Here is a 115,343-nt window from a genome sequence, read left to right as displayed (position 1 = left end):
GAAGCGCGGGCCGCGCCGGCGCCCGCAATCCGTCAGCGGGACGTCGCGGCGTCGGCGGGCGCCGCCTGCGAGGGGCCCGCTGTACCTTGCTCCGCGGCGTCGCGCGGCGGCGCCGCGGGCATCGCCGCCTTGGGCGCAGCGCGCCGCGCGGCAGCGGCGGGGGCGGCGGCCGCCGGCGCCGAGTTCTGCGCCTGCGCGCCGGCGGCGTTCGCCTCGAGGTTCGCGAGCTGCTGCTCGGCGCGGTCGCCGTAGCCCTTCGCGGAGCGCAGCGCGAGCAGCAGCTCGCGCGCCTTCGCTGTGTCCCCGGAGGCCTGGTAGCACCGGGCCGCCTCCCACATCGCGGCGTGCGCGGACGGCGTGCCCGGGTACTGCGCACCGACCTCGTCGAGCTTGCCGACGGCGGCCGCGCAGCCCGACTTGCGTTGCAGCGCTTGCGCCTCGTGCAACGCGGCGCTCGCGCCGTCGTCCGGGGACGCGGACGCACGCGCGCTCTTCTCCTTCGCCGCCTCCGCCCTGGGCGCCTCGTTCGCCTTGGCTTCGGCCGAGCGCCGGCCGTCGCCTTCCTCCATCGCGACCGCCGTCGGGGTAGGCGCGGCGGCGCGGGGCGCCTCGTGCTGGTCCGACGACGCGGGCTGGCCCCACTCGGTGACCCGCACCGGCGCCACGCCCGTCTTCGGCCGCAGCAGCAGCAGGCTCGATCCGATGACGAGCACGAACAGCGCCGCCATCGCCAGCTGCGGCCGCATCGCGTGGCTGCCGGCCCAGGCCAGCGCGCGGAGCGCCTTGCGCCGGAACGGCGTCTTCTTCTGCGCGACCTCGACGGCGTCGAGGATCCGCGCCTCGAGCTCCTCGCTCGGCTCCTCGAACGGCAAGGCGCCGACGTCGCGGGCCGCGCGCAGCCCCGCGAACGCCGACGCGCACCGGGCGCAGCCGTCCATGTGCCGCTTCATGGCCGCATACGTCAGCTCGTCGAGCTCGTCGTAGAGCGCGTCCATCACGTGCTGGTCGAACTTCTCGCAGTCCATAGACAGCTCTTCCGGAGCGCTAGCGCAGCGCCCTCGCGTAATCCTCGTACTCCGAGAGGGCCTCCTGGAGCCGCTCCAGGGCGTAGCGCATCCGGCTCTTCACCGTGTTCTCGGGCACCCCCACGATGTGGGCGATGTCCTTGAAGGGCACGTGCCCGATCTCACGGAGCAGGAAGACCTCCCGCTGCTCGTGCGGGAGACCCTCGACCGCGCGGACGATGCGCTGCCCCATCTCGGTCCCGATCGCGACCCGGTCCACCGCGGCCTGGGGCGCCGGGTCCGCGGTCCGCTCGCCGAGCGTCGGGCCGTCGCCGCCCTCCCCGGAGCCCTGGTCGAGCGACGGGTGGCGCCGGAGCGACATCTTGCGCAGGTGATCGATGCAGACGTTGCGCGCGATGGCGAACGCCCAGGTGGTGAACCTGGCCTCGTGCTTGAAGTCGGAGGCGCTCTGCACGATCTTCACGAACACATCCTGCACCAGATCCTCGGCGATCGCAGGCCCGCGGACCTGTCGCAGGATGAAGTTGTAGATGGACGTTTTGTGCCGCCGGACGAGCCCGGCGAACGCCGCGCGGTCGCCGCCCTGGAAGCGCATCATCAGGGCTTCGTCCGTGACCTCCTCTCGAGAAATCGGGACCATCCTAGCTCCCGGAGCGGCCGAGCCTCTGCGGCGCTCCTTGGGCGGCCCGGGCGGCGGGGTGTTCGCGGCGGCGGCCGCGGCGTCGGATCGGACGCGCGGCGCGGCTCGAAGATCTGAGGAGCACTCCTTCCCCTGACACAAGCGCACCTTAGCGGATCCGCCCCCGAGCGAGCGAGCCCCCTTCGCCCGCCACGCCCGCGGCCGGGGAAGGGCAGGGGGACGGGCGTGCGCTGACCTCTACGCGCGCCGCCGGTGGCGGGAGCTGGTCGCGGTCGCGTGACGTTCTCGGGGCAGCGCCCTGCGGACCGGCCGAGGACGCGGTCCGCGCCCGCCGCGGGAGGGCCCTCACACGATTTCGGCTCCGCCGTGCTGTGCTGTCTTCGCGCCGTGAGCGACGGGAGCCTGCGCCGGAGGAGGAGGCAGGTGTCCAGGTCGTTGCGCTCGGAAGCCCGCCGCCACTAGACTCCCCGGCACCGGGCGTGAGGTCGCCCCCCTCTGCCGACGAGGGTTCAACCACGAGGTTACCTTTCGATGCGACTTATCAGGATGCTGGCAGTGGGGGTGGGAGCCTCGTTCTTGATGTCGATGCCCGCCTTCGCGCAGGCCCCGGGCGGCGCGACGGGCAAGGCCGCTGCTCCCGCCGCCTCTGTGGCGCCGGCGGCCTCCACAGCGCCGGCTGTCCCCGCAGCGCCCGCGCCTGTCAACGGAGCGCAAGCGGCTCCTGCGCCTGCTTCCGCGACGGTCGCGCCGGCTGCGGGGGCGGCGGCGCCTGCCGCGACGGTCGCCCCCGCTGCGGGCGCGACGGCGGGGCCTGCTGCTCCGACGAGCGCCCCGGCTGCGGGCGCGGCCGCCGCTCCGGCGATGGATGGTCCGACCTATGCGGTGCGGCTGCGCGATCTGGAGCAACGCATCGACGAGCTCAAGGAGCAGATCCGCCGCAGCCACACGCGGCTCTCGCTCCTCAGCGACACGATCCTCTCCGGCGGCGGCGCCGGCTCGCGCGCCTCGATCCGGTTCAACAACGAGCTGTCGTCCGCGTTCCGCGTCACGCGCGTGCTGATCGTCCTGGATGGCGCCGTCCAGTACAACAAGACCGATCAGTCGGGCGCCCTTGCCGAGCAGGCCGAGATCCCGATCTTCAACGGCTCCGTTCCTCCGGGCGATCACACGCTCCAGGTGCTCGTGAACCTGCAGGGCAACGGCTACGGGGTGTTCTCCTACCTCCGGGGCTACCGCTTCGAGGTGCGCTCCAGCCATTCCTTCACGGCGGTCGAAGGCAAGACCATCAACCTTCAGGCGGTCGCGTTCGAGAAGGGTGGCGTCACGACCCCGCTCGAAGAGCGGCCAGCCGTCCGATTCGTCGAGAAGATCGTGAGCGGCCTCTCGGATGCTCCCGGGCAGCCGTCCGCCGCCGCGGGTGGGAAGTAGGCTCGAGCTCGTTAGGACAAGCCACCATGACCTGGGACACCGGATCGCGGGTACTCCCTGCCTTGCTTGGCGTGCTCGCGCTCGGCGCGGCGACGACCGCTGCCCCCGCCGAAGCGTGGGCCCTGGACGCTGAGCGCGCCTACACGAGCGCCTCTCAGCAGATCGGCAGCGTCACCTCCGGGCTGGGCGCCATCCAGGCGGCGATCCACAAGTCCCGCGGCGAGCAGCGCACGCCGGCCCAGCGCATCGCAGATGCCCAGCTCCTGATGGGCTCCAGGGATTACGAGCGGGCGGCGAACGTGCTGAACCAGGTGGTCGAGAAGTACCCCGACCATCCGACGGCGTTCCCGGACGCGCTCACGCTGCTCGGGGAGACGTACTTCCGCTCGAAGCAGTACCTCTCGGCCCGCCGGGTCTTCCACCGGATCGTCGCGAGCGGCGCCGAGCCGCGCTTCGCCACCTACCAGGCGAAGGCGCTCGGCCGGCTCGTGGACATCTGCCTCCGGATCAAGGACTACGACGCGCTCGACGCCGTCTTCGCGTCGATGAACAGCGTCCCGGCCTCCACGGCGGGGAGCGCCCTCGCGTACGCGCGCGGCAAGGGCCTCTACGTGAGGAAGGACTTCGGCGGCGCGAAGGCCGCGCTCGGCGCGGTCGACCCGCAGAGCGAGTACTTCCACCAGGCGAGGTACCTGCTCGGCCTGATCGCGGTGAAGGAGGCGACGCCCCCGCCCGAGCCGCTCAAGGAGGGCGAGGCGCCCCCGGCGGTGCCCAAGACCCGCTACGTCGCCGCGATCGATCTGTTCCAGAAGGTGACGCAGCTGCCGGCCGACACCTCGGAGCACCAGCGCGTCATCGACCTCGCGTGGCTCGCGATCGGGCGGCTCTTCTACGAGGCCGACCAGTGGTCCCAGGCCGTGCAGGCCTACGGCCACATCGACCGCGTCTCGCCCGAGTTCGGGACGATGCTCTACGAGCTCGCGTGGGTGTATGTCCGCCTGGGCGACGTGGATCGCGCCCAGCGATCGCTCGAGATCCTCGCGATCGCCGAGCCGGACAGCCAGAACATCGCGGACGGCTCGCTGCTCCGCGGCGACCTGATGCTGCGCGCGGGCCGCTTCGAGAAGGCGCTGAAGGTGTACGAGGGGGTCCGCGCCACCTACGACCCGATGCGCGCGCGCGTGGACGCCTTCCTCGGCTCGACGAGCGATCCCGCGGTCTACTACGACAAGCTGAGCCAGGAGCAGCTCGAGGCGCTCGACACGACCACCTCGCTCCCGCCGCTTTCGGTGCAGTGGGCGCGCGAGGCCGAGGACGGCCCGGCCGCGTTCGCGGTGATCGACGACATCAACCACTGCCGCGAGCTGATCAAGCAGTCGAACGAGCTCATCGAGAAGCTGAACGCCGTTCTCAGCTCGCCCAACCGGGTGCGCGCGTTCCCGGAGCTCAAGGCCGGCGAGGAGAAGGCGCTCGCGCTGCTCAACCGGGTCGCGCTGGCGCGCCTCGCGCTCGGCCAGGGCATGGATGACGTGGAGGACGACTCGCTCTCGGGCGAGATCGGCGGCGCGCGCGCGAGGCGTAGGGCGCTGGAGAAGCGCCTCGCGCGGGTGCCCGTCACGGACGCCGACTTCCAGGATCGCGAGGCGCAGGCGCTCAAGCAGTGGAACACCCAGTCGCAGCGCCTGCAGCAGCTCACGCTGCAGATGGACTCGCTGCAGGCGACGGTCAACGGCCTCAGGCGGCTTCTCCGCGATGGCCCGCACGCCGGGGTCGTCCGGGATCCCGCGAGCATCGCCCGGTTCGAGATCGAGCTCGCTCAGAACGAGCGCGACCTCGCGCTCTACCGCCAGCAGGCCGACGTGCTCCGCAAGCAGGTCAGCGCGGGCCGGGTCCAGGTCGGCTTCGGCGATCAGCGCTTCATCGAGGACGCGCAGGTGCGCAAGGCCCACCGCGACGCGTTGACGCGCGAGGTGGAGCTGGCCGCGGCGGGCGCCGGCGGTCCGGAGCTCGCGGCGTACGCGCAGCGCATCACGCCGGTGCTCCGCGCCGGCGACGCGGCGGACGCGAGGGTCGAGGCGGCGCTCCGCGACATCGAGGGGGAGGTCGCCCAGAAGTCCTCGGGGCTCCGGCAGATCGTCGGCCGGGAGACGGCGAACGTCGTTCACTACTCGGTGCAGCTCGATGGGCTCGACCGGGAGGCGCGCCTCGTCGTCGGCGAGGTCGCGATGCGAAATTTCGGCCTCGTCCGCGACCGGCTGAAGAACATCATCCTGCGCGCCGACGTCGGCATCACCGAGGAGGCGTGGGAGGTCCGCGAGGAGCAGATGACGCGCGTTCGCAGCCTGCAGGTCGAGCGCGCCCGTGAGGATCGGGTCCTCAAGGAGGAGCTCAACGAGGTCCTCGACGACAGCGGCGATCCGGAGGACGAGAAGTGAGCAACGAGCGTGGTGGCGCGAGCGCGCCGCAGATCTCTGGCGCGCCGCGAAGAGGGGCAGGGGCGCAGATCCTCGGACCGGCGGTCGCGCGCGCGCCGCTCGGCGCTGTGCGAACGGGGCGCCGTCGCCCGCGCGGCGCGCTCGGGTTTGCCAGCCTTGCCCTGGTGCTGGCGGTCGCGCCGCTCGCGCTCTCTCAGCCGGGTGGCCAGCCAGCGCCGGCGGCGTCTGCCGTTCCCGCGGCTGCGTCGACCACGCCTGCGCCTGGTGGCGCCACGGCTGCGCCGACCACGCCTGCGCCTGGTGGCGCCACGGCTGCGCCGACCACGCCTGCGCCTGGCGCCACGGCGCCGGCTGCGCCAGCGGTGCAACCCTTCGCGCCGCCGATGTCGGTCGGGCGCAAGCAGGCGCCGCCGCCTCCTCCTCCGACGCCGGCCCAGCTGGCGGCGCTCGCCGCGCTCGAGAAGGAGGCGGCCGCCTACGAGAAGGCGGCGCGCGACTACCGGAGCGCCATCACCCGCATCGTGCAGCACCACTACGAGGACAGGCGCCGCCGCATCCTCTCGTCGCTCGACCGCGAGATCGAGATCGAGAGGAAGGGGCTCCGCGACGCCCGGGAAGAGGCGATCCGCCGGCTCGAGGTGTTCGTCGAGCGCTACAGCGGCCCCAACGCCCACCCCGAGAACACGCCCGACGCGATGTTCCGCCTGGCCGCGCTCTACGAGGAGCGCGCGCGCACCGACACCGACGCGAGCGAGGATCTCAGCGTCGCGCTGCTCCCGGCCATCGCGCTCTACAAGCGCGTCATCCGGGAGTTCCCCCAGTACCGTGAGCTCGCCGGGATCTACTACTACCTCGGCCATGCGCTGAACGATTCGGTCCGGTTCCCCGAGGCGCAGCAGGTGTGGCGCTCGCTCGTGTGCCACACCAAGTATCCCTATCCGGTCGCGCTCGACCCGAAGGATCCGACGCGCGACACCGTCGGCAAGCTCCCGCAGGACCACGACAACGATTACTGGACCGGCTGGGAGGCGCGCCACCCGACGCCCATCGGGTCCACGCCAGGCGGCCGGGCGCTCCAGGCCACGCGCAAGGGCACGCGGGGGCGGGCGCCCGTCACCGAGGACGAGACGGCGTACGTCGATCCGTATCCGGACGATTGCCAGCCGATCCCGCAGAAGACGGCGCTCGGCGCGGAGCCCCGCTACATCGCCGAGGTCTGGTGGCAGATCGGCGACTACCACTTCAACGAGATCGACCGCGCCGGCGGCCCGTTCAACTACAACAGGGCGGAGTCGGCGTACCGGCAGTCCATCAAGTACAAGAAGCCCCCTGTCCACGGCGTCGCGATGTACAAGCTCGCCTGGACGTACTTCAAGCAGCAGCGTTACGAGACCTCGGTACGCCAGTTCATCGAGCTGCTCCGCTACACCGACGAACAGGAGAAGCTGACGGGCGATCCTGGCGCGGATTTCCGCGCGGAGGCGTACACCTACATCGCCGGCTCGCTCACGTACCTCGACTTCGTCGGCCCCGGACCGGACGAGCCCTACGTCCCGCGGAACGACGTCCTCGACGTCGAGACCGACCCGCGCATGGCCGAGCAGAAGATGCGGATCGCCATCGAGCGCGTCCAGGATCCCAAGCTGATCCCGCAGGATCAGAAGTGGACGGTCGAGATCTACAAGGCGCTCGCGCTGGAGTTCAAGGAGCTCAATCAGTATCGGAACACGATCGAGGTGAGCGAGATCCTCCTCAAGAAGTGGCCGATGCACCGCGACGCGCCCGTGATCCAGAACCAGATCGCGGACATCTACGACACGCTCACCTCGCAGTCGCGCGAGGGGACGGCCGAGCGGGCGATGAACTCGGCGAAGGCGCTCGAGGCGCGCACCAAGCTCGCCCAGTACGTCGGGACGACCCCGTGGGTCGAGGCGAACAAGGACGATCCCGAGGCGATCCAGACCGCCGAGCGGCTCGTGCGCGGCGGGCTGCGCCGTGCTGCCGCCGATCACACCAACGCCGGAAGCGCGCTCGTGCAGCAGGCGCTGACCGTCGGCGACAAGGAGACGCGCGATCCGATCTTCGAGCGGGCGCTCGGCGAGTACCGCCTCGCCGCGCAGGGCTGGGCCGGCTACCTGGCCCAGGACGAGAACGCCCCGGACGCGTACGAGAGCCGGTACTGGCTCGCCGACGCGCACCACATGGTCGTGGTCATCACGGTGGCGATGGATCGCTCGCCCGCGACGCACGAGATCGAGCAGGCGAGGAGCTCGGCGGTCGGCGTGCGGGACTCCAACGAGGACGACAAGTACCTGCAGCCCGCGGCGTACATGGTCGTCGACACCGCCCACCAGGCGCTCCTGGATCGACACAAGCTCTTCCAGCGAACGAGCGGCGCCGAGGGCATCGAGCCGCGCGAGAAGGTCAAGATCGTCGGCGAGGGCGACCAGCAGCGCGTCGTCGCCGAGCCGCTGCCCCCCCAGGTCCAGGCGGCCGTCGCCGCGCGGGACGAGTACATCCAGCGGGTCCCTCCCGCGCTCGACGCCCCGAAGAACATCGACCTCTACGCGTTCCAGGCTGCCGACTACTACTTCCTCTACGGCCAGTTCGCCGAGGCGCGCAAGCGGATGGAGCCCATCTACGAAGCGCAGTGCGGCAAGACGGAGTTCGGTTACAAGGCGTGGGAGCGGCTCACGACGATGTCGAACCTCGAGAACAACGTCGAGCAGAGCCGCAAGCTCGCCGAGGCGGCGCTCACGCGGAGCTGCGCCGTCAGCGAGGAGCAGAAGCTGAAGGAGGGCGACATCGCCCGGCCGACGATCTCTCGCGGCTATTACATCGACGCCGCCCGGGCCTTCGAGAAGGCCGAGAAGATGCCGGACGGCCCCGCGCGCGTCGCCGCCTGGCGCGAGGCCGCGGCGCTCTACAAGGTCGCGCTCGAGAAGGCGCCGGCCCGCGACGAGGCGCCGGAGGCCGCCATGAACGGCGCTTACTGCTACAAGCAGGTGGGCGACTACGACCAGGCCATCGCGATGTACTCCCTGTTCATCAAGGAGTACGGCAGCGAGGAGAACCTGTCGAAGCTCGAGAAGGGCGATCCGGGCGCGAACCCTCCGAAGAACCCCGATCCGAAGCGCTACGCCGATCGGGTGAAGTACCTGAAGCAGGCCTACGACGCGCTCTCCGCCGCGTACGTCCTCTTCTTCAACTACCGCAGCGCGGCCGAGACCTACGACACCATCGCTCGCAACGGCCGGTTCGAGCAGGCGGCGCGCCGGGACGCCGCCAGGAACTCGGTGCTGCTCTACGCGAACATCGGGGAGCGCGACAAGATGACCGCCTCGCGCGCCACCTTCATGAGCCTGAACCCGCCCCCCGAGCAGAAGGCCGACATCGATTTCCTCGTCGCCTCGGCGGACCTGAAGGCCTGGGACGAGCGCGGGGCCGACGAGGGCCCGAACCGCGCCGCCCGGACCAAGGCCACGCAGTCGATGGAGGCCTATTACGCGGCCAACAAGAACAACCCGGCCGCGAGCGGGTATGTCGTCCAGGCGGCGTACCATGCATCCAAGATGCGCGCCGCCGGCGGCGATCCGAAGGCGCGGGATTGGTGCAAGAACACCATGACGGCGTTCACGTCCTTCCGGAACTCGGCGACCGGCGACAAGGTGAAGGCCCTCGGCTCGGTGCAGGCCGACATGGCGGCGGAGTGCGCCTACAAGGCCATCGACGATCGCATCAAGGCCGAGTTCGACTACGACACCGGCCATCACCGCTACGAGGGGGTCATCGATCAGGTGAAGCGGGCCTTCGAGGCGGATATCGCCAAGGCCAACGACAGGTACTGGAAGGAGCTCCAGGAGGTCATCACCGCCTACGAGTCGCGCCCGTGGTCGGTGGCCGCGCGCGCGCGTCAGGGCTCGCTCTACGATTCCTGCCGCACCGGCCTCTACAACGCCCGCCCGCCGGGGTTGAGGCTGTACACGGACAAGGAAGAGAAGCTGCTCAAGCTCGCCGAGACGAGCGATCGCGAAGATCTCCAGGAGACGGCCGACGCGCTCCGGCAGAACCGGCGCGAGCAGTGGCGCGCGGCGCGCGAGCGGCTCCTCAACGATGCCGACAAGGCGATGGTCAAGTTCTACGTCGAGTCCGTCGTCTGGGCGAAGGCGTGGAAGGTCCGGAATCCAGCGGTCGACCTCGCGATCCAGCGGCTCGCGTTCTTCACGGACATCCTCGGCGACGCCAAGCTCCGCGAGTGGAGCCAGGGGGTCATCGATCCCGAGACGAAGCGCCCGTTCGAGTACAAGGATGGCCTCTTCCTCCGGACGCGGCCCGGCATGACTCCGCCGCTCGCGCCCGACGGCCTCCCCCTGCCCCTGCCGGTCGTCCCATGATGCGCCGCCTCCCTGTCACCCTCTTCGCCAGCCTGCTCGCGGTCATGTCGCCGTTCGCCCTCGCGTCCTGCGGCGAGGAGGCGACGCCGCCGCCCAAGGTGCCCACGGTTCCAGCGGGGCCCGCCGCGACCGCGCCCGCCCAGGCGCCGTACGGCATGAACGACATGCCGAGCTCGGCGCGCCCCTACGATCTGCCCGCCCAGACGGCTGCGCCGATGAACCCCCGGGCGGCGGCGTTCTACCAAAGCGGCCTGCAGGCGTTCGCGACCGGCGATCTCGCCAACGCGAGGGCCCAGTTCGGGCAGGCGACGCAGGCCGATCCGCGCGCGCACCAGGCCTTCTATTCGCTCGGCGTGGTGCAGGAGCGGCTCCGCGACGCGGGCGCCGGCGCGAGCTACCGCCAGGCCTTCACGCTCGTGCCGGACTACGAGCCCGCCATCATCGCGTACGCGATGCTCCTCGCTAGGAAGAGCCAGCTCGGCGAGGCCGAGCGGCTCCTGACCGAGAAGCGCGGCCAGATGCCGAAGTCGGCGGCCGTCGCGGCGACGCTCGCGGAGGTCAAGTCGCTCCAGCGGGATACCGGCTCTGCCCAGCGGATCGCGCAGGAGGCGCTGAAGATCAACCCCGACTACCGGCCGGCGATGGTGATCATCGCCCGCGATCACTACAGGAACCGGCGCCTCGATCTCGCGCTGTACGCGCTCCAGGCGATCCTGGACGGGTTCGAGCCGGTCAGCGAGAACCCGCCGCGCGACAGGGACAACGCCGAGGCGCTGCTGCTCCGCGGCCTGATTTACCGGGAGCAGGGGCAGCGCGCCGCGGCGATCGAGGAGTTCCGCAAGGCGGTGACGCGCCGCCCCGATCTCGTCGAGGCGCGGGTGCAGCTCGCGACCTACCTGCTCGAGGCGGGCAACGCCCAGGAGGCGCTGCCGCTCCTGGAGGGCGCCGTCCGCTTCGATTCCGAGCACGTCGCCGCGCACCTCAACCTCGGGGACGCGTACCGCCTGCTCGAGCGCTACGCCGACGCGAAGCGCGAGTTCGACTGGGTGCTCGCCCGCGACCCGAACCTGGCTCAGGTCCACTACGACCTCGGCCTGCTCTACCTGTTCGCCCCCGCCGTCCCCGGCATGACGCCGAAGCAGCAGGTGGCGGAGGCGATCAAATCGCTGACGAGGTTCCAGGAGCTGCGCAACAAGGGCCAGCGCGACGACTCGGAGGAGCTCCTGAACCGCGCCAAGCTCAAGGAAGGGGAGCTGAACGCGGCTGCTGCCGCGGCTCAGCCCGCGGCTCCTCCTCCTGCCGCCGCGCCGGATGGAGGCGTCGCCGACGCCGCGACCGACACGTGAGGGAGACCATGAGCATGTACAAGGCACTTGCGCTGGGTTCGGTCCTGCTCGCGATCCTCGGCCACGGCGCGCCGGCGAGCGCGCAGGAGAAGGGCAAGCAGCGCGGGGTCATCACGCTCGCGGAGGTGACGATCACGGGCCGCATCCAGAAGCCCATCGCGGCCGTCGACGTCAGCCGGATCCAGCCGAAGCTCACGCTCGCCGAGCTGCGTCAGCCGTTCCTGGACCGCATCGAGCAGGCGATCTTCAAGGAGCCGTTCTAGGCGGCCGGTGTGTCCGCCGTCGCCGTGCTCTTGAGCGCGCTGTCGATCGCGTCGAGCGCCGCCTGCGCCGCGATCTCGTGGAAGCACCCCGCGCAGGTCGCGCGTGCGACCGGCGGCGACCTGATGTCGCTCGCGCGCTCGCTCCGCGCGTTGCCCGGCGAGGCGCGGCTGGCGGAGCTCGCGAGGCGGTCGCCGCCGGAGAGCTGGGAGCGCCGCCTCGCGCTCGAGGTCATGGCCGCCGCTGACCCGCGCGCGAAGATCGTGGCGGCGAACGAGCTCCTCGCCGAGATCGAGCAGCGGCTCGACGCCGGCGCGGGGTGGCCGCGCGCGGCGGCGCGCCTGTCGGCGCTCACGGCGCTGTTCCTCGCCACGCTCTCGTACCTCGCGCAGGCCGGACCCTCGGTCATCGCGCTCGTCCTGGGCGCGGGGGGCGCCGGCGCGATCGCGTCCGCGGCCGCTGGGCGGGCCGGCCGCGCCGCTGCCGCGCGAGGGCGCGAGGCGATCGACGCGCTCGTGCGGGTCGCCCTGGAACCACTTGATAGCGCCGATAACGTCGATGACGTCGGGGGCCCCGGGCGCCCTTCCGGATCGCCTCGACGCTCTCGCCGGGCGCCTCGGTGAGCGCGGCGCGCTCTCCTGGACCGCCCCGAGCTGTCCGTGTACCCTCGCAAATTATGGTGCCCTCCGCTGCGCGGCGCGTCGCTCGCGGATCCGGGCCCGGGGCCTGCCGGGCCCCGGAGCGCGGCTCCGTAAGCGGCGCGCGATCGGGATCGGCGCCCGCTTCGTCCCCCCTCTCCCGGAGCCCTTTGGAATGACCCAGCAGCACCCGCACCCCACCCCGTCGCGCCCCGGGCAGCCCGGGCAGATGACCGCGGTCATGCGGGCGGTCGCACCGGTGACCGGCCCGAAGGTCCTCAGGATCGGCCTGGTTCAGGGGGGAAAGGTGATCGAGGAGCGCGTCATCAAGCAGCGCACCCACGTCACCATCGGCCCCAGCGAAAAGAGCATGTTCGTCATCCCGAGCAAGAGCATCCCGCCGAATTTTCGGGTGTTCGAGCTCGTGGGGGGCGAGTACTTCCTCAATTTCCTGGACGGGATGACCGGTCGGGTCGCCTTCAAGGGCGGCGTCTCCGAGCTCTCCGCGCTCAAGTCGTCGGCCAAGCGCGTGGCGGTCGGCAATGTCCAGGCCTACCAGGTCCAGCTCAGCGAGGAGGCGCGCGGCAAGCTCGTCGTGGGGGAGACGACGTTCCTCTTCCAGTTCGTCGCGCCGCCACCGGTACAGCCCAAGCCGCAGCTGCCCGTCTCGGTGCGGTCGGGGATCGCGAACGACATCGACTGGACGACCACGATCATCGCCGCGTTCTCGTTCCTGTTCCACTTCGGCGCCGTGGGGTCGATCTACTCCGACTGGATGGACCCGGTGGTCGACGATGAGATCGACGTCGCGCAGCTGCTCGAGTCCGTGAAGCAGCTGCCCCCGCCGCCGGTGGAGCAGCCGAAGGAGGACGTCGAGGCGCCGGCCGCGACGGCGGCGCCTGCTGCCGAAGCGCCCAAGGCCGCTGGCGGTGGGAACAAGGGGGCGGCGGCTGCCAGCCCGGGGAAGGGCTCTGGCGGGATGAACGACGCCCGCGCGTCGGCGCTCACCAACGAGCTCGCGCAGCTCGACATGCAGATGCTGGGCGCGCTCAACTCGAGCGGGAACGCGACCGCCAGCGTCCTGAGCTCGGGCGACGTGCCCACCGGCTTGCTCGAAAACGCGGCCGCGTCAGGGGCCGGCGTCGGCAAGGGCGGTGTGGCGGGATTGAACATGGGCGGCGCCGGGGGTGGCACCGTGCGACCTGGCGCGGCCGGCGGTGGTGGCCTCGCCACGATTGGCAACACCGGGACCAGCGGCCCTGCGACGGCCGGCTCGGCACAGACGGTCAAGGGGCCGGTGGGCAACGCCCAGGTCGGCGGCGCCGCGGTCTCCGGCGGGAGCGTCTCGAACGCGCCCTCCGTCGTGGCCGGGATGACCGCCGGTTTCCGCCGTTGCTACAACAAAGGTCTTCAAGAGGACCCGAGCATGAAGGGGTCGGTCCGGATCACCGCGAAGATCGGCCCCAACGGCGAGGTGCTCTCGGCGACCCCATCCGGCGGCTCCGGCCTGTCCGGCACGGTGGTCTCGTGCGTCGTTGCGCGCGTCCAGAGCGCGCAGTTCGCGCCGCCTGAGGGCGGCGGCGCGACGGTTGTGATTCCTGTCACTTTCGTGAGCCAATAGCCTCCGATGCTTTCCGGGCCCGTGGACAAGACGCAATCCTCTCTCCTCGCTTGCACGTGAATGGCGTGCTGACGTCGCGCATCGAACGGGGAGAGCGCCGTACGGGGGCTCCCGACGGACGCGCGCTGCTGGCTGCTCGGCATGTTCATTGCGTTTTGACAATTACGTCTGCCCGCACCTATACTGCGCGGGTCTGACTTCCGGAGGCTTCGATGAAGCGTGAACAGATCCCTGGCTTCGCCGCAGTGGCGCTGATCTCGGTCGTGGTCGGCCACGGGATCGCCGCTGCGCAGGCGCAGACGGCGCCTCCGCCGGACGCCTCCGCCGGCCTCGCGCGGCAGGTGACGCTCTCGCCCGCAGAGCAGCTCGCGCAGAGCGAGACCTACCTCGCCCGGATGGACGGCGCCCGCATGTCGGTTCGTCGCCAGCTGGAGACGGCCCGGTCGCAGCGCGACGTCGTGAAGACGCTCTGTCTTGACGACAAGCTGAATCAGATCGATGTCGCCATCCGCTCCGCCCGCGAGCGGCGGCAGGGCCTGGAGCTCGCCGTGAATCGGCGCGACGTCGATCTCTCCAACCATGAGTTCACGATCCTGACGGTGCTGCGGCAGCGGACCGAGCAGCTGACGGCCGAGGCCAACCAGTGCATCGGACAGGAAGCGGGCTTTATCGGCGACAGCGCCGTGACGGCGACGATCGATCCGAACCTCCCCAAGGACGATCCTTCCGAGTATCCCGTCAGCCAGATCATCATCGAGCCGCCTGCGTGCAGTAGCTGTTTTCGGTAGGCGACCGCCTCTCTCGGATTGCCACTGCCCAATAGGCGATGAAACTTCGTGAAACCATAGCCGCTGCCGCAGTCACACTCACTCTGTCCCCGGCGTTGGCCCTGGCGCAGGATCAGCCGTGGCTCAAGGATCGGCGCTACACCGAGGGCATCGGGATACGCACCGGCGATCTCGAGCTGCATCCCGGAGTCGCTGCGGAGTTCGGCTATGACTCCAACTTCTTCCGCCGAGACGAAAACGATTATGCAGGCCTCGATGATCTCGGGCCTGTTGGCTCGTTGCGGCTCCGGATCACGCCGTCGTTTTCGCTCTCGACGCTGAGCCAGCAGCGCTACGAGGTGACGCCGGACGCGCCGCCGCCAGACGTCGAGTTTCGCGCCGGCATCGCCGCGACCTATGACGAGTTCTTCCCTGTATCCGGCAGCGAGGTCGGGCAGGATCGGCTGAGTGAGCAGCGGAACATCGGCGGCCTGCTCGACGCCAAGCTGACGATCCTGCCCCGGCGCCCCTGGTCCGGGATCCTCGATGCGTCGCTCGGCCGGACCATCGCCTCTTCGGATCTCGGGATTTCCAACCAGAGCTTTCGACGCGTCCACGCCGACGCGGGGGCGGAGCTCGTGTGGACGCCGGGCGGGGGGCTGCTCGACTGGCGGCTAGGTTATCGCTTCCTGGGCACGTTCTTCGAGGTCGACGAGTTCGACAGCTTGACGAACTTGCACCACACGATCCGGACGCGGGGACGCTGGCGCTTTTTGCCCCGCACCGCGCTCATCTACGACGCGTCGCTCGGGTTCGTGAGCTACCCGAACCCGGCTGCTCAGCTCTCCTCTCATCCCCTGCGCGCGCAGCTCGGTATCAATGGCCTCGTGACGTCGTCGTTCGGCCTCCTCGCGATGGCCGGCTGGGGCGCGAGCTTCTACACGTCAGACAGCCAGGCCGAGGTGCACGACTTCGACAGCGTCATCGGCCAGCTCGAGCTGAAGTGGTACCTGACGCCGAACCCGTCGGCCGATCCCGAGGCGGCCACGCTCGCGCTGTCGTCGCTGTCGGCCGGCTTCACGCGCGATTTCCACGACAGCTATCTCTCGACCTACTACGAGCGCGATCGCGGTTACCTCAAGCTCTCCTACTTCTTTGGCGGACGCTTTCTGCTGATCGCCGACGGCGGCGTGGCGGCCCATGTGTATCCCGCGATTCCGGGGAACGGGGCAAACTCCACATCTGCGGCTCCCTGGACAGACGTCCGCATCGACGCGTCTCTGTTCGGCGAGTACCGGATAGGGGACTCGCTGGGCATCAACTCGACGCTGCGTTACGGCAACAACATCAGCAGCACATCGCTGACGCCTGCCGGCGGGACGACGCCGAACTACCTCGGATGGCAGCAGTTCGAAGCCTACCTGGGCGTGCGCTGGTTCATGTGATGCGGCGTGCTGGTCGGTGGACCGCCGCCGTGCTCGCGCTGGCGCTCGCTGCGTGCTCATCGCGAACGCCCCAGCCAGCGAACCTGCCTGCGCCGGTGGAGGCGACGACCATCGGGGTCGGCGACGTGTTCGAGCTCCGCATCGTCGGAGAAGACAAGCTGCCCTCGACGTTCACCGTCGCGCCGGACGGCACCGTCGACGTCCCGTACGTGAAGCGGCTCAAGGTGTCGGGCCTCGAGCCTCAGGAAGTCGCGGAGCTCGTGCGCGCGAAGCTCATGGAAGGGCAGGTCCTCACCGATCCCAGCGTGAGCGTGAGCATCAAGGAGTACAACTCGAAGCGGGTCGAGGTGCTCGGCGAGGTGCAGAAGCCTGGGTCCCTGCCGCTCCAGCCCGGCATGACGCTGCTCCGCGCCATCTCGATGGCGGGAGGGTTCAACAGCATCGCGGACAAGGATCGGGTCACGATCCGCAGGAAGTCTCAGGGCAAGACGGTGTTCACCACCGTCTCGGTCGAGGACATCATCGACAACAAGATCCCCGATGTGCCGCTTCAGGCAGGGGACTCGATCCACATCGCCCAGCGCGTCTTCTGAGCGCGCAGGCGCCGTGCGCCACCTCTCGACCGAGGTGGCGCGGTCGCTCTCAGTTCTTCCGCGCGAGGCGGAACTGCTTCCTGCCTGTCGCCGCGTCGACGGTGGGAGGCTCGATGCGGAGCATCGTCAGCGAGACCTCGCGCACGCGGCCGTCGCGCTCCTGGCGGAGGCGGATCCGCTCGCCATCCGAGCTGATCACGGTGCACTCGCCGAAGTGAAAGTGGGTCACGCTGTCGCCCACTTCCGGATAGAGCTCGTCCTCCTGGCGAGGACGGGTCGGGCGCTGCGGTAGCGGCGCGGCGGCGAGCTCCGCGGAGCCCGTTGAGGCCGCGCGCGGCGGCTCGATGGCGGGCGCCGGAGGCGTCGCGCGCGGCGGCTCGATGGCGGGCGCCGGAGGCGTCGCGCGCGGCGGCTCGATGGCGGGCGCCGGGGGCGTCGCGCGCGGCAGCTCCGCGGCGTGCGCCGGAGGCGCCAGGCGGGGCGGTTCGCCCGCGAGCGCGGGGATGGCGGACGACTGGGTCCCGAGCTGCATCGCGCCCGTTCGATCGTCGAACACCCGCGCCAGGGGCAGATCGTCGAACGCCGTGACGCGGAGCTCGAGCCCGTAGACACGCGCCCACACGAGCTCGCCGGCGGCGAGCTGGAGGCCGACGCCCGACTCGCGGGCGAGCGTGGCCGACAGCCGAAGCGAGGTCTCTCCCTGCTGGAGCGCGATGTTCCCCGAGAGCGCCACCACGTCGCACGGGCCGTCGAGGACGCGCGTCTTCGCGTAGGTGCGGGAAGCTTGATCGAACAGCGCCACTTCGGCCTTCTCCAGCGAACCTACCCCCTCGATCCAGCCGGCGCGCGCCTCGGCCTCATCAAGCGCGCGCACCAGCGCTGCAGGGAGCTCCTCGCCCCGGTCGAGGCGGATGATCAAATGGCGGGCACGGCGTGCCTCGAGGACATTCATCGCTGTTTCTTCTCTCCGGTCGTCGAGGGGGCTGCGCCCGGAGCACCCGGGGCTCCTTCAGAGCGCCGAGCGCGGGTCGCCGTCACCTCGATCTGGGGCGCGCCAGGCGCGCGCTTGGCTGATGGGTCGCCAGCGGCGGCCGTGATCCGGTCCGCCGGCAAGCCCGCGGTTGCAAGGAACTCCTTGACGGCGCTCGCGCGCGCGCCCGCGAGCTCGAGGGCGCGCGTGGACTGATCGCCCTGACGATCGGCGTAGGCCTCCACGATGACGATGTCGAGGGGCATGCGCCCGCGCATGAGCTGGGCGATCATGCCGAGCTGCGCCGCGAGGGCCGGCGGCACGCGGGCGCTCGCCGCCGGGAAGCGGGCCAGGCCGTCGAGGACGACCTGATCGCCGGACCACCGCGGCAAGGACCTGCCGGCCGGCTCAGGGCAGCCGTCGGCGTCGTTCGTGCCGTCGATCGTCTCGGCGGTGACGGGGCATGCGTCGGCCGCGTCGGCCACGCCGTCCTCGTCGTTGTCGCGCTCGGGGCAGCCGTCGTCGTCCTGGAAGCCGTCGCGATCCTCGGCGTTGCCCGGGCACTGATCGCTGGCGTCAGGGACCTGGTCGATGTCGTTGTCGGGATCGGGGCATCCGTCGTCGTCCTTGAAGCCGTCCACGTCTTCCGCGCCCATGGGGCACGTGTCGCGCGCATCCAGGATCCCGTCGCCATCGTTGTCGGGATCGGGGCATCCGTCGCTGTCCTGGAAGCCGTCGCGGTCCTCGGCGTCGTTCCGGCAAGCGTCGGCGTCGTCCGGGACGCCGTCGCTGTCGTCGTCCGCATCCGGGCAGCCGTCGCCGTCCTGGAAGCCGTCGATCGTCTCGGGCTCGTCCCGGCACCTGTCGCGACCGTCGGGGATCCGATCGCCGTCGTTGTCGGGATCGGGGCATCCGTCGCCGTCCCGGAAGCCGTCGCGATCCTCCGCGACGGGCGGGCACTCGTCGTCGCGATCGAGGACGCCGTCGGCGTCTGCATCGCGCCCCGTCGGCGCATAGCGGAGCCCCAGGTTGAACCGGACGCGCGGCGCGGTGAGCGCGCCGCCGGAGGCGAACGGGATGGCGCCGCCGCCGCCCGCGGACAGCGAGACGTCGCCTGCGAGCAGCGGGGCGCTCGTGGCCGAGAGGATCCACTCCGCCGGCACCAGCGCCGGGGCTCCGGCGGGCTGCTCGGCGAGCGTGTAGAGGGCGAACGCCTCCGCGGACGCCGTGAGCCAGCGGTCCGGGAGCACGTCGACCGAGGCGCCGAGGGCGCCGAGGAGCTGTGGGCCGACCTCGGTATCGATCAGCGTGCTCGAGCCACGGAGCCGGGCCCCGACCTCGGTCGCGAGCAGGAGCTTGCCGAGCCGGTACGCTGCGGCGACGCTCGGCGCGAGCGTCACGGTCCCGGCGCTGGCGAACACCGACCCGTCGCCTGTCGGCACGCCCAGATCGAGGCGCGCTGCCAGCGAGAAGCCATCGAGCGGACCACGCTGGGCCGGCGGCAAGATCGCGAACGCGGCGCCCAGGCGAGCGTCGCGCATCACGCTGCGCTGGAGCTCCGTGTCGGTGCCGAGGACGTCGGAGAAGCCTGCCCCGTCCTGGTACAGGGTGACGGGAGTGGCGACCGTGACCTCCAGGCGATCGGTGAGCCCGAACGACGCCAGGAACGTCGCGTCGACCATGTTGTCCAGCGCATGGATGACCGTCCCCTCGGGGTCGGGCGAGGCGGTGCGCAGGCCCACTGGCCGCGACAGGTAGCTCGCCACGAGGCCGAACGAGGCCTTCGCGCTCGGAGCCGTCCCTGTGCTCCCCACGGCGAAGAAAGGGCCGCCGCCTGCGTGCGGCCAGAGGTTGTCGGCATCGATACAGCCCGACAGCCCGCTGGCCGGCGCGCACTCGTCCGCGCGCACCGGCGCCGGAAGGAGGGTCGCCATGAAGACCCCGGACGCCACCAGCAGCGGGAGGCTCGATCGTGCAGGCTCCCTCCGGTTGGCGCGCATCGCGCCCGACCCTCTACTACTGCCGGGGGGAGAGTCAAAAGAGCAATCGACGCGTCGCGATCCGCTGGCGTCCGAGGCTCGGATTTGCGTCGGATTGCGTCGGATTGCGTCGTGCTCCGCGGTCGCGCTGGCGCCGTGCTAGGACCACGCCCGGCCGGGGCCGGCGCCGCCGGCGTCCGCACGACCATGATCGACGACTCACACCCGCTCCTGCTCGGCTCCGGCTCGCCGCGCCGGCGAGAGATCCTGACCACGCTCGGCCTGCCCCTCCGCGTCGCGGCAGCCGAGGTCGACGAGGCGGGGCGCGCCGGCGAGGACGCCGCTGCCTACCTGGAGCGCGTCACCCTGGCGAAGCTCGCGGCCGCGCGGCGCCTGCGCCAGGCGGCCGGGGCGGGCGCGATCCTCGTCGCCGACACGTCGGTCATCCTCGGCGATTCCATCCTCGGCAAGCCGCGGGACGAGGTCGACGCGCGCGCCATGCTCCGCGCCCTCTCGGGCCGCGAGCACCAGGTCTGGACGAGGTTCGCGATCGCCGGCGGCGATCGGGCCAACGTCGCGACGGCATCCGCCCCGGGCCTCGCCGAGGCGCTCCACGCCGAGACGGTCGTGACGCGGGTGCGCTTCCGCGAGCTCGACGACGGCGAGGTGGCGTCGTACGCGGCGACCGGCGAGGGGCTCGACAAGGCCGGCGCCTACGCGATTCAGGGCATCGGCGCGTTCGCCGTCGCGCGCATCGACGGCTCCTATTCGAACGTCGTCGGTCTGCCCGCGTGCGAGGTCGTCGCTGCGCTGCGGGCCACCGGCTTGCTCGCGCGCTTCCCGCTGTCGCTCGCGCGCTCATCATGAGCGACGGCGCCTCGGTCGTCGCGCGTCGGCGCGACGCGGGCGCGATCTTCGCGCTCGCCCTCGCCGCGCGGCTCGCCATGGTCGTCTGGGCGGCCGGGCGCTTCCCGCCTACCGCCGACGGGACGTACTACCAGCGCATCGCCGAGCGGATCGCGGCGGGGCTCGGCTACACGTGGCTATGGCCGGACGGCGTCGTCACGTACGCCGCGCACTACCCGGTGGGCTACCCGGGCGCGGTCGGCGCGCTGTACGCGCTGCTCGGCGCGCACCCCGCGGTCGCGATGCTGCTGAACGCCGTGCTTGGCGCGTTCGCGGCGCTCGCCGTCCATCGCCTGGCGGCCCGCGCCGCGCCGCGCTCGCGCGCCGTGCCGGCGCTCTCCGGTGGGCTCGTCGCCCTCCACCCCGGGCTCGTGGCGTATACCCCGGCGCTCATGACCGAGGGCGTCACCGGTTCGCTCGTCGCCTGCGCGGCGTGGGCGTCCGCGAGGGCGCGCGAGCGCCGCCCCGCGCTGGCCCCGTTCGCCGTCATCGGGCTGCTCATCGGCGCCGCCACCCTCGTCCGCCCGCAGGCGCTCCTGCTCGCGCCCCTGTTCGCCGGCCTCGCCCTCTCGGGCTCTCCGCCTGCAGGCGGTCCCCGGCTCCTCCCCCCGTTTGCCGCGCGCGCGGCGCCCGTCCTGCTGGCCGTCATCGCGGCGCTCCTCGTGTGCGCGCCCTGGACCGCGCGCAACTGCCTGCGGATGAACCAGTGCGCCCTGGTGAGCGTGAACGGCGGATGGAATCTCCTCATCGGAGCGGATCCGGCGTCCACCGGCGCCTGGGCGCCGGTCCAGGTCCCCGAGGCGTGCCGCGAGGTCTTCGACGAAGCCGGCAAGGACGCCTGCTTCGGCCGTGAGGCGCGCCGGTACATCGCGGAGCACCCGGGCGAATGGCTCGGGCTCGTGCCCAGGAAGCTCGCGGCGACGTTCGACTACTGCGGCGCGGCCGGGTGGTACCTCCACTCCTCGAACCCGTCTGCGTTCAGCGAGGCCGACAAGGTCGCGCTCGGCGCCGTCGAGACCGTCTTCGAGCGCGTCGTCCTCCTCGCCGCGCTCGTGTGGGCGGCGCGCAGGCCCGCGCAGGCGCCCGGCGCAGCTCGCCGTCCCTCGCTCGCGCAGCGCGCGCTCGACATCGCTCGGCTCGCGCTGTTCGCGCTGGGGGTCGTCGCCGCGCTGCACGTCCATGCATGGGTTGGCTACCTCGCGCTCCTCGGCCTCGCGCTGCTCAAGGGCCGCGCGCTCCTCCGGGCGCCGGTGCTCGTGGGCGCCGCGCTCGCCGTCCTCGCTGCGACCGCGGCGACGCACGCCGTGTTCTTCGGTGCCGGGCGTTACGGGCTGGTCGCGTTCCCGCTCCTCTCGGGGCTCGCCGCCCTCGCCGCGGCGCGCCAGGAAGCGGATCGGCCTGCCGCTGGCGCGCCCCGCGCGACCACCCACATGCGCGCCGCGCCCCTCGCGCCGCCGCGCGGGTGGGGGGGCGGGTCGTCGGACGACGAGCTACTTTGACAGCGCCGCCTGGGCTGCTGCATCCTAGGCCCCCGTCGGTTCGGGAGCGCGTGCCCCCGGCTGGCGAACCTGGAGGAGAGACGGATGCCCTTGATTGAAACGGAAGAGGCGGCGCGCCGCCTCGCGCGCGCCATCGCGAGCGATCTCTCGCTCTACAACGAGGAGAAGATCGTGCAGGGCATCCAGCAGGATGACCTCTTCACGGTCTTGTCCGAAGAGATCGAGGAAGGGCGCGCCCTCTACAAGAGCCGCGTCTCGCCGGACCTCTACCAGAAGAACTTCTACGACCGCGCCCTCGTCGACATCCTCATCAAGTCCAAGGGCCACATCAAATCGAAGATCTGGTAGCGAGCGCCCGCAGCTGGTCGAGCGCCTTGCGCATGTCCGCTGGCAGCGCGCTCTCCCAGCGGACGGGCTTTTGCGTGGCGGGGTGGATGAACCCGAGCACGCGCGCGTGGAGGGCTTGCCGGCCCAGCTCCTCCGCGATCGCCCGCACGGCCGGCTTCTTCGGCGGCTTGCCGTAGAGGGGGTCTCCGAGGACGGGGGTCCTGCCGCGCTCGGCGAGGTGCACCCGGATCTGGTGGGTGCGGCCCGTCTCCAGCGAGCACGCGACGACGGTCGCCGCGTCGCCGAGCCTCTCGAGCACGCGGACGTGCGTCACGGCGCGGCGCGGCGCGGCGACGCGTGAACCGGGCGCGCCGGCTCCGGAGCCGGGTGCGCCGGCGCCGCCGCGGATCCACGACGTGAACCGGAGCCTGTCGGTCGGGTGCCGGCCGTGGAGCGTGTCGTAGGTGGCGTCTCGCGCCTCGCCGGCGACGATCGCGGCGTACTCGCGCTCGATCGCGTGCCTGGCGAACCGATCTTTCAGCGCCTCGCGGGTGGGCTCGTCCTTCGCCACGACGAGCAGGCCGCTCGTCCCTCGGTCGAGCCTGTGCACGATCCCCGGGCGGACATGGCCCATGGGATCGCGCGGATCGGCGGGCGCCAGGGCGAACCCGGGCAGGGCGAGCAGCCCGTTGACCAGCGTGCCGGACGCGTGGCCGCGGGCCGGATGCACGACGAGCCCGGCAGGTTTGTCGATGACGAGCAGGTGCTCATCCTCGTACACCACCGGGATGGCCACGTCGGGCTCGGCCGCGGTGGGCGAGGGCGACGGCTCTTCGGGGCGGACCTCGACCAGCGCGCTTGCGCGCACCGCCACCGACGCGCGCGCGGGCTCCCCGTCGACGAGGACCCGACCGGCGGCGATCCACCGCTGCACCGCCGCGCGAGAGGCCGCATGGCCGGCGCGGTCGAGCAGGTGGACGACGAGCTTGTCGAGCCGGTCACGAGGGTCGCCGTCGTCCACCCGGAACCGGAAGTGGAGCGCTCCTGCACCGGCAGCCATCGCGTTCGTCACGGACGTCGTTCACGGCCGAGCGGCGCCAGGGTGAGGGCGTCGCGGCCGCGCGATCAATACTCCGTGTCGCCCTCGTCGTCCTCTTCGGCGGTCCCGAGCTCGGGGTTGAGCGCCACGTGCGACTCGAGGTCCTCGAGCCGCTGCGCTTCGCGCAGCTTGATGAGGCCGCACTGCTCGGCGAGGTACAGGTCGAACGCGGTGTAGCGCGGGAAGACCCGGACGTTCGTGTCCTCGTTGTCGAGGCCGAGGATGACGAGCTCGCCGTCCCGCCTGGCCTCCCCGAGGTAGAGCGCGTTCCATGGCTGACCGGGGAGGTTGGGCAGCCTCACGACCTTGGCCCGGAGTCGCGATTCGGTCCAGCCGAGGTCGGTCTTCGCCTCGGCCAGCTTGCGGACCGAGGTGAGCTTCGGTCGAGGCGCCGACGGGTCCTGGCCGAAGCGATGCCGCCCCTTGAACCGCGGGCCCAGACTATCGAACGTGAAATCGAACTCGAGGAACGCCCGCAGCGTGGGCGGCAGCTCGACCATCAGCCTCGACTCGAGCGCATCGAGAGCGGCCTGGCTAGCTCCCACGGCGGTATGGCTGGAAGGGCGCTTCTTCAGTTGCGCGATCACGCGATGCACAAGCTCAACGCCACGTTCGATCGGTGCCATGTATCCACGGGCCGCGGTTGCGCGGCGTTCTTCAGGACCCAAAGGGCCTCACTGGGGCCGCGTCTTTGGGCCCCGGATGTTGCAGGCTCGTCGCGCGCTCGGTCGGCTCTCTACGTCGGCCGACCGGGTGCGCATCCCTCTATGGTGCCTACCGGTCCGGTCCGCTCGGTGTCAACCTGCGATCGCACTGCGGTTGATCATTCCTCCTCCCCCTGAAGTGATCGCCTGGTTTCCCGTTCCCGTCACCCTCGTCTCGAGGAGCGCGGTCCGCCTCTCCCGTGTGCGCTGAAGGCGCGCCGCGCTCGCCAGATCAGGACGGCGGTTGCGATGAGCACCACCGCGGCGCCGATCCCCAGGATGACCCATTGTGGCGCAGGGTAACGCCCGCGCTGGAGGCCAGGAGGCGGCCGCTCGTACTCGATCTGGAGCTCCGCTCCCACCGGCCCTCGTTACACGCGGATGCTCCGACCCGCAACTGATCCCGTGGCGCGAGCTGGCCGGCTCGGCGTGCAGGCCGGCTCGTGAGCAGCCCTGGCAGCTGCTCGGGCTGGCCGCGCAGAGCGAGGAAGCGCGCTCCAGATCAACGCCTCACCGACCGGCCAGAGCCAACGGATCAAAACTTGCTTTCCTGGAAACTCGGGGTTGTAAAGTGGACCGAAGCGCGGGCACCGTGCGGCCGGTGCGAGAGGGTGAGAGATGAAGCCGGGCTCTTCAGCGTGGGTCGAGGGGGCGCTTCCGCGGCCTTCCCGGATTCGACGGTGCCTCATGGCGCTCGGCGCATGGGCGGTGCTCGGCGTCCTGGCGGGAGCGTGCGGCCGGACGAGCCTCCCCGACCTCTCGAACGCCAGCGCTGGAGGGGGCGGCTTTGGTGGCGCGACGAGCGGCGGCAGCATGTCGACCTCATCGAACGGAGGCGAGGGCGTCGGAGGCTTCGACGCGTGTGGCGGCCCCACGGACTGTGACGATGGCGACGACTGCACGAGCGACGACTGCGCAGACGGGCGCTGCGACCATCGTCCCCGCGACGACGATCGGGACGGCGTCGGCCCGACGTTCTGCGGCGGGAGCGACTGCAACGACCTCAACCCGTCCGTCTTCCCGGGCGCGCCGGAGATCTGCTCGGACGCCGCGGACAACGACTGCAACGGCGTCAGCGACTGCTTCGATCCCGCCTGCGCAGCGGGGGAGATCTGCGGCTGTACCCCGAGCCCTGCCGGCGAGCGCTGTCAGAACGGCGCCGACGACGACTGCGACACGATCGTCGACTGCTTCGACGCCGACTGCTCGGGAACGCCGGTCTGCGGCTGCTCCACCTCGGAGGCCGGGAAGTGCGGCAACGGCGCCGATGACGACTGCGATCTCGCCTTCGACTGCGACGACGCCGACTGCGGCTCCGAGCCGCTCTGCGCCTGCAGCTCCCAGCGCGAGCGCTGCGACAACCGCGAGGATGACGACTGCGATCTCCTGGTCGACTGCGGCGATCCGGACTGCCGCGGCATCTTCCCTTGCGCGTGCCAGCCGCCCGGCTCGCCGGAGCGGTGCGAGGACGGCGCTGACAACGACTGCGACGGGCGCGTCGACTGCGCGGATCCGCAGTGCACCTCCGCGCCGGCCTGCGAGCGCTGCGTGCCGGAGATCTGCGACGACGGCGCCGACAACAACTGCGATGAGCGCGTCGACTGCGCGGACAGCGCCTGCGCCTTCGCGCCGAACTGCGAGCCGACGCCGGAGCGCTGCAACAACGACGTCGACGACGACGGCGACGCCCTGGTCGACTGCCAGGACCCGGACTGCGCGAGCAGCCCCGTGTGCGTGCTCGAGCAGGCCAACTGCCTGTCGCCGAAGCGCATCCCCGGGACTGGCACGTACACGGGGGACACCACCGGGCACGTGAGCGAGACCCGGGGTGAGTGCGGCGGCGACGCCGGCGAGGCGGTCTTCTTCTTCGTGCTCACCGCGCCGTCGCGCGTGCGCGTCGACTCGCGCGGGTCGGCCTTCGACACGGCGCTCTACGTCCGCACGGGCGTCTGCAATTCCGGCCGGGAGATCGGCTGCGACGACGACAGCGGCGGGTCGCGGGCCTCCCTGCTCGATTTCGGCATCCTGTACCCCGGCACCTATTTCGTCTTCCTCGACGGCTTCACGATCGATCCCGCGAGCGGACCGAACGAGGGCCCCTTCGTGCTCAACGTCGAGATCGTCCCGAACCCGCGCGAGATCTGTGACGACGACCTCGACAACGACGGCGATCACTACGTCGACTGCGCTGATCCCGGCTGCGCCACCTTCGGCTCATGCCGGAGCTGCGCGAAGGGCGCCGCGCCTGGCCCCGAGTTCGGGACCGCCGCGTGCACCGACGGGATCGACAACGACTGCGACGGCGCGCTGGACTGCGCGGACGAGGACTGCAGCGCGAGCGACGTCTACGTGACCGAGTGCTGCAACGGCCTTGATGAAAACGGGAACGGGTTCCCTGACGATTTCAACTGCCGATGCGCCTCCGATGCCGATTGCGACGAGGGGCAGAGCTGCTACACGCACACTTCATTCACGTGCGGTTTCCCGTGCGAGAACTTCCGCGGGAGCATCTGTCCCTTCGTGGCGCCGGGCTCGCACTGCAACGATGCGACCCATCAGTGCGAGTTCTGATGGGCGTCGAGGTGACGCCGCCGCCTCTTTCGCTCGCGCGGCGCTCCCCGGCTGGCGCTCGTCCGGGCTAAGGTCAGGTCATGGAGATCCTGATCATCCGCCATGGCCATGCCGTGGATGACGCGCCGGACCTCGGCGACGCAGGTCGCTGGTTGACGGGCAAGGGGCGCAAGCTGACCCGGCGCGTCGCCAAATGGCTCGCGAAGCAGAAGGACCGCTGTCCTGGGGTGATCTGGACGAGCCCCCTCGTGCGCGCGGTGCAGACCGCGGAGATCATCGCCGAGGCCGCCGGGCTGACCGACGAGGTGTCGGTGGTCGCCGAGCTCTCTCCCTCGCGCGACACGGCCGAGATCCTTCGCCGGCTCTCGCAGCACCAGGGGGCTCAGCCGCTGGCGCTGGTGGGGCACGAGCCTTCGTTGTCGGCGCTGGTGACGTCGCTGCTCGGCGACGGCGGCTGGGCCGGCCTGAGCCTGAAGAAGAGCGGCGTCGTCGCGGTGAGCTGGGACGGGCGCGGGCCGGGGACGCTGCGCTTCGCGTTGGATCTGAAGGCCATGAAGGCGGTCACGCCGGTGAAGGAAGCGCAGCAACAGGCGCCTCGCGCCCGGTGATGGGCGTCCGCGCCGCGGCGCCGTTCAGCGCACCGATCTCTCCACGGCGCTCAGCACGTCGACGTCGCGGACGCCGTCCGCCTCGGCGCGGTACGACAGCACGATCCGGTGCCGCAGCGCCGGGATCAGCAGCGCCCTCACGTCGTCCACGTCTGCGGCTGCTTCGCCGCGGAGCGCGGCGCGCGCCTTGGCCGCGATCACCAGCGCCTGGCTCCCGCGCGGCCCCGCGCCGTAGCGCACGTAGTCCCGGACCTCCTGCGCAGCGCGCTCCGCCCCCGGCCGCGTCGCCCTGGCGAGGCGCACCGCGAGGTCCACGGCCTCGTCGGTCACCGGGATCCTCGGGACGAGGCGCCCGATCGCCAGCACCTCTCGCGCCTTGAGCACCGCCGCGATCGCCGGCGGCTTCCCCGAGGTCGTCCGTCGCGCCACCTCGCGCTCCTCGGCCTCGCTCGGGTAGGTGACGTGAATCTCCAGCAAGAAGCGGTCGAGCTGCGCCTCTGGCAGCGGGTAGGTCCCTTCCTGCTCGATCGGGTTTCGCGTCGCGAACACCTGGAACGGGTCGGGGAGGGCGTGCGTGGTGGTCCCGACGGTCACCTTGCGCTCCTGCATCGCCTCGAGCAGGGCGGCCTGCGTCTTCGGCGGCGTCCTGTTCACCTCGTCCGCGAGGACGAGGTTGTGGAAGATGGGGCCGGGCTGGAAGCGCAGGCTCCGCGACCCGTGCTGCTCGTGCAGCACGTCGGTCCCCGTGATGTCGGCGGGCAGCAGGTCAGGCGTGAACTGGACGCGCCCAAAGCTGAGATCGAGCGCCCTCGCGAGCGACGACACGAGCAGCGTCTTGGCGAGCCCCGGGACGCCGACGAGCAGCGCATGCCCGCGCGCGGCGAGCGTGATCAGCATGGCCTCGACGACATCGTCCTGCCCTACCACCGCCGCCGCGATCGCCGAGCGGAGCCGCCTGGCCCCCTCCGCTGTGCGCTCGAGGAGCGCGGCGTCCGAGAGGGCGGTCGATTCCTCCTCGGCGGTCGTCGCGGCGTCATTCTTGTGCTCGGGATCGCTCATACGGGCAGGGCTCGTACCCCGAGGCCGCGATGCCGACAAGGATCCGGCGAAGCCGGCGCTCCCCGCGGCGCTGGTCCTGGCCCGTGGAGGTTTGCTCGGACAGGTGAGCCAGTGTTAGCAATCGATCGCAATGGCGCAGAGCTCTGAGGCCCGGGAGAGGAGAGGGGCGCACGCGGCGGACGTGGAGGCGCAGCGCGAGCTCAAGGTGAGCGAGCCAGCGGACGAGCCGAGCAGCGGCAGCGCTGGCGCGGCGGAGGACGGCGCGGGAGCGGCCGAGACCGGCGGCCAGGTCGGCCCTGGGGAAGGCGGCGCGGAGAGCGGTGAAGCGCCGTCGGCGCCGCTCGAGTCCCTGAGCTTGCACGACGGACCGATCCCGCACGCGCCGCTCCCGCCGGTCGCGGGGCCGTGGCGTTCCTACAAGGAGATCCTCGCGACGCTGGCTCAGCGCGTGCTCGATGCGCAGCGGCCGATCCGCATCCTCCAGGCGCTTCGCTGGGAGGCGGACGTCGAAGAGCAATTTGTCCGCTCGAAGCAGCGCGAGCTGCCGCAGGTCGCCTACTCGGACGATCTGGGGTTCGACCCGGAGGCCAAGCAGCGCGAGCTCGAGGAGATCCTGCGCGACGCCGAGCGGGAGCTCGGCAAGCGCGATCGGCTCGGGCAGATCCTCCGCGCGACGGCGGATGAGTACCGGAAGGTCGTGCGCATGCTCATCGGACGGGGAACGAAGGCGTTCTATGCGCTGTCCCGCGAGCTCTACGGATCCCCGAAGGACAAGCTGCCAGACGGAAAGACGAGCGTGCGGGACATGGGGTTCGTGCTCTACGACCTCCTGACGGCGATCGGCGGTGAGCGCCTCGGCCCGTCGCAGCAGCGGGAGATCACGGCGGAGATGGCGGCGCTCGATCTGAACGCCCGCTTCGACCGCTTCTTCGGCGGCGCGTCGATCCGCGTGCAGGTGGACGACTCGCTCCTCGCGGACGCCGCCGCCGGCAGCGACTACGTGAAGATCCGGAGCGGCGCGATGTTCGCCAAGAGCGATGTCGACATCCTCGAGGCGCACGAGGGGTGGGTGCACGTGGCGACCAGCTTGAACGGGCAAGCTCAGCCGGTGGCGCGCTGGCTCGCGAAGGGGCCTCCGCGCACCACGGCGGTTCAGGAAGGGCTCGCCGTTCTGGTGGAGATCCTCACCTTCAGGAGCACTCCGCGTCGCGCGAAGAAGCTGAACGACCGCATCCTCGCGGTGGACAAGGCGGAGGACGGGGCGTCGTTCCTCGACGTGTTCGAGTGGTACCGCACCGAAGGTTACGAAGAAGACGAGTGCTTCCAGAATGCCAGGCGCGTCTTCCGCGGCGGCGTGCTCGCGGGAGGGGCGCCGTTCACGAAGGACGCCTGCTACTGCAAGGGGATCGTTCTCAACTACGCCTTCATGCGCGCGGCCATTCAGCACGATCGGGCGATGCTGATTCCCTTCTTGTTCGTGGGGAAGGTCGCGCACGAGGACGTCCCTGTCCTCCATGCGCACGTGACCGACGGGATCATCCGCCCGCCCCCGTATCTCCCGCCGATCTTCGACGACATGAACGGGCTGGCGATCTGGATATGCTATTCTTCCTTCTTCTCCCGCCTGGGAGGGACGGCCCTCGCCGAGCACTACGGCAGGATGCTGGAGCGCTGAGCGCGGCCGACCCCGGGGCCTCGGTTGCGCCGGCCTCCCTTCGGTGCGTGCGGCGGTCGCCTACGGAGCTGGCGCGGCGCAAGCCTTGGGGTTCGGGCCCGCCGCGTGCGCCTCGGCGATCGCGCGCGTGACCGCGAGCCAGATCCTGCGCCGGGTAGCGTCCGGCACCTCGGGGATGAGCCTGGCGGTGCTCATGAGCGACTCTTCGTCCGCCCCGCGGGAGCGCTCGGCGACCTGGAGGCTCAACGGATCGTGGAGTGCGCGCCGGTCCTCGGCGTTCATGCGCTTCACCGCCACGCGGAAGTCCTCGCGGGCCAGCCGGAGGCGGTTGCGCACCGTGTTCTCCTTCACGTCCAGGTCGCGCGCGATGTCGGCGGTCGTCACATCGAGCAGATCGTGCATGATCAAGACCACGCGTCGCTCGGTGTCGATCCCGCCGAGCAGCCTGCCGACGAGCTGGCCGCTTTGCTCGCGTGCGAGCAGCTGTTCCGAGGTCAAGCCGGGGTCGGCGAGCTCGAACGGCCAGCTCGCCCCGGCGCCGACCGCGATCTCTCGGCGGCGGTGGGCGCGCTCGCGATAGTGGCCGACCTGTCGCCAGGCGATGCCGAACAGCCAGCGCCTGAGGGGCTCGCCGAGCGGGCTCGCCGTTTGTGGCGCCCCGCGTTCCAGGCTTGGGGCGTGGCCGCAGGGGGGATGTCTGGTGCGCGCCTCGTCTGAGCAGCGCCTCGGATCGAAGCGATCCAGCGCGTGATACGCAGCGATCATGACGTCTTGCAGGACGTCGTCGACGTCGCGCTCTGCCACCCCGAGCCAGCGGAGCGCTTGTCGGAGGAATGACAGCCCGACAGTGTACACGGTCTCGAAGCTGGGCCGCTCCAGAGGGGGCCCATGCTCAACAAGCTGTTGCATGCCTGAACTTACGTGCAGCAGCCCCCTCTGATTTGAAAATCGTCCAACCCTCCGACGTTACCATTAATAAGTAATTTTTATTACATTCGAGGCGGCCTCAATCTGGTCCGGCTGCCGACGGAGAAGAACGGCGAGGCAGCGCATTGCTCGACGTGCGGCGTGCGCTCAGTTTGCGCTCAGTTTGCGCTCATTTGCCTTGGAACACCGGCTTCCGCTTCTCCATGTACGCGGCGAGCCCCTCGCGGGCGTCCTCCGACGTGAACAGCTCGGCCTGGAGCTCTCGTTCGAGGGCGAGCCCCTGTTCGAGCCCTACCTCGAAGCCCGTCTGAACGGCGCGCTTGATGCGCCCGACCGCCAGCGCCGCGCGGTCCGGCAGCGTGAACGTGTGGCTGTACGCGAGGATCCGGTCCATGAACTCGTCATGGGAGGCCGTCTCCCAGACGTCATTGATCAGGCCAACCGCGAGCGCTGTCTCGAAATCGAACGTCTGCCCCTCGCACATCAGCTGGATCGCCCGCGATTTGCCGATGAGCCTGGCCAGGCGCTGGGTGCCTCCGGTGCCTGGCAGGACGCCCAGCGTGACCTCGGGGAGGCCGACCTTGCCGGCACCTTTGCGGGCGATGCGGAGGTCACAGGCCATCGCGATCTCGAGACCACCGCCTACCGTGTGGCCATTCAGCGCGGCGATGCAGAGCTTCGGCGTGTGCTCGAGGCGGCTCAACGTCTCGTTCGCGTGGAGACAGAAGTAGTATTTGAACGTCGGGTCCGACTCGCGGAGCATGTTGATGTTCGCTCCTGCGCAGAAGAACTTTTCGCCGTGCCCAGTGATGACGATGACATGGACATCGTTGTCGAAGCGGGCCTCGAGGATGGCCGCGTCGAGGTCCTTCATCATCTCGTGGGTGTAGCCGTTGACGGGCGGATCATTGAGCGTAAGCAGCGCGACGCCTGCAGAGGTGGCGTAGTCGACGAGGGCCATGGGCGCTCTTTACCAAACCGTCAGAAAAAGCGCTGCCCCCTGGTGGAAAGGCGCGGAATTGTGCTACCCCGCAGGGACGTGCTCATGAACGCGCAGGACGTGCGGCAGAAGTTAAAAGAACTCATGGTCGAGGAGCTGAACCTCGAGGGGAAGACGCCGGCCGACATCGACGACGCCGCGCCGCTGTTCGGCGCGGGGCTGGGCCTCGATTCGCTGGACGCGCTCCAGCTCGCCATGAGCGTGGAGGAGCGCTTCGGCGTCCGCATCCCGGAGGGCGACGAAGCGAGGCCGATCTTCGCATCGGTGGACGCGCTCGTGGCCCACATCGTCAAGTCGACCGCGGCGGCGTGAACGCGCCGCAGAGAGCCGTTCGGGCGTGCGCATCTGGGTGACGGGCATCGGGGTCGTCTCGCCCCTGGCGCGCGGGGCGAGCGAGACGATGGACCGGCTCATCGCAGGAGAACGGGCCTTCGCGCCGCTCTCCTTGTTCGAGATCCCCGGGACGCGCGGGCGCATCGCCGCGGAGATCCGCGACCTCTCCCCCGAGGAGGTCGCGCCGCCCGGCGAGGCGGAAGGGTGGTCTCGAACCGACGCGATGGCCGTGCTCTCGGCCCGCGAGGCGCTCGGACACGCGGGCATCGACCCGAGGGCCGTTCCAGTCGACCTGGTGGTCGGCGGGACGACCGCCGGGATGTTCGAGACGGAGGACTTGCTCGCCTGGCTGTCGCACGACCCCAGCGCGATCGCCCCCCTGAAGCGGATGCTCTCGCATCCCCTCTCATCGACGGCCGACCACGTCCGCGCCGCCGTCGGTCCGTTCCGTCGGGTGAGGAGCGTCTGCAGCGCCTGCTCGAGCGGCGCGAACGCCGTGTTGCTGGGCGCGGCCTGGCTCCGCGCCGGCCTCTCCACCCGCGTGCTCGCGGGGGGCGCCGACGGTCTGTGCCGGCTGACGTACACCGGCTTCGGCGCGCTCGCAGCCGTCGATCCGGAGCCGTGCCGCCCGTTCGATCGGCGGCGTGCCGGTCTGAACCTCGGCGAAGCGGCGGCGTTCCTGCTCCTCGAGTCCGAGGACGCCGCGCGCGCGCGCGGGGCGGAGCCGATCGTCGAGCTCCGCGGATGGGCGACCGGCGCCGAGGCGCATCACATCACCAACCCCGAGCGCGAGGGGCGCACCGCCGCGCGCGTCATGCGCGACGCTCTCCGATGCGCGGCGCTCACGCCCTCGGATCTTGATTACGTCAACGCGCACGGCACCGCGACGCCGCTGAACGACGTCATGGAGAGCGCCGCCCTGCGCGCCTGCCTCGGCCCCGAGGTGAACCGCATCGCCGTCTCCTCATCGAAGGGGCAGATCGGGCACACGCTCGGCGCAGCGGGCGCGGTCGAGGCAGCGATCACCGCCCTCGCCATCGCGCGCGGCGTGATGCCCCCGACCGGCGGCCTCGAAGAGGTCGATCCGGAGTGCCAGCTCGTGCACCTGAAGGAGGCGCGCGAGGCGCCGATCCGGTCGGCGATGTCGAACTCCTTCGGCTTCGGCGGCACGGACAGCGTGCTCGTGCTCGCGCAGCCAGACCGTTTTCCTCCGCCGCTCGACGCCGGCAGCGCGCCCCGGCGGCGCTCGGTCGTCGTGACGGCGGCCGCGACGATCGGCCCGCTCGGCGTCCTCGCGTCCCGCGGCGGCGCCGCATATCTGGAGCCTGGCCCTCCGCCAGCGGAAGGAGCCATCCCCTTCAACACGGCCGCGCACCTCGATCTCGCGCGGGCGAGGCGGCTCGACCGAGCTGGCCGGCTGACGACGGCCGCAATCCTCACGGCCCTCTCGGAGGCCGGGCTCGGTGGCGCGGTCCAGGCCGAGGCCGGCGCGGGCGATCCGGCGGCCGACGTCGCGCCGAGCCGCACCCTGCCTGGCGCCATCGTCGGCGCGTCCTTTGGCAGCGTCGACGCCTCGACCGCCTACATGCGGCGCATTTACGACAAGGGCGCGAAGTACGCGAGCCCCGCCGATTTTCCGAACCTGGTCCCCTCGTCGCCGGTTGGGCATGCCTCCATCTACCTGGGCCTCCGTGGCCCGGTGTTCGCGATGGCCGATCTCGGAGCGACCGCGGAAGCGGCCATGGTCACGGCCATCGAGCTCATCACGGCCGGGGAGGGGGAGGCGCTCGCCGCGGGCAGCGTCGAGGAGACGAGCCCGATGATCGAGCGGTGCCTCGGTCCGATCTGCTCGCAGGTCGTCAGCAGCGGGGTCCGCAGCGAGGGCGCTGCCGTGCTGCTCTTCGAGAGCGCCGCGCGTGTGCGTGAGCGAGGGGCGCGCCCGGTGGCGATGGTGTCCTGGTGGAACTCCTGGCGGGGTGACGGCGTGGGGATGCTCGCGGGAGCGCCAGCGCCGGCGCGCCTCGGCGCTTCGGGAGAGGGCGCCCTGCGAGCGCAGGCCACCGTCCCGTCGCCAGCCGCCGTGTTCGTCGGACGGGAGGAGGAGCGCCTCGTCGCCTGCCTGCATGGCTCACCGTGGGCCGAGGTGCGGCGCTCCACGCTCGCGTCGCGCTCAGGCGATCACGAGGGCGCCGGCGGGTTCGCTGCTGCTGCGGCGGTCGCGGCGCTCGCCTGCCGCGACCTCGCGAGCGTGCTCGTCGTGGGCGGCGCACCCGACCGGGGATACGCCATCCTGCTGGTCGCTCCCGGCGACGCGTGACGACATCGCTGCCTGCTCCCCGCCGTCGTGCGCGGCACCTCGTCAGCGCCGGGCGCCTCCTGCTCTTGCTCGCGAGCCTCCCTGCCTGCGCCGCGAGCGCCCCGCGGCGCGGCGGCGCGCTCGACGCCGAGCTAGCGCGCCTCCTGCCTGGCCCATCGGCGGGCACGTCCGCCGCGCGGCTCGACCCCTCCGCGTGGCGAGAGGGGCGCGAGCGCCTCGCAGGTCTCCGCCGCGAGGTCGAGGGGGCTGGCCCGCGCACGCTCCGCGTCCGCCTGGCATTGCGGGAGCCGCGCACAGGCCACGTGCTCGAGGCGCGCGGCGCGATCGCGGTCGCCCCGCCGGCGATCGAAGGGCGAGCACGCGCGGCGGGGAGCGACATTCTCGAGCCCGAGGGCGCGCTGCGGATGATCCTCCTCGGCCCGGGCGGCACCACCGCGCTCGACCTGTGGGCGCGCGGCGATCGCTTCCGTTTCGCCGTTCCCGCGCTCGATCTGCTGAGGCGCGGCGACGCCTCGACGCCACGGACTGCACTCCGCGGTCTGCCGGTAGATTTCCTGCGCTGGTGGATGCTCCACCCGGCAGCGGGGACGCTGCTCTGGTACTCGCGCGCCGAGAGCACGGATTCCTTCGTCCTGCGCGACGGCGACGCCGTGATCGATCTGCGGGTCAACGACCGAGGCGTGATCGGCGCGCGCCGCACCACGTGGTCGACGGCGGAGGGCACCCGCCGGCGCCGGCTCGACGAGGAGGTCGTGATCGCCGAGGGCATGGGCTGCGGCAACGTCCGTTACGCGCAGGCCTCGACCGGGCTGCTCATCACGGTGATCTGCGAGGCCGAGGAGCGGGATCGCGCGCCGGATCCGCGCGCGTTCGTCGATCCCGACGCGCTCCGGCCGGGGGGCGGCTCATGAGCGACGCCTGCGTCATCGCCTCGGGCGCTGTCTCGGCGCTCGGCCTCGGCCCTCTCGCCTACCGCGTCCCTCGGGCTGGTGAGCCTGCGCCTGTCGCGATCGCGCGCGACGCGGAGCTGGCTCGCGCCGGCCTGCTGCGGCCCTTCGCCGCGCGCGCGCCGGCGGAGCTCGGCGTCGCTCCAGGCGCCGATCGCGCCACGGACCTGCTGAAGGCGGCGCTCTCACAGACGCTCGCGGCGCTGGAGGGCGTGCGTCCGGGCTTTCGTGGCGAGCGCATCGGCATCGCCCTCGGCACCTCCAGCGGCGGCATGCTCACCGCGGAGCGGTTCTTCGCCGCCCGCGCCGAGGGCGCCGACGCCGGATCGCTCGCCGCGCTGGCCTCGCGTGCGACGTATTTCGCGCCGTTCAACGACGCGCTCGCAGCGTTCGGGCTCGAGCGGACCCCGCTGCGCACGCACCTGCTCGCGGCGTGCGCGGCGAGCACCCTGGCGATCGGCCTCGGTCTCCGCTGGCTCGATCGCGACGCTTGCGATCTCGTGCTCGCCGGTGGCTACGACGCCCTCAGCATCTTCGTCGCCGCCGGCTTCGAGGCGCTCCGCGCGACCACGGCGTCCAGGTCGCGCCCGTTTCGGGTCGGCCGTGACGGCATGGCGCTCGGCGAGGGCGCCGCCGTCGTCGCCCTCGTCCGCGAGGACCGTCTCCGCGGCGCCCCGGTGATCGTCCGCGTCGCCGGCTTCGGCGCCTCCACGGACGCGGTGCACATCACGGCCCCGGATCGAACCGGCTCGGGGCTCGCGCGCGCCGGCGCCGCGGCGCTCGCCGACGCCGGGTGGCCTGCCTCGCGCGTCGGTCTGATCAGCGCCCACGCCACGGCGACGCCTTACAACGACGCGATGGAGTCGCGCGCGATCGCCGCGTTGCTCTCGCCGCGCGGCGCCGTGGAGGGCTCGGACGCGCTGCCGGGCGCGGATGCGCCTCCGCCGGTGGTCCACCCGTTCAAGGCTCAGATAGGGCACACGCTCGGGGCCGCGGGCGTGCTCGAGGCGCTCGCCGCAGCAGCCGCCCTCCAGGCGTCCATCGCTCCACCGGCGGCCTCCGAAGGCGAGCTCGACCCCGACGCCCCGGCTCACCTGCTCGAGCGCGCCGAGCCCCGCCCGCTCTCTTCGGCGCTCAAGCTCTCGGCAGCGTTCGGCGGCGCCAACGCCGCCCTCTTGCTCACGTCCTCCGCCAGCGGGCGCCGCCCGCGGCGCCCGCGCGCCGTGGTTCTCCGCGCGCACGCGCACGTGACGGGCTCCGATCTCGGGCGCCTCGCCGAGGCGACCGGCATCGCGCGCGACCGCCTCGCGCGCCTCGACGCGCTCTGCCGGCTCGGGCTGACCGCGGTGGCAGCCCTCGCCGCCATCGTCGGCGCCGATCGCTTGCGGGGGGCCGGCATCGTCGCGGGCCACGCGCTCGCCACGATCGACACCAACGAGGTGTACGACGCCCGCCGGCGCGCCCGCGGAGCCCGCTTCGTCGAGCCTCGCCTCTTCCCTGCGACGTCGCCGAACGCGATCGCGGGCGAGTGCGCCATCGCGTACCAGCTCACCGGGCCGAGCTTCGCGGTCGGCGCCGGGCTCGGCGGCGCGCTGGAGGCGCTCCGCGCCGCGGCCGATCTCGTCGCGTCCTCCGACGCCGACCGCATGGTCGTCCTCGCGGCCGACGACGCGGGGCCGGTCGCGCGCGAGCTGCTCGGCCTCACCGGCGCCCAGCACCGCGCGCTCGCCAGCGGCGCCGTCGCGCTGCTCCTGCAGGCGGATCCCGGCGACGAGGAGCGCCTGCGCAAGGTCGATCCGGACCTCCCTGTCGACCACGAGGGGCCGGTTGGCCATCTCGCCCTCCTCCGCTGGCTCAAGGAGCACGCGTAGCGGCGCGCCCGTCCCCGTCATCCTTGGTGGTCGTGATCGCTTCGCTTGCCGATCCGCGCCTCGATCTGGCAAGGTTCCCAGCTGGAATCAGCTGCTTCCCCCGAGCGTTGTCCTGCCCGCGTATGTTCTGCCGCCAAACAAAAGCTGTCGCTTCGCTCCTCGTCGTTGCTTCGGCCGTCCTCGCCGGGTGCGCGACCCACTACATCCCGAACACAGACGTGGAGGACAACGACGACAACCGCAAGATCATCTCGTTCTGCGAGAAGTATCGCAACGCGGTGGAGAGCAAGAACGTGGGCGAGCTGCTCAAGCTCGCGTCGCCCAAGTACTACGAGGACGGCGGCAACATCGATGCGGCGGACGACCTCGATTACGCTGGCCTGCGCTCGTACCTCACCGGCAAGTTCCAGGACGCTCGCGCCATCCGCTACGAGATCCGCTACCGGCGCGTCCTGAAGGGTGATGACGTCATCTACGTCGACTACACCTTCAGCGCGAGCTATCGCATCCCGGGGGGCAAGGGCGAAGAGTGGCGTCGCAAGGTCGACGACAACCGGCTGGAGCTGGTGGAGTACCAGGACGGGTACCGCATCGTCGCGGGGATGTAGCGCTCGGTCGCTGCGCGACGGCGCGGTCGACGTACGCCAGGGCGCCCGCCGGTAGCTCCGCCCGCCACAGCGGTTTCCGCCCCCCTCTGCACCAAGCAGAGCGGCGGTCTCCCGCACAGGAGACGGGCCCAGATCGGCGTTTTCGGCGCGCAAGCGCACTCCGGTGCGCTGAGCACCGAAAACGTCGAGGTGGGCCCGTATCCGAAGCGGGTGACCGCCGCTCTAGTTCAGCGCGCTCTTCGAGGAGGGGGCATCGAACACGCCCTTCTCCTTCGCGGCGGCGAGTATGCGGAGCGCAGTGCGGTAGCCGCGCAGGACGAGCGGCTTGGCGGCGAACCGGTTCATGTAGCTGTACCGGCCGATCGCGGGCGCCACGTCCAGGAAGGTGACGTTCGGGTAGAGCTTGGAGAGGAGCTCGACGCCGCGGCGCTCCTTCTCGGCCAGAAGGATGCTGAGCGACTGCCGGACGACGCTGGGTGCGCCGCTCCTCGCGATCGAGCGCTGCGACTCGTCGCGCTCCTCGGGACGGTAGATGTTGGAGATGATCACGATGTTCGCGCCGGCATTCACGGCCACGTCGGCGGAGAGCGTCCGGATCACCTCGCCGCTCAAGTGATAGCGGCCGTTGATGCGGTAGGGCCGGAACAGGCCGGGCACGCAGCAGCTGGCGGCCACCGCCTGGCTGATCGGCGTGGCCTCGTCGTAGCCAGGGCCGAACACGACGCGCTTGGCGCTGTCCACGTCCACCGCCGTCACGTAGACGGCGTGCGGCAGCTGCCGGAAGTCGTTGATCGGCAGCGTCCGGCGCACGTAGCGCTCGAGCCTGTCGATCGAGAACACCCCCGAGCAGAGGTATCCCGGGTCGAGCAGATCGCGCAGGGCGGGAGCGCCGAAGAAGCTCGACACGTGGAGGCGAGGCCCGCGGTGACGTCGTCTCCAGGGGAGGCGGTAGGCGTCGAGAAGCACATCGAGCGGGATGTCTTGCCCGTACGTCGCGCTGACCAGCGCGCCCGCTCCCGCGCCCACGTAGATCTCTGGATGGATGCCCAGCTCCTCGCAAGCCTTCAGCACGCCGAGGTGCGCAAGGCCTCGCGCCGCTCCCCCGGAGCCCACGAACGCGATCTTGAGGCGGCTCATCGAGCCCCGATCTTGTCGGAGATATGGCACAAGCGCAAAGCCTACTGTAGCTGGAAGTCCTCGAGCAGCCGATAGATCCTGAATCGCGGGCCGTCGCGGCGCAGCCAGACGACGATCTCGTCGCCGAGCAGGCGATCCGTGGCGACCCGCGCGGTCGCGATCGGCACGCGGATCACGACGTCCTGGTCATCGAGCGTCTCGGGCTGGATCGCGGGGTGTTGCGGCGTCGCGAGCACGTCCTCGGCCCGGAAGATCTGGAGCTCCGACTCCCGATAGACCGGCTCTCCGGCGAGCTTTCCGTACTCGAGTCGCCGGAACCGCTGCTCCCACCAGAGCCCGGCGCTCGGCGGCTGCCCCGATCCGCCCGAGCCGGTGTGGATCGCGAGGGCATCGCGCGTCAGCAACTCGCTCAAGGCTTCGCTGTCCTCGGCGACCACCCGCCGGAAGAACTCGTCCACGACGTCCAGCGCGGCGCCGATGCCGAGAGGTGTCCGGAGGGTCACGACGCTGTCCACGACGTCTGCTTGGTTCGTCGGTGGCGGCGGGGTGCTCGCCGGATCGAGCGCCACGCCGTCGGGGCGGCGGCGCTCGTCAGAGAGCTCGGCGGCGGTGGGAAAGGAGGCCGGTTCTCCGCGGCCGCACCCCAGGAGCGACCAGCCCGCGATCACGGCGACGAGCAGCGATGGACACGCTCGCGACGGCCGAGAGGCGTCCGGAGCGCCGGCCGGCGGTGCATGGGCCCTGGCCTCCTGCGGGCCCTCCGGGCGTTCAGATCGGCTCGATCGCGGGAGCATCGGCGCGGGTGAACGTCACGATCGCACGCTCGCCAACGTGGGTCCACCCCGCGGGGGCCTGGTCGTCATCGAAGTCCGACGCGACGAGCGTCAACCGGCTCGCGGCATAGTCGGGCATGCGCATTCGGCCCAACCCGCCGTCGCTGAGGAGCCGCTCCATGTCCTCGCTGCCCTGGTAGATGCGGTACGCCATCGACGTGCCGCCGTGGGCGGCGAGCAGGTACTCGGGGTTCGTGACCACGATGTTCATCGCGCTCGGCCCCGCCCCTTCCTCCGCGCAGAGCCGGTCCACGAGCGCGATGGAGGACCGGAGGGCCGTCCGCGCGCTCGCCGCGTCCACGTTGGGTCGATCGAGCTGGCCGCTGTCGTGGAGGAAGGACAGGAACAGGTGGAAGAGGAGCTCGCTGTCCGTCTCGCCGCGAACGTCGCGCTGGAGAAACTGCGGCAGCGAGTCGCTCAGCTGGTTCCGCAGGCGGGCGAACCCTTCGACCGTGCCCGTGTGGGCGAACAGCCACTGCCGATAACGGAAGGGGTGCGTGTTCTCGGTGCGCAGGCTGCCGACGGTCGCAGCCCGGACATGCGCCACGAGGATGTCGGCGCGCACGTCCTTGGTCATGTCGGCCAGGCTGATCTCCGGTCGATCATCGATCGGCCGGCGCTTGAGGAGAATCTCTCCTCCCTGGTAGAAGCCGACCCCCCAGCCAGGGATCACGCCCTCCCTTCGGCGAACCGTGAGGGCACGTTCTTCGAGCTCGATCGCACGCGCGCCGAGATCCGGACGGTTACCGATAAAGCCGACGAGACGAGCCATAGCTTTGTCCTCGCGAGTTGGGTCGGGGAGGCGGGGGCAGGGTCCGGCTCGCCGGTAGAGCGCTCCCTCATCTGCAAGCAGGGGTGGCTCCGTCGGTCGGCCGAGTGAGCGTGGGTCGCGGGTTGCGCCCTATGCTTTCTTGATACGACAGAGTCGCCCTGCAAGCGGAGCAAAAACGGATCCCCAGCGGCGAGGCGGGGCGCGGGCACGGCCTGACCACACTGCCCGCCGTTGTCGCGCGTCGCGTGGGCTTGCCGATCGCGTTACCTCTTACTCACGCTCCTCGCACAGCGTCGCGATTCCGACGCGTGGGTGCGCGCGAGGAGCGGCTAGCCTCGTCTGCTCCCACGCTTCCGCGCTCCCACGCGTCGGCCCGCCGCGTCGGCGCCGTGGCGCATCGCGCCGTGAACGATGCGATGCCAAGCGGCGCCCAGAATTTCCGGCAGGAGCTCTGACGCGCGGCACTAAGGCGAGAGCCGATTCAGCATGCGCGGGAACGGGATCGTCTCGCGCACGTGCGGCAGACCGCAGATCCAGGCGACGCTCCGCTCGACGCCGAGCCCGAAGCCCGCATGCGGGAAGGTGCCATACCGGCGCAGATCCAGGTACCAGCCGAACGCCTCGGGGGGCAGCCGATGCGCCTCGATTGCCCGCTCGAGGATGGCGAGATCATCCTCGCGCTGCCCGCCCCCGATCACCTCTCCATAACCTTCCGGCGCCAGGACATCGACGCAGAGCGCGAGCCGGTCGTCCGTCGGATCGCGCTTCATGTAGAACGCTTTCACCTGAGCCGGATAGCGGTGAATCATGACGGGGCGATCGTACCGGCCGGAGATGATCGTCTCGTCCTCGCCGCCGAAATCCTCTCCCCAAGGAAAATCCGGAATTTCGGCCTCTCCGGCCATTTTGCGTTTCTCCGCGCGCGCCTCGTTCAGGATGGCGACGGCCTCGTCGTAGCGGATGCGCGGGAACGGTTTCTTGACGGCCTCGAGCTTCCCGACGTCGCGCTCGAGCACCGCGAGCTCGGGGCGGCGCCGCTCGAGGACCCGCTCGACGATGAAGCAGAGGAAGTCTTCCGCGAGGTCCATGTCGCCCGCGAGGTCCATGAACGCCACCTCGGGCTCGACCATCCAGAACTCGGCCAGGTGGCGTCGGGTCTTCGATTTTTCCGCGCGGAACGTGGGCCCGAAGCAGTACGCCTTCCCGAACGCGGCCGCTGCCGCCTCCATGTAAAGCTGCCCCGACTGGGTGAGGTACGCCTTCTCGCCGTGGTAGTCGGTCTGGAACAGCGTGCTCGTCCCCTCGCACGCGTTCGGCGTGAAGACCGGCGCATCGACGAGCGTGAACCCGCGCCCGTCGAAGAAGTCGCGGATGGCCTGGATGATGGTGTGACGAACGCGCAAGATCGCGTGCTGCCGCTTCGATCGCAGCCAGAGGTGGCGGTGATCCATGAGGAAGTCGGTCCCGTGCTCCTTCGGGGAGATCGGGTACTCGCCGGCGGTGGGGCCGAGCACGCGGAAGCCGGACGCGGCGATCTCGTAGACCCCGGCGCGCTTCGGGTGCGCCTTCACCTCACCGACGACATCGATCACGCTCTCCTGGGTGACCTTGTCGGCGGCCGCGAAGACCTCGTCGCCGACGTCGCTCTTCGCCATCACGCACTGGACGGTGCCGAAGCCGTCGCGCAGCTCGAGGAAGTGGAGCTTGCCGCTCGATCGCTTGTTGTAGAGCCATCCGCGGAGCACGACAGTGCTGCCGACGTGCGCGCTGAGGTCGCTGGTAGCAATGACGGGCTGATCCTGCATGGGCGCCCGAAATAGCACGGTTTAGTTGCGGCTGACGCCGGCTCCGGCCAAAAATGGCGCCATCTTGGTCCTCCAACGGCATCGCGCGCTCTCGCTCTGCTTGCCCGCGTTCATCCTGCTGCTCGCTGCAGGTGGCACGCCGCTCGCCGCTGGCGGCTGCTCGGCGCTCTATCCCGAGCTCTCGACCCGCCTGCACGAGCCTCCTTCAGACCAGGAGCTGCATCCTCCGCCGCCCGAGAACGTCCGATGGCTACGGGTCGTCCGGGCGAGAATCCCGGAGCGCACTCGGGACGGCCGCGCCTGGGATTCCGGCGCCGGTGACCTCCCGGACCCCTATGTCCGCGTCTTCGTCAACGGCGCGGAGATCTTTCGGACGGCGGAGCAAGCGAACACGCTGGAGCCGACCTGGCCCGAAGGACCCAGCGGAAACTTCCAGATCCTGCCCGAGGACCGGCTCCGGGTGGAGGTCTGGGAATCGGATCCGCTCACCGACAAGCCGATCGGGGTGCGCGACATCGGCCGTCCGAGCGATACACACCGAGCCGCAGGCGAGATCGAGATCGAGCTCGACGCGGGCGGCTCGCTCACGCTCGCGTTCCAGCCGGCGCACGCCAAGCTCGGCCTCGGCCTCTGGTACCAGCTGCATTCCGGCTCGGCATTCATCTCGCGGACGATGGAGGGCGGACCTGCAGAGCGCGCCGGGCTCCGCAAGGACGACGAGGTGCTGGAGATCGCCGGGCAGCCGCTGCGGCGCATGTCCGTCGCGGCGATCCGGGGCGCGCTCGACGCCGTGCCGCGCGCCGGGCTCGTGCTCCTGGTCAAGCACGCCACGGGCACGACCGAGCGGATCAGGGTCCACGAGGGGCCCATCTATCCGCTGTTCGATCGCTTCGCCGCCGCCGAGTAGGGGAGCCAGCGCGCCGTGAAGATCCCGCCCTTCGGGCTCACCACCCGGGAGATCCGCGAAGAGCTCGCCCCCTTGCGGAACGACTTCTCCATCGCCGTCTGCCGCGCGAAGAACCCGTTCAACATCGGCGCCATCATCCGCGTCGCGCACTCGTTCCTGGTGCGGGAGATCTTCCTGATCGGGACCGAGCCCTACTACGAGCGCGCTTCGATGGGCATGCAGAAGTACGAGACCATCGTCGAGTGCCCCGACGAGGCGAGCTTCCTCGAAGCGGCGCGCGGCCGCCCGCTCATCGGCGTGGAGCGCGATCACGCGCGGCGCACCCTTTGGGAGGCGCCGTTCCCCCGCGGGCTCGTGTTCCTCTTCGGCAGCGAGGATGACGGGCTGCCGCAGGCGCTGCTCGACGCGTGCGAGGACGTGATCGCGATCCCCATGTACGGGATCAACCACTCGTACCCCGTGGCGATCGCGGCGGGCATGACCCTGTGCGAGTGGGCTCGGCGGCGCGACCCGCGCGGCGGCGTGAGCCGCGCAGGAGGGTGAGCGGCGCCGAGGCGGGCCCCCGTCCGTGGACGGAAGCGCGCTACTCGGGGTAGCGCTCGAAGACGAGGAGCTCGCCCAGGAGGTCGTGATCGAGCGTTCCAGCAGGGCGCATCCCGAGCTTCTCGATCACCCGGAGCGACGCGCGGTGCCAGGCCGGCGTGGTCGCGATGACGCGCCTCACGCCCGGCTGCTGCAGCGTCCAGTGCAGGACGGCGCGCGACCCCTCCGTCGCGTAGCCTTGGCCCTGGGACTTGCCCTCGACGCCGTAGCCGATCTCCACCGTGCCGGTCGCGTCGGGCCGGCCGTTCAGCACCACGCTGCCGACGACGACGCGCTCCTCCTGCCCGCGCGTCACCATCAGCCGCGTGCCCCACAGGAACGCCTCTGGATCGTCGCGCAGCCGGTCGAGCGGCGAGCTGAAGGCGCGCTCGACGAGCGCGCGCCCGGGCCAGGCGCCAGGGAAGCGCGCGCCGGACAGGGCCTCGGCCTCGGCGCGATCTCCGCGGATGACCGCCTCGAGCAGGGACAGCGAGACCGGGGTGAGCGCCAGGCGCTCGGTAGTCAGGGTGCTCATCGCGAACCTGCGCCGGATCAGATCATGCGCCGCGGCTCGCCGGAAGTCGAAATGGCGAAGGGCCGACTTCCTGAGGAGGAAGCCGGCCCTCGCCCGCCGGGCTTAGCGGTCAGCGCGGCGCGTCGCGATCAGAAGTCGTGGCCGTGGCCCGCGTGGCCGCCACCAGCCGCCGCCTTCTCCTCCTTCGGCCGCTCAGCGATGAGCGCCTCGGTGGTGAGCATCAGGCTGGCGACGCTGGCCGCGTTCTGGAGCGCCGACCGGACGACCTTGACCGGATCGATGACGCCCATCTCGAGCAGGTTGCCGTAGTCGCCCGACGCGGCGTTGTAGCCGTACGAGTCCTTGCCGTCGCGCACCTTCTGCACGACGATCGAGCCCTCTTCCCCGGCGTTGGCCGAGATCTGGCGGAGGGGCTCCTCGATGGCGCGGCGGATGATGTTCACGCCGAACCGCTGCTCGTCGTTGACCTTGAGCTTCTCGAGCGAGCTCTGCGCGCGGATGAGCGCCACGCCGCCGCCCGGGACGATGCCCTCCTCGACGGCCGCGCGGGTCGCGTGGAGCGCGTCCTCGACGCGGGCCTTCTTCTCCTTCATCTCGGTCTCGGTCGCAGCGCCGACCTTGACGACCGCGACGCCGCCCACGAGCTTCGCGAGCCGCTCCTGGAGCTTCTCGCGGTCGTAGTCGCTCGTCGTGTTCTCGATCTGAGCGCGGATCTCCTGCTGCCGGGCCTTGATCTTGTCCTTCTTGCCCTGGCCGCCGACGATCGTGGTGTTGTCCTTGTCGATGATGACGGTCTTGGCGCGGCCGAGGTCGCTGATCGTGACGTTCTCGAGCTTGAGGCCGAGCTCCTCCGCGATCACCTGGCCGTCCGTCAGGGTGGCGATGTCCTTCAGCATCTCCTTGCGGCGATCACCGAAGCCCGGCGCCTTGACGGCCGCGCAGTGCAGCGTGCCGCGGAGCTTGTTCACGACGAGGGTCGCGAGCGCCTCGCCCTCGACGTCCTCGGCGATGATGAGGAGCTGCTTCTGGCTCTTGGCGATCGCCTCGAGCACCGGGAGCAGGTCCTTCATGTTGGAGATCTTCTTCTCCGAGATGAGGATGTAGCAGTCCTCGAGGTTCGCCTTCATGGCCTCGGGATCGGTCACGAAGTACGGCGAGAGGTAGCCGCGGTCGAACTGCATGCCCTCGACCACGTCGAGGGTCGTGTCGGCGCTCTTGGCCTCCTCGACCGTGATCACGCCCTCCTTGCCGACCTTCTCCATGGCGTCGGCGAGGAGCTTGCCGATCGTCTCGTCGCCGTTCGCGCTGATCGTGCCGACCTGCGCGATCTCCTTCGCGTCCTTCGTCTGCTTGGCCGAGCTGTGGAGGTGCGCCACGATCGCCTCGACCGCCTTGTCGATGCCGCGCTTGATCTCCATCGGGTTGTGCCCGGCCGCGACGAGCTTGGAGCCCTCGCGGTAGATCGCCTGGGCGAGCACCGTCGCGGTGGTCGTCCCGTCGCCGGCGATGTCGCTCGTCTTCGAGGCGACCTCGCGGACCATCTGGGCGCCCATGTTCTCGAAGCGGTTCTCGAGCTCGATCTCCTTGGCGACCGTCACGCCGTCCTTGGTGACCGTCGGCGAGCCGAAGCTCTTCTCGATGACGACGTTGCGCCCCTTCGGGCCGAGGGTGACCTTGACCGCGTCGGCGAGGGCGTTGACCCCCGCGAGGATCATGCTGCGGGCGGACTCGTTGTAGATGATTTCCTTGGCTGCCATGGTGTCTCTCCTAAGTTCCTTCTGTCGCCCGCGTCACTTCTCGATCACGCCGAGGATGTCATCCTCGCGGAGGATGAGGTGCTCCTCGCCGTCGATCTTGACCTCGGTGCCCGAGTACTTGCCGAAGAGGACGCGATCGCCCTCCTTGACGTCGAGCTTCCGCACGGTACCGTCCTCGGCGACCTTGCCGTTGCCGACGGCGACGACGGTCCCCTCGATCGGCTTCTCTTTCGCGGTGTCCGGAATGTAGAGACCTCCCTTGGTCTTCTCTTCTTCCTTCACGCGCTGAACGATCACGCGGTCCTGGAGCGGTCGAATCTTCATCTTTGCAAGTCCTCCGGGGACGAGCGCCGCGTCCCACGAACGGCGAGGCCCAGCCGGCGCGATGGAGCGCGCCGGAAGGCCCCCTACGATTGCAGTCTGGGCACTTTGCTAGCACTCACCTGTGGCGAGTGCTAGCGAGCGCGCGGAAGATAGCCACCCCCTGGAGGGTGTCAAGAGTGGCCCCAGGCGGCACTTTGCGCGCTGGCAGCCAGGCGCAGAGGTGGCTGTAAGTCCTGGAGATTGCAGGGGAAGGCGCGCGGCTCAAGGCTGGGCTCGGCGGAGCCTCTCGGCTAAAATGCGCTTATGAGGGCAAAGCTGCGGCAGCACAGTGACGCGATGCCCTCACGGTCTCCAGCCCGAGGGAGGCCGCCAGGACGTGTCTGGTTGACCTGAGCGCGCGGTGGCCCGGGTTACGTCGGTATCCAGGGCACCCGCATAAGTGAGGTGCCGCTGTGAGCCAAGCGATCTCTCTGTCCCCGAGCATGACCCGCTATTTCCAGGAGGTTGTGGACGAGGCGCTCCGAGTTCGGAACGTCGCTGCCACCGAGGCGGCGTCGAGTTACCTCGTCGGTCTGCTCTGTGCTTTTGCTCACCCGGACGAGCATGCCGAGTCTGCCTTCAACCAGCCCCTGACCTTTCTTCTGCGCGACGCGCTGGAAGCCTCCGGAGCCGAGCGTTTCCAGCGGCTGCGTAACCTGGGAGACAGCGTCCTCTACGTGGTCGGTTTCTTCGGCGGCCACATCGAGCTCAAGGGGGTCGATCGCGGCTACGTGGTCGGGGTCGGGTCCACCGCCTACCACCATGCGGCCGCTATGCTGCGCCTCAATGCGCGCGTCGGCCAGGGGCCCGATGTTCTTTCGGAGATGGCCGAGAAATTCGAGCGGTTCGTGAGCGTCCTGAACGATGTGGCCGACGGTACGCTCGCGTCGGGAGCTCGGGACGAGCGCTCGGTGCTCCGGCTGTACGAGCGCTGGGTTCGTACGGGATCGAGCCGCCTCGCGGATGAGCTCGGGGCACGAGGGCTCGTCCCGAGCCGTGGTACGGGCGGGCTCAACTGATGCGGGGGGCGACCTTCCCGTCCCGGATCCAGCAGCACCTGGCGCGCACCTATGCGCTCGATGACGCGCCCGCGGTCGACGATTTCATCCGGCTGACGGACGGCAGCGCACGCGAAGCGCTGCTGATCCGGCACGCCGACGGGGATATCGAGATCGCGCTGCACCTGCCCCGCCGGGCGATCACGCGGGGGCGAGAGCGGACGTTCGACGAGATCTGCCAGATCGTCGAGGGCGTGAGCCACTTCCTCTATGTGGCCGAGCGGGCCCGCAGGGAGCTGCCGGCGACCCAGCTCGAGCTCGAGCTCCAGGCCGAGGTCGACAAATACGTGCTGCTTGTCTATGGCGATCTGGCTGACGAGGTCGAGCCGCCAGGCCCGCCGCTCCGGCGCCGCCACGAGGCGGCCCCACCGGGGGCGGGGCGCTTCGAGCCCGAGCGCGCCGCGCGGATCCGCGCCCATCTCTTCGAGCGGGTCACCTTCATGGATCCACCGGGCACGGAGACCGGCGATCGCTACCGGATCGCGAACGATCTGGCGGCGCGGTTCGCGGGCCGACTCGAGGCCGAGTTTGCCCGCCACGGGCGTCATGCCGAGCTGCTCGTGGCGCTGCGACGCTTCTATGCGGCGGGGCAGACGGAAAAGATCGCCCTCGCGCGCGCCGCGTGAGCGCATCCTCCCGGGCGCTCGGGGTCGCTCGGGAGCCCGGCGCGGAGCGCTCGCCGCGGCCGCGCGCTCTCGTTCTCTCTTGACCGGTTCGCGCGCACGTACTCTCATCCGCATCCACGATGCCTTCCGCGAGCACGATGCCGCCCCGTGTCCTGGTGGCCGAAGACGAACCGGCGATGTTGAGCCTCGTTGCGCGTCACCTGAGGAACTTAGGGTTCTCTGTGATCGAGGCTTCCGAGGGCGATGCCGCCTGGGAGCTCGCGCGTGAGCACCGGCCGGATCTGGTGATCCTGGACGTGATGATGCCCGGCATGAGCGGCTGGGAGATCTGCAAACGGCTGAAGAGCGACACGTCCGACGGACGGCCGTTCGCGAGCACCGGCGTCATCATGCTCACCGGGATCGGCGAGAACCTGAACGAGATGACCTCGCCGCTCTTCGCCGCGGACGCCTGGTTGAACAAGCCGTTCGATTTCACGGATCTGGACGCGCGGGTGCGCGAGACGCTCGCGCGTTATGCGAAGCAGGTTCCTGATGCGAACGGCGCCAGGGCTCAGACGAGCGCGGTTGGTGAGGAGCGTGAAGCCGCGGCGCAGCCGTCTTCCAGAGAGCGGGCGACGGGGGCGAAGAAGTCGGCGGCAAACGGTGCCATGGCGAGCAGGGCGGCTGCGAAGCGGTCGGCCGTGACGAAGAAGCCGGCCACCAAGGCGGCGAAGAAACCGGCCGCGGCGAAGAAGCCGGCTGTGGCAAAGAAGCCGGCCGCCAAGGCGGCGAAGAAGCCGGTCGCGGCGAAGAAGCCGGCCGCCAAGGCGGCGAAGAAGCCGGTCGCGGCGAAGAAGCCGGCCGCCAAGGCGGCGAAGAAGCCGGTCGCGGCGAAGAAGCCGGCCGCCAAGGCGGCGAAGAAGCCGGTCGCGGCGAAGAAGCCGGCCGCCACGAAGGCGGCGTCCAAGAAGAAGTCGATGAAGTGATCCAATCCGAGGCGGGCGCCGTGCGCAGTGGCCCGTCACCTCGTTCCCACGCAACGTACGCGTGCCGCCGCCGAGCCGGGCGCAGAAGAGCCGTCCGATCAGCGCCCCGAGGGAAGACCCCCACCCACCACCGGCAACGCGCATCCATGCCGGCGGCGCGCTGAGCGCAGAGGCTGCCCTGCACGGGAATCATCAGGGCTCGCCGTGCGTCATTCCCTCGTACGTCGCGCGGAGCCTCCCAGGAACTTTCGGGCGCCTGACCCGTCAGCAGGTACAATGCTGCGACGTTTCCCCTTCGAGGGCCCCCGCGGGGGGCGCCCGGAGCGCTGAGCACCGTGAGCGACTCTCGCACGAAGCAACTGGACCGCATTCGCAGCGCCGCGCTCGCGGTTGAGCTGAGGCTGCGGTTCGGGCGCGCGCTGCGCGCGCTGCCGAGCGCGCTGACCCTCGCGCTCGCGCTCGCCGCCGGGACGCTCGCGGTGCACAAGGCGCTCCCGGCGTACCTCGGCGAGCCGCGCGCGCGCCAGCTCCTCCTCGGCGCGGGGCTGCTCGTGCTGGCCACCCTCGTCGTGGCGATGCTGCGCCGCTTGCCTCCCCGCGCCGGCACCATCGCCCTCGATCGGCACCACGGCCTCCACGACCGGCTGACGATCGCGCTCGCCTTCGACGCGCTGCCCGCAGCGCAGCGCACCCCCCTGATGGAGGCGGCGATCGACGACGCCTGCGAGCACGCCGCAGAGCTGCGCCCCGCTGGCGCCGCGCCGCTCGCGCTCCCTCGCGAGCTCTGGACCTCCGCCGCGGTGGGCCTCGGCGTGCTCGCGGTGGCGCTGCTGGAGGTGCGCACCCCGCGGAAGCAAGCGCCCGTCGCGGCGACCATCGACGCGCTCACCATGTCGCCCGACGACATCGAGCTCTTCAAGGACGCGGCCAAGGCGCTCGATCGGCAGGACCAGAGCCCGGAGATGAAGTCCGCGGTCGAGCGGTTCAACCAGCTCATCGAGGACATCGCCAACAAGCGCCTCGATCGCACCGAGGCGTTCCGCCGCATGGAGGCGCTCGAGCGCGAGCTCCTCAAGGGCGCGGAGGCCGACCTGAAGGCGCTCGAAGAGGCGCTGAAGGAGACGGGGCTCGACCTCAAGAAGAGCGACCTGGCGAAGGGCGTGGGGGAGTCCCTCGAGAAGAAGGATCTCGAGAAGGCGAAGAAGGACCTGAAGGAGCTCGCCGAGAAGCTCCGCGACAAGAAGCAGAAGCTCGACAAGGCCGAGATCGAGCGGCTGCGCAAGGCGCTCGCCGAGGCGGCGTCGCGCCGCAAGGAGGCCCTCGCCGCGATCAACGAGAAGCGCGCCGAGGCGCGCGAGCAGCTCCTCAAGCAGAAGCAGAAGGCCTCCGCGAACGATCAGCAGAGATCCGAGCAGGAGAGGCTGCTCAAGAAGAAGGAGCGGGAGCTGGAGCGGCTCGACCGCGAGGCCGAGCAGAAGGAGCGGACCGGGCGCCAGCTCGACCGGCTCGATCGCGAGCTCGCCAAGGCCGCCGAGGATCTGATGCGCGACCTCGGGATGTCAGCGGACGATCTCGAGCAGGCGGCCGAGGACATCAACCGAATGCAGCAGGAGGAGATGTCCGAGCAGGAGAAGGAAGAGCTGCGCCAGCGGCTAGAGGAGCTCCGGGAGCTCGTGCGTCAGCAAGGGCAGGGGGGCAAGCAGCGGATGGCCAGGATGCTCCGCTTCGGAAAGCGCGCGCGCGGCAGCCAGGGCGGCGGTGAGGAGCAGCAGGGGCAGGGCCAACAGGGGCAGGGCGACGGCGAGCAGGAAGGGCAGGAGGGCCAGCAAGGCCAGGGCGGTCAGGGCAAGGGCGGGCAAGGCCAGGGGCAGGAGCTGGTGATCGGGCCCGGCGGCAAGAAGATCCTGATGCCCGGCGGCGGGCAGGGGCAGGAGGGGCCGGGGAGCGGCCAGGGCAACAGCAACGGCGGCAACCAGCCCGGGGGTGACGGCGTCGGCTCCGGCCGTGGCGGCGAGGTCGCGGGCAAGCGCACCGACCCGAAGATGGGGACCCAGGACGTCCAGGCGCAGGGGCTCGACACGCAGCAAGGGCCCTCGAACAGCGAGGTGATCCTCAGCGCGGCCGAGCGGGGCTTCAAGGGGACCGGCTACAAGAAGGTCTTCACCGACTATCACACGGTCGCAGAGCAGCAGATCAACAAGGATCAGATCCCTGATGGATACCGGTTCTACGTGAACCGGTATTTCCAGCTCATCAGGCCGCGCGAGTGAGTCGAGCCGGCGGCTCGAACGCGACCGCGCCTCTACAGGCGCTCCGCGACGGCGGGCGCGAAGCAGGAAGTCATGGCCGAGAAGACGAAGGAAGCAGCGCGGGCCGAGGTGGACGAGTTCCGCGCGAGCATCGGACAGCTGCGCGAGGAGGTGGGGAAGGTCATCGTCGGCAACCGCGAGGTGGTCGACGGCGTGCTCACGTGCATGCTCGCGGGCTCGCACGCGCTGCTCGAGGGCGTGCCGGGGCTCGGCAAGACGATGCTCGTCCGCACCATGGCCGAGGCGCTCGACCTCCAGTTCTCGCGCATCCAGTTCACGCCCGACATGATGCCCGCGGACATCATCGGCACCACGGTCATCGATGAGAACGCGGGCGGGCAGCGGTCGTTCTCGTTCCGCAAGGGGCCGATCTTCGCGAACATCGTCCTCGCCGACGAGATCAACCGGGCCACGCCGAAGACGCAGAGCGCGCTCCTCGAGGCCATGCAGGAGCACCGGGTCACGGTCTCGCGGCAGAGCTACACGCTGGAAGAGCCGTTCTTCGTCCTGGCGACGCAGAACCCTCTCGAGAGCGAGGGGACGTACCCGCTGCCCGAGGCGCAGCTCGATCGGTTCTTCTTCAAGCTGCACGTGCCGTTCCCCAGCCGCGACGAGCTGAACTCGATCCTCGAGCGGACGACCGGCACCGACGCGATCGAGGTGCGGCCGGTCCTGAACAAGGAGCGGATCATCGCCATGCAGCGGCTCGTCCGCGAGGTGCCCGTGGCGAAGCACGTCCAGGACTACGCGGTGCGGCTCCTCCAGGCCACCCACCCCGCCGAGGGAGGCAGCCTCGACGAGGTGAAGCGGTTCGTGAAGTTCGGCGGGTCGCCGCGCGGGGCGCAGGCGCTGCTGCTCGCCGCGAAGATCCGCGCCCTCTTCGAGGGGCGGTTCGCGGCGTCGGTCGACGACGTGCGCGCGTGCGCGCTCCCCGCCCTCCGGCACCGCGTGCTGCTCAACTTCGAGGGCGAGGCGGAGGGCGTGAAGACCGACGAGGTGCTGCAGGCGATCCTCAAGCACCTTCCGGAGAGCAAATGAGGCGCCGTCGAAGGTAGCATGGGGCTCTTCGACGCGTTCAAGAGGGCCGCCGCGCCGCTGCGCCGCATCTCCGCGCTCTCCGCGAGCGCCCCCGACGAGGAGCTCTTCGACGACGAGTTCCAGCGCAAGCTCGACTACCTCGCGATGGTGAGCCGTCGCGTCTTCTCGGGGGCGATGCGCGCGGAGCGGCGGACCAAGAAGACCGGCTCCGGGGTCGAGTTCGCCGACCATCGCGACTACGCGCCCGGCGACGATTTCCGGTACCTCGACTGGGCCGCGTACCAGCGCTTCGACCGGCTCCTCATCCGGCTCTACGAGGAGGAGGAAGACCTCTCGATCTACTTCATCGTCGACACCTCGGCGTCGATGGCGTTCGGCGACGGCGAGAAGCTGCGGCACGCAAAGCGCCTCGCTGCGGCGCTGGCGTACGTGGGGCTCGCCAACCTCGACCGAATCGCGATCGTCACCGCGACCGACGAGATCAGCGGGCGCATGCAGTCGACCCGCGGCAAGGCGCGCATCTTCAGGATCTTCCGCTTCCTCGGGCAGGCGCGCGCCGAGGGCCCGACCGACCTCGGCGAGGCGATGAAGACCTTCGTGGCGCAGCACAAGCGGCGCGGCCTCGCCGTGATCCTCAGCGATCTCTATGATCCGGCGGGCTTCGAGCGCGGCATCAACGTCCTCCGGTACAACCGGTTCGAGCCGTTCGTGCTCCACGTCGTCGACGCGCGCGAGGCCAGGCCCGCGCTGCGCGGGGACGTGCGCGTCTACGACTGCGAGACCGGCGACGAGCGCGAGGTCACGGTGACCCCCAAGGTGCTCGAGCGCTACGCCGAGGCCTACGAGCAGTACCTCGACGAGATCCGCCGCTTCTGCACGTCGCGGCAGGTGAGCTACTTCCGCGCGGACGTGTCCGTCCCCTTCGATGAGCTGATCCTTCGCGTGTTCCGCAGAGGCGGCTTCCTCCGGTAGCGATGCTGCACTTCACCGGCGTTCCGCTGCAGACACTGCTCCAGATCGGCGCCCTCGGCGGGGCCGTCGTCGTCGTCTTCTACATCCTCAAGCTGCGCCGGCGGCCCGTCGCGGTCCCCTTCTCTAGGATCTGGGAGCGCATCCTCCGGGACAAGGAGGCGACGAGCCTGTTCTCCCAGCTGAAGCGGCTCCTGTCGCTGCTGCTGCAGCTCGCGCTCCTCGCGCTGCTCCTGCTCGCGCTGGGGGATCCGCGCCCTCAGGCGAACCTCGTCGAGGGGCGCAACATCGTCGTCCTCATCGACGCGAGCGCGAGCATGCAGGCCATCGACGTCGCGCCCTCGCGCCTCGAGCTCGCGAAGGAAGAGGTCAGGAAGATGGTCCGCGGCCTCTCCGGCAGCGACCGCATGCTGCTGGCCCAGATGGACGCGGCCATCACGCCCCTGTCGACGCTCACCGGAGAGATCTCGGAGCTCGAGGCGGCCGTCGCGGCGGTGAGTCCGACCGACGCCACCGCCGACTTCGCGCGCGCGCTCCGCTTCGCGAGCGACACCCTGAGCGGGCTCCCATCGCCGGAGGTCATCGTCGTGAGCGACGGCGCGCTCGGCGAGCCGACCGACGCCGGCGGACAGGTGCGCCTCGGCGACATCAAGCTCTCGTACCTGCCGATCGGCAAGGGATCGAGGAACGCCGCCATCACCGAGTTCTCGGTGCGGCGTTACCCGCTCGACAAGAGCCGCTATGAGGTGATGCTCGAGGTCACCAACACGAGCGACGAGCCCCTCGATCTCGAGCTGTCGCTGCTCGGCGACGGCCAGCTCACGGATCTGACGCGCATCCGGCTCAAGCCCAAGGAGAAGCTGCCCCGCTTCTACCCGAACCTCTCCGGCGCGTCGAAGACGCTCGAGGCGAAGCTCGCGCTGGCCGACGGCAGCTCGGACGACCTCCCCGCGGACAACCGCGCCTACGCGCTCCTCCCCGAGCGGCGCCGCGCGCGCGTGCAGGTCGTCTCCGCGGGGAACATGTTCCTCGAGGCGGCGCTGCTCCTCGACGAGTACCTCGATGTGACCTTCGTCGATCCGCAGCGGTACCCGGCGGCCTCGTCGTTCGACGTGACCATCTTCGACGGCGTGGCGCCGAGCGTCGCGCCGGGGAGCGGGAGCCTGCTCTACCTCAACCCGACCGGGACCAGCGTCCCGTTCGAGGTGGGCAAGGAGGTCCTCGATGACGACCCGAACTACCGCCTGGGCTTCGACGAGCTCGACGCGAAGCACCCGCTCCTGCGCTACACGGCGCTCAGCGACGTGAACGTCGCGCGCGCCCACGTGCTCAAGGGCAACAAGGAAGACAGGGTCGTCGGCCGGAGCTACAAGGGTCCGCTGCTGCTCGAGGGGCGGCGCAGCGGCGTGAAATTCGTCGCGCTCGGCTTCGACGTGCGCGAGAGCGATTTCCCGCTCCGCATCGCCTGGCCGCTCTTCCTGCTCAACGCGATCAACAACTTCGTCGAGGAGGACACGAGCTACATCTCCTCGTTCCGCACGGGCTCCGTCTGGCACATCCCGGCGTCCTCGTCCGCGGAGGTGGCCAGCCTGGAGCAGCCCGACGGGACGACGCGCGCGGTCCCCATCCAGGAGGGGCGCGCCGTGTTCCTCGGGCAGCACGCCGGCTTCTACACGCTGCGCGTCGGCGCCGCGGGCGCGCAGGAGGAGAGCATGTTCGCCGCGAACCTCTCGGCCCCGGAGGAGAGCGCGATCGCCCCGGCCGCCGAGCTCAAGGTCGACGGCCGCGGCGCGGGCGCGGTGAGCGAGTTCAAGATCGGCGTTCGCCGTGAGCTCTGGGTCTACCTGCTCGCGGCGGTGCTCCTCGTGACCGCGATCGAGTGGTTCACGTACCACAGGAGGGTGACGGTGTGAGCGCGTTCCGTGGTCGGAGGCTGCGCATCGCCGCGTGGGCCATCACATGCGTCGCCCTCGGCGGGATCCTGTTCTGGGCGTACCGGAGGTATGTCCTCCTGCACCCGGATCCGACGCTGACGTGGGTGCGCGAGGGGGTGAAGTACGAGCTCCTCAACCCGAAGATGCTCGGCGCGATCCTGCTCGCGCCCTGGTTCGTCGGGGTGCTCGCGGGATCCCTCGCCGACCTTCCCCTGCCGCAGCGCGTGCTCTCGGTGCTGCTGCGGGTCGCGTTCGTCGCGCTGATCGCGCTCGGGCTGTCGCGGCTCGCGAGGTCCGCGACCACGGAGAAGGTCGCCACCATCTACCTCATCGACGTCTCCGAGTCGGTCACGGACGAGGCGCTCGACGACGCGCGAGCGACGCTCGACAAGGCGTTCGCCGAGAAGCCCGAGGACGGCGTCATCAAGGTGATCACCTTCGCGCGGCGGCCGCGGCTCGCCGAGCGCGCGGCCGGCGAGGCGGCCGGTCGCGAGGAGGAGCGGCGCGCGCCGCCCGTCGGCCGCCACGTCGACGCGAACGGACAGCGCGGCGATCTCGGCGCGGGCTCGAACCTCCAGGCCGCGCTGCAGCTCGCGTACGGGCTGTATCCGCCCGGCTACCTCAAGCGCGCCGTGCTGATGTCGGACGGCGTGCAGACGGACGGCGACGTGCTCGCCGAGGCCAACCGGGCGCGCGACGTCGGGGTGCGGCTGTTCTCCATCCCGTACCGGCGGCCCGCGCCGCCCGAGGTCGCGGTGCGAGAGCTCAGGATGCCCGACCGGGTCAAGGTCGGGGAGACGTTCGAGATCCACGCCGACATCTACGCCAGCCGCGCCACCAAGGCGCGCGCGCGGCTCTTTCAGGGGGAGGCGCTGAACGGCCTCGAGGGCATCCGGGACCTCGAGCTCAAGGCAGGGCCGAACGACGTCGTGTTCAAGAGCGTCGTGCGCATCGCGGGGCAGGTGACCTACGCGCTCGAGCTCGACCAGATCGCGGACGACAAGTTCAAGGAGAACAACCGGTACGCGACCACCATCGACGTGCCAGGGCGCCCGTCGGTGCTCTACGTCGAGGGGACGCCGCAGCACGCCGGCCCGCTCTCGAGCGCGCTCACCGCGCAGCAGTTCGACGTCGACGTCAGGCCGCCGGCAGGATTCCCCGGCTCCCTCAAGGAGATGGAGCGCTACGACTTCCTGATCGTGTCCGACACCCCGAAGGAAGCGCTCAGCCTGCAGGGGCAGGAGATCATCGAGAGCTACGTGCGGGATCTCGGCGGGGGGTTCCTCTTCGCCGGTGGCGAGTCGGGCTACGGCCTCGGTGGTTGGTACCGCACCACCATCGAGCGGATCCTGCCCGTTCGGATGGACAACGAGCGAAAGAAGGACATGCCGAGCGTCGCGATGGCGCTCGTCATGGATCGCTCGGGATCGATGACCGGGCTGCCCCTCGAGATGGCCAAGGCCGCGGCGAAGGCGACCGCGGGGGTGCTGTCGTCGGACGATCTGATCGAGGTGATCGCGTTCGACTCGGCGCCGACGCGCTACGTGAAGATGCAGCCCGCGCGCAACCGCTCGCGGATCGCGGGCGAGATCGCGCGCATCCAGCCGGGCGGCGGGACCGAGATCTTCTCCGCGCTCGACGCCGCCTACCAGGACATGACCGTCACGCAGGCGCGCAAGAAGCACGTCATCCTGCTCACGGACGGCAAGGCGTCGACGGGCGGCATCCGGGACCTCGTGTCCGCCATGATCGCCGAGTCGATCACCGTGACCACCGTGGGGCTCGGGAACGACCTCGACGAGCAGCTGCTCAAGATGATCGCCGACGTGGGCGGGGGGCGCTTCCACGCGGTCCCGGATCCGAACAACCTGCCGCGGATCTTCACCAAGGAGACCGAGATGGTGGCGCGCGCCGCCGCCGTCGAGGAGTGGTTTCCGGTGACCCAGGTCGGCGACGCGGCGTTCCTCCGCGGCGTCGACGTCCGCACGGCGCCCAACCTGCACGGCTACGTCTCGACCAAGCTGAAGCCGGCGCCAGCCCAGGAGCTGCTCACGAGCGACACCGAGGAGCCGATCCTCGCGCGCTGGCGCGTCGGCCTCGGGTGGACGCTGGCCTGGACGACCGACGTCAAGGCGCGCTGGGCCGTCGAGTGGCTGAGGTGGCCAGGCTTCGAAAAATTCTGGGGACAGCTCGTCCATGAGCACATGCGCCAGAAGCACCGGCGCGAGCTCGACATGAAGGCCGAGATCGTCGACGGCGAGCTGCGCGCGTCCGTCGACGCGTTCGGGGCCGACGACCGGTTCGAGAACAACCTGACCTCCCGGCTCACCCTCATCGGGCCCGAGCCAGGCGGCGCGACGCGGGTCGTCGACATGCGTCAGACCGCGCCGGGGCGCTACGAGACGGCGCTTGCGCTGGATCGGTACGGCTCGTTCCTCTTGCGGGCGGAGCACCTGCGCGAGGCCGAGGACGGCTCGCTCCGGCCCGTCGCCGTCAGCTACGGCCACGTCTCGAACCCGTACCCGCGCGAGTACGCGAGCTTCGAGCCCGAGCTCGCGATCCTCGAGAAAGCCGCGACGTCGACAGGCGGGGCGGTCGATCCGAACGGCGTGGCGGCCATCTTCGACCCGGCAGGGGAGAAGGTGACGTTCCACGAGGAGCTCTGGCAGCGGTTCATCTACGCTGCGATGGTCGTGTTCCTGCTCGATCTGTTCGTCCGCCGGGTGCGGCTCTTCGACCGGAAGTTCGTCGCGCGCCGGGGCCGAGGGGTAGGGGGCCGGCGCCTCCCGGCCACATGACGGCTCATGGCAAAGCGGAGCCCCTCATGACGGCCGATCCCCCGTTCCTCCCCGGCGCCGCGCCGAGCGCCGGTGCGCGTCCGTCAGGTTGTCCCCGACTCCGCTGCGTGGAACGCTGTGCTCCAGCCCGCTGGCCTGCACCATTTCGCGACGCGGAAGGGCCGTCTTGGGCTAGTTTCCCCTTATAGACCGGTGGTAGAGGAGCCCTGGAAAGCAGCGAAGGACGTGAATGCGCTCGAGGCCTCCACCTCTCGGCCTCCCGTAGGTCGTCCGCTCATCATCAGCGGCGATCCGCTCGCTTCGCTCCGTGGACGAGGCACCGCGGTGTCCTCCAACACCGCCCTCGGTCGGCTGCTCCGCGAGTCGCCGCGGGCGATCGCTGAGCTGCACGAGCAGGAGATCGCGCTGGGGATCGACGTGGTCCGGGCGCTCACGTCCGCGACGACGACGCGCGCCCTGGCGCCCATCGGCATGGCGTTCCGCGCCGCCGCGCTGACCGGAACCGCGGTCGAGCTCGCTACAGAGGCGGCGGGCGCGGCCGCGCGCCGCGTGGCGGTGGCGGGTATCCTGGGCCACACTGCTGCCGCGCCCATGGCCGACCGGATCGCCGAGGATTACGCCGTCCATGCGGCGAGGCTGGCGGCGGCCGGCTGCGAGATCCTCGTCGCGTGCGGCTTCGATCCAATCCAGGCAGCGTGCGTCGGCCCCACGGTCGCGCGGCTCGCGCGCCGCGCGGCGGTGGTCAGCGCCAGCACGACGCAGCTGGCGACGTGGGCGCTCGTGGAGCTCGATGGCGCCGGGCGCACCGCCGATGGCGAGGGCTTCGAGGAGGTCGCCCGCTCAGCCCTCGACGGCGGCGCGGACGCGTTGCTCTTCGAAGTGCCGTCGGTCGAGCTCGGGCTCAACTTGCTCCGGCGCCTCGAGGGCGTCGCGCATGAGGTTCAGGTCGGCGTGCTGCTCGGCGCGGAATCTGTGCAGGCGGACGGTGCCGACCGCATCGCGCCCGCCGAGATCTGCGATGCTTGGGCGGCGTCGGCGGCGCGGCTCATCGAGGCGGGCGCGCGAATGCTCGGGGGAGGGACGGGGACAACGCTGGCGCACCTGGGCGCGCTCGCGAAGATGCTCCGTACGACGCAGCGCGCGCCCCTTCTCAGGCGCGCGCTCTAAGCGAGAACGAAACCCAACCGGAAACGTGATGATGGCCGATGCAAGCCACGGGAGTGAGTCGAAGTCTCAACCGTTGGAGACGTTTGACGATCTGCTGTTTCCCTTCCACGAAGCCACGAAGCCCGAGGCCCTTCACCGGATCGGCGCCGAGGCGGAGAAGTTCGGTGTCGATGCCAGGACAGGCGCTGCCATCCCGTACGAGGGCGAGCGGAGCATCCTCAACATCCTTCAGGCGCTCGTCGAGCGGCACGGGTGGACACCCGAGCACGAGACCCCCGGCGGTCCGCTGATCGCGCTCGCCCGGGCTGGCGCCTCGGTGACCCTCGAGCCAGGCGGGCAGCTCGAGCTGTCCGGAGCACCCCTCGAGAACATCCACCAGATCTGTATGGAGATGAGCGGGCACCTCGCGGAGCTGCGCGACATCTCCGCCGAGCTCAAGCTGACCTGGCTCGGCATCGGGTTCCACCCCTTCGCGTCGCAAGCCGATCTCTCCTGGGTGCCCAAGGCGCGCTACGCGATCATGCGGCGCTACCTGCCGACGCGCGGCGCGCACGGCCTCGACATGATGCGCCGCACCGCCACCGTGCAGGCGAACTTCGACTACGCCAGCGAGGAGGCGGCGATGCGCGCGCTCCGCGTGTCGCTCCGGCTCTCCCCGCTCGTGACGGCGATCTTCGCCAACTCCCCGTTCTACGAGGGGGCGCTGTTCGGCGGGCGGAGCTACCGCGCCAAGGTCTGGCTCGACGTCGACGCCGCGCGGCAGGGGCTGATCCGCGACGTGCTCGAGCGCGGGCGCCGCTTCTCGGACTACGTCGCGTGGGCGGTCGACGCGCCGATGTTCCTCTTCAAGCGCGACGGCGAGGTGATCGAGAACACGAGGCAGACCTTCCGCGACTTCCTGGAGCACGGCTTCGAGGGGCACCGGGCCACCCGCGGCGACTGGGAGATGCACCTCAACACCCTCTTCCCGGAGGTCAGGCTGAAGCGGACCCTCGAGGTCCGCGGCGCAGACTCGCTGCCGGCCAACCTCGTCTGCGCGCTCCCGGCGCTCTGGGCGGGCATCCTCTACGATGCGCGCGCGCTCGACGAGGCCGACGCCCTGTCCGAGAGCTTCAGGTTCGACGAGCTCGAGGCCGTGCGCCCGAAGATCGCCGAGCGCGCGCTCCGCGCCACGTTCCGCGGCAAGCCGCTCGCGGCGCTGGCCGAGCGGCTCGTCTCGATCGCCTCGGGCGGCCTCGAGCGGCGCGCGCGCCTGAACAAGAACGGCAAGGACGAGCGCGTCCACCTCGATCGGCTCAGCGCGCTCATCGCCAAGGGGCAATCCCCGGCCGATGCTCTCGTCGATGGACTCAGCAACGACGACCCGGACCTGCGAAGCAAGATCCTCGAACGTGCGAGGATCTAGCCGCGGCTCGTCGCCGAGGCGGCGCGGGGCGGCGGGCGCGCCGGGGGGAGGACGTCGATCGGCATGACGCTCGTCTACCTCCTGGGCACCTTGCTCCTGGTGCTCCTCAACGCGTTCTTCGTCGCGTCCGAGTTCGCCATCGTCAAGATGCGGCCGACGCGGCTGGAGCAGCTCGTCCGCGAGGGGGACGCGCGGGCCCGGCTCGCGCTGCAGATGTCGCAGCGGCTCGACGCGTACCTGTCCGCCAACCAGCTGGGCATCACGCTCGCGTCCCTCGGGCTCGGCTGGATCGGCGAGCCGGCCATCGCCCAGCTCATCGAGCCGTTGCTCGCGCCGCTCGACGCCTGGTCGGGGGTCGGCGCGCACGCCATCTCCGTCGGTATCGCGTTCATCCTGATCACGTCGCTCCACACCGTGATCGGAGAGCTCGCGCCGAAGTCGCTCGCGATCCAGCGGACCGAGAAGGTTACGCTCTGGGCGGCGCGGCCGCTGCACGGCTTCTTCGTCCTGATGTGGCCGGTCATCTGGGTGCTCAACTCGATGGCGAACGGGTTCGTCCGCCTCTTCGGGCTCCGGCCTGTGGGCGAGGAGGAGTTCGCGCACACGTCGGAGGAGCTCCGGCTGCTCTTGACCAAGAGCCCCGCGGGGCTCGATCCGGCGCTGCGCAGCATGCTCGTGCGCATCTTCGATCTGCGCCGGCGCACGGCGAGGCACGTGATGTCGCTCCGCTCCGACGCGGCGACCCTGCGCGCGAACATGACGATCGACGAGGCGGTGCGGATCGTGGCCGACGCCGGGTACTCCCGGTACCCGGTGCTCGACGAGCAGGGCAAGAACGTGCTCGGCTACCTGCACCTGCGCGACCTGTTCGACGTCCTGAGCCACCGCCGCCGCGCGGCGCGCGTCGCCGAGCTGCTCCGCAAGCCGATCTTCGCGCGCGAGAACACCTCGGTCGAGCGCCTCCGCCTCGAGATGCAGGCGCGCCAGGTGCCGGTGGCGATCATCACGTCGGCCTCGGGCGAGTTCATGGGGCTCGTGACGATGGAGGACCTCATCGAGGAGATCGTCGGCGAGATCCGCGACGAGAACGACGAGGAGGTGCCGCCCATCCACCGCCGCGGCGGCGGCATCGTCGACGTCGACGGCCGCGTCCTGCTGACGGACCTGGAGCGCGACGCGCACATCGTGCTGCTGCCCGAGGTGAAGACCGTCGAGACGGTCGGCGGCTACATGCTCGGCCGGCTCGAGCACCCACCCGAGGCGGGCGAGCGCGTCGAGTGCGAGGGTTACACGCTCGTGGCGATGGATGTCGCCGGCCGGCGGGTACGGCGCGTCCGCATCGTCCCGACCGACGCGGCCGGGGGCGAGCGATCATGACGAGCGCGGCTCCCCGCGCCGCGGATCCGCGCGCCAGCGCCGTCCGTCAGGGGCGCCGCCTCCGGGCGTTCGCGGCGAGGCGCGCACCCTGGAATCGGTCGCCCCGGGGACGAACGGCGCGCGGATCCAGGTACAAACTTCGGCGGACCGGTACTACCCTGGCTTCGTAAGTGGAAACGCTTGCAACTCGGATCTTGCGCGATGGCCCGCTGAACGAGCTCGACGCCGTCGGCTGGGCCATTCGTCTTGCGAAGCGGATCGAGGCGCTTCACGCCCTCGGCGTCGCGCACGGCGCCATCTCGCCGGAGTGCGTGCTCACGACCGCGGTCGATCGCACCTCGAAGGCGATCCTGGCCGACCTGCGCCAGACGCCGAGCCGCATCGCGTACCAGTCGCCCGAGCGGGTCGGGGGCGGGACGCTCTCGGCCGGCGACGACGTGTGGGCCATCGCGGCGACGCTCTACGAGGTGCTGACCGGGGCGAGCGCCTTCGGCGGCGGGAGCGACGCCGAGACGCGGCAACGGATCTCGAGCTCCTCACCGGCGCCGCTCGCCGTCTTCGACGTGGGCGACGACGATCTCCAGCGGGTCCTCGACGATGCGTTCCAGCGCGATCGCTCCGCGCGGACGACGAACGCCGCCGCGTTCCGGCGCGCTCTCGAGGAATGGCACCCCGATCCCGCGGTGCGCACGCTGCTCCCGCTCGACGACGAGGACGCGACGAACGACGAAGACGACGACGAGGTGCGCACGCTGATGCGGGTCTCGCCGTTCAGCTCGAGCCAGCTCGACGAGGTCATCGCGCAGCGCGCGGCGGCAGCGGCGGCTGGGCAACCGGCGCCGCCTCTCCCGGCCGAGCGCGCGCGGCCCCCGGCGGCGCAACCCGGCGCGCCGGCCCCCAGGCAGGGCGCCGCCCCGATCCCCAGGGCGCCCGCCGCGGCTCCGGCCGCGCAAGGGCGCGCTCCGGTCGCGCGAGCGCGCGTCCCGGGCGTGGGGGCGGTCCCGGTGACCCAGACGTCCGGCGACGCCCGTGAGGGCTCGGAGCCCAGGATGGCCGCGCGGGAGGCGACGCCCCTGAACCTCCGCGGGCCCGCTGGACCAGCGGCCGCAGCGCCCGCGCGCTCCGGAGGAGCGGCGCCCGCCCCGCACCGCGCGCCCGACGCGGGGCGGCCCGCGCCAGGCGCGGCGCCGCCGGCTGGAGGGCCTCGAGAGCCGCACGCGGTCGCAGCGCCAGCGCCGGCGTTCCCGGGGCGCGAGCGCCCGGACGCAGAGCCCGAAGCTGTCGCGAGACCTCAGCCCCGGAGCGGCGAGCTACCTTTCCTCGGCGATCTCGACGGGGACATGCTCGACGAGTCCACGCTCGATGCGCCCACGGTCGTCGACGACCGCGACGATGACGACGACGACGTCCCCACGCGGACGCGGGAGGCTCCCACGCCGGTCGTGCCGCCCCCGGTCGACGCGACGCCGACGCTCGGCGCGCCCCAGGCGCTCGCCGATGCGGCGGCGACAGGTCGCTCCGCTACGGCGCCGCTCGAACGAGCCGCGGGGGCGCCCGCGGCCGCGTCGTTCACGAGGGCCGACGCGGGGGGCGGAGCGCTCCTCGGGCCGACCTCCGCCGCAGCCGGCGCGCTCAGCCCATCGCAGCAAGCCTCGGCGGCCACGCACGGCGCCGTCGCCGCGCAGCAGAGCGCGGCGCCCGCTCAGAGCGCAGCGCAGGGCTCAGCCGCGCCGGCGCCGCCGCCCCTCGGCACGGCCGACGGTTTCGGCCTGATCTCCGACGTGCCGCCTGACCGCTCGGGGCGGCTCGGGATCATCATTGCGGTGGTGGTGGCGCTGCTCCTGGCGGGGGGGGCGATGCTGTTCGCCGCGCAGCTCGGCCTGCTGGGGGCCGCGCCCACCGCGCCCGGCAGGGGGGCGGTCGAGCCGGTCCCCGCGCTGGCCGTCGCGTCGATCGTGGCTCGCTCGCGGCCGGAGCGCCTCCTTGTGGAAGCTCTGGATCTGCGCGTCGAAGCCGCCCATGTCCACGCGCAGGAGCGTCTCGGGCCGGAGGCCTGAGCGGCGCGCGACGGCCTCGGTCCGCGCGGGGAACGGCGAGATCCACACCATCCTGCCGCCCGGGGCGAGCGCGCGCGCGGCGCCCTCGACGAAGCGGTCGAGCATGGCGTCGAGATCTCCCGTGCGCTCGACGCGCCGCCCGAGGGGCGGGTTCGTCAGGATCAGCGTGGGCGCCTCGCCCGGGGGCGGCGCGCCGCCCGCGTCGCGCTGGAGGAGCTCCGCGCCCCGCGCGCCCGCGGCGTCGAGGTTCTCGCGCGCGATCTGCAGGGCCCGAGGATCGCGATCCGAGCCCACGAGCCGCCGGTACGGTCCGAGCAGGGCGCGCTCGCAGAGCTCGAGGCCCGAGCCGACGAACGGATCCCAGACGACGTCGTCGCCGCGCGCCCCCGCGATGCGCGCGAGCGCGGCCGCGATCGTCGGGTGCGACGCCGCGGGCACGTCGCCCCGGCGATACGCGAACCGTGTGTCGGGCAGGCGCGGCGCGAGCTCGACCCGCACCCGGCCCGCGCCCTCGTAGACGACCACGTCCCACGTGCTCTGGGTCGGATCGTTCACGAGCTCCGGGGCCTCCGCCTCCACGGCCGCCGCGGCGCGGAACACCGCTGCCCGGCGCTTGCCGCCGCCGGCCCAGTCGATGCGGTAGCGGATCGCGCCCTGGGTGAAGCGGCGCAGGATCTCGCGCGCCTCCCGCGAGAGCAGCCGCTCCGCGACCGCCGCGGCGAGGTCGGCGCCCTGGTCGAGCTTCCGCAGCGGCAGCGGGAACGCGAACGACAGCATCGTGCGCGCCCCGAACAGGACGTCGAGGCGGCCGCTCAGCACCGCCTCGACCCGCGCGCCGCCGCACGGATCGCTCCGGAGCTCGGGGACGAGCGCCCCGCCGGGAGAGTCCGCGTCGAGCGCCGCGAGCTCCTCGGCGAGGATCGCCTCGAGCCCGCGCCGGCAGCGCACCGCCACCCGGAGGGGGCGCTCCGGCGCGCGATCGCCGGCGATCTCGGACGGCTCGCCGCGCGTGAGGGTCCTCCTGGCCAGGAGCTCGGCGCGCGCGCGCACGCCGGCGATGTCGTCGCCGTCGAGCTCGGCCAGCGCCTCGAGCGCGGCGCCGCCGCCCACCTTGCCGAGCGCGTCGATCAGCGCGCGGCGAACGTCAGGCGAGCGCTCGCTGCGCGCCGCCTCGGCGAGCGCCTGCTCGACGAGCGCTCGCCCGGCGTCCGCCGCGGGCGGCTTGCCGAGCGCCACCGCCGCCATGCGGCGCGTGCGGCGATCGTCGTCGCCGAGGCAGGCGAGCAGGTAGTCGCGCGCCCGCTCCGAGACCTCGGGCTCGATCGGCCCCGCGGCCATCAGCTTGCCGACGAGCCGGGTGAGCGGCGCGCGCAGCGCCGGCGGCGCGCCGGCCGCGCGCTCGATCGCGGCGGGCAGCGCCGCAGCGCCAGCGCGCCGCAGCGCCCGCTCCGCCAGCTCGGCGGGCTCATCGGCCGTCTCGAGCAGATCCATCAGGGCGGCGAAGTGGCGGCGGCCCGGCGTGAAGCCCGGATCGGAGAGGGCGCGCTGGAGGTCGGGGTCGAGCGTGGCGGGGGGGGTCATCGTGGCTTGTAACTCCGCGTATTTATGTGGATCCCGGCGGTCACAGCGGGCCGGGATCTCGGGGGACGCCTGCGCCGCTCTCCGAGCGCGCTCGACTTTCGCGACAAGCGCGGCGTTCCAGCAAGCTCTTTCGGCGCCGGGGCTCTCGGCGCTCTCGTTTTCGGTCGCCGGGTCGCTAGAGTCTCAATCATGCCGGATCTGAGCCAGGTCATCCCGAGGACGGCGTTCCCGCACGACGTGCTTCGGGCGGCCCTGGACGCGCTCGAGGCGGGGCGGCGGGTGGTGCTCGCCTCGGTGGTGGCGCGGCACGGCTCGGCGCCGTCGACGCCGGGGCAGAAGCTCTGCCTCTTCGACGATCTCACCGCGATCGGCACGATCGGCGGCGGCGCCGTCGAGCGGGCGGCGCTCGGCATCATGGGGCGCGCGCTCGACGAGCTCGCCAGCGCGCCGAAGCTCGAGACGTTCCGCCTGGGCCCGACGCTGGGCATGTGCTGCGGAGGCTCGGTCGAGGTGCTCATCGAGCCGATGCTGCCCGCTGTGCACGTCCTCGTGATCGGCGCCGGGCACGTGGGCGCGTTCGCCGCGCCGCTCCTCGCGTCGCTGGGCTTCCGCGTGACCCTCTGCGACACGCGCGCCGCCGCCGCCGACCCCGCCCGCGTGCCGTCGGCGGCGCCGCTCGCCCGCGCGCCGTCGGCGTACGACGATGCGCCGCGGGATCTCGCGCCGGCGCCGGGGGAGCAGGTGCGGCTCGTGCTCGCCGAGCACGACGACCCGGATGTGCTGACGGGCCTGCCGAGGGAGCTCGGCGAGGCGGCGGCGCTCGTGATGACGCACGACCACGCCCTCGATCAGGAGGCGCTCGCGTGGGCGCTCGCGCGCGGCTTCGGGTACGTGGGCGGCGTCGGGAGCCGCGCGAAGGCCGCGCGAACGCGCGCGCGGCTCGAGGCGAAGGGGGTGCCGGAGGGCGACGTCGCGCGGGTCAGGATGCCGGTCGGCCTCGACATCGGGGCGCGCACGCCGGCCGAGATCGGCGTCGCTCTGGCCGCGGAGCTCGTCGCGTGGCGCGCGGGGCGGCAGCGCGCTCGATGGTCATCGGCCGGCACGACGTCCGCCGGAGAGGAGCAGGCTGGATGAATCGAGTGACCACGATCGTGCTCGCCGCGGGCGCGGGCAAGCGGCTCGGGGGGCCGAAGGCGCTCCTGGCCTGGCCGTCATCGACGAAGGGCGGGGCCGAGCGGCCGCTGGCGATCGCGCACGCGGAGGCTCGCCTCTCGGCCGAGAGCGCGCGGGTGCTCGTGGTGGTGCGCAGCTCCGTCTTTCACGCGCTGCTGGCTCATGTGCAGCCCGGCATCGACCTGGTCTCGTGGTCCGCGCCGGACGACCTCGGGCCGGCGGGCTCGCTGGCCGTCGCCGCGCCGCGCATCGGCGACGCCGACGCCGTCATCGTGACGCCGGTCGACGTGCCCCCCGCGCGCGCCGCGACGGTGGCGCGGCTGCTCGCCCGCCTCGAGGCGGGCGCCTCCTCGACGACGCCGCCGCTCGCGGTGCGGCCGCGGCACCTCGGCCGCGGCGGGCACCCGGTGGTGCTGCGCACCGAGGCGCTCCAGCGCTACCTGGAGGCCGATCCACCGCCGCTCCGGGATCACCTGAGGGCGCTCGGCGACAGGTGCGTCGACGAGGAGGTGGACGATCCAGGGGTGCTGCACGACCTGAATGTGCCGGTCGACGTGATCCGCGTGCTCGGGGGCCCGCCGCGCTTTCTCGCCTGAAGGCGGCCGGCGATCGTCCCCCTGCGCGGGTCACGCCGCGCGGCGCGCGCGGGTCGACGCGTCCCGGGGGACCGGGCTATCGTCGGTGAGGAGGAGCATACGAATGGCGACGAGCCCTCCAGCGTCAGCGAGCACCGTGGGGAGCAGCGTGCCCCGTACGGACGGCCCTCCCAAGGTCACGGGGGCGTCGCGCTATGTCGACGACATCCCGGCGATGCCGGGGGAGATCTTCGGGCGCACCGTGCGGAGCCCCGTGCCCCGCGGGATCCTGCGGGGAGTGCGGCTCGACCCCGCGTTCGACTGGAGCGACGTCACCGTCGTGCTCGCCGAGGATGTCCCGGTCAACGTGGTCGCGCTGATCCTGGACGATCAGCCGATCCTCGCGACCGGAAAGGTGAACCACGCCTACGAGCCGATCGTCCTGCTCGGCTGCGCGGACCGGCTGAAGCTCGCGCGGGCGGTTCAGGCCGTCGCGCTCGACATCGATCCGCTGCCGCCGGTGCTCGACGCGCGCGCCGCGCGGGGTGGCGGGGAGATCATCTGGGGCGCCGACAACGTCATCAAGCGGTACCTCATCACGAACGGGCGCGCCGACGCCGCGCGGGAGCGCGGCGAGGCGAGCGAGGCCGCGATCGACGCGGCGCTCGCGCGCTGCGAGGTGGTCGTCACCGGGACGTACGCCTCGCACCACCAGGAGCAGCTCTACATCGAGCCGCAGGGGGTCATCGCCTGGTGGGACGAGGCCGGCGCGCACGCGACGGGCTCGATCCAGTGCCCGTTCTACGTCCACAAGGCGTTCCTGAGGGCGTTCGGGCTCCCTCCCGATCGGATCCACATCACCCAGTCGGTGACGGGGGGCGGCTTCGGGGGCAAGGAGGAGTACCCGTCGATCATCGCGCTCCACGCGGCGCTGCTCGCGAGGAAGAGCGGCCGCCCGGTGCGCATGATCTACGACCGGACGGAGGACATCGAGGCGACGACGAAGCGCCACCCGGCGTCCTGCGAGATCACGAGCGGCTGCGATCGCGACGGCGCGCTGCGCGCGCTGAAGGTCCGGATCCTCATGGACGGCGGCGCGTACGCGACGCTGACGCAGGTGGTCCTGTCGCGCGGCGCCCTCCACGCCGCGGGCGCCTACCGCTGGGACGACGTGTGGATCGAGGCGACCGCCGTGGCCACGAACACGCCGCCGAATGGCGCCTTCCGCGGCTTCGGCGCGCCGCAGACGATCTGGGCGATCGAGCGGCACCTCGACCGCGTCGCGCGGGAGCTCGGCTGCGATCCGCTCGATCTGAAGGCGAAGAACGTGCTTCGCCCCGGCGACTCGACCGCGACGGGGCAGGTGCTCCGCGTGAGCGTCGCGGGCGAGGAGTGCATCACGCGGGCGATCGCGGCGAGCGGTTACCGGCAAAAGCGCGCGGCCGGGCCGGTCGTCCGCGGGCGCGTGGCGCGCGGGATCGGGCTCTCGGTGTTCATGCACGGCGCGGGCTTCACCGGGTCGGGAGAGCGCTACTACAAGGGTAAGGTCGCGCTGGATCTCGTGCCCGGCGGGCGGCTCCGCATCCGCACGGCGTCGACGGACATCGGCCAGGGGACGGAGACGGTGTTCCGGCAGATCGCCGCGGACGCGGCGGGGCTGCCGCTCGATCGGATCGAGTTCGCGGTGCCGTGCACGACGACGGTCCCCGACTCGGGCCCCACGGTGGCGTCGCGCACGGTGATGGTCGTCGGCTCGATCGTCGAGGCCGCAGCGCGGGAGCTGGCGAGCCGCGTGCGCGCGGAACAGGCATCGGCGCAGGAGCCGCGCGCCGTAGGGGAGGGCGGCGCGGGCGCCGCGGCGGGGCCTCCGGCGCTGAGCTTCGAGGAGGCGGCCGACCGGCTGCTGGCGCGCGAGGGCCAGGTGACGTCGCTCAAGCAGTACGAGCCGCCGAGCTATGTGCGCTGGGACGACGAGGCGTACAAGGGAGACGCGTACCCGTGCTTCGGCTGGGCGTGCGACGTGGTCGAGGTCGAGGTGGACCTCGACACCTTCGAGGTGACGGTCGTCGACTTCTGGTCGGCCACCGACGTGGGCAAGGCGATCCACCCGGTGATGTGCAAGGGGCAGATCGAGGGCGGCAGCCTCCAGGCGATCGGCTGGGCGCTCTCCGAGGAGATCGTCTGGCAGGGCGGCAAGATCAAGAACCCGCGGATGACCAACTACATCATCCCGACGTCGCTCGACGCGCCGCCGTTCCATGTCGTGCTGGTCGAGGAGCCGTTCCCGTTCGGCCCGGGCGGCGGGGCCAAGGGCATCGGCGAGATGCCGATGGATGGCGGCGCGCCCGCGGTGGCCGCGGCGGTCGAGCACGCGACGGGGATCGCCGCGCGCGCGCTGCCGCTCACGCCGGAGCGCCTGCTCGAGGCGGCGCGGGGCGCCGCGGCGCCCCGCCCTTCGGCGGGGGGAGGGAAGCGTCCATGAAGGTATCGCTCGTCATCAACGGCTCGCCGCGCGAGGTCGATCTGCCGCCGCTCTCGCGGCTGCTCGACGCGCTCAGGGGCCCGCTCGGGCTCACGGGCACGAAGGAGGGGTGCGCGGAGGGCGAGTGCGGCGCGTGCACGGTGCTGCTCGACGGCGACCCCGTGAACGCTTGCCTCGTCGCGATCGGGCAGTGCGAGGGGCGGCACGTGACGACGGTCGAGGGCCTCGCATGCGCCGGACACCTGTCGCCGCTGCAGCGCTGCTTCGTCGAGGAGGGGGGCGCGCAGTGCGGGATCTGCACGCCGGGCATGCTGCTCTCGGCGGAGGCGCTGCTCGCGCGGAGCCCGGATCCGTCGGAGCTCGAGGTGCGCGAGGCGCTCGCTGGCAACCTGTGCCGCTGCACCGGGTACCAGCGGATCGTCGAGAGCGTCCGCGCAGCCGCCGCGCTGCGCCGCGGCGGGGGAGGGGCGGCGCCGTGAGCCTCGCCGATCTGCGCCTGTTCGAGATGCGGCACGTCGCCGGGCTCGGCCCGCTGTGCGAGATCGTGGCGGAGCGGGCCGCGCTCGGCGCGCCGGTCACGCTCCTGGCCGGCGGCACCGACTGGGTCGTCGAGCAGGAGCTCAGGCCTCCGCTCGATGTCGCGGCAGGGAGCCCGGCGGCGCCGCTCGTCGTCGACGTGTCCCGGCTCTCGGAGCTGCGAGGCATCTCGCTCTCCGGCGACACGCTCCGGGTCGGCGCCGCGACGACGTACCTGGAGATGCTCCGGAGCGACGCCATCGCCGCGCGGGCGCCGCTCCTCGCGCGGATGAGCCGCGACGTGGGCGCGGTGCAGATCCAGGCGCGCGGCACGCTCGGCGGCAACCTGGCCACGGCGTCGCCGGCCGCCGATGGCGTCGCCGCGCTCGCCGCCTACGACGCGACCGTCGTGGTGCAGAGCGTCCGCGGGGAGCGGCGCATCCCGATGAGCGCCCTGCAGACGGGCTACAAGCGCACGTCGCGCGCGCCGGACGAGGTGATCGTCGCCGTGGAGATCGCGTTGCCGGCGCCCGGGTCGCCCTGGTACTGGCGCAAGATCGGCGCGCGACGGGCGCAGGCGATCTCGAAGGTCGCGCTCGCGGGTGTGGCCGAGGTGCGATCCGGGCGCGCCGCGCGGCTCGGGCTGGGGATGGCGTCGGTCGCGCCGACGACGGCGCTCCTGCCGAGCGTGCGCGCGCTCTGCATGTCCCGTCCGCTCGCCGAGCTCACCGCGGCGGAGATCGACGCGGCGGTCGCGCAGGACATCTCGCCAATCGACGACGTGCGCTCGACGCGCGCCTACCGGGAGCACTGCGCTTGCGGGGTGGTGCGGGAGCTCCTTCGGCAGCTCGGCGCGCCGGTATGATCATTCCATCCAGTCGAGCTGCGCGGCCTCGGGCCTCCGGCTGCGCCCGCCGGGGAATGTCGGCCGCTCGTACGCTGGCGGCGGGAGCGGAGGTTCCGCGTCCATGTCGTGGCAGCGCGCGCATCGCCGCGGGGTGGTGGTGCCGGCCTGGAAGATGGTGACGCAGCCGCAGGCTGGGCAGATCATGCCGATGTCGTAATTCATGAGCACTCCTCGACGACGAACGCTCCGGGGCGGTCCGAGCGGCGGGAAGATGCGCTGAAGGGGCGACGTGGTTGCGACGGCGCGGCAACATCGCGTGGAAGCTCCGGCCCTGCGGGGCAGCCCATCGGAGGCGCGTCGTCGAGAAGCCCGTCCTCTTCCATTCCCATTCCGAACGCGCTCCTGCGCCTGATTCCATGCCGAACGCGCTCCTGCGCCTGAGAACGAGGCGGCCTCTCTCGGACCGGCGGAGGCCTTCTGTGGCTGCGCGGACGGCGGTGCACGCTCCTTGTCGTCTGCGCTGCCGTCTGGCGTGAGCGCACGTCGCCCTGCGCTGTTCAAGGGCTACTCGATGTTGACTTTCATTTGTAGTAGGCCCCTGATGACCGCGAGTTCGACACGCCGCGAGCCCACCGAGCTCGCGATGCGGTGTGATTCGGTGGGTTAGTAATACATATTACATGTCAACGCAGACCCGTCCCTTCCGGGCCCGTCTCGGGCTCGCTGTTCCCGTGCTTCTGATCACCGTGGCCGGGGTCGCTCATGCGCAGTCTCCTGAACCGAGCGCGGAGGCCCCGGGGGATCCAGCGATGCCGGGAGCGCCTCCGGGCACGGGAGCGCCGGCGGCGGGCCGGGACGCACCTGCACCGGCGCCGGCGGCACCTCCCGGCGATGCGCCGGCGGCACCTCCCGGCGATGCGCCGGCGGCACCTCCCGGCGATGCGCCGGCGGCACCTCCCGGCGATGCGCCGGCGGGGGACCAGGATGCTGCTGCGCCAGCGCCGGCGGCGGCTCCCAGCGCTGCGCCGGCGGCACCCTCCGGCGATGCGCCGGCGGTGAATCATGAAGGCGCTGCACCGGCGCCGGCGGCGCCTGCCGGCGACGCGCCGGTGGAGGTGACGGTCGCGGGCACGCGCGTGACGCGGACCGCGGGCTCGGCTCATGTGATCAAGAGCCGCCAGCTCGAGCGCTTCGAGCACGACGATCCTCACGCCGTGCTGGTCAGCGTTCCCGGCGTGTACGTGAGGGGCGAAGACGGGCTGGGCCTGCGGCCGAACATCGGTGTTCGCGGCGTCAACCCCGATCGCAGCAAGAAGGTGACGCTCATGGAGGATGGCGTCCCCATCTCTCCTGCGCCGTACTCCGCGCCAGCCGCTTATTACTTCCCGCTCATCACCCGCATGTCGAACGTGCGCGTGATCAAGGGGCCAGGGGCCATCGCCTATGGCCCGCAGACCGTGGGTGGCACCGTGGATCTCGTCACCCGCTCCGCCCCGTCGCTCGCGTCGGGCGCGCTCGATCTCGCGCTGGGCCAGTACGGCTACGGCAAGGCGCACGCCTATGTCGGGACGAGCGACGGTCAGATGGACTTCCTCGTCGAGGGCGTGCACCTGCGGAGCGACGGCTTCAAGGAGCTCCCGAGCGGCGCGGACACAGGGTTTTACCGCAACGAGGTGATGGTCAAGGGCAGTTACGTCGTCGACCCGGCCGCCCGCATCAAGAACGAGCTCCGCCTCAAGCTCACCTACTCGGAAGAGCTCTCCAACGAGACGTACCTCGGCATCACGGACGGGGACTTCGAGGAGGACCCGCTCCGCCGTTACGGGGTGACCGCGCTCGACCGCATGCGCAACCACCGCACCGCGGTCGCCGTGACCCACGTGCTCGAGCCGTCGCGCGACCTGTCGGTGACGACGACCGTGTACCGGAACGACTTCTCGCGCGTGTGGCGCAAGGTGAACGGCTTCCGCGGGGCCAACCTGTTCGACGTGCTCGCCGCCCCGGACACGCCGCAGAACGCGGTGTACTACGCCGTGCTGACCGGGCAGCTCGACAGCTCGACGCCGGGCGAGGCGCTGCTCATCGGCCCCAACGAGCGCGACTTCGTGTCGCAAGGCGTGGAGACCCGCGTCCGCTGGAACGTCGCCACGGGGCCCGTCTCGCACCGCGTCGAGTACGGCCTGCGCCTGCACCACGATCGGGTCGAGCGCCGCCACAGCGAGAACGGGTTTCTCGTGCTCGGCGGCGCGCTCGTGCCGGACGGCGGACCGACCGTCGTGACCCAGTTCAACGAGGCATGGACCGAGGCGGTCGCGCTCCACGCGAGCGACGCGATCACCTGGAGAGCGCTCACGGTGACGCCCGGCGTCCGGATCGAGCTCATGCGCTCTGCCCTCGTGGATCGCGCGGCGGGGCGCGAGCAAACGCGGCTCGCGCAGGCGCTCCTGCCCGGCGCCGGCGCCTACCTTGCGCTCACCGAGGCGCTCGGCCTCCTGGCCGGGGCCTACCGAGGATTCAGCCCCCCGGCCCCGGGGAGCGACGAGCACGTCGAGCCCGAGCTCAGCGTGAACTACGAGGGCGGCGCTCGCTTCGCCGACGGGCCGCTGCGCGCGGAGATCATCGGCTACTTCAACGATTACTCGAACATCACGGATGTCTGCACGCTCTCCAGCGGCTGTCTCGACGCGGACCTCGATCGCCAGTACGACGCGGGCGAGGCCCGGATCTACGGAATCGAGGCATATGCGGAGCACGAGGTCCCGCTCGGCCAGCTCAAGCTGCCGATCACCGCGGCCTACACGCTCACCCGCACCGAGTTCCTCTCGAGCTTCGCCTCGGACGACCCCATCTTCGGCCGCGTCGTGAAGGGAGACGAGATGCCCTATGTCCCGCGGCACCAGGCGAGCCTCTCGGTCGGGGTCGAGCACGAGCGCGCCGGCGTCGCCGTGGGCGCCACCTACATGTCCGCCATGCGGGAGAAGGCCGGCAGCGAGCCCATATCCCGGGCGCTCGCCACCGACGAGCAGCTCCTCTTCGACGCGAGCGCCAAGGTGCGTGTCGTCGGGCCGCTCGTGCTCTACGCGAACGCGCGGAACATCCTCGGCTCCCAGTACATCGTGTCGCGCCGGCCCTTCGGCGCCCGGCCGAACGCGCCGCGCTGGATCCAGGTCGGCGCCAAGGCATCCTTCTAGAGCGGCGGTCACCCGCACAGGAGACGGGCCCAGATCGGCGTTTTCGGCGCGCAAGCGCACTCGAGTGCGCTGAGCACCGAAAACGTCGAGGTGGGCCCGTCTCCGAAGCGGGTGACCGCCGCTCTGCGCTGCATGTAGGAGAGGCGGGCGGAAAGCGAGCGGGGCGCCCGACGTGGACGCGCGCGTCGATCAGAGCGGGCGGATGTGGGGGGGAGGCCCCTCTGGAGCTGGAAGGATGTAGGGCGCCGGGCCGAGACCGTCGCGGACCGCGGCGAGATCGACGCCGGGATCGATGAGGCGCGCGATGCGGCGGCCGTTGAGCGAGACGAGGGCGTCGGCGCGCACCTCCACCGGCCCGCGGCCGCGGCGCTCGAAGTCCTCGCGGATGTGATGGGAGAGCTGCAGGATGAGATCGGGCTGGCCCGCCATCTCGCGCTCCTGCAGGCGCGTCAGGTACTCCCGCGGGCTCACATGCCATGTCCGGCCGGTCTGGCTGCTGCGGACGATGAAGGTGACGCTCCCGTTCTTCTCGCGCACCATCACGCGCCAGGAGAAGCGCATCCCCTGCTCGTGCCAGCGCACGTTGCCGCCGTACGCCAGGAAGCGGAGCGGCATCGCGAGCTGAACCGCGCAGTACGCGGCGCCCAGCGCGAGCCCGAGGGCCCGCAGCGATCGCGAGGGCGGCGCCGCCGGGGGGAGGGCGGGGTCGTCTGTGGGCGCTTGCGGCGCTTGCGGCGCTTGCGGCGCTTGCGGCGCGTGCGGCGCGCCGGCGCCACCGTGGGCGGGGAGCGCGCGCGCTCGGAGCCGGGAGAGGAGCCGCCGGGGCCACTCCGGGGGGAAGAACACGAGCGCGGAGAGCACCATGATCACCGGGAACATCCCGATCGGAAACAGCGAGCGCGTGACGACGTGGAACAGGATCACCGCGGCGTACGCGAAGGGGCGGAGCCTCCGGCAGAGGAGAAGCCAGACGACGCTGGTGTCGAACAGGAAGCCCGCCCAGCTCATGAGCGGCGCGGCCCACGGGTGCGTGAAGAGCGGGCCGAGGACCGGCATGTCCGTGCGCGAGCCGAGCCAGATGCGGAGCGGCTGCGCGTGCAGGAGCCAGTCGGCGTGGGCCTTCGCGAGCCCCGCGAACGTGTACACGACGCCGACCTGGAAGCGCAGCAGGTGGAGCCACGCAGCGGAGACGGAGCGCTCGCTGCGCCGAGAGAGCAGCGCGTCGATGGACCAGGCGCGGTGCGCCGGCGACGCCGCGAGCAACAGGCCCAGCAGGCTCGCCAGGTAGTAGTGGTTGAGGTACGTCGTGACGTCGATGACCTGCAGGTAGGTGAAGCCGGCGACGAACAGGGGCGCCGCGACGCGGAACATGAAGCCGAGGGCGAGCGCCAGGGCGAGCGCCGCGAGCGCCCAGAACAGGGCGTGCATCCCGGCCGGCGAGAGCGGCTCGACCCACGCGAGGCCCCAGTACTTGAAGTGAAAGCTGGGCTTGACGAAGAACTCGTCGATCCAGCCATACGCGATGAAGCGCGCCATGCTCACGCACATCGTGAGCCCGAACAGGGCGCGGAACGCCGCGAGCCAGGCGATGTCGATCGGGCGAAACAGCGCTCGATGCAGCGCCGCGGCCGCGCGCGACCACGCCGCCGCGAGCCCCAGGGGGCCCGCGCGGCCAGGGGGCTCAGTCGTTGTCACCTTCCGACGACTGGGGCAGCTCGAGGTTCAGCGCGCTGACGAACTCCGTCTTGAGCAGGTCCGTCAGGGCCTTCACGGCGGTGTAGACCGACTCGACCTTCGCCCGGTCGGTCGAGAGCGCCTGCTCCAGCGGCAGGTCGAGCGCGTCCACGGCCGACTGGGCTCCCGACAGCGCCTGCAGCATGCGATCGGCGAGATCGGCCGAGTCGACCGCGCGCAGCCAGTCGTCGAACCCAACGCCCTCGCCGCCCTCGCCGCAGCCCTGGAACAGGCGCCGGAAGCCGCGCAGGTTGGCCCGGATGTGCGCCGCCGAGGCGAGGGCGAAGCGGGACTCGAGCGCCTCCGGGCAGGTGGGCGTGACGCAGTCCTCGGTGAAGCCGAGCGGGCGCCCGAGCTTCCAGTCCTTCAGCTCCTTCTCGACATAGAACATCGCGTCGCTCACCGCGTTGAGCGCGTCCTGCTCGGTCGCGAAGACGGGGCTCCCCTGGCCGGCCTGGATGAGCTTCTCCCGGAAGCTCCCCGCCTCGGGCGCCCATGCGCGCGCGAGCGCGCCCGCCTGGGCGAGCACGTCCGCGGCCGCCGCGGCGGCGTAATCGCCCTTGCGCTGCGCGAGCTCTCCCGCGCCGAGCGCCGCCCAGGTGCGGTTCGCGTTGATGGGCGAGTACTGCGAGCAGGCGTTGTCGCCGCCGCCGTAGAAGACGAGGTACTCGAGCGCCGCGAGGCCGCGCCCGTTGATGAGCGACGAGGAGAAGCTCGGCTGCGCATAGGCGCGGCTCACGATCTGCTCCTCGATCTTGCACCGGCTCACGAGGGGCCAGGAGTAGATCTGATCCCGGAGGTCCTGTCCTCCGGGCTGCGTGGAGCTCGCCGCGGGGCCGAAGCGGAAGAGCTCCACCTCCTGCCAGACCGCCATGGCGGCGAGCCAGGCGCCGCGCGCGGCGGCGGCGCTCGGCTCGCCCGGGCCGCGGGCGAGGGCCGCGGCGCTCTCGTGCAGCGCGCGCGCCTGCGCCTCGAACTCGCAGGCGCGGTTCAGCGCGCAGTCCGCCGCTGCGGTGATCAGCTTGGCCTTGCTGAAGGGGCCTTCCGCGACGGGGACCGGGGGGCACACGTCGCCGGGGGCCGGCTCGCCGCCCCCCGCGCCCCCCGCGCCAGAGGTCGTGGCGATCGTGGAGGAGGCCGCCGTGGTGCTCGTGGCGCCGCTCCCGGTCGACGGCACGGGTGCGGACCCGCCGCTGCCTGGCGGCTGCGCGACGCCGGGCCCCGCGCCCTGGCCCGTATAGACCACCTCGTCCGGGGGCGGCTTGCGGCACCCGGCGGCCGCGGCGACGCCGACGAGCGCCAGCAGGAGCGCTGTCGAGAGGCGGCGGCCCGCCCTCTCGCTCCGGGCGCGGTTCATTGTCGGCCTCACGCTGTTCATGCTGCCTCTCCGAGATACGGGCGCTCGCCCGGGGCCCGCCGGCGTCGCGGCGGCCCCGAGCTCGTTTCGCGCGAGAATCGTCCGTCGTACCCTGCCCGTCAACACGGAGGGAGCGCTCCCCCGCCTGTCAGCGCGGCGCGGCGGGGGGCGCCTCCCGGCGCGCGTCGGTCGTGTGAGCGTCAGTCCCTCTGCGCCGGGACCGCCAGCAGGACCAGGGTCGCGTCGTCGTCCTCGGGACCGTCGCTGTCGGACCGGTACCCGGCGGCCGCGAGCCATGCGCCGTTCGGCGAGAGCGCGACGCCGTAGAGCGAGTCATCGGGGCGATCGAAGCTGTAGCGCCGGTATCCGTTCGGATCGAAGCGCGTGTCCAGGGCGCCGTTCTTGTCGAACAGGGCGATCATCCCGTCGACGTTGCCCGTCGCGGGGGTGGCGCTCCCGACCATCACGACGCGATCGTCGGGCAGGGCGAGGAGGTTGCGCCCGCGGTCGTTGTCGCCGGCCACGTCGAGCAGGACGCCGCCGCCCACGCCCCAGGAGGGGTCGAATCCGCCCGTGGCCGTGACGCGGAAGGACACGAGATCCACGGCCCCGCTCTCCTCGGAGCGCCCGTATCCGGTGGTCACGTACTTGCCGTCCGACTGGCGAGCCGCGCCGTAGGCCTCGGCCATGCCGAGCGGGAACGGCGCGAGCCTCACGACGCCGTCCGACGAGAAGGTCGTATCCGGGGTGCCGTCCTGGTTCAGCCGCAGCAGCACGATCTGGTTCCTGCCGCCCACGCTCGTGTAGCCGGAAGAGAAGATCTTGCCGTCGGCCTGCACGAACCCGTTGCGCGGGTTGTCGCCCAGGTTCAGCCCGTCGACGTCGAGCGTGTGGACGCCCTCCGTCGCGAACGTGGTGTCCAGGGCGCCGTTCGCGGTGAGCCGCACGATCGCGCGATCCCGATCGGCGCGAGCCGCCGCCTTCCTGCTGGCGAAGAGGACCAGCCGATCGCTCGCGTCGCGGTCGACGCCCCAGAGCAGATCGCCCGTGTTGCCCTCGCCGGCGCCGAGATCGTGGATGGCGATGCCCTCGGTGCCGAAGGTCGTATCCAGCGTGCCGTTGCTGTTGAACCGCACGACCGCGAGATCCGCGTCCGACGGCGTGGCGCTCGGGTCGTGCTCGACCTGGCCGGCGAGCACGATCTTCCCGTCCGACTGCAGGACGATGCCGCGTGCGGTCTCCGTGGTCTTGCCTGCGACCACGTTGACCCTCGCGACCCCGTTCGTGCCGAAGGTCGTGTCGAACGAGCCATCGGTCTTGAAGCGCGCCACCGCCATGTACGTGTCGCCCGCCACGGCCACGTGCCCGGCAGCGTAAGCTCTGGACTCGGCGTCGAACGCGACGGCCCAGAAGCGGTCGTCCGTGGCTTCGTCGAGCGCCACGACCCCTGCGAATCCGGTCGACCAAGGCTCTTCGCCTGTGTCGCTGCCGCCGGTACCGCCGCCCTCGCCAGCGCCGCCGCCGCCTGTGTCGCTGCCGCCGGTGCCGCCGCCCTCGCCAGCGCCGCCGCCGCCTGTGTCGCTGCCGCCGGTGCCGCCGCCCTCGCCGGTGCCGCCGCCGCCTGTGTCGCTGCCACCGGTACCGCCGCCCTCGCCAGCGCCGCCGCCGCCTGTGTCGCTGCCGCCGCCCTCGCCGGCGCCGCCGCCGCCGCTGCTGCTCGTCGAGGGAGCGCCGCCAGCGCCGCCGCCCCCGGAGTTCGCTGAGTCGTCGGAGTCGTCTCCGCACGCAGCCACTCCGCCGAGCAGCACGCACCAGGAAAGTCCGAACGTCGCGAGCACGGTCCGCTGCGCGGACAACCAGGTTCTCTTCACAGGCATGGTCGGCAATCCCTTCATGAACATGAAAATGAAAGTCGTTATCTTTGTTGGATATAATCTTGCATGCCGTCCACGCTGTCAAGAGATTCTGCTGTCGCTATCCCGCCAAGGCCTTTCCTCGCTGGAAATGCCGCCTGGAGGTGAAGGTGTGGAGATGGTGCGGTGGGTGGGGGAAGCGCGGCGTGTGACGCGCCTTTGACGATGCCCGCATTGCGCCGCGCGACGCTGTCCGAGGCACCGCGCGCGGGCAGCCTGCTCGGCGATCGATGACCGCTCGGCGCGCCGTATCGGCGGAGCGACTTCGCCTGGGGGGGTCGGTTTCCTTCCGGAGCACGGAGGATCGCGGCCCGTCGGCCGGAAGGGCGGCCGGCCGAGGTCGCAGCGGGAGTCCCGGCGGAGGCCGGGCCAGCGGCGTTCGGGCGCCGCGCAGGCTGCGTCAGAGCAAGGTCAGGAGGCGTCGGGCGCGGGCCTCGGCCGCCTGGATGATCTCCGCGGACTCCGGCTCGGGGAGCTCGAGCTTCTTGGTCAGCGCTGCGATGTACTGCTTCTCCGCGTCGTGCTGCTCGCCGTCGACGAACGTGAGCAGCACGGCGTGCTGCAGCAGCGCGCGGCGGTCGTCGCCGCCGAGCTCGCCGAGCGGCACGTCGTCCAGGGTCCTTCGCTGGGAGGCGTAGGCGCGGATCTCCTTCGCCTGGTCCTCGTTCGCCTCGAACGCCGCGATCAGCCCCTCCACCATCTCGCGCTCGGCCTCGTGGAACTCGCCGTCCGCCCACGCCACGCTCACGAGCGACTTCACGATCGCCATGCTCTGCTCTTGCATGACGACGAGTGTCGTCGCTCCCCCGGGGCAACGTCAATCGTGAGGGGAGGGCGTCCTCGCCTCGGCGCGCGGGACGATCTGGAGCGCTCCCCGTGCGAGCGGCTCCGTCAGCGAGGCGAAGACCTCCGGCCGCAGCGTTCCAGCGAGCCCGGCGCAGAGCAGGGCGAGCGCGAGGAGCGCAAGCCACAAGGACAGACCTCGCCGGCGCGGGGCCACCAGCGGCACAGGCGGCCTGCTGCCGTCGTCCATCAGGGCGACCGGAGCGGATCCGGGCGTGGCGCGCTCGGATGCAACGGGGCTCAGCGCCCCGGCGAGCGGCGGGCGCGCGCCGGGGATGGCGCGCGCGGAGGTGCCGGAGACAGCAGCGACCGGCGGCGGCGTGAGGGTGAGGTCGAGGCCAGCGAGCGCCTTCATGCTGCGCGCCGCGCGGCGCTGCGCGCTGTGCTCGGACTGCGCGACGAAGCGCGCGACGAGCTCGTCGACCCGGGAAGCGCCTGCACCGACGCCATCCGCGGGAGGGCGCGCGCTCCGGGATCGCCGCGAGGCGTTCCACACGATCGCATCGATGGGACCGAGCTCCGCCGGGCACGGCGTCTCTTGCGGCTCTGCGTCGGCGGGGGGCTGCGCTGATGCTGCATCCGCGGGCGCGAGGTCAGCGGGGGGCTGCTCGGGAGCCAGATCGGCGGGCGGCTGCTCGGGAGCTGCTGCGTCTGCGGGCAGTTCCTCGGGAGCCAGATCAGCGGGCGGCTGCTCGGGAGCCAGATCGGCGCACGGTTCCTCGGGAGCTGCTGCGTCCGCGGACAGTTCCTGGGGTGCTGCGTCCGCGGGCGGCGCGCCGGCGTGGGCGGCTTCCGGACCGTCGGCCTCCGCCGCCAGCAAGGCCTCGATCGGCGCGGCCGGAGCCGTCGGGGGCGGCGCGGCCGGAGCGTCGTCGTCGCGCTGCGCCGGAAGGGGCCAGGGCAGCGTGTGACGCGCTGCTGGTGTCTCGTCGAACGGCGCGACGGCCGCTCGAGGAACCGCGGGCACGGCGAGGTGTGCCCGACGAACGAGCGGCCAGGCGCCATAGGCCGGTGTGACCTGGAGCGCCGCGTCCGCCGCCATGAACTGGATGGCGGGCGCGCGCGACGTCTCGATGAACTCCGGGACCTCGCTCACGCTGGCAGGCGCGTCCGCCAGGTGCGAGAGCACGGCCCCGTCGGCGGCCTCCCTCTCCTCCCAGACGGCCATGGCCACGGTCGGCGTCGGCTCCTGCGAGAGCGGCGCGACCTCGGCGGGATCCGGGGAGAGCTCGACGAGGATCGAATCGGTCGGCGTCGGTTCCCGGGAAGACAGCGCGACGGCGGCGGGAGCAGGGGAGAAGTCGACGAGGAGCACCTCGATCCCCTCGGGGCTCGTGAGCGCTTCGCTGCAGGCAGAGGAGCCGCCGACGACGAGCGATGGCGCGGGCACGGGCCGCGCTTCTTCAGGAGCGATCTCCGCCGCCGCGCGCGCGAGCGGCGCCACCGGCGCGATCGTCCGAGCAGGCTCGATGAGCTCCGGGATGACCGGGATCTCGGCCGGCGCTGCGGCCCCATGGAGCTCAACCACCGCCTGCACGACGGTCGGGGTCGGCTCCGGCAGCGCCTCGACCTGCTCGCCGGCGTGCGCAGGCGCCGACGGGTTCTCGGGACACGGCGCGACAGCTACCGCCCCGGCAGCATCGCCTGCGCTCGCAGGCGCCGGGGGCGCCACCCCGGCGATTGCACACGCGACGAGCCCGGGGCTGAGCGTGAGCTCCACGACCGCAGGTGCGACCGGGCCGGGGCTGAGCGTGAGCTCCACGATGGGATTCGGCAGCGGGGCAGCGGGGGCGTCGCCGCGCGCGGCAGCGGGGGCGTCGCCGCGCGCGGCAGCGGCGGTCGCATCGCGCCGCGCTTGCTCCGCTTGCGGCGGCGGCATCTCGTCCGCTTCCGGCGCCGCAGGCTTCGCCTGGACCTCCGGGCGCGGGCGCCTCAGCCGACCGGCCTCCTTCGCGCGCAGCGTCTCACGGGCGAGCCGCGCCAGCGCCCGCCGGGCGGCGTTGCGGTTCACCGGGATCAGCGCGGCCTCGAGCTCCCGCGCGACGGCTTCCGGGTCCTGCTCGTGCGCGGGGCGCGGGCGCGCCGTCGCCGTGAGGTTGGGCATGCTGCCAGCGGACACGGCGAGGAGCCGGGCGAGCAGGTCGCGGAGCAGCCGCGCGGCCTCGGCCGGCGCCACAGCGTCGCCGCGCGTGCGCACCGTGACGGTGCCCTCGGTCGTGAGCAGCACCGCGCGATCGTCGAGCCTGAGGGGCAGGCGCGACGTCGCGTCGCTGACGGCGAGCGCGAGGTAACCCGAGGTCTCCGGCACCAGCGAGGCGCTCCGCGCGTGCGCCGCCGCGACGACCTCCTCCAGCGTGACGCACGCGCTCACGAGCGCCCCCGGCCCGCCGCGTCGCCCGGCCCGCTTGCGCGCGCCGGCCTGACCGGCACCCCCGCCGCCTCGAGGTACGCCTTCGCTTCGCCGATCGTGTACTCGGCGTCGTGGAAGATCGACGCGGCGAGCGCGGCGTCGGCGCCGCCCTCGACGAGGCCGGCGCGCAGGTGATCCAGCGTCCCGACGCCGCCCGAGGCGATCACCGGGACCGGCACGGCCCGCGCGATGGCGGCGGTCAGCAGGAGGTCGTAGCCGTCCCGCGTGCCGTCGCGGTCCATGCTCGTGACGAGCAGCTCGCCCGCGCCCGCCCGCGCGATCTCCTCGGCCCACGCGACCGCGTCGCGCCCCGTGTCCCGACGGCCGCCGTGGGTCACCACCGTCCAGGCCACGCGCGAGGGATCCGCGATCCGGCGCGCGTCGATCGCCACGACGATCGCCTGCGCACCCCAGCGGTCCGCGGCGCGCCGCACGAGGTCGGGATCGTTGACGGCGGCCGTGTTGATCGCGACCTTGTCCGCCCCCGCGTCGAGGAGCGCCTTGATGTCCTGCTCGGACTTGACGCCGCCTCCGACCGTCAGCGGCGTGAACAGCACCTCCGCCGTGCGCGCCACGACGTCGAGGATGATGCCGCGCTTCTCGTGCGACGCGGTGATGTCGAGGAACGTGATCTCGTCCGCGCCCTCCGCGTCGTAACGGCGGGCGGCCTCGACGGGATCGCCGGCGTCCCGCAGCCCCACAAAGCGGACGCCCTTCACGACGCGGCCGTCCTTGACGTCGAGGCACGGGATGATGCGCTTCGCGAGCATACGTCCCGCGTTAGCCTACCTGCCACGCCAGGGCCAACTGTTGCGCTGTGCGCCCGCTCCGGCGCCGCGGGGGGGCTTCCTCGCGCGCCTCTCGCACGTTTTGCCGGCATTTCCGGCCGCCGGGGAGGCGCAGCGCGCCGGCCGCAGCGCCCGGAGCCTGACCGCGCCGCGGTTCCTCGCTACCATGGCGCCATGCACTGCCCGCACTGCGGGAGACCCGTACCCGAGGGCTCGATCGCGTGCCCGCACTGCGGCGCCGCGCTCGCGCCGCCGGGCGGAGCGGCCGGCTACTACGGCATGAAGCCCGCGGCCCGCACCATGGTCGGCGTCACGCTCCCCGACCTGCTCCGACAGACGCCGTCCGCCCCCGCCGATCCGGGCGGCGCGGGCCCCGGCCAGGCCGCGCTGCCGCCCATGGCCGGCGGGCCGGCCGCCGCCTCGCGCACGATCGTCGGCATGCCCGCCGCGATCTTCGGGGCGGCGCCGGCGCAAGCGCAGGCCGATCCGCGCCTGGCCGGTGGCACGCTCGTCGTCGGGACCCCGGCTTCCGTGGCCCCGGGAGCGCGCCTCGACGCGCCCGCAGCGCCGGCCGCGCCGCTCCACGCTGCGCCGGGTGAGCTGCGCCTCGACCACACCGTGCCGATCGCCCCGGGCCTCGCGGCGCCGCGCGCTCCGGTGCCGCTGCCCGCCGTGTCGCGGACGCTGGTCGGCGTCGCCCGGCCAGGCATCGCGCCGCTCGCGCCCGGCGCCCCGGCCGACCCCGAGCCCGATCCCGAGCTCGACGCGCGCTACCAGCCGGCCGGAGAGCTCGGCGCCACGATCGCGCCGGCGCGCTTCCGCGCCCCTCCGCTGCAGAACCCGGCGCTCATGCGCCCTCATCGCCTCAAGCAGCGGCTCCCGCCGCCGAAGGGCGAGAGGCGCCCGCGCACGTCGCGTCGGGCCGTCGCCGTCGTCGTCGCGGGCGGCGTGCTCGCGCTCGGCGCGGTCCTGTTCGCGCTCCTCTGGCCGAGCGCGCCCCCGGTGACCGCGCGCGCCCGCGCCGACGCCGGGGGCCGCGAGGTCATCGAGCTCCGGTGCGACAGCTGCCCTGACGGCACCGCGGTCTCCATCGGCGAGGGGCGCGCGACCACCGCCGGCCGCGTCGCGCAGATCCCGCTCGCGAGCCCGCTCTCCGTCGGCGAAAACCGGATGAAGGTCGCCATCGACCGCCCCGGCAGCGGGCGCGACGAGACGGTCGGCGTCTCCATCCACGTCGCCTACCGGCTCCGGCCCGACCTCGGCACGCTGCAAGGGGAGCGGCCCTCGATCCAGGTCGTTGTCGAGGCGAGCAAGGGCACGCAGGTGATCCTCGACGGCAAGGAGGTCGCGCTCACGAGCGGCCGGGCCATCGAGTCGATCGACGTCACCGACGCGGTCGCGGGGCCCTCGGACGAGACGAAGACGCTGAGCCGGCAGGTGCCGTACACCGTCACGCCGCCCGACGGCCCGCGCGAGCAGGGCATGGTGAGCGTCGCGGTCGGCATCGTCCCGCTCACCATCGAGTCGCCCGGCCCGAGCGTCGTCATCGACAAGGAGAGCTTCGTCCTCGCCGGGCGCACGGCCCGCGGCGCGCAGATCTTCGCCGGCGCGCACCCGATCGCGGTTCGCCCCGACGGCACCTTCGCGCACGTGATGAACGTCTCGTCCGTGGGCGCGACCCAGTTCGAGGTGCGCGCGAAGATGCAGGGGATGGCGCCGCGCATCGCGAAGCTCGCGGTGCGCCGCGTCGACCGGCTCGACGCCGCCGCGAAGGAGTTCGCCGGCCGCGGCCCGATCGGGTACGCCGAGCTCGCCGCCGGCGGGAAGGACCACATCGGCAAGCCGATCGCGCTGACCGGCGAGGCCCTCGAGGTGCGCCGGCAGGGATACGCGACGCTGATCCTGCTCTCGATCCCGCCCGCGTCCGGCTGCAAGGAGGGCGGCGCGGCCGCCGCGAGCGCGAGCCCGGGCGCCGCGCCGCGCTCTCCGGAGGCGTGCAAGGTCCGCCTCGTCCATGGCGCCGACAACCCCGCCCAGCGCGGGGACATCCTCACCGCCTACGGCAGCGTCGCGCCGCCGTTCGTCGCGCCGGGCGGCGCCGAGATCCCCGAGGTGCAGGTCGAGTTCACCGTGAAGGGCGGCCGATGAGCGCCGCGCGCACCACGGCGCCCAGCCCGAGAAGGCCGCGTCGCGCCCGGACGGCGGGCCTCGCCGCGGCCGCGCTCCTGCTCTCCGCCGCGGCGCCGCTCGCCTTCGCCGACGCGGTCGACACGAGCCGGCCGCACACGATCGTGGTCGGCGCGCCCCGCGGCTTCGCCCCGAGCGAGCGGCTCGACGCGCGCCGCACGGGCCGCTCCGCCGCGCGGCTGCCCTTCCCGGCGCGCGAGGCGTGGCGAAAGCAGCTCCGCGGCGGGATCGACGCTGCGCCGCTCGCGGACGCCGCGGGCGATCTCCTCCTCACGCTGACGGTCCCCGAGGTCGTCAAGCTCGGCGCGGACGGCCGGGAGCGCTGGCGCGTGCGCATCGGCGACAGCGCGCCGCTCGCGCCCGCCGTGCTCACGAGCGACGGCACCCTCGCGCTGATCACCTCGTCCGGCGTCGCCGTCGGGCTCACGCCCGCGGGGAGCGTGCGCTTCGCCGTCCCCCTCGGCCTCCGGGGGCGCGACGCCGACGTGACGCCCCTCGCGCTCGACGACGGCGGGCTCGTGGCGGCCCTGGGGCGCTCCCTCGTCGAGCTCGCCGCGGACGGGACCGTGCGCGCCCGCGCCGAGATCGCGGATCGCGCGACGGGCGCCTTGCTCGCGGGCCCTGAAGGCACGCTCGTGACCACCGAGTCGGGCGCGGTGCTGACCTGGCGTCCGCCCGGCGCGCCGAGGCGGCTCGGCTCTCTCGGCGGTGTGCCTCGCCGCGGCGCGGCCCTCGCCGACGCCCGCACGCTGCTCGCGGTCGTCGACGCCCGCCGCCTGGTCGCGCTGGATCTGCCGACAGGGACCGCCGGGGTCCGCGCCGGCGCGGCCTTCAGCGCGCTCGACGGGCCGCCCGCCATCGGCGCCGGGGGCGTGGCCGTGGTCCTGTCGACGACCGGGCTGCTCCTCGGGGTCAACGCGTCGGGCGACCTGGCGTTCCGGGTCGCGATCGACAGGCCTCCGGGGTCCCCACCCGCCGACGGCGGGCTCTCCGGCTTCTTCGGCCCGGTGGACGCGAAGCCGAGCCCGCCGGTGGTGATCGATCGCACCGGCCGCGTCGGCTTCGTGCGCGCGGGCGGACGCGCCGGCGTCGTCGAGGCGGACGGCAATGTCTCCATCGCGGCCGAGCGCGTCTGCTCCGCGCCGGTCGCCGTCATCCCTGCCGGCGAGGAGCGGATGGCGATCGCCTGCCGTGACGGCACCGTGGTGATGCTGGCGCGCTAGCGCCAGCCGTCGCTCGTGCCCAGAGCTGCGTGTCGATGGCCGAGCTGGTCGGCAGCGCCAGCCGACCAGCTCGGTCGATGGATCCTGCGTCCTAGCTTGCGGTGTCCGGGATCCACTGCTTCCAGGTGCCCTCGTCCTCCCAGTACAGCTCGGACTCGGCCGCCCTCGTCTTGTACCGCGCGATCGTGATCTGCTCGTCGAGCGCCGCCGCGCCGGTCTCGTCGTACAGGGGGGCGGCGAGCGCGTCTTCGGGGATCATGTGCATGCTCACGACGAACTCGTCGGCATTCGCCTCGACGATACAGAACCCGTTGCTCGTGGCGTTGCTGAAGGCGAGGTACGGATTGGCCTTCTGCATGCTGTCGTCGATGTCGATGTCCTCCGCCTCCAGGACGCCTTTCAGCGTCGGATGGCTCGCCAGCTGCTTCGTCAGCACCGAGCGGTACGTGGCCGACGAGATCGCGGCGCCGCCGAATTCCACGATCTTGGCCGTGGCGCCCTCCACGGCGGCCGTCCCTGCGAGGAAGGCGCCGAGCTCGCCGGTGATCGACACCACGTTGCCCTCGACCGCGGCGAGCATCCCGATGAGCTCGTCCCGTTCCTTGCGGAAGCCGTCCCAGCCGTCACAGCTCAGGTAGAAGTGCCGGGTGAGCGACTCCTGCTCGGGCTCCACGGGTTGCGTGGTGTGGGCGAGGACGAGCTGTGAAAGGGGGGATTCGTTCCCCCATACCTTCCAGGTGCTCCGGGACTCCTCCATCGTCTTCTTGAACCAGGCTCTCTGCGCGTCTCCCATGACGACGCCCCGCTCCACGTCGGCCTTGAGAGCGATCCTCGAGATCGGGTCGAAGGATTCCTTGACGACGAGGTGACGCGATCCGAATGCGCTGTAATAGTCCGTCTTTCCGAGATCGGCGTAGGCGAACCCGACGTCCATGAAGCTCATCTCGCTTGCGCTGATGAGGGGCACCTGCTCGGTCTCGGGCCTCTGCTCGTTCAGCTTCGCGACGATCTCGTTGACGACGCTGGCGCTGATGGGGCGCGGCGACTCGTTCTGAGCGAACCCGAGGAGCGGGTCAAAGCCGAGCAGGGGAGCGGCGATCTCCAGCGCGTCCTTGTATCGAGTCAACACGTCGATGTCCTCGATGTAGTGGCTCCTGTAGGGGGCCAACGCCTCGATCTCTGCCTCGTTGAACTCGTCCTCGATGTCCACCTTACGCGCGATGACCTTCCCCGGAAAGGCGTCCTCCGGGATCAGGTGATCCGCGCGGTAGGAGCGGAGATCCGTCATCACGAGGTGGACGTGCTTCCCGAACGAGAAGTCCCGGTAGATGGTGATATCGTCCGGGTACTCGACCGCGCTGTCGTAGCGGAACTCGTCGCCCTCCGGATCATTCGGGTATTCGGCCGGCATGTACTCGAACCAGGCCTGGTTCGCCGCCTTGCGCCGGTACTCGTCCGTCTCCGGCTCTCGGCCGTCCAGATAGGCCGCCGTCGCGCCGTGGCCATCGTCGGAGAACTCGTGATCGCCCCAGACAGCGATCATGGGAAAGAGCTCGTGGACCCGCTGCAGCGCCCGGTCGGACCGGTACGTCTTGTAGAGCTCCCGGTAATTGCTCAGCGACTTGGCCGCGTGGTAGGCCGCGCCCTCCGCCGGCTGGAAGGCGATGGCGCCGTCCACGTCGGAGAAGGAGATGCCGCGCTGCCCCGGGGGGGCCTGGAGGCTCGGGTTCCCGGTCGTCTCGTGGATGTAGCCCCCGAGGTGGACGACGAAGTCGAGCTCCTCTTTCGCCAGGGCCACATAAGCGTTGTAGTAGCGACCGATGTAGTCCTGGCCGGACACGAAGGCGAAGCGCACCGGCACGTCCGCGCCCCGCGCGGGCGCCGTCCGCGTGCGCCCGACGCGCGAGCGGACGCAGCCTTCTCCAGTGATGTAGTAGAAGCGGTAATAGTACGTGGTGCCGGGGCTCAGGCCGTTCACCTTGATCTTGACGCAGTGATCGAACTCCGCCCGGGCGGTCACGCGGAGCTGCGTGCTGCCCGACCCCACCGTGGCCACGTTGTCGGAGCTCGGGTTGAGCACCACGAGCTGCGTGAACCCCTCGTCGAGCGCGACCACGAGCGCCAGGTTGAGATCCGACTGCGGCTGCTTGCTATCGATGAGCCGGGTCCACAGCACGACGCTATCGTGCCGCGGATCGCCGGAGGCCACCGACTGCGGGAAGAACCCGTCATCCTCGTGCGCGTCGCATGCGCCGACGGCGTCACCATCATCGGAGCAGGCAGTCGGCACGACCACCGAACCAGCGGTCACCAGGGTGGCGCGAAGAAAGTCTCGGCGTCTCATCATCGATTCAAGTCCTCCAACGACGGATACACCCCGAGCGCTGCGCGCGCAACGGCGGCGCCGGTGCCCCCGTTGCGCGCGCAGCGCCGCCGCCGCGCGCGGCGCTCCTCGCGCTCGCTCGAGCGGCGCGGGTCGCAGCATGGCGCCTCCTCGCGAGGAGCGCGAGCGCCACTTGACGTGCCGAGTCAGGCGGCATCTCGTGTGCGCCCTACCCGCTGAAAGCACACCATGTTCCAGACGAACCTCTCCTCCGAAGCGCTGCGCGGCGCGCTCTCGCGCCTCCGCAGCGGGCGTTCTGTCTTCGACCACACGGGCGCGCGCCAGCCGGTCCATACCGTCTACGGCGGCGCCCACCTGTTCAAGGCCGACACGGCCCGGAAGCTCGGGGCGGTGGCCCTCCGCGCCGTCGAGGAGCACGCGCCCGACTTCGCCGTCTTCGCGCGGGCGATCGGCCTGCCGGGGGCCGAGGGGCTCCCGGAGGGGCGCGCCGACGCCCTCGCGCTCGCGGCCGCGATCGAGGCGGGCGGGGGCGCGGCCGAGGGCGCCTCCGGGGCTGCGCGGCTCGCGCACGCGGTGCACGCGCGCGTGCTCGACAAGCTCCGCCGCGAGCCCGTGGAGGACCTGCGCATCGATTTCGAGGACGGTTACGGCGTGCGCCCCGGAAACGAGGAGGACGCGCACGCCGCCGCCGCCGCGCGCGAGGTCGCCCTCGGCATGGCCGCGCGCAGCCTGCCTCCGTTCCTCGGGATCAGGATCAAGCCGCTCGGCGACGGGTGCGCCGAGCGGAGCCTGAGGACGCTCGACGTCTTCTTCTCGGCGCTCATCGCCGCGTCGGGCGGCGCGCTCCCGCACGCCTTCGCGGTGACGCTGCCGAAGGTGGTCGCGCCCGAGCAGGTCGCCGCCCTGGCCGACGCACTCGACGCGCTCGAGGGCGCGCTGCGGCTGCCGGCCGGCTCGATCCGGATCGAGCTGATGGTCGAGACGCCGGCGTCGATCATCGGCCCGCGCGGGGAGATCGCGCTTCCCGGGCTGGTCGAGGCGGCCCGCGGGCGGTGCGTGGCGGCGCACTTCGGGGCCTATGACTACACCGCGAGCTGCGAGATCACGGCCGCCCATCAGCACCTCGCCCACCCGGCGTGCGACTTCGCGCGGCACGTGATGCAGGTCGCGCTGGCCGGCTCGGGGCTCTGGCTCTCCGACGGCGCGAGCAACCTCCTGCCCGTCGGCCCGCACCGCGCGCGCCCCGGCGGCGCGCCGCTCACGCCGCAGCAGGGCGAGGAGAACCGTCGCGCCGTCGTGGGCGCGTGGCGGCTGAAGTACGGTCAGGTTCGTCGCGCGCTCGAGAGCGGCTACTACCAGGGCTGGGACCTCCACCCCGCGGAGCTGCCGGTCCGCTACGCCGCCACGTACGCGTTCTTCCTAGAGGGCGTCGATGCGGCCGCCGCGCGGCTGCGGAGCTTCGTCGAGCGGGCCGCCCAGGCGACCGTCGCCGGGACGGTGTTCGACGACGCCGCGACGGGGCAGGGCCTCCTGGGCTTCTTCCTGCGCGCGATCGGCGCGGGGGCGATGACGGAGGGCGAGGCGGCGGAGAGGACCGGGCTCACGCCGGACGAGCTCAGGGGCCGATCCTTTCAGGCCATCGTGGCGCGCCGGAGCGCGTGATAGGAGAGCACCGGAATGGCCCGGTTCGCGGAGGGCCCGAGCGGCGAGGAGGACCGATGAGCGCGATCACGACGCATGTGCTGGACACGTCACGGGGCTGCCCGGCGAGCGGCGTGCTCGTGGTGCTGGAGGTAGGCGACGACGGCGCCTACAGGGAGGTCGGACGGGGCACGACCGACGGCGACGGCCGGCAGAAGGGGCTGCTGCCGCCCGGCGAACGGCCCCTCCAGGGCCGCTACCGCCTCACCTTCCACACAGGCGCCTATTACGCGGCGCTCGGATGCGAGAGCTTCTATCCCACGGTGTCGATCCTCTTCGAGATCCGGGACCCGGCGCAGCACCATCACGTCCCGCTGCTGCTCAGCCCTCACGGCTACACCACGTACCGAGGCAGCTGAGCGCGCATCCGCGCGAGAGCGCCGTCCTGCGCGGCGAGCGCGACGCGCGCGCCTGCCGTCCGTGGTGCGCCCGGAGGCGCCGCGAGGTCGACGGCCCGGCGGGGTGAAGGAGGTGTCCCACATGATACGATGGCGGGTGCCCGTCGGTGGGCGACTGTGAGGGTGAACGGTGGGCGCTCTACGGATTCGTTCGGGTGAAGCTCGGGATCGCCGGCGCGGTGCTGGCTGGCTGGCCGTCGCGATGGCCACGCTCGGGCCGGGCTGCGAGCAGAAGGTGCGGAGCTTCGTCGATGGCGACGGCGGCGCTGGCGCCGCTGGCGGCGGAGCAGGTGGTGGGTCGGGCACGGCGGTCGGCGGCGGCGGGGCTGGCAGCAGCGCGACGGGGGGCGGTGCGACCGGCGGCGGTGGCGCGACGGGTGGTGGCGCGACGGGTGGCGGCGAGGCCGGCGGCGCAGCGGCTGGGGGCGGCGAGGCCGGCGGCGGTGACGCAGGCGGGGGCGGGGGGACCCCTGTCGAGTGCTCTCCCGACGAGGCGCGGTGCGCCGGCGATCTCATCGAGGTGTGCGGCAGCGACGGGCGGTGGGGTCGTGCCGGTTGCGCTGGGTGGTGCGGCGCGGGCCGGTGCATCCTGCCGCCGAGCTGCCGCCTGGGCGAGACCGGGGCGGGCGAGACCTGCGGGCCGGATCGGAACCAGCCCTGCTGCGCGAGCCCGCGCGTTCCGGGTGGCCGGTACGACCGGAGCAACGACGCGGCGTATCCGGCGGAGGTGAGCGACCTGCGCCTGGATCGCCACGAGGTCACCGTCGGACGGTTCCGCAAGTTCGTCGAGGCGTATCCCGCGAGCCGACCCGCGGCCGGCGCTGGAGCTCACCCGGCGATCCAGCGGAGCGGCTGGGACGCTGCGTGGGACTCCCGTCTGCCCGCGAGCCAGGCGGCGTTGAGGGATGACCTGAAGTGCAACCCGGGATTGCACTCGTGGACTGACGACGCGGGCGGGAACGAGCTCAAGCCGATCAGCTGCGTGAGCTGGTTCGTCGCGTTCGCCTTCTGCGCCTGGGACGGCGGGCGGCTCCCGACAGAGGCGGAGTGGGACTACGCGTCGGCTGGCGGGAGCGAGCAGCGGGCGTATCCGTGGGGCAACGCGTTTCCGAACTCGACCTACGCCGTGTTCGACATGACGGGCAGCGCCGTCGTCGGATCGAAATCGCCGAGGGGTGATGGCCGGTGGGGGCAGGCCGACCTCGCGGGGAACGTGTGGGAGTGGACCCTGGACTTCGAGGGGACGTACCCCCAGCCGTGCCGTGATTGCGCGAACGTCGAGCGCGGCTCCGCGCGGGTGATCCGCGGCGGCAGCTGGTGGCAGCCTAGACCGGAGGACCTCTCCGCTCGCTTGCGGACCGGCTGGGACCCGACCGATGTGACGGACGCGCTCGGCGTGCGCTGCGCCAGGAAGCTGTAGCGCACGCCGCCCTTCGTGGGGCCGGCGCACACCGGGGAACGGGCGAACGGGCGCCGTTCAGGGAGAGATGAGGTAGATGACCGAGAAGGCCACGAGGAGCGTCGTGAACGCGAGCGCGATGAGCTTGGGCATGGTCCAGTCGTCGTTGTCGGTCTTCGAGATCTCTGTGCTCATCGTGTGCCTCCGCCGTGCTCTCCGCGCGCCTCGCGCGCGTCCGTCTCCTGGCAGAAGGCGGACTCGTCGTCAACCCTGAGCCCCCGCCCGCGACGGACCGGGCGTGCTCATGCGGATGCCTCCACCGCTGCTCTGGCCGCGCTCGCGGCCTGTCCGCCCGTGTGGAGCACGGGCCGCCTTGCCACCTCGCGCAGGCGACGCCGATTCCCCGCGTCGTGTGCCGATCCGGGTCCGCTGTCCGCCTCTGTCTCTCTCCAGCGCGCCTCGGCGATCGGGCGAATCGCCGTGTCCGTCGCGGCCTCCTCGCCGCCCCCGCGATCGACCGACGTGCGGGGCGGCTCGCGGCGCGTGGGCGGCGTCGTCTTTGCTCTTCGTGGCGCCCTCGAATCGCACATCCCCGTGATGTGCAGGAGGGAGACATGCAACACCTCACGATGCTCGCGCTGGGCGCCGGCCTCCTCGCGACGGCGCTGGCGCGCGCGGCGTTGCCTGAGCGCCCGGTCCGCTCGCTCACGGCGGCGCTCACGGGGCAAGACGAAGTGCCCGGCCCCGGCGACCCGAAGGGGAGCGGCACGGCCCGCGTCACGCTCGATCTCGACCGCGGCGAGGTCTGCTTCGACCTCGCGGTGGCCGGCATCGCGCCGGCGACCGCGGCGCGCATCCACGAGGGCTCCGCCGGCCGCGCGGGCCGCGGGATCATCACGCTGATGCCGCCGACAGGCGGCAGCTCCAGCGGCTGCGTGAGCGCGGCCCGCGACGATCTGAGCGCGTTGCTCGGTGATCCGGAGAGGTATTACGTCGCCGTGCGCACCGCCGATTTTCCCGACGGCGCGCTGCGAGGCCAGCTCTCGCGCTGAGCGGCCCACGCTCGGACACCCGATCGCCCGGACACCCGACGCGCCGGCGCTCCCCTCGCCCGACGCGCTCCCTCCTCGAGGGCCGCGCCCCGGGGCTCTATCCGCCCCACAGGAGCTTCTTCAGCCGGATCGCCGTGATCTTCCGCTGCTCGTCCGCGGCGATGGGCAGCTCCTGCTCCGGCGTGTGCTGGATCCGCGCGCGCAGCGCCTCCAGCATCTCGTCCGCGCTCTTCCCTGTGGCGCAGACGATGTAGATGAACCCGAACTTCTCGTCATAGACGCGGTTCAAGCGCGCGAGCGCCTCCCGCGTATCCACCGCCGCGGCGCTCATCCCCGCCTGTTCCTGGCTGGAGAAGCGCCTCGCCGTCGCGCTCGCCTCCGCGGCCTCCGCCTGCGGCCTGGTCTCTCCGATGCGGGGGTGCGCGCGGAACGCCTCGAGCCAGTCCTCCGGCGCGAGCCGCGCAAAGGCCTGCGCCGCCGCCGCGGAGAGGTGCTCCTCGTCGCGGAACGGCCGCGCCGCCGCCATCTGCGACGCCCACGCCGACGAGCCGCACGCCACGCGGAGCTCCGCCTCGGCCTCCGGCTCCGTGAGCGCGTTGAGCCAGCGGAGCCGCTGCTCGGCCGCCCCGCTCCGGGTCGCCTCGCCGAAGATCCGGAGCCGGCTCACGCCGCCGTCAGGATAGATGTTCAGGCGCACGTGCGTGAACGGCCCCGTCGCGCGGAGCTCTTCCTCGAAGAGATGACGCGTGTGCGCCTGGAGCTTCGTCCGCGGCACGATCTCCCGCCACTCGCCCGCGCCGGCGAGCTCCGACGCGGAGCGCCCCGCCGCGTCGATCCCCTCGATCATGCAGCTCTCGGGGTAATTGCCCTTGAAGTGGTTCGTGTCGACCTCGATCCGCGCGATCTCGCCCTCAGCCGCGAGCGCCACGAGCGCCCAGTCGTACCCGGGCCCCCTCCGGCGCCGCGTCTCCCAGCCGTCTCCCATGTTCGCCGCCCTGCCGGGCATGATGAGGTTGTGGCGCACCCCGAAGAACATGTCGCTGCACGAGAGCACGCGCCCGCCGTTCTCCGCGGCCGCGAGGTCGATCTCCGCGCCCGGGCGGCCCTGCCGGCGGACGTCGGGGAGGGCGTCGCCGTGCACCCGGAGCCGCGCCACGCCGCCATCCGGGTAGATGTTCAGGCGGAGGTGCGTGAACCGCGAAGAGCTGCTCAGCTCGAACGCGTTCTGCGAGTCGCCGGCCAGCGGCGAGCGCGGCAGGATCTCGACCCAGTGCGTCCGTGGGTCGAGCAAGTCCTCGACCCGCGCGTCGGGCCGCGCCGCGCACGCCTCGATGGAGCAGTGCTCGGGGTAATTGCCCCGGAAGAACGCCGTATCGACGATGACCCCGCGGAGGATCCCTGGCAGCCCCAGCCGGACGAGGCACCAGTCGAACCCGGGAGTCCGGCGCCTGCGCGTCTCCCAGCCATCCATCCACTTCCCGCGATCGGTGTACTCGTGCTCAAGGAACACCGCTTTCCCTGCCTTGAGCAGGTTCTCCTTCGGCGCGAAGAACTCGTCGTTCGCCGCGAGCACCGCGCCGCCCAGGCGCTCCGAGGCCAGATCGAGCGCCTCCGCGAACGCCGGCCCCGTCACCCCTCTCGCTTCAGCCATCGCCCTCTCGCCTCCGCGGGGAAGCTCCCGCGCTCATGGACCTTCTCGCCGCGAAGGTAGGTGGCCTCCACGACGCCGTGGAGCTCCTCCCCGGCGTACGGCGTCACCTTGTGCCGGTGCTGGAGGGTCGGCGGCTCGACCCGGAAGCTGGCGTCGGGATCCCAGAGCACCAGATCGGCGTCGAACCCGCGCGCGATCTCCCCCTTGCGGCGCAATCCGGCGAGCCTCGCGGGCCCGCGGCACAGCCAGTCCGCGAGCCGCTCGAGCGGGATGCCCCGGCGGCGGGCGTCGGTCCAGACGATCGACAGGCCGAGCTGCAGGCTCGAGATCCCGCCCCAGGCGGCGTCGAAGTCGCCGGCTTCGAGCCGCTTGAGCTCGGGGGTGCAGGGGGAGTGATCGGAGACGACGAAATCGATGAGGCCTCCCGCGAGCGCGGCCCAGAGCTCCTCGCGGTTCTGCCGTTCCCGGATCGGCGGAGCGCACTTGAAGGGCGTCGCGCCGTCCGGGATCTCCTCGGCGGCGAAGTGCAGGTAGTGCGGCGTCGTCTCGGCCGACAGCGCGGCGCCGCCGTCGCGCGCCCGCCGCAGGATGTCGAGCGCCGTGGCCGACGAGAGGTGGACCACGTGCGCCGCCGCGCCCGTCGCCTGGCAGAGCGACGCGAGCAAGGCGATCGCCTGGTCCTCCGCCTCTCGCGGGCGCGAGCGCAGGTAGGCGGCGTATGTGCGCGGATCCAGGCCGGCGATCGCCGCGCGCGCCGCGTCGATGGGGCCGGGGAGCTCGGCGTGCACGAGCAGCGGCGCCCCCGTGCCCGCGAGCACCTCGAGCGCGGCCCTGAGGTCCGCCTCGGCGACGTGGCCGAACTCCACCACGCCCGAGTCGACCATGAAGCACTTGAAGCCGAGCGCGCCGGCCTCGAGCAGCGGGACCAGCTCTCCCGCGTTGCCCGGGACGGCGCCGCCCCAGAAGCCCACGTCGACGAGGCACCGGCCCTCCGCCGCGCGCGCCTTCTTCTCGAGGTGCGCGACCGTGGTCGTCGGCGGGATGCTGTTGAGGGGCATGTCGACGAGCGACGTGACGCCGCCCGCGGCCGCGGCGCGCGTCGCCGTCTCGAAGCCCTCCCATTCGGTCCGCCCGGGCTCGTTGATGTGCACGTGCGCATCGACCAGCCCGGGCATCACCACCGCGCCCTGAGCGTCCACGACGGGGCAGCCCTCCGGCAGCTCGTCGTAGCCGGCGACGGAGACGATGGTGCCGCCCTGGATGTGCACCGAGGCCGGCCGCACGGCGCCCCCGGTGACCACCCGCAACCCGCGAACGATGAGGTCCGGCGTCATCAGGGACGCGATCGTACCACGGCGCCCGGCGGACCGAGGCGGGCCGCTCGCCGAAGCGCGCGCCTGGCCGCGCGCACGTCGATGCGCGCGTGGGCCTGTGCGCGCGTCACGCCATCTTCATACGATCGATGAGCTCGGCGAGCTCGGCGCGCATGGCGTCCTCGGAGGGAGCGCGGTACCGGCGGAGGTGGCCTGGCAGGACCCACGTGAACCGGTGCTGGAGGAGGCGCTCCATCGAGCGGATCTGCTCCGCCCAGGAATACCAGCAGATGTCGCGCGACGCGTCGAGTCGCCCGAGCTCGCCGGAGAAGAAGAGATGGTCCCCGGTGAAGAGGTACCGGTCCCGGAAGAGGAGCGCGACGCTGCCCCGCGTGTGGCCCGGGACGGGGATCAACGTGAGATCGGGCGCGAGGGCCACGGGGTCGAGCCCCTTGATCTTCACCTCGGCGAGCGCTGTTCCGTCGTCGATGTCGTCCTCGTGGATCACGCGATCGCACCCGAAGTTGTCGCGGAAGATCCGGTGATCGGCGACGTCGTCGCGGTGGGTGAGCACCAGGGTCCGGACGCCGCCGAGCTCGCGGATGCGCTTCATGAGCGGCCTGGCGGCGCGGGGCGAGTCGACGAGCACGTTGCCCTCGGGTCGCAGGATGAGGTAGCTCGCCGCGCCAAACGAGGACGACGAGGTATAGCCGCAATAATAGACATCCTCGTCGATCGGCTCGGGGAAGGAGAAGGTCGCGGCGGCCATCCCCGCCGCCGGTGCGGAGGTGCCGATGGAGGCGGTCGGACACGACACCAGCGCCATGGCCGCGCGGAGGTGCTCGTCCGGCGTCGCGGGCTGGCGAGCGACGATGCTCTGCTCGACGGCGGGCGCGCGCGCGAACACCGAGGGGGCGAGCTGGCGGCATACGTCGCAGTCGATGCACGACCGGTCGACGAAGTAATCGCCGGGGGCGTTCTCTGGCAGGCGGTCCTCGAGGCGAGCCATCTCGTTATCTCAGGATGACACGCGGGCGGCGGGCGTGGGGGCAGATCCGTCGCAGCCACGTCCACGGCGAACAGCCATCACTCCAGGCTTGGCGCGAGCTCTCGTTGCGTGATGGCTGCATGAGGGCGAGCATGGATATCCAGGGAAGCTGGGTGAGTTGAAACAGGGAGTCTCGGGATACCGGCGCCCTGCTGACCCGCTCTGTGTGCTCGGTCCACCGCGGGCCTGCCGGGCGGCCGGCGGCGCTGGTCCCGGCGCGAGGCCGCCGCCTCGCGATCGGCGCGCCCCGGCGCCGTCTTGCGCGCGGCTTGAGCTCTCGCCGCGCTGCTCCTACGCTGCGCGGCGTGAGCGCCGCCGGCCGAGCTGCGCCGCACCCGAGCGGCGCGCCAGGGAGCACCCCCGTTCCCTGGGAGCCGCTCTTCCACGAGAAGAGCCGGCTCTACTGGCCCATCCGCCCCCTCGCCGAGGCGTTCGCGGGGTGTGCCGGCTGGCCGCTGGTAGAGGACTACAACCGGGCGCTCGGCGAGGGGTTCCCCGTGCGCTTTGCGGAGCAAAAGCCGCGGCCTCGTCGGCGCGGGCGGCGCGGGCCCGTCGACCCCTCGGCGCTCTACGACGCGCGCATCCACGTCGAGGGCTGCGTGCCCACGCGCCCGAGCAACTGGCACGACTTCCTCAACATGCTGGTGTGGGGCGCCTTCCCGCGCGCCAAGGCGGAGCTCCATGCGCGCCAGCACCGGGCGATCGCCGCGCGCCTCCATCCAGGCGCCGAGGCGCTCCCTCCGGCGCGCACGCGCGAGCTGGACGGGCTCGCGCTCCTCGACGAGGGCGGGCTCCTGCTGCTCCACAACAACGCGCGCGAGGCGCCCCTCCTCGGCGATGCCTCCGATCTGGAGCGCTGCGCCGGTGAGGTGCGGGACGCCGTGCAGCGGGGCGAGGCCGCGGCGCTCGTCTTCGGCCACGCGCTGTACGAGAGCCTCCTCCAGCGCGGACCGATGGTCTACGCGATGGTGCAGTCCATCCCGTGCGACGGACCGCTGCCCGCCGCGCCGGCCGCGCTCGTGGCGCTGGCCGACACGCGCCTCGGCGACGTGCTGCGGTCACCCGACAGCTTCGTGCGCCCGGAGCGCAGCCCGCGCCTCCCCCTGGACGAGCGCGTCCTGTGCAGGTGATGGTAAGTGACGGCCGCGGCCGGGGGACGACGGCGCCCTGAGCGTGCGAGGGGCTCGCGCCGCTCTCAGGGGCGCCGTCGCGCCGCGAGCGCATAGACGAGCGGCAGTCGACGCTCGAACTTCTTCATGCGGAACTGCCCTGGCGGTCCTTCCACCATGTCCGGAAAGATGTCGTAGGGGGACCAGTCGAGCTCGCGCAGGCGCTCCAGCGTGAGGCCCGCGTCGAGGAGCGCCGACACCACCGTCCCGATCCCGTGGTTGAAGCCGACCTCCTTCAGCGTCACGGGCGCGCTCCTGTCGGCGTACGTGCCTGTCTCCTCGGTGACGATCGGCTCCCCGTGCCCATCGTAGTCATAGGCGATCTGCTCGAATGCATTGTCGAAGATCCACACGAGGGGGTGGAACTCGACGACGTGCAGGACGCCCCCGGGCTTCAGGCACGCTGCGGCCGCGCGCGCCCAGCGCGTCATGTCCGGGAGCCACCCGAGGACGCCGTACGAGGTGAAGACGATATCGAACGTCTCGCCGCCGAGTGCCTCGGGGGCGTCGTAGACGTTGGCCTCGACGAAGCGCGCGTCCACCGAGAGCTCCTTCGCCAGCGCGCGCGCCGCCGTGATGGCCTCGTCGGAGAGGTCCAGCCCGGTGACGCGGGCGCCCTGCCGCGCCCAGGAGAGCGTGTCCTGCCCGAAATGGCACTGCAGGTGGAGGAGCGTCTTTCCGCGCACATCGCCGACCTGCTCGAGCTCGATCGGCTTGAGAGAGCTCGCGCCGGCCCGGAACGAGGCCAGATCGTAGAATTTCGAGGCCAGGTGCACGCGGGTGCGCGCGTTCCAGGCGGCGCGGTTCAGCGCAAACCAGTCGGCTTCGGACATGGGGAACTTGTTATCACAACGTTCGTCGCGTGGTCTGCGTCGGATCGCTGCCGCGCTCGGACGCCGTCCCTGCGCCGCAATGTGCGCCCCTGGGCACATCGCCGCTTCCGTCCGCCGTCACGCCGCCACGACGGCGCTCTCCCCCTCGACAGCCGCCTTCGGGTCATACCCCAGGTTCGGCGACAGCCACCGTTCCACCTCCTCGACCGTCATCCCCTTGCGCTTCGCGTAGTCCGCGACCTGATCCCTGCCGAGGCGCCCCACCATGAAATACCGCGCCTTCGGGTGCGCCAGGTAGATGCCGCTGACGCTCGCCGCCGGCGTCATCGCGCAGCTCTCCGTCAGCTCGATGCCGACCGACGGCGCGTCGAGCAGCGCGAACAGCTTGCGCTTCTCGGTGTGATCCGGGCACGCCGGGTACCCGAACGCCGGCCGGATCCCCCGGTACTTCTCCTCGATGAGCTCCTCGCTCGTCAGCGCCTCTCCCGCGCCGTACCCCCAGTCCTTGCGCGCGCGCTCGTGGAGCAGCTCGGCGAACGCCTCCGCGAGCCGGTCCGCCAGCGCCTTCGCGATGATCGCGCTGTAGTCGTCCTTGTCCTTCTCGTACGCGCGCACGATCTCGTCGAGCCCGAGCCCCGCCGTCACCGCGAACGCGCCGACGTGATCGGCGAGCCCGCGCTCCCGCGGCGCCACGAAGTCGGCCAGCGACAGGTGCGGCCTCACCCCGCCCGCGGCCTTGTCGCCGCCGTCTCCGTCCTCCTCGGCGCCGCCCTGCCCCTTCACCTGCTGCTGGCGCAGCATGTTGAACCGGACGAGCTCCCGCTCCCTCGCCTCGTCCGCGTAGAGCACGATGTCCCGCTGCTCGCCGCTCGCCGGCCAGAAGCCGTAGACGCCCCGCGCCTCGAGCAGGCGACCCTCGATGATCCGCTGCAGCACCTTCTGCGCGTGATCGAACAGCTCGCGCGCCGCCTCGCCGTACTGCGGGTGCTCCAGGATCTGCGGGAACGGCCCCCTGAGCTCCCACGCGGTGAAGAAGAACGTCCAGTCGATGTACCTCGCGACCTCCGAGAGCGGCACCTCCACCACGCGGCGCCCCGTGAACGACGGCCTCGCGATGTCCTCGGGCCGCCAGGCGATCTCGAGCCGCCCCCCGTCCGCCGCGGCGAGCGTCACGAGCGGCTTCGCCCGCTTCCTCGCGAAGAGCTCGCGCAGCCGGCGCTGCTCCTCCCGGTTCTGCGCGTCGAAGGCCGGCCGGTTCGCCCGATCGAGCAGGCTCGACACCACGCCCACGGCCCGCGACGCGTCGAGCACGTGCACCACCGTCCCGCTGAACTCCGGCGCGATCTTCACCGCCGTGTGCTGCCGGCTCGTCGTCGCCCCGCCGATGAGCAGCGGCAGCCGGATTCCGCGCCGCTCCATCTCGCGCGCCACGCTGACCATCTCGTCGAGCGACGGCGTGATGAGGCCGCTCAGCCCGATCATGTCGGCCTCCTCGCGGAGCGCCGCCTCCAGGATCCTGTCCTGGTGCACCATCACGCCGAGGTCGATCACCTCGTAGTTGTTGCACCCGAGCACCACGCCCACGATGTTCTTGCCGATGTCGTGCACGTCGCCCTTCACGGTCGCCATCACGACCTTCCCCTGCGACGACGAGCCCCCGGCGGCCTTATCGGCCTCCATGAACGGCAGCAGGTGCGCGACGGCGCGCTTCATCACGCGGGCGCTCTTCACCACCTGCGGCAGGAACATCTTCCCGGCGCCGAACAGCTCGCCGACGACCTTCATCCCGTCCATCAGCGGCCCCTCGATGATGGAGAGCGGCCTCTCGTACTTCCTCCGCGCCTCCTCCACGTCCGCCTCGATGAAGTCGACGAGCCCCCTCACGAGCGCGTGCGAGAGCCGCTCCTCGACCGGGCCGTCGCGCCAGGCGAGGTCGAGCTCCTTCTTCTTGCCCTTGCCCTTCACCTGCTCGGCGAGCTCGACGAGCCGCTCGGTCGCGTCCGGGCGCCGGTTGAAGAGGACGTCCTCCACCCGCTCGAGCAGGTCCCTCGGGATGTCCTCGTAGACCGCGAGCTGCCCCGCGTTCACGATGCCCATGTCCATTCCGGCCCGGATCGCGTGGAACAGGAAGGCCGAGTGCATCGCCTCGCGGACGACGTTGTTCCCGCGGAACGAGAACGACAGGTTCGACACGCCGCCGCTCACGCGCGCCCCCGGGCAGGTCGCCTTGATGATCCGCGTCGCCTCGATGAAGTTCTTCGCGAAGTCGCTGTGCTCCTCGATGCCGGTCGCGATCGCGAGGATGTTCGGGTCGAAGACGATGTCCTGCGGATCGAAGCCCGCCTCCTCGGTGAGCAGCCTGTACGCGCGCTGGCAGATCGCGACCTTGCGCTCCACCGTCTCGGCCTGGCCGATCTCGTCGAAGGCCATCACCACGACCCCCGCCCCGTAGCGCCGCACGGCGCGCGCCTTCTCGAGGAAGTCCTCGGGCCCCTCCTTGAGGCTTATCGAGTTGACGATCCCCTTGCCCTGGATGCACTTGAGCCCCGCCTCGATGACCGACCACCTCGAGCTGTCGACCATGATCGGGATGCGGGCGATCTCGGGCTCGGTGGCGACGAGGTTCAGGAAGGTCGTCATCGCCTGCTCGGAGTCGAGCATGCCCTCGTCCATGTTCACGTCGAGGAGGTTCGCCCCGCCGCGCACCTGATCGAGCGCCACCTCCAGCGCGGTCGTGAAGTCGCCCTTCTTGATGAGCTCCATGAACCGGGCCGAGCCGGTCACGTTGGTCCGCTCGCCGATCATCAGGAAGTTCGTGTCGGGTCGGATGACGAGCGTCTCCAGGCCGGCGAAGCGCCCGAAGCCGTCGCGGTCCGCGGGCACGGGCCGCGGCCGGAGCTCCGCCGTCGCCCGGGCGATCGCGCGGATGTGATCCGGCGTCGTCCCGCAGCAGCCGCCCACGATGTTCACGAGCCCGCTCTCCGCGAACTCCGCGAGCAGCCGCGACGTCGTCTCCGGGAGCTCGTCGTACTCGCCGAACGCGTTGGGCAGGCCCGCGTTCGGGTAGCAGCTCACCCGCGCCCGGGCGAGCTTCGCGAGATCCACGAGGTAGGGCCGCATGTCGCTCGCGCCGAGGGCGCAGTTGAGGCCGACGCTGAGCGGGCTCGCGTGCTCCACGCTCGTCCAGAAGGCGTCGATCGTCTGGCCGGAGAGCGTCCTGCCGCTCCTGTCGGTGATCGTCACGCTGAGCAGGATCGGCAGGCGCCGCCCCTTCTCCGCGAAGACCTCCTCCATCGCGACGAGGCACGCCTTCATGTTCAGCGTGTCGAGGAACGTCTCCGCGAGGATCACGTCGACCCCCCCGTCGACGAGCCCGCGCACCTGCTCCGCGAACGCCCGCCGCAGCTCGTCGAAGCCGACGGCGCGGAACGACGGGTCGTTCACGCTCGGTGAGATCGACAGCGTCTTCGGCGTCGGCCCCATCGCGCCCGCGACGAAGCGCGGCTTGCCGGGCGTGCGCGCCGTCCACGCGTCGGCCGCCTTCCGGGCGATCTGGGCCGCGGTCAGGTTGATCTCGTAGGCGAGCGACTCGAGCCGGTAGTCGGCCTGGGCGATCGAGGTGCCCGTGAAGGTGTTCGTCTCGATGATGTCGGCGCCGGCGTCGAGGTACGCGCCGTGGATCTCGGCGATGACGTCCGGCCGCGTCAGCACGAGGAGATCGCTGTTGCCCTTGAGATCGATCGCGTGGTCGCGGAAGCGCTCGCCGCGGTAGTCGGCCTCGTCCAGGCGGTAGCGCTGGATCATCGTACCCATCGCGCCGTCGAGGCACAGGATCCGGTGTTCGAGGATCTCCTCGAGGCGCGCGGGGCGTTCGCTTCCGTTCATGGCTCTGCTCATCTCCTGGGCTTCTTTCCCGTGGGCGCTGCGGCCGCAGGGCAGCCGTTCTGCCGCGAGGGCTGGGCGGCCCGGGGCCCGTCGTCGCCCGGCTTGCGGTCCAGGGGACGGTCGAGGCCCGTCCCACGCGGCGGACATGGACCGAAATGTTTAATCTCTCAATCCGGATTAACGAATTGAAAACTGCCGGGCCTGCCTGCCGGTGTCAAGCGTCGGCTGCGAGCGGGCGATGGCGGCGGTCCCTGCCGCGGGCTCATCTGTGCACGCTGCGCGATGCTGCTGGATGGCCGACCGGGTGGTCGCGTCTGGGCGCACTGGCAGCAGGGCGCGCGCCGGGCGAGCGGCGAGCTGGTGGTCATCCATGGACGAACGGGCGGCCAGGGCGCCGCCTGACGCCGCTCCGGCTGAGGCACTGGCGGACATCGCTGAAGGTGCGTATCTTTGGCGAGCCCTGAGCACCCCACCCCAGGGCACGGCCGGCCGGGCTCACCGCACGGTTCGCCTTGCTGCGGGGCGAGCGCCCCCCGAGACAGGACCTGCCGTCCCCCGCCGACAAAGCACGCAGAGGAGATTCCAGGATGATCACGATCACAGAGAAGGCAGCCGAGAAGGTGATGGAGATCGCGACAGCGGAGGAGCTGATGGGGCAGGGATTGCGCCTGCGCGTCGTGGGCGGTGGGTGCGCCGGCTTCTCGTACGACCTGTACTTCGAGGACAAGCCGACGGAGTTCGACGAGGAGTTCGAGGACAGGGGAATCAAGCTCTACATCGACCCGCTGAGCTTCCAGTACCTGGACGGCACGGAGATTGATTACGTGGAAGGCCTCCACGGCTCGGGCTTCAAGTTCAGCAACCCGTCGGTGAAGAGCACCTGCGGCTGCGGCTCCTCGTTCTCCGTCTGATTCCGTTCGTTCCGTCAGATTCCCTCTGATCGGGCGCCCGCTCTCTTCGCGGGCGTCGCCTCCGTCCTGGCTCGCGCCGCTCGTCTCTCGAGCGGCCTACGCGAGATGCACACGGGCCGCGTGAGCGCGTCTGCCCGGAGCATCGCGGCCTTCCTGGCTCTCTAGCGCCTTCGGTTTGGCTCGTCCCTCGCTCGGGCGCGCCTGAGGCGCGTGCGCCAGCGCTTCGCAGCCATGGTGTACAAGCTGCCCGCCCGGGGCGGCATGCCAGCTGCATCGCAGCCTGGGTGGGCTGCTCTCTTCGGAATCTCGAACCAACCACGTCGGCGGCAAGTGCCGGCGAAGCGATCAACGCGATCGAGGTCCGGCCCCGGCCGACCTCGACAGCAGGAGACGGGGTCCGGCGTCGGCCGGCCTCACCAACCGAACCGGGGTCTTCGGACCTCGAAGGAAACCCTGTGCAAACGTCCCGAGATCAGGCCAGCGCGGTTTCGCGCTACATCACGCATGTTCGGCAGATCCCGGAGCTGTCGCGCGAGGAAGAAGTCGAGCTCGCTCGACGGTGGCGGGACCACGGCGACGAGCAGGCCGCAGCCGCGCTCGCGCTCGCAAACCTGAGGCATGTTGTCTCGATAGCGATCAGCTACCGGCGTTACGGGATCCCGCTCGCCGACCTCATCGCCGAGGGGAACTTCGGGATCGTCCACGCGATCCGCAAGTACGACCCGGACCGCGGAAACCGCTTCGTGACCTACGCGGCCTACTGGATCCGGGCGTACATTCTGAACCACGTCATCCACTCCTGGAGCCTGGTCGGCGTGGGCTCGGGCCCGCTCCGCTCGAAGATGTTCTTCCGGTTGCGGCGGGAACGGGCGCGCATCGCGGGCCTCGTGGGCGAGGGGGAGGAGGGGGATCGGCTGCTGGCCGAGAAGTTCGGCGCGCCCGCGGAGAAGGTGCTGGAGATGGCTCACCGGCTGGAGGCCCGGGACGTCTCGCTCGACACGAAGGTGTTCGAGGACGGCGCCCGCTCGCTGGTCGACACGCTGCCCGCGGACGATCAGGACCAGGAGGAGCGCTTCTCGCGCGCGGAGGAGGGGGCCCTGCTCCGGGAGCGGCTGACGCAGGCGGTGGAGAACCTGGACCCGCGCGAGCGGTACATCGTCGAGACCCGGATGATGGCGGATCCCGAGGAGGAGCTGTCGCTCGCCGAGATCGGGCGTCGCCTGGGCGTGTCGCGCGAGCGGGCTCGGCAGCTCGAGGCGCGCGCCAAGAAGAAGCTGCGCGACCGGCTCCAGCCGCTGGCGGCGTAGCGACTTGCCACAGGTGAGCGGCGGGCGAGCACAAAAGCACGAAGCCCCGCCGGGGCGGAGCTTCGTGGTCGCAGGAGACGTAAGCCGAGTTCTGTTGCGCGGGGAGTCGCCCCCCTCGCGCCGGCGATCATTCCTCTAGGACGCGCGTCGCCGCGCGCCTCAAGCAGCCAACCCGGAGGCCTGGGGCGGGCAACCCTTGCCGCGGCGGCTGTCGCCGTCGCGGACGCCTCCCTACGCGGCCTTGCTCCAGGTGGGGTTTGCCGTGCCACCCTTGTTGCCAAGGGCGCGGTGGGCTCTTACCCCGCCGTTTCACCCTTGCCGCGCGGCGAGCCAGCGGAGGCTCGGAGCCCAGCCCATCCGGGCAGGAGGCTCGTTGCCCTCGCCAAGCGCGCGGCGCGGCGGTCTGTTCTCTGTTGCACTTTCCTCGAGATCGCTCTCACCGGGCGTTACCCGGCACCCTGCCCTGCGGAGCTCGGACTTTCCTCCCGCGGCCGGGTTTCCCCGTCCGCCGGCGATCGCCTGTCCCGCTGCGACGCGGCGAACATAGTCAAGAGCCGGTCGAACGCCAACACCTGAGGTCGGAGAACGGGCGCGACTGCATGCCGTGGAGTGTCTTGTCCTTTCAAAGCCAAGCTCCGGCGGTGGCGCTGTTGCTCCCCTGCTCGTGGTCAGCATTCGGGGACAGGCCCGCTCCTTGGTCAGGCTCAGGTGCGGCGGAGCTTCTGCGCCATCTGAGCGCCCAGCTCGGCCGAGCGGTTGGACGCCGCCTCCACCGCGTCGATCAAGGTGCGGCGGAGGCCGCCTGCCTCGAGCGTGTGGAGCCCCGCGATGGCCGTGCCGCCGGGGCTCGTCACCATGTCCTTCAGGCGGCCGGGGTGCTCGCCGGTCTCGAGCTGGAGCTTGGCGGCGCCGTACACCGTCTGCGCCGCGAGCAGCAGCGCCGCGTCCCGGCCGAGGCCGACCTTCACGCCGCCGTCCGCGAGCGCCTCGATCATCACCATGACGTAGGCGGGCCCGCTGCCCGACAGGCCGGTCACCGCGTCGAGCAGCGACTCGTCGAGCACGACGACGCGGCCGACCGCCTGGAACAGGGTCCGCGCGATCTCGACGTCCTCGCTCGTGGCGTGGCTCCCGGCGGCGATCGCCGTGGCGCCGGCGAGCGCGATCGCCGCGGTGTTCGGCATGCTGCGGATGACGCGCGCTCCCTCGGGCAGGCGCGCCTCGATGGCGTCGATCGGCACGCCGGCCGCCACCGAGATCACGACGTCCGAGCGGCCGAGCCCCGACGAGATGGGGGCGAGGATGCGATCGACGACCTGCGGCTTGACGGCGATGACGAGGACGTCGGCCCACTGGCAGAGCGCCTCGTTGTCCTCGGTGGTCTCGATGCCGTAGCGCCCGTGGAGAAAGGAGAGCCGCTCGCTCTTGAGATCGCTCGCGCGGATCTGCTCCGCGCCCACGGCGCCCCCCTGGACGAGGCCGCGGATGAGCGCCTCGGCCATGTTTCCGCCGCCAAGAAACCCGATCTTGCGCCCTCGCAGCAGACCCTCATCGCTCGCCATCGCTCGCCTCGCTTCCAGGAGCGCGCACCCTAGCAGCCTTGCCGAGCGCGCGGCTCAAATCTCGACGGACACCGCCGCGCGGCTGCGTGCCGCGCGTGCCGCCATGGACGTGCAGACAGGCGCGGGGCCCGCTCGCCCGGACCGAGGCGAACACTCTTGTCAGCCGAGCCTGCGGCGTTATTGGTGCGGCGGAATGAACGCAGTCGGTCCCATGTTCGTCGATGGCAGGACGGGACCCTTCGACTGCCCGACGGAGATTTCATGATTCAAGCGGTTTCCTATCGCCCTCGCGCTTCGGCCCTCGCGCTGCTCACGGCGGCGGCGCTGGCCATCGGCGGTTGCGGTCAACAGGCCCACGCCACGCCTCCTTCCACCCAGGCCGCCGCCTCGCCGCAGGCCGCGGCGCCGCCGGTCGCGACCGTGACGCTCCCGCCGGCGACGGCGCCGGTGCCGGCCACCTTCGATGTCGCCGCCCTGTCAGATCGGGTCAAGCCGATGGTCGTCAACATCACGACGACGCATGAGGTCCAGGGGCCCGAAGGGCTCGACCCCTTCCAGTTCTTCTTCGGTCCGCAAGGCGGCGGACGGCTCAACCCGCGGGGCCAGCAGCCGACGCAGACGGCGCTCGGGACCGGCTTCATCATCGACCCGAGCGGCTACGTCGTGACGAACGAGCACGTCATCCACGACGCGTCCGGCGTCCGCGTGCGGCTCGCCGACGAGCGGGAGTTCGAGGCCGAGGTCGTCGGCCGCGATCCCAAGCTCGATCTCGCGCTCCTCCGCCTGAAGGGCGCGAGCGGCCTGCCTGTGGCGCCGCTCGGGGCGAGCGAGCAGCTGCGGGTCGGCGAGCACGTGCTCGCGGTCGGCAACCCCTTCGGGCTCGGCCACACGGTCACGCTCGGCATCGTCAGCGCGAAGGCGCGCGCGATCGGCGCGGGGCCGTACGACGACTTCATCCAGACCGACGCGTCGATCAACCCGGGCAACAGCGGCGGCCCGCTGTTCAACTGGCGGGGCGAGGTCGTGGGCATCAACACCGCGATCCGGGCGGGCGCGAACGGGATCGGCTTCGCGATCCCGATCGACGCGCTGAAGGACGTGCTCCCGCAGCTCCGCGAGAAGGGCTTCGTCGAGCGCGGCAAGCTCGGCCTCCTGTTCCAGCCCGTCACGCGCGATCTCGCCGCGGCGCTCCAGCTCGACGGGCCTCGGGGCGCGCTCGTCGCCGAGGTCGAGCCGGGCGGCGCGGCCGCGCGCGCCGGCATCAAGCCGGGCGACGTGATCGTGAACGTGAACGGCGTCCCCATCCACCACGCCGAGGAGCTGCGGCGCAACGTGGCGCGCAACGCGCCCGGCTCGGAGATCGCGGTGACGCTGGTGCGCGCCCAGAAGCAGCAACAGGTCGTGGCCAAGCTGGACGCGCTCCAGGACGAGGAGGGCGACGCGGCGGGCCGCGCGCGGCCGAGCCAGGGCGCGCGGCCCGAGCGCCAGCTGAGCGCCGAGAAGCTCGGCATCCAGGTCTCCGAGGCCCCGGGCGGCGGCGTGCGGGTCGACGGGCTCGCCTCGGGCAGCAAGGTCCAGGAGATCGAGGTGGGCGACGTGATCCTCGAGGTGAACGGCGCCCCGGTGAAGGACGTCGCCGGCCTCCGGGCGGCCATCGCCAAGCTCAAGGACGGGTCCGTCGCCCTCCTCAAGGTGCGGCGCGGGAAGCTCGTCCAGTTCGCGGCCGTGCCGATCTCCGCGCGCTGATCCTGCGCCGGGCGTGGCTTTCGCGGCTGGCGCGAGCCGCCGTGCGCCAGCCGCGCCGACCGCGCCCCCCATTCCCGCGTCACCCCACGCCTTGCTGCCGATCGGTGGTGTCCTCTCCACCCAGCGGCGCCTTCGCGGCGCGCGCCGCCTCCGCGAGCGCGCGCTTCTCCGCCTCCGTCTGCTTCACGCGCTCCTCGAGCACGTCGGTGCCGAGGTAGCGGAAGACGTAGACCCCCCCGACGAACATGCAGAGGAACAGGGTGAGCACCCGCCAGAGGACGACGTAGGGCACCACGAACGCGCCGTGGACCCAGGGCGACATGAGCGCGTTCGAGCCGAGCTCGGCGACGCCGCTCGCGCCGGGCGTGGGGGTCATGTAGAGCGCGAAGTTGAGCAGCGTCTGGATCAGGACGACCTGCACGATCGGCGGGCCTACCGAGACGAACGTCGAGGGCGAGGTCGGAATGCCGAGCCCGAGCAGGATGAAGTAGGCGACGGCGAACCGCGAGCAGAAGAAGCCGAACGTGAGCAGCAGCGCTGCGGCGTAGGCGCGCTTGCCGCGGCGCATGTAGATGCGGAAGCCGTGGTGGAACTCGTCCACGCCCAGCAGCAGGCGCGCGGTCGTGGCGCCGGGGGCGGCGAGCGCGGCCTCGGCGCGGGCCCGCAGCCGGGGCACGCGCCGGGCGCCCAGCAGGGCGGCGCGCAGGAGCTTCCCGAGCGGCACCGACAGCGCGCGGACGATCCCCTTGAGGAGCGGCGGGTACGCCGCCGCGGCGATGAGCGCGACGAGGGCCGAGCCGAACATCACGACGGTGAAGAGGAGCAGCCACTCGATCTGCGAGCCCGCCTGCACGACCAGCATCCCGCCCTGCTGCAGCACGAAGATGACCACGGCAGACAGGAGGAAGAAGGTGATCGTGCACGAGGCGGTGAGCAGCTCCGCCGTGGCCACGTCGACGAGCCGCATGCCGCCGTGCACGAGCACGGCGGCCTGCGACGGCGCCGCGCCGGCCTGTCCGGGGGTCACCCCGGCGCAGAACATCAGCACGAACTCCGAGGTCACCGCGGTACGGACGCGGAGCTCGGGCCAGAGGACGCGCCCGAGGGTCCAGATCCTGAGGCCTCCGAACACGCCCTCTTGCAGCGCCAGCACGGCGCCGACGAGCAGCCAGCCCGGGCGCACGTGCGCGAACGCGGCGGCGAGGCTCGCCTGCTTGTCGTGGATCTCGCTGTAGAGGACGTAAGCGAACGACGCGAGCGTGAGCGTGACGATGACCTGGATGCCTCGGATCAGGGTGGCGCGGTTCATACAGGGGCACGCAGCCGGGGTGATCGCATGCGCACGCCCCTATACCCTGTCGCCGGCGCTCGCGACCGTCATGCCTGCGCTCCTCCGGATCGACACCCCTCCCGTGGCGGCCCCGACCACACGGCGCACGCGCGCCGGGTGCGAAGGCCGCTTCGCGCAGGCGCTCCTCGCTCGCCGCGTCCCCCGGGCTCGTCCAGCGCGCCGCGTTCGCCGCCGTCGCTCCGTCGAATCGCGACGCGCATCCGTGCCTTTCGAGGCCAGGTCGAGGAGATGTCTATTGCGTCGCCGGGGGCGGCTCGCGATGCTGCGAGCCTCATGGCGGCACGAAAGATCGCTATCAGTACCGGCGGAGGCGACGCGCCGGGGCTCAACGCTGTGATCCGCGCGGCCACGCTCGGCGCGCTCGAGCGTGGCTGGGAGGTCTGGGGGATCCGGCAAGGGTACCGCGGGTTGCTCGACGACGATCCGGATGGGCTCATCCGCCTGGATCGCGAGCGGGTCCGGGGCATCGCGCACCTCGGGGGCACCATCCTGGGCACCGCGAACCGCGGCGATCCGTTCCATTACCCGACGCCTGGCGAGCACGGGCTCGTCCCCCGGGATCGATCCGAGGATCTCGTGCGGCGGTTTCGCGCGGAGGGGTTCGACGCGCTCATCTCGGTGGGCGGAGACGGATCCATGTGGATCGCGCACCAGCTGCTCCAGCGCGGGCTGCCCCTCGTCATCGGCGTACCGAAGACGATCGACAACGACGTCTGCTGCACGGACCTCACGTTCGGCTTCGACACGGCGGTCTCCATTGCGACCGAGGCGCTCGACCGGCTCCACACCACGACCGAGGCGCACGAGCGGATCATGGTCGTGGAGGTGATGGGGCGGCACGCGGGCTGGATCGCGCTCAACGCCGGGATCGCCGGCGGAGCCGACGCCATCCTGATGCCGGAGATCCCGTTCCGATTCGAGGCGATCGCCGAGAAGATCCGCCTGCGGGAGTCGCGCGGGCGCCGCTTCTCCATCGTCGTGGCGGCCGAGGGGGCGTACGCGCAAGGGGGCGAGCTGATCATCAAGGACGCGGGCGACGCGTTCCGCCGCACCGCCGTGCTCGGGGGCGTGGCCGAGCGCGTGGCCAAGGAGCTCGCGGCCCGCACCGGCAAGGAAGCGCGCTCGATGGTGCTCGGCCATCTCCAGCGGGGCGGCGGACCCACGACGGCGGATCGCTTGCTCGCCCTCCGCTTCGGCGCGGCCGCGGCGCGCTGCCTCGTCGAGGACTGCGGCAGCGGGATGGTGGCGCTGCGCTCGAACCGGATCGAGCTCGTCCCCCTCGAGGAGGTCGCCGGCAAGACGAAGACGGTGCCGCTCGACTCGGACACGGTCGTCACCGCCCGTGAGATGGGGCTGTGCTTTGGAGACGAGGCGCCCGGCCACTTCGTCGCGCCCTGATCGGCGAGCGCGCGGGTCTTCCGCTGTCTCCCTGCTCCTCGGCGAGAGTTATGTAGGATTGTGCGGTATCGCCCCCGGGCCGGGCGATTTCCGCTCGGCGCCCCGTCGGCAGGATTGGCAGGCGGACGGCGGCCGCGCGATCTGAGCTGCGCTGCCAGCCTCGTGTTTGACACTCGTTGAAGGGGGCCGATATCTTGGTTTCCCCTCCGAACCCGCGCACACCCCGGAACATGACGAAAGTCCTCGTATTTGAGAGCGATCCGGCGTTTGCCGGGGAGCTCCGCACGGAATTGGGCCGCCTCGGCTGCACCGTTCAGGTGGTCGACGACGGCAACGTCGGCCTGCAGGCGGCAGCGGCCGAGCGCCCCGACCTCATCCTGCTGTCGATCGAGCTGCCGCGCATGAACGGCTTCTCGGTCTGCAACAAGCTCAAGAAGGACGTGCAGCTCAAGGACGTCCCGCTCGTCATCATGTCGAGCGAGTCGAGCGAAGAGACGTTCGAGCAGCACCGCAAGCTCAGGACGCGCGCGGAGGACTACATCCACAAGCCGATCGCGTTCGGCGAGCTCCTCGAGCACATCCGCAACTACGTCCCGATCGACGGGGACGACGCGGAGGCCGATCCGATCATGATCGATGAGGCCGAGGTGCTCGAGGCCGACATCGACGAGGACTCCGGCGATCCCACGATCATCACGGCCGCCGTGGGCTCGGACGGCACGCCCGGGAGCGTCGCGCCTCCGCCCGCCGTTGCGCCGTCGGTCCCGCCGCCAGTGCCGAGGCCGCCGTCCGCGGCGCCGCCGCCGCCTGCCGCTGGCGCCACGCCGTCCGCGGTGCCGCCGCCCCCCGCGCCGAGGCCGCCGTCCGCGGTGCCGCCGCCCCCCGCGCCGAGGCCGACGTCCGCGGTGCCGCCGTCTGCCGCCACACCGTCTGCCGTGCCGTCGGCGCCCCCTGCCGCCGCTGCGCAGGATCGTGCCCGGGCGTCAGCTCCGCCGAGGCCTCCGCAGGGCGCCGCGGCGCGGTCGGACGCCCGCAAGTCGGACGAGGACATCGAGGAGTTCATCGGCGGCGCGTTCACCCGGCTGATCCGCGACGAGGAGGAGGAGCGCACCGACGTCAGGCCCTCGGTCGCGCCGTCGTCTCGGACGCTGGCGCCCACGAAGACGCCCGTGCCGGCCTCGGCGCCGCCGCCCGTGAGCTCGTCGCCGGTGGCCGCGTACCGGGCGCCGGTCTCCGAGCGCGGTGCCGCGTACCGGGCTCCGGTCTCCGAGCGCGGTGCCGCGTACCGGGCTCCGATCTCCGAGCGCGGGCGGCTGACCCCTGCGCCGCCCGCGCCGCCTCGCTCCGACGCCGACGCGGCCGAGATCGAGCGCCTGCGTGGCGACCTGGACAGGTCCAAGGGAGAGATCGTCCGCCTCACCAAGGAAGTCGCGGCTGCGCGCGCGACCTCGCTCCGCCTCGAGGGAGAGCTCTCCTCGACGAACGACGGCAGCCAGGAGGCGGCCCGCCTGCGGCGCGAGCTGGACGAGCTCAAGGTGAAGCTCGCGTCCGGCGCCGGCGCCGGCTCCAGGCCCGGCGGCGTGTCGAGCCGCGAGTTCCTGGATCTGCGCGAGGCGCTCAACAAGAAGGACAAAGAGATCCTCGCGCTCCGCGACCAGATGTCGCGCAAGGACAAGGAGCTGCTGGAGCTCCGGGATCAGTCGCTGTCGCTCGAGCGAGAGAAGGCCGATCAGGTCGACAGGATCCTGGAGCTCGAGCGCGCGAGCGAGGACCTCGACGGACAGGTCGCGTCGCTCCGCGCGGACAAGGAGCTCGCCGCGAAGCGCGCGGACGACTTCAAGGCACGCGCGGAGAAGCTGCAGGGGCAGATCGTGGCCCGCGACGCCGATCTCTCGTCGGCCCGGCAGGCGCTGATGGACGCGGAGGCGGCGCACACGGAGGCGCTGCGCGCGGCGGCGGACGAGAAGACGCAAGCGATCGCCGCCGTCGAGGCCTCGGCGCAGCGCGAGCTCGAGGAGAGCGCGCAGGTGGAGCGCGAGCGCTTCGAGCAGGCGGCCGCGGGGCACCGGGCGGAGGTGGAGCGGCTCAACGCCGAGCACGCCGCCCGGCGCGAGCAGCAGGCCGCCGAGCACCGCGCCGCCATCGAGAAGCTGACCGGCGAGCACGCCGGCGCCATCGAGAAGCTGACCGGCGAGCACGCCGGCGCCATCGAGAAGCTGGCCGGCGAGCACGCCACGGCGCTGGACCGACTCCGGGCCGAGCATGCGGCGGCGGCGGAGGGGGCGAAATCCGAGCACGCCGCCGCCATGGAGGGGCTGCGGGCCGAGCACGCCGGGGCGCTCGACGCGTCGAGGCGCGAGCACGAGGCCGCCGTCGAGGCGCTGCGGCGCGAGCACGAAGCCGCGGCGGAGCGGCGCGACCGGGAGCACGCCGCTGCGCTGGACACGGTGCGAAGCGAGCACGCCGCCGCCCTGGAGCGCGCTCAGGCGGAGCACGCCGCCGCGCTCCAGGGGGCGCGCGACGAGCACGCCGCCGCGATCGAGAAGCAGCAGGCCGCGCACGCGTCCGCGCTGGAGTCGCTGCGGGGCGAGCACGCGTCCGCGCTGGAGTCGCTGCGGGGCGAGCACGCGAGCGCCGTCGAGGGGCTCCGGAGCGAGCACGCGGACGAGATCGGACGGCGGGATCGCGAGCACGCGGGCGCGCTGCAACGCCTCCAGACCGAGCACGCGCGCGCCCTCGAGGGGCAGGCCGAGGAGCATGCGCGGGCGATCGCGCAACAGACGGAGGAGCACGCGAGGGCGCTCGCGGCCGCGCGCGAGAGCTTCGCAACGCAGCTCGCGGCGCGGGAGCGCGAGCTCATCGAGGAGCGCGAGCAGGCCGTCCGCGACGCCGAGCAGGCCCACGCGAAGCGGGTGGTCGAGCTCGAGGCGCGCGCCGCCGAGCGGCAGGCGCAGCTCGAGGCCGCGCACGCGCAGGCGCTCGCCGACGCGCGCGCGGCGCACCAGGCCGAGACCGCCGAGCGGGAGGCCGCCTGGGCGGCGCAGCGGCGCGAGCTGGACGAGGTC

The 115,343-nt window shown here is 71.8% G+C and carries 84 protein-coding genes and 1 other RNA gene (1 of these 85 cut by a window edge); 52 read left to right on the top strand and 33 right to left on the bottom strand.

From position 1 onward, the window contains the following. Positions 1–32: 32 nt before the first annotated feature. Complete coding sequence (locus tag WMF39_RS32355) at positions 33–1,025, bottom strand: zf-HC2 domain-containing protein (protein ID WP_437740330.1); 993 nt, start codon at positions 1,023–1,025, stop codon at positions 33–35. A gap of 19 nt (positions 1,026–1,044) precedes the next feature. Next, positions 1,045–1,665 carry an RNA polymerase sigma factor gene (locus WMF39_RS32350; RefSeq protein ID WP_012238576.1) on the bottom strand — a complete coding sequence of 207 codons (621 nt, stop codon included), beginning with the start codon at positions 1,663–1,665 and terminating at the stop codon, positions 1,045–1,047. A gap of 531 nt (positions 1,666–2,196) precedes the next feature. On the opposite strand from WMF39_RS32350, the gene WMF39_RS32345 reads away from it, so the two are divergent. The 10 genes from WMF39_RS32345 to WMF39_RS32300 all read left to right on the top strand — a co-directional run bounded on the left by WMF39_RS32345 (position 2,197) and on the right by WMF39_RS32300 (position 16,593). Continuing rightward, a complete protein-coding gene (locus tag WMF39_RS32345) occupies positions 2,197–3,093 on the top strand; it encodes a hypothetical protein (protein ID WP_437740329.1) in 897 nt (298 codons plus the stop codon). Between the two features lie 26 nt (positions 3,094–3,119). Then, positions 3,120–5,528 carry a tetratricopeptide repeat protein gene (locus tag WMF39_RS32340; protein ID WP_437740328.1) on the top strand — a complete coding sequence of 803 codons (2,409 nt, stop codon included), beginning with the start codon at positions 3,120–3,122 and terminating at the stop codon, positions 5,526–5,528. Positions 5,529–5,890: 362 nt separating this feature from the next. After that, positions 5,891–9,922 carry a tetratricopeptide repeat protein gene (locus tag WMF39_RS32335; protein WP_437740327.1) on the top strand — a complete coding sequence of 1,344 codons (4,032 nt, stop codon included), beginning with the start codon at positions 5,891–5,893 and terminating at the stop codon, positions 9,920–9,922. Then, a complete protein-coding gene (locus tag WMF39_RS32330; protein ID WP_437740326.1) occupies positions 9,919–11,268 on the top strand; it encodes a tetratricopeptide repeat protein in 1,350 nt (449 codons plus the stop codon). Before WMF39_RS32335 ends, WMF39_RS32330 begins: the two co-directional genes overlap by 4 nt. Before the next feature lie 8 nt (positions 11,269–11,276). Continuing rightward, positions 11,277–11,531, top strand: a complete 255-nt coding sequence (locus WMF39_RS32325; RefSeq protein ID WP_437293850.1) for a hypothetical protein — start codon at positions 11,277–11,279, stop codon at positions 11,529–11,531. Positions 11,532–11,540: 9 nt separating this feature from the next. Then, positions 11,541–12,152, top strand: a complete 612-nt coding sequence (locus WMF39_RS32320; RefSeq protein WP_437740325.1) for a hypothetical protein — start codon at positions 11,541–11,543, stop codon at positions 12,150–12,152. A gap of 190 nt (positions 12,153–12,342) precedes the next feature. Beyond that, on the top strand, positions 12,343–13,788 hold the full coding sequence (locus WMF39_RS32315; protein WP_437740324.1) for an AgmX/PglI C-terminal domain-containing protein: 1,446 nt from the start codon (positions 12,343–12,345) through the stop codon (positions 13,786–13,788). A gap of 212 nt (positions 13,789–14,000) precedes the next feature. After that, positions 14,001–14,576: a hypothetical protein gene (locus WMF39_RS32310; protein ID WP_437740323.1), complete on the top strand. Its 576-nt coding sequence runs from the start codon at positions 14,001–14,003 to the stop codon at positions 14,574–14,576. Between the two features lie 38 nt (positions 14,577–14,614). Then, entirely contained in the window at positions 14,615–16,000 is a 1,386-nt protein-coding gene (locus tag WMF39_RS32305; protein WP_437740322.1) for a hypothetical protein, read from the top strand. 95 nt (positions 16,001–16,095) lie between these two features. Beyond that, positions 16,096–16,593 carry a polysaccharide biosynthesis/export family protein gene (locus WMF39_RS32300; protein WP_437740321.1) on the top strand — a complete coding sequence of 166 codons (498 nt, stop codon included), beginning with the start codon at positions 16,096–16,098 and terminating at the stop codon, positions 16,591–16,593. Between the two features lie 49 nt (positions 16,594–16,642). Here WMF39_RS32300 and WMF39_RS32295 read toward each other — a convergent pair whose 3' ends face one another. Both WMF39_RS32295 and WMF39_RS32290 read right to left on the bottom strand, forming a co-directional pair. Next, positions 16,643–17,545, bottom strand: coding sequence for a PPC domain-containing DNA-binding protein (locus tag WMF39_RS32295; protein ID WP_437740320.1), 903 nt, complete (start codon positions 17,543–17,545; stop codon positions 16,643–16,645). Then, positions 17,542–19,563, bottom strand: coding sequence for an OmpA family protein (locus WMF39_RS32290; RefSeq protein ID WP_437740319.1), 2,022 nt, complete (start codon positions 19,561–19,563; stop codon positions 17,542–17,544). Before WMF39_RS32290 ends, WMF39_RS32295 begins: the two co-directional genes overlap by 4 nt. A gap of 186 nt (positions 19,564–19,749) precedes the next feature. On the opposite strand from WMF39_RS32290, the gene WMF39_RS32285 reads away from it, so the two are divergent. The 3 genes from WMF39_RS32285 (at position 19,750) to WMF39_RS32275 (ending at position 22,295) form a co-directional block, all read left to right on the top strand. Beyond that, positions 19,750–20,409 (top strand): Maf family protein, encoded by a 660-nt coding sequence (locus WMF39_RS32285; RefSeq protein WP_437740318.1) that lies wholly within the window; start codon positions 19,750–19,752, stop codon positions 20,407–20,409. After that, positions 20,406–21,947, top strand: a complete 1,542-nt coding sequence (locus WMF39_RS32280) for a hypothetical protein (RefSeq protein WP_437740317.1) — start codon at positions 20,406–20,408, stop codon at positions 21,945–21,947. The genes WMF39_RS32285 and WMF39_RS32280 overlap by 4 nt, the downstream gene beginning before the upstream one ends. 84 nt (positions 21,948–22,031) lie before the next feature. Then, positions 22,032–22,295, top strand: coding sequence for a hypothetical protein (locus WMF39_RS32275; RefSeq protein ID WP_012238561.1), 264 nt, complete (start codon positions 22,032–22,034; stop codon positions 22,293–22,295). Here WMF39_RS32275 and WMF39_RS32270 read toward each other — a convergent pair. Together WMF39_RS32270 and WMF39_RS32265 are read right to left on the bottom strand one after the other, a co-directional pair. Continuing rightward, positions 22,276–23,346 carry an RluA family pseudouridine synthase gene (locus tag WMF39_RS32270; RefSeq protein WP_437740316.1) on the bottom strand — a complete coding sequence of 357 codons (1,071 nt, stop codon included), beginning with the start codon at positions 23,344–23,346 and terminating at the stop codon, positions 22,276–22,278. The two genes, WMF39_RS32275 and WMF39_RS32270, sit on opposite strands and share 20 nt — an antisense overlap. Positions 23,347–23,399: 53 nt before the next feature. Continuing rightward, entirely contained in the window at positions 23,400–23,918 is a 519-nt protein-coding gene (locus tag WMF39_RS32265) for an SMI1/KNR4 family protein (RefSeq protein WP_437740315.1), read from the bottom strand. An 846-nt stretch (positions 23,919–24,764) separates the two neighbouring features. Here WMF39_RS32265 and WMF39_RS32260 point away from each other — a divergent pair. Continuing rightward, on the top strand, positions 24,765–26,648 hold the full coding sequence (locus tag WMF39_RS32260; RefSeq protein ID WP_437740314.1) for a MopE-related protein: 1,884 nt from the start codon (positions 24,765–24,767) through the stop codon (positions 26,646–26,648). Between the two features lie 80 nt (positions 26,649–26,728). Next, the gene (gene sixA, locus WMF39_RS32255) at positions 26,729–27,256 is read left to right on the top strand and encodes a phosphohistidine phosphatase SixA (protein ID WP_437293838.1); all 528 of its coding nucleotides are present in this window, start codon (positions 26,729–26,731) and stop codon (positions 27,254–27,256) included. Between the two features lie 24 nt (positions 27,257–27,280). Here sixA and WMF39_RS32250 read toward each other — a convergent pair whose 3' ends face one another. Continuing rightward, positions 27,281–28,315, bottom strand: coding sequence for an AAA family ATPase (locus WMF39_RS32250; protein ID WP_437740313.1), 1,035 nt, complete (start codon positions 28,313–28,315; stop codon positions 27,281–27,283). Positions 28,316–28,445: 130 nt separating this feature from the next. Here WMF39_RS32250 and WMF39_RS32245 point away from each other — a divergent pair, with 130 nt between their 5' ends. After that, complete coding sequence (locus WMF39_RS32245; RefSeq protein WP_437740312.1) at positions 28,446–29,990, top strand: flavohemoglobin expression-modulating QEGLA motif protein; 1,545 nt, start codon at positions 28,446–28,448, stop codon at positions 29,988–29,990. 60 nt (positions 29,991–30,050) lie between these two features. On the opposite strand, the gene WMF39_RS32240 is transcribed toward WMF39_RS32245, so the two are convergent. Together WMF39_RS32240 and WMF39_RS32235 are read right to left on the bottom strand one after the other, a co-directional pair. Next, positions 30,051–30,899 carry an RNA polymerase sigma factor gene (locus WMF39_RS32240; RefSeq protein WP_437740311.1) on the bottom strand — a complete coding sequence of 283 codons (849 nt, stop codon included), beginning with the start codon at positions 30,897–30,899 and terminating at the stop codon, positions 30,051–30,053. A 187-nt stretch (positions 30,900–31,086) separates the two neighbouring features. After that, positions 31,087–31,878, bottom strand: coding sequence for an enoyl-CoA hydratase/isomerase family protein (locus tag WMF39_RS32235; protein ID WP_437709110.1), 792 nt, complete (start codon positions 31,876–31,878; stop codon positions 31,087–31,089). Positions 31,879–31,962: 84 nt separating this feature from the next. Here WMF39_RS32235 and WMF39_RS32230 point away from each other — a divergent pair, with 84 nt between their 5' ends. From WMF39_RS32230 to WMF39_RS32210, 5 genes are all read left to right on the top strand, one after another. Further along, the gene (locus tag WMF39_RS32230) at positions 31,963–32,229 is read left to right on the top strand and encodes a phosphopantetheine-binding protein (protein ID WP_044969499.1); all 267 of its coding nucleotides are present in this window, start codon (positions 31,963–31,965) and stop codon (positions 32,227–32,229) included. 25 nt (positions 32,230–32,254) lie between these two features. Then, positions 32,255–34,567 carry a beta-ketoacyl synthase N-terminal-like domain-containing protein gene (locus WMF39_RS32225; protein ID WP_437740310.1) on the top strand — a complete coding sequence of 771 codons (2,313 nt, stop codon included), beginning with the start codon at positions 32,255–32,257 and terminating at the stop codon, positions 34,565–34,567. Then, a complete protein-coding gene (locus WMF39_RS32220; RefSeq protein WP_437740309.1) occupies positions 34,564–35,478 on the top strand; it encodes a hypothetical protein in 915 nt (304 codons plus the stop codon). Before WMF39_RS32225 ends, WMF39_RS32220 begins: the two co-directional genes overlap by 4 nt. Further along, positions 35,475–37,385: a beta-ketoacyl synthase N-terminal-like domain-containing protein gene (locus WMF39_RS32215; protein WP_437740308.1), complete on the top strand. Its 1,911-nt coding sequence runs from the start codon at positions 35,475–35,477 to the stop codon at positions 37,383–37,385. Before WMF39_RS32220 ends, WMF39_RS32215 begins: the two co-directional genes overlap by 4 nt. Before the next feature lie 218 nt (positions 37,386–37,603). Beyond that, entirely contained in the window at positions 37,604–37,993 is a 390-nt protein-coding gene (locus WMF39_RS32210) for a hypothetical protein (RefSeq protein ID WP_437740307.1), read from the top strand. 222 nt (positions 37,994–38,215) lie between these two features. Here WMF39_RS32210 and WMF39_RS32205 read toward each other — a convergent pair whose 3' ends face one another. From WMF39_RS32205 to asnS, 4 genes are all read right to left on the bottom strand, one after another. Further along, positions 38,216–39,130, bottom strand: coding sequence for a patatin-like phospholipase family protein (locus WMF39_RS32205; RefSeq protein WP_437740306.1), 915 nt, complete (start codon positions 39,128–39,130; stop codon positions 38,216–38,218). Between the two features lie 41 nt (positions 39,131–39,171). After that, entirely contained in the window at positions 39,172–39,798 is a 627-nt protein-coding gene (locus tag WMF39_RS32200) for a hypothetical protein (RefSeq protein WP_437740305.1), read from the bottom strand. Between the two features lie 100 nt (positions 39,799–39,898). Then, entirely contained in the window at positions 39,899–40,636 is a 738-nt protein-coding gene (locus WMF39_RS32195) for a class II glutamine amidotransferase (RefSeq protein ID WP_437542954.1), read from the bottom strand. Between the two features lie 563 nt (positions 40,637–41,199). Further along, the gene (gene asnS / locus WMF39_RS32190) at positions 41,200–42,540 is read right to left on the bottom strand and encodes an asparagine--tRNA ligase (RefSeq protein ID WP_437740304.1); all 1,341 of its coding nucleotides are present in this window, start codon (positions 42,538–42,540) and stop codon (positions 41,200–41,202) included. A gap of 64 nt (positions 42,541–42,604) precedes the next feature. Here asnS and WMF39_RS32185 point away from each other — a divergent pair, with 64 nt between their 5' ends. Both WMF39_RS32185 and WMF39_RS32180 read left to right on the top strand, forming a co-directional pair. Continuing rightward, complete coding sequence (locus tag WMF39_RS32185) at positions 42,605–43,447, top strand: PDZ domain-containing protein (protein WP_437740303.1); 843 nt, start codon at positions 42,605–42,607, stop codon at positions 43,445–43,447. Positions 43,448–43,462: 15 nt separating this feature from the next. Beyond that, on the top strand, positions 43,463–43,990 hold the full coding sequence (locus WMF39_RS32180; RefSeq protein WP_437542947.1) for a TrmH family RNA methyltransferase: 528 nt from the start codon (positions 43,463–43,465) through the stop codon (positions 43,988–43,990). Positions 43,991–44,030: 40 nt separating this feature from the next. Here WMF39_RS32180 and WMF39_RS32175 read toward each other — a convergent pair whose 3' ends face one another. The 3 genes from WMF39_RS32175 to groES all read right to left on the bottom strand — a co-directional run bounded on the left by WMF39_RS32175 (position 44,031) and on the right by groES (position 46,645). Continuing rightward, complete coding sequence (locus WMF39_RS32175; RefSeq protein WP_437740302.1) at positions 44,031–44,564, bottom strand: GNAT family N-acetyltransferase; 534 nt, start codon at positions 44,562–44,564, stop codon at positions 44,031–44,033. A 128-nt stretch (positions 44,565–44,692) separates the two neighbouring features. Beyond that, positions 44,693–46,321 carry a chaperonin GroEL gene (gene groL / locus WMF39_RS32170; RefSeq protein WP_437740301.1) on the bottom strand — a complete coding sequence of 543 codons (1,629 nt, stop codon included), beginning with the start codon at positions 46,319–46,321 and terminating at the stop codon, positions 44,693–44,695. A 33-nt stretch (positions 46,322–46,354) separates the two neighbouring features. After that, positions 46,355–46,645: a co-chaperone GroES gene (gene groES / locus WMF39_RS32165; RefSeq protein WP_012238539.1), complete on the bottom strand. Its 291-nt coding sequence runs from the start codon at positions 46,643–46,645 to the stop codon at positions 46,355–46,357. A gap of 482 nt (positions 46,646–47,127) precedes the next feature. Between groES and WMF39_RS32160 the strand changes: the two genes are divergently transcribed. The 11 genes from WMF39_RS32160 (at position 47,128) to WMF39_RS32110 (ending at position 62,333) form a co-directional block, all read left to right on the top strand. After that, on the top strand, positions 47,128–47,703 hold the full coding sequence (locus WMF39_RS32160) for a hypothetical protein (RefSeq protein ID WP_012238538.1): 576 nt from the start codon (positions 47,128–47,130) through the stop codon (positions 47,701–47,703). Next, complete coding sequence (locus WMF39_RS32155) at positions 47,703–48,368, top strand: hypothetical protein (RefSeq protein WP_437740300.1); 666 nt, start codon at positions 47,703–47,705, stop codon at positions 48,366–48,368. The genes WMF39_RS32160 and WMF39_RS32155 overlap by 1 nt, the downstream gene beginning before the upstream one ends. A 155-nt stretch (positions 48,369–48,523) precedes the next feature. Further along, entirely contained in the window at positions 48,524–49,336 is an 813-nt protein-coding gene (locus WMF39_RS32150) for a response regulator transcription factor (protein ID WP_437740299.1), read from the top strand. A 335-nt stretch (positions 49,337–49,671) separates the two neighbouring features. After that, a complete protein-coding gene (locus WMF39_RS32145; protein ID WP_437740298.1) occupies positions 49,672–51,606 on the top strand; it encodes a hypothetical protein in 1,935 nt (644 codons plus the stop codon). A gap of 72 nt (positions 51,607–51,678) precedes the next feature. After that, positions 51,679–52,683 (top strand): AAA family ATPase, encoded by a 1,005-nt coding sequence (locus WMF39_RS32140; RefSeq protein ID WP_437740297.1) that lies wholly within the window; start codon positions 51,679–51,681, stop codon positions 52,681–52,683. A gap of 18 nt (positions 52,684–52,701) precedes the next feature. Further along, on the top strand, positions 52,702–53,655 hold the full coding sequence (locus WMF39_RS32135; protein ID WP_437542928.1) for a DUF58 domain-containing protein: 954 nt from the start codon (positions 52,702–52,704) through the stop codon (positions 53,653–53,655). Between the two features lie 2 nt (positions 53,656–53,657). Then, positions 53,658–55,565: a vWA domain-containing protein gene (locus WMF39_RS32130; RefSeq protein WP_437740296.1), complete on the top strand. Its 1,908-nt coding sequence runs from the start codon at positions 53,658–53,660 to the stop codon at positions 55,563–55,565. Next, entirely contained in the window at positions 55,562–58,384 is a 2,823-nt protein-coding gene (locus WMF39_RS32125; RefSeq protein ID WP_437740295.1) for a VWA domain-containing protein, read from the top strand. Before WMF39_RS32130 ends, WMF39_RS32125 begins: the two co-directional genes overlap by 4 nt. 117 nt (positions 58,385–58,501) lie before the next feature. After that, positions 58,502–59,551: a homocysteine S-methyltransferase family protein gene (locus WMF39_RS32120; protein ID WP_437740294.1), complete on the top strand. Its 1,050-nt coding sequence runs from the start codon at positions 58,502–58,504 to the stop codon at positions 59,549–59,551. A 73-nt stretch (positions 59,552–59,624) separates the two neighbouring features. Then, positions 59,625–60,956, top strand: a complete 1,332-nt coding sequence (locus WMF39_RS32115) for a glutamate--cysteine ligase (protein ID WP_437740293.1) — start codon at positions 59,625–59,627, stop codon at positions 60,954–60,956. A gap of 63 nt (positions 60,957–61,019) precedes the next feature. Beyond that, on the top strand, positions 61,020–62,333 hold the full coding sequence (locus tag WMF39_RS32110; protein ID WP_437740292.1) for a hemolysin family protein: 1,314 nt from the start codon (positions 61,020–61,022) through the stop codon (positions 62,331–62,333). Between the two features lie 1,721 nt (positions 62,334–64,054). Here the strand turns inward: WMF39_RS32110 and WMF39_RS32105 are convergent. Continuing rightward, on the bottom strand, positions 64,055–65,971 hold the full coding sequence (locus tag WMF39_RS32105; RefSeq protein ID WP_437740291.1) for a HEAT repeat domain-containing protein: 1,917 nt from the start codon (positions 65,969–65,971) through the stop codon (positions 64,055–64,057). A gap of 189 nt (positions 65,972–66,160) precedes the next feature. Here WMF39_RS32105 and WMF39_RS32100 point away from each other — a divergent pair, with 189 nt between their 5' ends. The 5 genes from WMF39_RS32100 to WMF39_RS32080 all read left to right on the top strand — a co-directional run bounded on the left by WMF39_RS32100 (position 66,161) and on the right by WMF39_RS32080 (position 71,582). Then, a complete protein-coding gene (locus WMF39_RS32100) occupies positions 66,161–67,105 on the top strand; it encodes an XdhC family protein (RefSeq protein WP_437740290.1) in 945 nt (314 codons plus the stop codon). Beyond that, on the top strand, positions 67,102–67,740 hold the full coding sequence (locus WMF39_RS32095; RefSeq protein ID WP_437740289.1) for a nucleotidyltransferase family protein: 639 nt from the start codon (positions 67,102–67,104) through the stop codon (positions 67,738–67,740). The genes WMF39_RS32100 and WMF39_RS32095 overlap by 4 nt, the downstream gene beginning before the upstream one ends. A 103-nt stretch (positions 67,741–67,843) precedes the next feature. After that, on the top strand, positions 67,844–70,201 hold the full coding sequence (locus tag WMF39_RS32090; protein ID WP_437740288.1) for a xanthine dehydrogenase family protein molybdopterin-binding subunit: 2,358 nt from the start codon (positions 67,844–67,846) through the stop codon (positions 70,199–70,201). Then, on the top strand, positions 70,198–70,680 hold the full coding sequence (locus WMF39_RS32085; RefSeq protein ID WP_437740287.1) for a (2Fe-2S)-binding protein: 483 nt from the start codon (positions 70,198–70,200) through the stop codon (positions 70,678–70,680). Before WMF39_RS32090 ends, WMF39_RS32085 begins: the two co-directional genes overlap by 4 nt. Next, the gene (locus tag WMF39_RS32080) at positions 70,677–71,582 is read left to right on the top strand and encodes an FAD binding domain-containing protein (protein WP_437740286.1); all 906 of its coding nucleotides are present in this window, start codon (positions 70,677–70,679) and stop codon (positions 71,580–71,582) included. Before WMF39_RS32085 ends, WMF39_RS32080 begins: the two co-directional genes overlap by 4 nt. Here the strand turns inward: WMF39_RS32080 and WMF39_RS32075 are convergent, their stop codons facing one another. After that, positions 71,583–71,786, bottom strand: coding sequence for a hypothetical protein (locus WMF39_RS32075; RefSeq protein WP_437740285.1), 204 nt, complete (start codon positions 71,784–71,786; stop codon positions 71,583–71,585). A gap of 833 nt (positions 71,787–72,619) precedes the next feature. Between WMF39_RS32075 and WMF39_RS32070 the strand changes: the two genes are divergently transcribed. Further along, positions 72,620–74,755, top strand: a complete 2,136-nt coding sequence (locus WMF39_RS32070) for a TonB-dependent receptor family protein (protein ID WP_437740284.1) — start codon at positions 72,620–72,622, stop codon at positions 74,753–74,755. A gap of 189 nt (positions 74,756–74,944) precedes the next feature. Here WMF39_RS32070 and WMF39_RS32065 read toward each other — a convergent pair whose 3' ends face one another. From WMF39_RS32065 to hisF, 6 genes are all read right to left on the bottom strand, one after another. Next, positions 74,945–76,450: an HTTM domain-containing protein gene (locus tag WMF39_RS32065; RefSeq protein WP_437740283.1), complete on the bottom strand. Its 1,506-nt coding sequence runs from the start codon at positions 76,448–76,450 to the stop codon at positions 74,945–74,947. Then, on the bottom strand, positions 76,437–77,867 hold the full coding sequence (locus tag WMF39_RS32060; protein ID WP_437740282.1) for an imelysin family protein: 1,431 nt from the start codon (positions 77,865–77,867) through the stop codon (positions 76,437–76,439). The genes WMF39_RS32065 and WMF39_RS32060 overlap by 14 nt, the downstream gene beginning before the upstream one ends. A 179-nt stretch (positions 77,868–78,046) precedes the next feature. Next, positions 78,047–79,723, bottom strand: coding sequence for a delta-60 repeat domain-containing protein (locus WMF39_RS32055; protein ID WP_437740281.1), 1,677 nt, complete (start codon positions 79,721–79,723; stop codon positions 78,047–78,049). 436 nt (positions 79,724–80,159) lie between these two features. Next, positions 80,160–80,543, bottom strand: coding sequence for a TerB family tellurite resistance protein (locus WMF39_RS32050; protein WP_437740280.1), 384 nt, complete (start codon positions 80,541–80,543; stop codon positions 80,160–80,162). A 33-nt stretch (positions 80,544–80,576) separates the two neighbouring features. Further along, a complete protein-coding gene (locus WMF39_RS32045) occupies positions 80,577–82,973 on the bottom strand; it encodes a hypothetical protein (protein ID WP_437740279.1) in 2,397 nt (798 codons plus the stop codon). Continuing rightward, complete coding sequence (gene hisF / locus WMF39_RS32040) at positions 82,970–83,782, bottom strand: imidazole glycerol phosphate synthase subunit HisF (RefSeq protein ID WP_437740278.1); 813 nt, start codon at positions 83,780–83,782, stop codon at positions 82,970–82,972. The genes WMF39_RS32045 and hisF overlap by 4 nt, the downstream gene beginning before the upstream one ends. A 192-nt stretch (positions 83,783–83,974) precedes the next feature. On the opposite strand from hisF, the gene WMF39_RS32035 reads away from it, so the two are divergent. Both WMF39_RS32035 and WMF39_RS32030 read left to right on the top strand, forming a co-directional pair. Then, entirely contained in the window at positions 83,975–85,948 is a 1,974-nt protein-coding gene (locus WMF39_RS32035) for a zinc-ribbon domain-containing protein (RefSeq protein ID WP_437740277.1), read from the top strand. Next, complete coding sequence (locus tag WMF39_RS32030) at positions 85,945–87,210, top strand: hypothetical protein (RefSeq protein ID WP_437740276.1); 1,266 nt, start codon at positions 85,945–85,947, stop codon at positions 87,208–87,210. Before WMF39_RS32035 ends, WMF39_RS32030 begins: the two co-directional genes overlap by 4 nt. Positions 87,211–87,301: 91 nt before the next feature. On the opposite strand, the gene WMF39_RS32025 is transcribed toward WMF39_RS32030, so the two are convergent. Further along, complete coding sequence (locus tag WMF39_RS32025) at positions 87,302–89,557, bottom strand: alkaline phosphatase D family protein (RefSeq protein WP_437740275.1); 2,256 nt, start codon at positions 89,555–89,557, stop codon at positions 87,302–87,304. A 225-nt stretch (positions 89,558–89,782) separates the two neighbouring features. Between WMF39_RS32025 and WMF39_RS32020 the strand changes: the two genes are divergently transcribed. The 4 genes from WMF39_RS32020 to WMF39_RS32005 all read left to right on the top strand — a co-directional run bounded on the left by WMF39_RS32020 (position 89,783) and on the right by WMF39_RS32005 (position 94,104). Then, a complete protein-coding gene (locus tag WMF39_RS32020) occupies positions 89,783–91,216 on the top strand; it encodes a DUF6986 family protein (protein WP_437740274.1) in 1,434 nt (477 codons plus the stop codon). A gap of 56 nt (positions 91,217–91,272) precedes the next feature. Continuing rightward, positions 91,273–91,614, top strand: a complete 342-nt coding sequence (gene uraH / locus WMF39_RS32015) for a hydroxyisourate hydrolase (protein WP_437740273.1) — start codon at positions 91,273–91,275, stop codon at positions 91,612–91,614. Between the two features lie 241 nt (positions 91,615–91,855). Beyond that, positions 91,856–93,073 (top strand): formylglycine-generating enzyme family protein, encoded by a 1,218-nt coding sequence (locus WMF39_RS32010; protein WP_437740272.1) that lies wholly within the window; start codon positions 91,856–91,858, stop codon positions 93,071–93,073. A gap of 593 nt (positions 93,074–93,666) precedes the next feature. Beyond that, positions 93,667–94,104, top strand: coding sequence for a CHRD domain-containing protein (locus WMF39_RS32005; RefSeq protein WP_437740271.1), 438 nt, complete (start codon positions 93,667–93,669; stop codon positions 94,102–94,104). 97 nt (positions 94,105–94,201) lie between these two features. Here the strand turns inward: WMF39_RS32005 and WMF39_RS32000 are convergent, their stop codons facing one another. The 3 genes from WMF39_RS32000 to WMF39_RS31990 all read right to left on the bottom strand — a co-directional run bounded on the left by WMF39_RS32000 (position 94,202) and on the right by WMF39_RS31990 (position 98,077). After that, positions 94,202–95,755, bottom strand: a complete 1,554-nt coding sequence (locus WMF39_RS32000) for an allantoicase (protein WP_437740270.1) — start codon at positions 95,753–95,755, stop codon at positions 94,202–94,204. Further along, on the bottom strand, positions 95,734–97,089 hold the full coding sequence (allB, locus tag WMF39_RS31995) for an allantoinase AllB (protein ID WP_437740269.1): 1,356 nt from the start codon (positions 97,087–97,089) through the stop codon (positions 95,734–95,736). The genes WMF39_RS32000 and allB overlap by 22 nt, the downstream gene beginning before the upstream one ends. 106 nt (positions 97,090–97,195) lie before the next feature. Next, positions 97,196–98,077: an MBL fold metallo-hydrolase gene (locus tag WMF39_RS31990; RefSeq protein WP_437740268.1), complete on the bottom strand. Its 882-nt coding sequence runs from the start codon at positions 98,075–98,077 to the stop codon at positions 97,196–97,198. Positions 98,078–98,421: 344 nt separating this feature from the next. On the opposite strand from WMF39_RS31990, the gene WMF39_RS31985 reads away from it, so the two are divergent. Beyond that, positions 98,422–99,246: a DUF3025 domain-containing protein gene (locus WMF39_RS31985; RefSeq protein ID WP_437740267.1), complete on the top strand. Its 825-nt coding sequence runs from the start codon at positions 98,422–98,424 to the stop codon at positions 99,244–99,246. 65 nt (positions 99,247–99,311) lie between these two features. Here WMF39_RS31985 and WMF39_RS31980 read toward each other — a convergent pair whose 3' ends face one another. Then, positions 99,312–100,118 carry a class I SAM-dependent methyltransferase gene (locus WMF39_RS31980; RefSeq protein ID WP_437740266.1) on the bottom strand — a complete coding sequence of 269 codons (807 nt, stop codon included), beginning with the start codon at positions 100,116–100,118 and terminating at the stop codon, positions 99,312–99,314. A 117-nt stretch (positions 100,119–100,235) separates the two neighbouring features. Further along, positions 100,236–104,003, bottom strand: coding sequence for a methionine synthase (gene metH, locus WMF39_RS31975; protein ID WP_437740265.1), 3,768 nt, complete (start codon positions 104,001–104,003; stop codon positions 100,236–100,238). A gap of 587 nt (positions 104,004–104,590) precedes the next feature. On the opposite strand from metH, the gene erpA reads away from it, so the two are divergent. After that, the gene (gene erpA, locus WMF39_RS31970) at positions 104,591–104,914 is read left to right on the top strand and encodes an iron-sulfur cluster insertion protein ErpA (RefSeq protein WP_437740264.1); all 324 of its coding nucleotides are present in this window, start codon (positions 104,591–104,593) and stop codon (positions 104,912–104,914) included. A 455-nt stretch (positions 104,915–105,369) separates the two neighbouring features. Beyond that, positions 105,370–106,221: a sigma-70 family RNA polymerase sigma factor gene (locus WMF39_RS31965; protein WP_012238497.1), complete on the top strand. Its 852-nt coding sequence runs from the start codon at positions 105,370–105,372 to the stop codon at positions 106,219–106,221. Positions 106,222–106,287: 66 nt separating this feature from the next. On the opposite strand, the gene rnpB is transcribed toward WMF39_RS31965, so the two are convergent. Next, positions 106,288–106,752, bottom strand: an RNA gene (rnpB, locus tag WMF39_RS31960) — RNase P RNA component class A. 173 nt (positions 106,753–106,925) lie between these two features. Next, positions 106,926–107,783, bottom strand: a complete 858-nt coding sequence (proC, locus tag WMF39_RS31955; protein ID WP_437740263.1) for a pyrroline-5-carboxylate reductase — start codon at positions 107,781–107,783, stop codon at positions 106,926–106,928. Between the two features lie 261 nt (positions 107,784–108,044). Here proC and WMF39_RS31950 point away from each other — a divergent pair, with 261 nt between their 5' ends. Next, the gene (locus WMF39_RS31950) at positions 108,045–109,529 is read left to right on the top strand and encodes a Do family serine endopeptidase (protein WP_437740262.1); all 1,485 of its coding nucleotides are present in this window, start codon (positions 108,045–108,047) and stop codon (positions 109,527–109,529) included. Positions 109,530–109,608: 79 nt separating this feature from the next. Here WMF39_RS31950 and WMF39_RS31945 read toward each other — a convergent pair whose 3' ends face one another. After that, positions 109,609–110,838: a lysylphosphatidylglycerol synthase transmembrane domain-containing protein gene (locus WMF39_RS31945; protein ID WP_437740261.1), complete on the bottom strand. Its 1,230-nt coding sequence runs from the start codon at positions 110,836–110,838 to the stop codon at positions 109,609–109,611. Positions 110,839–111,153: 315 nt separating this feature from the next. Between WMF39_RS31945 and WMF39_RS31940 the strand changes: the two genes are divergently transcribed. Then, positions 111,154–112,278 carry a 6-phosphofructokinase gene (locus WMF39_RS31940; RefSeq protein ID WP_437740260.1) on the top strand — a complete coding sequence of 375 codons (1,125 nt, stop codon included), beginning with the start codon at positions 111,154–111,156 and terminating at the stop codon, positions 112,276–112,278. Positions 112,279–112,508: 230 nt separating this feature from the next. Next, on the top strand, positions 112,509–115,343 hold the 5' portion of the coding sequence (locus tag WMF39_RS31935; RefSeq protein ID WP_437740259.1) for a response regulator. Its footprint extends 432 nt past the window's final position; only the first 2,835 of its 3,267 coding nucleotides appear in the window; the start codon lies at positions 112,509–112,511; its stop codon lies off the right edge, out of view.

Origin of the sequence: Sorangium sp. So ce1504, assembly GCF_051521635.1 — a bacterium.
Classification (GTDB): Bacteria; Myxococcota_A; Polyangia; order Polyangiales; family Polyangiaceae; genus Sorangium; species Sorangium cellulosum_B.
This window is presented reverse-complemented; position numbering and strand designations above follow the sequence as displayed.

Excerpts from the sequence above, each read along its gene's own strand:
- WMF39_RS32355 (WP_437740330.1), bottom strand. The coding sequence starts at position 1,025 with ATGGACTGCGAGAAGTTCGACCAGCACGTGATGGACGCGCTCTACGAC.
- WMF39_RS32350 (WP_012238576.1), bottom strand. The coding sequence starts at position 1,665 with ATGGTCCCGATTTCTCGAGAGGAGGTCACGGACGAAGCCCTGATGATG.
- WMF39_RS32345 (WP_437740329.1), top strand. The coding sequence starts at position 2,197 with ATGCGACTTATCAGGATGCTGGCAGTGGGGGTGGGAGCCTCGTTCTTG.
- WMF39_RS32340 (WP_437740328.1), top strand. The coding sequence starts at position 3,120 with ATGACCTGGGACACCGGATCGCGGGTACTCCCTGCCTTGCTTGGCGTG.
- WMF39_RS32330 (WP_437740326.1), top strand. The coding sequence starts at position 9,919 with ATGATGCGCCGCCTCCCTGTCACCCTCTTCGCCAGCCTGCTCGCGGTC.
- WMF39_RS32325 (WP_437293850.1), top strand. The coding sequence starts at position 11,277 with ATGAGCATGTACAAGGCACTTGCGCTGGGTTCGGTCCTGCTCGCGATC.
- WMF39_RS32315 (WP_437740324.1), top strand. The coding sequence starts at position 12,343 with ATGACCCAGCAGCACCCGCACCCCACCCCGTCGCGCCCCGGGCAGCCC.
- WMF39_RS32310 (WP_437740323.1), top strand. The coding sequence starts at position 14,001 with ATGAAGCGTGAACAGATCCCTGGCTTCGCCGCAGTGGCGCTGATCTCG.
- WMF39_RS32305 (WP_437740322.1), top strand. The coding sequence starts at position 14,615 with ATGAAACTTCGTGAAACCATAGCCGCTGCCGCAGTCACACTCACTCTG.
- WMF39_RS32295 (WP_437740320.1), bottom strand. The coding sequence starts at position 17,545 with ATGAATGTCCTCGAGGCACGCCGTGCCCGCCATTTGATCATCCGCCTC.
- WMF39_RS32290 (WP_437740319.1), bottom strand. The coding sequence starts at position 19,563 with ATGCGCGCCAACCGGAGGGAGCCTGCACGATCGAGCCTCCCGCTGCTG.
- WMF39_RS32285 (WP_437740318.1), top strand. The coding sequence starts at position 19,750 with ATGATCGACGACTCACACCCGCTCCTGCTCGGCTCCGGCTCGCCGCGC.
- WMF39_RS32280 (WP_437740317.1), top strand. The coding sequence starts at position 20,406 with ATGAGCGACGGCGCCTCGGTCGTCGCGCGTCGGCGCGACGCGGGCGCG.
- WMF39_RS32275 (WP_012238561.1), top strand. The coding sequence starts at position 22,032 with ATGCCCTTGATTGAAACGGAAGAGGCGGCGCGCCGCCTCGCGCGCGCC.
- WMF39_RS32260 (WP_437740314.1), top strand. The coding sequence starts at position 24,765 with ATGGCGCTCGGCGCATGGGCGGTGCTCGGCGTCCTGGCGGGAGCGTGC.
- sixA (WP_437293838.1), top strand. The coding sequence starts at position 26,729 with ATGGAGATCCTGATCATCCGCCATGGCCATGCCGTGGATGACGCGCCG.
- WMF39_RS32250 (WP_437740313.1), bottom strand. The coding sequence starts at position 28,315 with ATGAGCGATCCCGAGCACAAGAATGACGCCGCGACGACCGCCGAGGAG.
- WMF39_RS32245 (WP_437740312.1), top strand. The coding sequence starts at position 28,446 with ATGGCGCAGAGCTCTGAGGCCCGGGAGAGGAGAGGGGCGCACGCGGCG.
- WMF39_RS32240 (WP_437740311.1), bottom strand. The coding sequence starts at position 30,899 with ATGCAACAGCTTGTTGAGCATGGGCCCCCTCTGGAGCGGCCCAGCTTC.
- WMF39_RS32235 (WP_437709110.1), bottom strand. The coding sequence starts at position 31,878 with ATGGCCCTCGTCGACTACGCCACCTCTGCAGGCGTCGCGCTGCTTACG.
- WMF39_RS32230 (WP_044969499.1), top strand. The coding sequence starts at position 31,963 with ATGAACGCGCAGGACGTGCGGCAGAAGTTAAAAGAACTCATGGTCGAG.
- WMF39_RS32215 (WP_437740308.1), top strand. The coding sequence starts at position 35,475 with ATGAGCGACGCCTGCGTCATCGCCTCGGGCGCTGTCTCGGCGCTCGGC.
- WMF39_RS32205 (WP_437740306.1), bottom strand. The coding sequence starts at position 39,130 with ATGAGCCGCCTCAAGATCGCGTTCGTGGGCTCCGGGGGAGCGGCGCGA.
- asnS (WP_437740304.1), bottom strand. The coding sequence starts at position 42,540 with ATGCAGGATCAGCCCGTCATTGCTACCAGCGACCTCAGCGCGCACGTC.
- WMF39_RS32175 (WP_437740302.1), bottom strand. The coding sequence starts at position 44,564 with ATGAGCACCCTGACTACCGAGCGCCTGGCGCTCACCCCGGTCTCGCTG.
- groL (WP_437740301.1), bottom strand. The coding sequence starts at position 46,321 with ATGGCAGCCAAGGAAATCATCTACAACGAGTCCGCCCGCAGCATGATC.
- groES (WP_012238539.1), bottom strand. The coding sequence starts at position 46,645 with ATGAAGATTCGACCGCTCCAGGACCGCGTGATCGTTCAGCGCGTGAAG.
- WMF39_RS32160 (WP_012238538.1), top strand. The coding sequence starts at position 47,128 with ATGACCCGCTATTTCCAGGAGGTTGTGGACGAGGCGCTCCGAGTTCGG.
- WMF39_RS32155 (WP_437740300.1), top strand. The coding sequence starts at position 47,703 with ATGCGGGGGGCGACCTTCCCGTCCCGGATCCAGCAGCACCTGGCGCGC.
- WMF39_RS32140 (WP_437740297.1), top strand. The coding sequence starts at position 51,679 with ATGGCCGAGAAGACGAAGGAAGCAGCGCGGGCCGAGGTGGACGAGTTC.
- WMF39_RS32135 (WP_437542928.1), top strand. The coding sequence starts at position 52,702 with ATGGGGCTCTTCGACGCGTTCAAGAGGGCCGCCGCGCCGCTGCGCCGC.
- WMF39_RS32130 (WP_437740296.1), top strand. The coding sequence starts at position 53,658 with ATGCTGCACTTCACCGGCGTTCCGCTGCAGACACTGCTCCAGATCGGC.
- WMF39_RS32110 (WP_437740292.1), top strand. The coding sequence starts at position 61,020 with ATGACGCTCGTCTACCTCCTGGGCACCTTGCTCCTGGTGCTCCTCAAC.
- WMF39_RS32105 (WP_437740291.1), bottom strand. The coding sequence starts at position 65,971 with ATGACCCCCCCCGCCACGCTCGACCCCGACCTCCAGCGCGCCCTCTCC.
- WMF39_RS32100 (WP_437740290.1), top strand. The coding sequence starts at position 66,161 with ATGCCGGATCTGAGCCAGGTCATCCCGAGGACGGCGTTCCCGCACGAC.
- WMF39_RS32095 (WP_437740289.1), top strand. The coding sequence starts at position 67,102 with ATGAATCGAGTGACCACGATCGTGCTCGCCGCGGGCGCGGGCAAGCGG.
- WMF39_RS32090 (WP_437740288.1), top strand. The coding sequence starts at position 67,844 with ATGGCGACGAGCCCTCCAGCGTCAGCGAGCACCGTGGGGAGCAGCGTG.
- WMF39_RS32085 (WP_437740287.1), top strand. The coding sequence starts at position 70,198 with ATGAAGGTATCGCTCGTCATCAACGGCTCGCCGCGCGAGGTCGATCTG.
- WMF39_RS32075 (WP_437740285.1), bottom strand. The coding sequence starts at position 71,786 with ATGAATTACGACATCGGCATGATCTGCCCAGCCTGCGGCTGCGTCACC.
- WMF39_RS32060 (WP_437740282.1), bottom strand. The coding sequence starts at position 77,867 with ATGAACAGCGTGAGGCCGACAATGAACCGCGCCCGGAGCGAGAGGGCG.
- WMF39_RS32055 (WP_437740281.1), bottom strand. The coding sequence starts at position 79,723 with ATGCCTGTGAAGAGAACCTGGTTGTCCGCGCAGCGGACCGTGCTCGCG.
- WMF39_RS32050 (WP_437740280.1), bottom strand. The coding sequence starts at position 80,543 with ATGCAAGAGCAGAGCATGGCGATCGTGAAGTCGCTCGTGAGCGTGGCG.
- hisF (WP_437740278.1), bottom strand. The coding sequence starts at position 83,782 with ATGCTCGCGAAGCGCATCATCCCGTGCCTCGACGTCAAGGACGGCCGC.
- WMF39_RS32035 (WP_437740277.1), top strand. The coding sequence starts at position 83,975 with ATGCACTGCCCGCACTGCGGGAGACCCGTACCCGAGGGCTCGATCGCG.
- WMF39_RS32030 (WP_437740276.1), top strand. The coding sequence starts at position 85,945 with ATGAGCGCCGCGCGCACCACGGCGCCCAGCCCGAGAAGGCCGCGTCGC.
- WMF39_RS32025 (WP_437740275.1), bottom strand. The coding sequence starts at position 89,557 with ATGATGAGACGCCGAGACTTTCTTCGCGCCACCCTGGTGACCGCTGGT.
- WMF39_RS32020 (WP_437740274.1), top strand. The coding sequence starts at position 89,783 with ATGTTCCAGACGAACCTCTCCTCCGAAGCGCTGCGCGGCGCGCTCTCG.
- uraH (WP_437740273.1), top strand. The coding sequence starts at position 91,273 with ATGAGCGCGATCACGACGCATGTGCTGGACACGTCACGGGGCTGCCCG.
- WMF39_RS32010 (WP_437740272.1), top strand. The coding sequence starts at position 91,856 with ATGGCCACGCTCGGGCCGGGCTGCGAGCAGAAGGTGCGGAGCTTCGTC.
- WMF39_RS32005 (WP_437740271.1), top strand. The coding sequence starts at position 93,667 with ATGCAACACCTCACGATGCTCGCGCTGGGCGCCGGCCTCCTCGCGACG.
- WMF39_RS32000 (WP_437740270.1), bottom strand. The coding sequence starts at position 95,755 with ATGGCTGAAGCGAGAGGGGTGACGGGGCCGGCGTTCGCGGAGGCGCTC.
- allB (WP_437740269.1), bottom strand. The coding sequence starts at position 97,089 with ATGACGCCGGACCTCATCGTTCGCGGGTTGCGGGTGGTCACCGGGGGC.
- WMF39_RS31990 (WP_437740268.1), bottom strand. The coding sequence starts at position 98,077 with ATGGCTCGCCTCGAGGACCGCCTGCCAGAGAACGCCCCCGGCGATTAC.
- WMF39_RS31980 (WP_437740266.1), bottom strand. The coding sequence starts at position 100,118 with ATGTCCGAAGCCGACTGGTTTGCGCTGAACCGCGCCGCCTGGAACGCG.
- metH (WP_437740265.1), bottom strand. The coding sequence starts at position 104,003 with ATGAACGGAAGCGAACGCCCCGCGCGCCTCGAGGAGATCCTCGAACAC.
- erpA (WP_437740264.1), top strand. The coding sequence starts at position 104,591 with ATGATCACGATCACAGAGAAGGCAGCCGAGAAGGTGATGGAGATCGCG.
- proC (WP_437740263.1), bottom strand. The coding sequence starts at position 107,783 with ATGGCGAGCGATGAGGGTCTGCTGCGAGGGCGCAAGATCGGGTTTCTT.
- WMF39_RS31950 (WP_437740262.1), top strand. The coding sequence starts at position 108,045 with ATGATTCAAGCGGTTTCCTATCGCCCTCGCGCTTCGGCCCTCGCGCTG.
- WMF39_RS31945 (WP_437740261.1), bottom strand. The coding sequence starts at position 110,838 with ATGAACCGCGCCACCCTGATCCGAGGCATCCAGGTCATCGTCACGCTC.
- WMF39_RS31940 (WP_437740260.1), top strand. The coding sequence starts at position 111,154 with ATGGCGGCACGAAAGATCGCTATCAGTACCGGCGGAGGCGACGCGCCG.